We start from the raw sequence: 115,343 nt of genomic DNA, 5'->3' as shown, positions 1-115,343 counted from the left end.
GAATATATGTACCAAGCAATAAAGGCACACAATGAATCAAATGGAACAAAAAGAATTAATGTAATAGACACAGCAATATATGCAGCAGATCCGATAACAGGTTTTATAAATGCAATAACTCTTGTATACCCGGACAAGAAAATATCAAGTGTAAAAGTAAAATCAATAACTAAGCGTATGAAGGAAAAAAGATTTGCAGCAGGTGCAAATAGAGAGGCAATGATGAGTATAGAAGAGATAGGTATACCATTTGCTGAGTTTGCCCAAATATCATTAGAAGCGATGCAAGAGATAAGCGATAAATTAGGATTATAAAAATACTAAAATTGACTATACTAAATAAATATGATAAATTTATAAAATATAGACAACTGTGTAATAGATTGTTTTATTAACAATGCTTTGGGTATTAGATGTATCCAGAGCATTATTAATTTAAAATAGATTTAGATAAATAAAGAAAGAGAGATATATTTATGAATAAAAAAGTATTTATAGGAAGAAAGCTAAAAGAAGCTAGAATGTATAGAGGAAAGACAATAGATGTTTTAGCAAAGGAAACCAATATAAATAAAAAAGATATAATAGCATTTGAAGAAGAAAAGTACAAGCCTACACTAGAAAATGAAATGAAATTATCAAACGCATTGAACTTTCCAAAGGAATTTTTTAAACAAGCAGATAATACAAAAATAACTATAGAAAATACACATATAAGACCGGAGTGTACAATCCCAAAAGTAGAGCAAATATCGTATAGAGAAAAACTGGTTATGGCTCATAAACTAATGTCATTTATAGAAGGATATATACAATTTCCTGAAACAAACTTACCTGATAATCTAAACAAAAATGATGAAATAGAAGACCTGGCAACAAAAGTAAGAAGATACTGGGAGTTAGGTGATGGGATAATAGGAAATATGCTAACTTTACTTGAAATAAACGGAATAGTAGTATCCGATTTTAACGTAAACAAAAAAGGAGCACTATCATTTTCACAAAAACAAACTATCCAAGATAGTACAAGATACTTTATATCGCTTGGGAATGATAAAAAATCAGCATGTATAAGAAACTATGACCTAGCATATGAACTGGCATATATCGTATCAGCAGAAGCTAATATACAAGCCAAAAAATTCTCAAAAGATGAATTCGCATGTGCATTTTTACTACCAAAAGAAACATTTACTAAAGATTTGAAATTAGTAAATGACTTAGAAGACTATATAGAACTAAAGAAAAAATGGATAGTTCCAATATCAGCAATGATACTAAGAGCATATCAATTAGGAGAGATAAGCTATAAGAAATACATGCATCTAATGAATGAAATGGACAAAAAGGGTTGGTTAAAAAAAGAACCATTAGATGACAATATAAAAGCAACAAGCCCAATACTACTAAAAAAAGCAGTTGAAATGTTATTAGAAAATAATATAATGAGCAAAGCAAGTTTAATCCTAAACTTAGAAAAGTGGGGATTATATATCTACCCAGATGACGTAGAAGATTTACTGGGATTTAAAGAAGGAAAATTGTCTGAAGATAAAAAAACTAAAGGAAGTAACGTAACAAAAGTGAATTTTAAATCTAAAAAGAAATAAGAAAAATTGGTAATTAATGTATTATTAAGTGTTAGCATAGTTATATTTTAACGGGAGTGTACATAAGATTGTTTTATACAAATCTAAGTACACTCCCGTTTTATTACACTAAGTTTATTTTTTAATAATTTCTGTATATGCATTTCAAAAAAATTATTATTTAAAGTTTTAGATAGAAAATTGTTTTATTAACTTTGAATAGGATTAGTATTTTGTTTTATATATATTCTAAAACAGATATCTTCTATTAAAGAGTAGATACTACTAGTTATAAAGTATAGCCCTATTGCAACAGGAGTTTTGGCTGTAAATAAAAAGCTCATTATAACTGTAGATACTGCTATTTGTTTATTAAATTTAACCTGTGTATTGGCTTTAAAATAAGGAATTGAATTTATAAAATTTGGAGCCAACATAGTTATTGCATATATACAAGGAATTATAAATAAATTATCAGAGACGCTTAAATTGCTAATCCATGGAAGAATTATACTCGAAGAAGTATATTTCATATTTGAAAAAGTATTATACAAAGCATAAATAATTGGCATCTGAAGTATAATAGTCGAGCAACCCAACATACTTTTCATACTTTCAAGCGAATGTTTTTGTAAATGTTCTTCAAGTTCTTTAGGACTATCTTTATACTTATCTTTTATTAAATCTATTTTTGTAGCTAGATCTTGTTGCTTTTTCATAGATAATTTTTGTTTTATTGAAAAAGGCATTAAAATTATTTTTACTGATAATGTGACAATCACGATAGCAATTCCAAAGTCTCCTGTAAAATTGAACAATAAATTTAGTAACTCTTGTAATATATTTGAAATGAAATCCATTTTTATTCTCCTTTAAATTTAAGTTTTGTTTATAAATGGTTCATTCAAATTAAAATAAGCTACAATATCTCCAAATATCGTATTTTAAATAACTAAAATACTGTTTAGGATGGCGTATCTCAGAATACCTAAACAAGTTTAGAAATATTTTTTTAAAGAATTCAATTTTATGAGAGAATTTATTTTTTAAAAAGCAAACTAGACATCCAACTGCTGATAGAAAGAATGCTAGATATAATAATATAAAAATTATATTATCTAAGTTTAGCTTCATTTATTCACCTCATTTGAATTTTATGTTTATATGATTATAATATATATAATATTTTATGTAAACGTTTAATAGATTACAGTTTATAAATTATATATAACATATATTAAGTTATATATAATTTATAAATAAACATCACAATTACAAAATATCCAGAGATGAAAATAAAAATAAAATAATTATAATATTGTAATCTAAACTTCTGCTTAACGTAACGGATATGTTACTTGATATCAAATATAGATAGGTTTATAATCGTGTTAAGTATAACTTATATCAATAACTCTCGGAGCGTTGATACATCCAATTTATCAATGATATAAGCTGTTAAAAGGGTAAAATACCTGATAAGAAAGAGGTATTTGATAATTAAAAAGGGTTTTAACTTAACCGACGCCGCTAACGATAGCATATATTTATAGCGAAGGGATGGTGAAGATATAAGTCGCCCCGACATTGCAGCTTGACTGCCTGGAGGAAGACTAATATCAAGCCATCCCGAAGCGTCGATATATTTAATTTATCAAGGAGGACTTATGAAGTTAACAACAATATGTTACATAAAAAAAGACAATAAAACACTAATGCTTTACAGAAATAAAAAAGAAAATGACATGCATGAAGGTAAATATGTAGGAGTTGGTGGAAAGTTTGAAGAAGGCGAAACACCAGAAGAATGTATACTTAGAGAAGTAAAAGAAGAAACTGGATTAACACTAAAATCCACAAAATACAGTGGATTAATAACATTCCCTAAATTTAAAAATAATGAGGATTGGTATATGTTTATTTACTCATCAGACGAATTTGAGGGAGATTTAACTAAAGAGGACATGAAAAATTGTCCAGAGGGAAAATTAGTTTGGGTGGATAATGATAAATTACTCGATTTGAATATGTGGGAAGGGGACAAACTATTCTTAAAATGGGTTGAAACAAACAGAATCTTCAGTGCAAAAATGACCTATGAAGGTAAAAAATTAAAAGATTATAATGTAGTATTCCACACATAAAGTAATAATTAATAAGAAAAATTGGATTCACTCTATTATTAATAAATAAACGGGGGATAATAAAATGATAAATATAGGATTAGATAAGTGTGTTTTATGTGGATTATGTGAATATGACTGTCCAGCACATGCAATAAAAGTAGGAAGCGAAGAAGTCGATTTTTATAATGAAAAATGCTTTATGTGTGGACATTGTGTAGCTATATGCCCACAGGGAGCAATAAAAATGATAGGAGTAAAAGAGGAAGAAATAATAGAGTACAATAAGGAAAAATTTGAAGTGGATCATGAAAACTTATTAAACTTCATAAAATTTAGAAGAAGTATTAGAAAATATAAAACGCAAAATGTAGAAAAAGAAAAAATAAACAATTTAATCGAAGCAGCCAGATATACCCCAACGGGAGGGAATAGACAGCCACTTAGATATATAGTAATAAAAGATAAACTAGAGGAAATAAAGGAACTTGCTATAAATGGACTATATGATCTAGCGATAAATCATGACGACATGGAACCACTAAAATCTGTTCCTAAATACAAAGAAAGATTTATCCAGATGTATGACGACTATAAAAACAATCAAAATGATACACTATTTTTTGGCGCTCCTACTGTAATAGCTATAATAGGTGATGTATCAAAAGGATCCACAGTACAAATAGATGCTGGTCTAGCTGCATCTAATATGGAGCTAATGGCTAATGCACAAGGCTTAGGAATTTGCTATATAGGATTTTTTGTATCTGCATCAAAGTACGTACCAAAAATAAACGAAATACTAGGAATAAATCCAAATGAAAAAATACTAGCAACATTTACATTAGGATACCCAGACGTAAACTACAAAAGAACAGTAAATAGAAACGAAGCAAATGTTGAAATTCTATAAAAAATTTAAATAAATAACAACAAGGAGCTATAAAAATAGCTCCTTAAATAATTTTTAAGTATTAAAAATCGATTAATCAATACAAATTAGGTTAAACTATCATCCAGCGAAGGGGTGGCGAAGATATAAGCCTCATATTTTTCCCCTTATTGACGCTGATAAGAATGGTTAGTATTATCTAGCGAAGGGATGGCGTATATATAAACCTTAGCGACATAGCAGCTTGCCTGTCTGGAGCAAGGTTTATATATAGCCAGACCGGAGCGGTCAATACACCAATTTATCAAGGAAATCCCTAGTATTGATTCATAGATTTTAATACAGCCACTAAATATTCCCAGATATTTTGAGTAGAAGATATACTCATACGTTCTCTAGGAGAATGTATATCATATAAGTTAGGTCCAAAAGAAATTGCCTCAGCATTAGCTATCTTACTTAATAACACACCGCACTCAAGACCTGCATGTAAAGCACTTACCTTAACATCTTTATTAAACACCTTAGAGTAATTTTCAACGCATATTTTCTCTAATTTAGAGTCTTTAACGTATTCCCAAGCAGGATAATCTCCTTCAGTTTGAGCAGTTCCAGCTAAAGCTTCAGTTAATATTACTATTCTATTGATTACTTCATCTTTTAAAGAAGCAACAGAACTTCTAACAGATGTTAAAAAAGTAACCTCAGATTCAGTAGTTTCAACAACACCTATGTTAGCTGAAGATTCAACAAGTCCTTTTATGTCCATACTCATAGTTTGTACACCATTAGGTAATAAAGTTAACATTTGCATAACCTTATCTTTTAAATCGTTAGTGAAAACTTTATTAGCAGTAGTTTCTGTACAAGATATTTTCACGTTAGGATCAGAAGTACTAAATTCACCTTGGAATATAGATTCAACTTCAGACACACACTTACTAAGTTTGGCAACGTTTTCTTTTGCAACTAGAATAGTAGCTTTAGCGTTGTTAGGTATAGCGTTATGTTTAGTTCCACCTTCGATTTTAGCTAAATCATAATCTACATTTAATAGACTTAGTAGTCTACCCATCAATTTGTTAGCATTACCTTTTTGTTCGCCGATTTCAACACCAGAGTGTCCTCCAGCAAGACCTGATATTTCTAAAACTAAAGCTTGTTTTTCAGAGCAAGCATCAACATATTCAACTGGGAATTTAGAAACAGCTGCTCTTCCGCCAGCACAACTAACTAATAATTCACCTTCTACGTCAGAATCAAGGTTTAATATGTATTTACCTTTAATTAAGCTACCGTCTAAAGCAAATGCACCAGTCATACCGTTTTCCTCGTTAGATGTAATTAGAACCTCTAAACTAGGATGATCTATGTCATTAGATTCTAAAATAGACATTGCCATAGCAACAGCGATACCATTATCAGCACCAAGAGTAGTTCCTTGAGCAGATATCATGTCTCCATCTATTTTTAATTTTATAGGATCTTTAGTAAAATCATGTTCTACACCACTATCTTTTTCGCAGACCATATCCATATGACCTTGAAGTACTACACCAGGACAATTTTCATATCCTTTTGTAGCAGGTTTTCTGATTATGATATTTAAGTTTTCATCTTGAATAGTTTCAAGACCTAAACTTTTACCGAAATCAAGTAAAAAAGCGCTTATTTTTTCTTCGTGCTCAGATTCTCTAGGAACTTGGCAAATTTTTTCGAAGTTTTTAAATACACATTCTGGTTTTAATCCTTTTAATACACTTTCCATAACATACCTCCATAAATTTAAAATATTAAGTTTTTTTAGAGTTAATTTACCTTAAAATAAAAACTCAACATACATAATAGATTATATATGTTTGAAATTTATAAATAAAGGTATATTGAGTATATTTACAAAAACTTAGCGATAAATCTATTTATAAACTTAAATCTATATAAATTTTTAATAAAGATAAAAGGTAAAATAAAAAAACTAAATAAAAAAATAGATAAATTGCTAAAATAAAGAAAAAGCCAATCTTTAAACTTTTAGTAAGTAAAGATTGACTTTTACCTATTTAATTAAATATCTATTAAATTAATGTTTGTTCATAGACTCTAATATAGCAACCAAGAAATTCCATACATTTTCAGTAGAAGAAATACTTAAATGTTCATTTGGTGTATGGACTTCAAACATATCAGGTCCAAGAGATATAGCTTGTGCATGAGGCATCTTATCAAGTAAAAGTCCACATTCAAGACCAGCATGTAGAGCCATTATAGTAGGTTTTTTACCAGTTAGATTTTCATAAGCTTCTATGCATATTTCTTCCAATTTAGAACCTTTAGAATATTCCCAAGCTGGATAATCACTCTTAAGTTTAAAATCACCATTTAAAGATTCAGTTAATAAAGAAATCTTATTAGTTATATCAGTTTTTAAGCTCTTAACAGAACTTCTAACAGCAGACTCAAACAATACACTGTTATCATTAGTTTTAACAACACCTATATTAGTTGAACTTTGAACTAATCCTTTTATATCCATACTCATAGTTTGGATTCCATTAGGTATTAGGTTTAACATTTTGATTACTCTAGCAGTGCTATCACAGTCAAAAGTAGAGTCAACAGTAGTCTCTACACATTCAACAATTAAGCCAGGATCTGATGTAGAAAATTCATTTTTAAGTGTAGCTGCCATTTTTTCTATACATTGCTTAGTATTTTCTACGTCTGCTTTATCAACAACTATTATAGCCTCAGATTCACGAGGTATAGCATTGTTTTTAGAACCACCATCTATTTTAGCTAAATCAAATTTTACACATAATGAATTTAAGATTCTCCCAATTAATACGTTTGAGTTTGCTCTTTGTTTTATTATGTCCATGCCAGAGTGTCCACCAAGTAAACCTTTTACATCTATTGATAGGGCTTGTTTGTCAGCGGCAACTGGTTTTTTTTCTATATTTAATTCAGATAGGGCAGTAACACCACCGGCACAGCTAACTAGTAAAAATCCTTCTTCTTCTGAGTCTAGGTTCAGTATGTACTCACCTTTAAGTAAAGAACCGTCAAGTGCCATAGCACCAGTCATACCAGCTTCTTCATTAGAAGTTATTAGTACTTCTAAGGCAGGGTGTTTTAGATTATCAGAAGCTAAAACTGCTAAGCCCATAGCAACAGCTATACCATTGTCAGCACCAAGAGTAGTTCCAGTAGCATAAATCATATCTCCATCTACTCTTAATTTTATAGGATCTTTAGTAAAGTCATGTTGAGTATCCTTGTTTTTTTCACAAACCATATCCATATGACCTTGAAGTATTACACCTTTGCAGTTTTCGTATCCTTCTGTAGCAGGTTTTCTTATTATTATATTTAAAGCATCATCTTGTATAGTTTCAAGACCTAAGTTTTCACCAAAAGATTTAAGGTAGTCACTTATTTCTTTTTCATTTCCAGATCCACGAGGTATTTGTGAGATTTCGTGAAAATATTTGAAAACAAGTTCTGGTTTTAATCCTTTTAATACATTCTCCATAAATTTAATCTCCTTTTTCAACCAATAATAATTAGTTTAATTTTGTGTATTAACACTAATATTATTATATCACTCACGGTTATTTATTCAAAAACAATTAAACAAAAAAATGTATTATAAATATATTTAAAAAGTATTGTATTTGTAAGTATTGCTTTATCTAAAAAAAGCAACATATAGCCTGTATATTAAGGGTTTTTTTAACCAAACTAGATTAGGATAGAAGTTTAAAAAATGTTATAATGAATTTTCTATAATCTATAGGAAATATATAGTGTATAATATATCGTGTGAAATCATTAAAAATTAAAATAATAATAATATATTTTACTATTTACTATAAAAAATATATTTATAGTGACTATAATTAGATAAATAGTAAAGTGTGAATATACACAAAATACCGTAACAATATAAAAAATTTAGGAGGAAATATGAATTCAAAAGCAATAAGAGTTTTAGAATTTAATAAAATAGTAGATTTATTGAAGGAAAAAGCTTCATCTATATTAGGAAAAAGACATATAGAAAAACTAGCCCCAAGTTCAGATTTTGCTGAAGTTGAATCTATGCTTGCGGAAACTAGTGAAGCACAGGCAATAATCATAAAAAGAGGTTCAATTGGACTACAGGGAATACATGATATAGAGGATAAAGCCAAGAGAGCTAGTGTAGGAGCATCTTTAGATCCAGGTAGTTTAATAATGGTGGCAGACACGCTAAGAGTAGCTAGGATTTTAAAGAACAACCTATCATCTAATGAAGAAGAGGATTTTAATTACCCTATAATACAGTCTTTATCAAGCTCATTATATACATTTAGAGACATAGAGGATGCAATATTTAATGCAATAATCAGCGATATAGAAATATCAGATAATGCATCAACTGAACTTAGAAGTATTAGAAGAAGGATAGTGCAAAAAAATCAATCGATAAGATCTAAGTTAAACTCGATAATCTCTTCTACTACATATCAAAAATATCTGCAAGACGCAATAATATCTGTCAGAGGAGATAGATTTGTTGTTCCTGTCAAGGCCGAATATAGATCCGTAGTCTCAGGTATAGTACATGACCAGTCTTCATCAGGAGCAACTTTGTTTATAGAGCCTATGAGTATAGTGGATATGAATAATGAGTTAAGACAGCTAAAAATAAAGGAAGAAGAGGAAATAGAAAGAATACTAGCAGAACTATCCTCTATGGTTGGGGAGATAAGTAGTGAACTTCTTTCAAATCAAGAGGTACTAGGAAGATTGGATTTTGCATTTGCTAAAGGAAAGCTATCTATAAAAATGAGAGGGATAGAACCTAAATTAAATGAAGATAAATATATAAATATAAAAAATGGAAGACATCCACTTTTAGAAACTGATAAAGTTGTACCGAGTACTATTTATTTGGGAAGAGATTTTCATACTTTACTTATAACTGGACCGAATACAGGAGGAAAAACTGTCACAATAAAAACAGTTGGACTGTTTGCACTTATGACACAAAGTGGACTTCATATACCAGCAGATTTTGGAAGTAGTATGTGTGTGTATGACAATGTGTTTGCAGATATAGGAGATGAGCAGAGTATAGAGCAGAGTCTATCAACATTTTCATCGCATATGACAAATATAATTTCTATACTAAGGGATGTAACAGAAGATTCGCTTGTTTTATTTGATGAGTTGGGTGCTGGTACTGATCCTATAGAAGGGGCTGCACTTGCAATAGCGGTACTTGAAGATGTAAATATGGCTGGGGCTAAATGTATAGCTACAACTCACTACAGTGAACTTAAAAACTATGCTCTTACAAAAGAAGGCGTAGAAAATGCGGCTGTTGAATTTGATTTAGAAACACTAAGCCCAACGTATAGACTTCTTATAGGAGTTCCGGGAAAATCAAATGCCTTTGAGATATCAAAAAAACTTGGCCTTAGTGACTATGTAATATCAAGAGCCAAAGAGTTTATAAATACAGATAATATACAAATAGAAGACGTGCTTCAAAACGTTGAAAAAAATAGAATTAAGGCAATTGAGGAAAGAGAAGAAGCAGAAAAGCTAAGAAAAGAAATAGAAAGATTAAAAGAGGAATACAATGAGAAAATAGAAAAATTCTCTTCTCAAAAAGATAAAATGATAGAAAAAGCTAAATCAGAGGCCTTTTCTATAGTAAGACAGGCAAAAGAAGAAGTGGAAACTATAATAAAAGAACTGAGAGTGTTGGAAGAAGAGAGGGCATCCAAAGAAAAGAACCGCAAAATTGAAGAACTTAGAAAAGAACTGAGTAGTTCTATGGGAAGTCTTCAACCTACAGTTAAAAGTATGATAGTTCCTAAGGTATCTACAAAGGAAATAAAAGATCTAAAACCAGGTGAAGAAGTTAAAGTTATAACCTTAAATCAAAAAGGTAGTGTGGTATCAGTTGACAAGAACAAAAAGGAAGCTGTAGTTCAAATTGGAATAATGAAAATGACCCTACCATTTAAGTCATTGCAAAAAACTAAAAAAGATACAAAGAATACAGTTACTAAGTCTACAAGAAGTATAATTAGGTCCAAATCTGGGGCAGTAAAGAGTGAAGTAGATTTAAGAGGAATGAATCTAGAAGAAGCTATAATGGAAGTTGAAAAGTACTTAGATGATGCATATGTAGCAGGATTAGAACAAGTTACAGTTATACATGGTATAGGTACAGGAGTTTTAAAAACAGGTATAAAAGATCTTTTAAAGAGAAACCATCATGTAAAATCACAAAGAGGTGGACAGTACGGAGAAGGTGGAGCCGGAGTTACAATAGTTAAATTAAAGTAGATATTAACATAAGCATTAAAACAAAAATAAAAATATGTTTTTAGAAGGGATAGTAAATATGATATTAGTATCAGCGTGTTTACTTGGAATAAATTGCAAATATAATGGTGATAATAACGATAATGATAGGGTAAAAAAATATCTTGAAGGTAAAGTGTTTATTCCCGTTTGTCCAGAACAATTAGGGGGGCTATCAACGCCAAGACCCCCTGCAGAAATAAACGGGGATAAAGTTATCACAAAGGACAATAAGGATGTAACAACAAATTTTATAAAAGGTGCAGAGGAAACACTAAAAATTGCAAAACTTCAAGGTTGTAAAAAGGCAATTTTAAAAGAAGGAAGTCCATCGTGTGGTTCCAACTTTATATATGATGGTACTTTTTCAGGTACTAAAGTAGAAAAAATGGGAGTTACTGCAAGCTTACTAAAAAACAATCAGATAGAGGTTGTAAGCGAGAAAGAACTATAGATTATAAATGTTTCAAATAACTTGAAAAAACTCGAAATTTGATTTAACATAAAGGAATAAGAAATAGAGAGAGGAGCAACATAATGCAAGATTTCAAGCAAGTAATAGCAAATTGCCTAAAGGAAAAGATAGAGGACTTATCTGTAGAAGAAATAAAAGCACTTTTGGAAGTTCCACCAAATAAAGAGATGGGTGACTATGCCTTTCCATGTTTTAGGTTAGCCAAGGTATTTAGAAAAGCACCGAACATGATAGCCAATGAATTATCAGAAAGTATAGAGGCTAAAGGAGAGATAACAAAGGTAGCACCATTAGGTGGATATGTTAACTTTTTTGTAAACAAATCTCAGTTAGCTGAATCTGTAATAAGGAATGTATTAACACAAAAAGAAAACTACGGTCGTAGTGAAATGGGAAAAGATCAAACTGTTATAGTAGAGTACTCATCTCCAAATATAGCAAAGCCTTTCCATATAGGTCATATAAGAACTACAGTTATAGGAAACTCACTATATAAAATATACGAATCTCAAGGATACAAAACAATAAGAATAAACCATTTAGGAGATTACGGAACTCAATTTGGTAAGCTAATAGTAGCTTTCAAAAAATGGGGAGATAAAGCTTTGGTAGAAGCTAACCCAATACCAGAACTATTAAAACTATACATAAAATTCCATGATGAGGCAGAAAAATATCCAGAAATGGAGGACGAAGCTAGAGCGTGGTTTACTAAGTTAGAAAATAAAGACGAGGAAGCTACTGAATTATGGCAATGGTTCAGAGATGAAAGTCTAAAAGAATTTAGTAGAGTTTATGATTTACTAGACATAGAATTTGATTCTTTAGCAGGAGAAAGTTTCTACTCTGATAAAATGGGTAGAGTTATAGAAATGCTAGAAGAAAAAAATCTATTACAAGAATCTAAAGGAGCAAGAATAGTAGATTTAGAAGAATATAAAATGCCACCAGCTCTTATAACTAAGAATGATGGTTCGACTTTATATATGACAAGAGATTTAGCTGCAGCTATATATAGAAAAGAAACTTATGATTTTGACAAATGTGTATATGTAGTTGGATCACAACAAAACCTACACTTCCAACAGTGGTTCAAAGTTATAGAACTAATGGGATTTGAATGGGCAAAGGATTTAGTTCATGTTGGATTTGGTATGGTTGCGCTAGAAGAAGGAACTATGTCTACAAGAAAGGGAAGAGTTGTTTTCTTAGAAGATGCTTTAAATCAAGCAATAGAAAAAACAAAGGATATAATATTATCTAAAAACCCTAATGCTAAGAATGTAGAAGAGATAGCTAAACAAGTAGGGGTTGGAGCTGTAGTATTCCAAGAGTTATCAAATAGTAGAATAAAGGACTATACATTCTCTTGGGACAAGACTTTAAGCTTTGATGGTGAAACAGGTCCATATGTTCAGTATACTCATGCTAGATGTTGTGCAGTACTTAGAAAAGCAGAACAAGAGGTTACTACAGATATAAACTATGATTTATTGACAAATGAGGATAGTACAGAAGTACTAAAGGTAATAGCTTCTTTCAACAAAAATATAGTTTTAGCATTAAATAAAAATGAGCCTCATATAGTGACAAGATTCATATTAGATTTAGCACAAGCATTCAACAAATTCTATCATGATAATCCAATATTAGTGGATGATGTCGAATTAAAAAATGCAAGATTAGCACTAGTTGAAGCTACAAGACAAAGTTTAGAAAATGGCCTTAAACTATTGGGAATGCACGCTCCGACAAGAATGTAAATCAAAAAAAATGTGAAATGTCGAAAACTGATGCTTTACATATAAAAAAATAGTATCGTATAATAAAGGTAGATAGTAGAATACATTCGATTTTTGTACACTACTATCCCCCTATATATGACAGCTTAAAAGGCTGTCTCTTTTTTTTAGTATGCATATTAATTTATAAAATATATTCTAATAACTTAAAAATATGTTTACAATAAAGACAGGGTATATTTTATAAGTAAAATAGTAAATGAGGAAGGTAGGCTTTATGAAGGATGATATAATAAAAAAAGCATACATTGCATCGTTTGATATAGAAGATAAGTCACTTAAGGATTTAATTATAATAAATACTAAGTGTCTGGTAGATAATTATAAACAGCGTTTTGTATTTGTAGATAGCAATAGATTAAAGGATGAATTAATTTATTATAGATGTTATGGAGAGACTCCTAAATATAATTTTATGTTGAATATTATACTACCTGTTATACTATCAAATACTAGCATCCAAAAAGGTGAAGAAGAGAGTATAGCACTGATAGAAAAGTATGTTAAGTATTTTAAGAAAGACGGGCAATTATTTGAATATATATTAGCTAGTGTATTATATAATGGTATAATGCACAATATTATAGATGATAAAAACATTGGGTATGAAGAGCTACTTCAGAAAATAAAGGAAAAAATAATCTGTTTTTCTATGGAACTTGATAAACAGGATACTATAAAATTTCAGATGGTTAGGATAAAGGTAATTCAGAAAATAGACAATTATATAGATTTGAAGGTTGATGATTATGATGACAATGAGATTATATCTACAGTATTAAATATACTTTATGATATATACATAGAGGATAGACAAGTAAAGAACGACGGAATGCTAAGCATAAAAAAATCTATACTATCTGTATTAGGAGAAGAACCTAATTTAAATACAGATAATATAGACTTCATTTTATCTATGGCCGAGTACATTATCAAGTTAAGAATTTATAAGATAAATAAAAAACTATATGAAAACAATGCGAATCCTAGATTATTTATAAATCTTAATGAAGGTGACAACATAGTAGACCCTATATTTAATAAGGTGACTGTTATATCTAAGAATTTTATAAATAATATACTTAGTATAAAGATTAAATCGAAATCAGGTACTCACGTACTAAAATTTAAAAAATCATAAATACTAACTATTAGTTTCTAAATAGTTTAAAAAAGTTTCTTCGCTAGTATTAGTTAAAAAACATAGTTCTTTTACTATACTATTTCTAAGATCGATAAAGTCTTGAATATTGGTATCTTTATTGGCATATTCTAATGACTTGATAATAAGTAGTAGGTCTCTTTTTGATAGAGAGTCGATAGATACTGTGTCAATTAATTCCATAAATAACTTCCTTTCTAATAAGAGTAATTAAGGTTTATATTTCTACAAAAAATAGGTAAAAACCTTCTTAAAATATATAAATAGTAAAATTTACTACTGTATCTACTATTTTAACCTAAAAGTAGCAAAAAAAATACACAACAATTTCAAAAGAGGTGAAATATTTGAAGATATTACTGACAACTTTGAATTCAAAGTTTATACATACTAATTTGGCAATAAGATATCTAAAAGAATTTGTAAAGGATTTAGTAGAAGTTGATTTAAAAGAATATACTATAAACAATGAATTGGATTATATTTTAAAAGACATATACAAAAATGACTACGATATAATATTATTTTCTACATACATATGGAATATAAATGATATAGAAAAACTTTGTGATTGTATAAAAAAATTCAAACCAGGAATAAAGATAGCCCTAGGAGGTCCAGAGGTTAGTTATGATAGCAAGACTGCTATGGAAAAATATCCATTTATAGACTATATACTTTATGGAGAGGGAGAATTAGTATTTAGAGACTTAGTATTACATCTTCAAGGTCACAAAAAAGTAGAAGAGGTAAATGGACTGGTTTACAGACAGGAAAACGAGGTAATAATCAATAGGCCTATGGAATTACTACAAAACTTGGATGATATTCCAAGCCCTTATGAAAATATAAATCCTAAAGAATATGAAAATAGAATAGTATACTATGAATCATCTAGAGGTTGCCCATTTAACTGCCAATACTGTTTATCATCGACTATAGAGGGATTGAGATATTTTAGTATAGAAAGAGTAAAAAAGGACCTAAAAGCTCTAATAGAAGCTAGGGTGTCACAAATAAAGTTTATAGATAGAACTTTCAATGCAAACAAGAAATTTGCCAAAGAAATTATGAACTTTCTTATGGAAAATGATAATAATTATACTACATACCACTTTGAAGTCACAGCTCATTTGTTAGATGATGAAATGCTAGATTTTCTAGCTGATTGCAAGGAAGGTTTGTTCCAATTTGAAATAGGTGTTCAATCCACAAATCTAAAAGTATTAGAAGAGGTTGGAAGAAGAGATGATTTTTCAAAATTATCTTATGTTGTAAAGAAAGTAGCCTCTTATAGAAATATACACCAACATTTAGATTTAATAGCTGGTCTGCCGTATGAAGATTATAGTAGCTTTGAGAATTCTTTTAATGATGTGTTTAATTTAGGTATAGAACATCTACAATTAGGATTTTTGAAGATGATCAAAGGAACTGGTATAAGAAACAATGCAAACAAGCATGGCTTTAAATATAAAGATTATCCACCATATGAGGTATTATATAATGATTATATAAGTTATGGAGAAATTTTAAAATTAAAGGATATCGAGGATATTTTAGAGAAATATTATAATTCTAAGAATTTCACTTTATCTATGAGATATATTATACATAGGTTTTATAAGGAAAGCCCATTTAAGTTTTTTGAAGAGTTTGCTACTTATTTTGATGCAAATGGATATTTTGATGCTTCTCAAGGAAAAAATCAACTATACAAAATACTGTTAGATTTTTACAATGAAAAAATAAATAAAGATAACGAAATATTTAATGATATAGTAAAATATGATTATATATCATTAGGCAAAACATCGAATGTCCCAGTATTCTTCAATAAATTGGATTTGGACGACCTAAAAAATAGAAGTCATGTATTTTTACAAAACGAAGATAATTTAAGAAAGTATTTACCTAATTTCATTGATAAGCCAGCAAAACATATAATAAAATATGTTCATTTTGAGCCTTTTAAGTATAATGTAATAGATTTAAAGAAAGATATATTTGCCGACTTAAAACAAGATGAAAATGTGGTCTTATTTGCATATGAAATCAAAAAGGTATTTGAAAAATCAAAAACCTACAGAGTAGAAATATAGGAGGTAACAATGGACTTTAAGATAGAAAAATACTTACTTAGAAAAACAGATGAACTAGCATTTATAACCATTAAAGATAGAGGAGAATTTCATATAGATGGATATGAAATTCCTAGAGGTGGATTGGATGTTCCTATAAAAAACGAGGTTCTTGTAAAGGGAATAAAGGAAAAGACAGCCCAGGAAAATATAAGTCTGATGTCTATAGTAGATGCTATGATGTATATGATAGGGATAGATAGTAAATTTAAGAACAATTGCGAGTACATAAAGTTTTTAAAGGTATTTCAATCTAAATTTGACTTAAATTTAAAAGAATATATGGGTTATATGTCTAGAAAATATTTTGATATTGGAGAACATACTTCGTCTTTAATATATTTAAAGGCTCTTATAACGATTTATCCAGAAGATATAGACGGACTGTATCACTATGCTATAGTTTGCCAAGAAATAGCCCAAGGATACCAAAAAGGATCTGATGAAGAAAGTATGAACAAATTCTTAGTTGAGGCATTAAACAAGCTAGAACTTATAACGCAGTTAGATGAAAACTTTGCTTTGGCATACTACCACTTAGGTTATCACTACTATAACCAAGGGCAATATATAAAATCATTGGCAACGTGGGAAGAATCTCTAAGATTAGGTTTAGATGACGATTTAGTAGCAGAAATCCAAGAGAATATAGGAAAGATGGACTTTAAGGTACAATATGAACAAGGGTATACTCTAGTTCTTCAAGGGAAGAGCGAGGAAGGTTTAGAGAAGTTACTGCCATTAGAAGAACAACATTCTGATTGGTGGAACCTATTGTTTATGATTGGACTAGCCTATAAGAATATGAGAGAATTTGAAGAGGCAAAAAATTATTTTAATAAAATATTAATACTAAAGCCTAGTCAGGTAGATACTATTGTAGAATTGGGTCTTTGCGAAGCGGCAACTTTAAATCTGGATAAGTCTATAGAGTATTTTGAAAGTGCAGCAAAATTAAAGGAAGACCCAGAAATATTATGTAATTTAGGAATGGCCTATTTAAACAACGGAAACATAGATGATGCTACCTATTATATAGAGAGAGCATATGAACTAGATCCACAAGATGAAGTTACAATAATTTGCTTAAAAGAACTAAATAAATATAGATAAGTATAAACTAAGGGTTACTTGCAAGATAATTAATTATTTTGTAAGTAACTTTTTATAATGCATAGGAAATTATATTCATTAATATATATTTCAAAAATTATCTTTTAAAGTTTCTAGATTTTAATATTTTTATAATTACAATGAATATCTCTTGATTAAAATTATGATAAAGATTTTTATGATTATAAAAATCTTTTTTTTAACTTTTAAAAATAGTTTGAAAATTCTGTTAAAATGTAGTATTAATATAATATATCAAGATATATTAAATATGATATTATGTAAGAGAAAAGGTATTTTAATATAGAGGGGGAATTTTCTTGATAAAAAAGTTAGAGGATATTCTAGATGAGCTTAAAGATGGAGAAAGGGTGGTACTTTCTGTAGCAGCAGCACATGATAAAGAAGTCTTAACATCTATAAAAAGTGCACTTGATAGAGGTATTATAGATCCTATACTTGTGGGAGAATTAGATAAAATAAACGAGATATCTAAAGAAATAGGACTTAACTTAGATAACATTAGGGTTATTGAAGGGTGTGGGGTAGAAGAGTGCGCAAAAATAGCAGTAAAGTTAGTATCTAGCAAAGAAGCTGACTTTGTGATGAAGGGAATACTAGATACATCAGTTCTTTTGAAGGAAGTTTTAAACAAGGAATACGGTCTAAGAACTGATAGTCTTCTAAGCCATGTTATGATATATGAGATGGAGAGTTATCACAAGTTACTAATGCTTACTGATGGCGGGATGAATATATCTCCAGACTATCTTCAAAAAGAAAAAATATTAAAAAATGCTATAACAGCTTCAAAATCTTTAGGTTTAGAAACTGTAAAGGTGGCTTGTCTAGCAGCTAAAGAAAAAGTAAATCCTAAAATGCAGGCAACTGTGGATGCTGACATGCTATCAAAAAAATGTGAAGAAGGTGCGTTTGGAGAAGGGGTAATAGTTGAGGGACCATTGGCGTTTGATATAGCAGTATCTAAAAAGGCAAGTGAGGTAAAAGGATTTAATAGCGATGTTTCAGGAGATGCTGATATTTTATTAGTTCCTACTATAGAAGTTGGAAATGGTATAGGAAAATCTTTTACATATATGGCTAATGCAAAATCCGCTGGTATAATTATGGGGGCTAAAGCTCCGATAGTATTGGTTTCTAGGGCAGATTCGCATGAATCTAAGTTGTATTCAATAGCATATGGGGCTCTAATAGCAAGAAATATTAAATAAAAATATAACGAAAAATACTGTATACAAATAAAAATTTTATAGTTATAATTAGTGGTGAAAATAGAAAAATGATTTTTAATAATAAATTTATTTCAAAATCATGTAAAAATATCTTTTAAAAGCATCTAAATCTATATAAATTAATTCAAGGTATAAAAAATTATGCATATGAATAAAAATTCGCACAGATATAATACTCTTAAGTTGTAAAGTTGGAAGATTTATTTTATTTAGATCAAATAGAGTGAAGTTAATTTTACATAGTATTTTAAATAAAATATAAATTATTGGGAGGAGAAATAAAGATGGGATTTAAATCAGATATTGAAATAGCTCAAGAGGCTAAACCTCAAGACATAAGAGAAGTTGCGGGTAAATTAGGTTTAACGGAAGATGATATAGAGTTATATGGAAAATATAAAGCTAAAGTCGACTATAATTTGCTTAAGCAAGAAAGAGTTAGCAGAAATCCTAAGTTAATACTTACTACAGCTATAAACCCAACTCCAGCAGGGGAAGGTAAAACAACAACTACTATTGGTGTTGCAGACGCATTAAGTAAACTAGGGAAAAATTCATTAGTTGCATTAAGAGAACCATCTTTAGGGCCTGTATTTGGAATAAAAGGTGGAGCTGCTGGTGGAGGATATGCACAGGTTGTTCCAATGGAAGATATAAATTTACACTTTACTGGGGACTTTCATGCTATAGGGGCTGCAAACAACCTTTTAGCTGCTATGCTTGATAACCATATTCACCAAGGAAATCAGTTAGGAATAGACCCTAAGAAGATAACTTGGAGAAGATGTGTAGACATGAACGATAGGCAACTAAGAAATATCGTAAATGGTATGGGGAAAAAGACTGATGGTGTAACTAGACAGGATGGGTTTGATATAACAGTTGCATCTGAAGTAATGGCTGCATTTTGTTTAGCTAGTGATATAGCGGATTTGAAAGCTAGACTAGGTCGTATAATAGTTGCATATAACTACCAAGGAGAGGCTGTAACGGCAGAACAATTAAAGGCAAATGGAGCTATGGCCGTTTTACTAAAGGATGCTCTAAAACCAAACTTAGTTCAAACTTTAGAAGGAACACCTGCATTTGTTCATGGTGGACCATTTGCAAACATAGCTCATGGATGTAACTCTGTTATAGCTACAAAAATGGCTATGCACTTTGCTGATTATGTAGTGACAGAAGCAGGATTTGGAGCGGATTTAGGGGCAGAAAAATTCTTAGATATAAAATGTAGAATGTCTGGATTAAGACCAGACGCAGTTATAATAGTAGCAACTGTAAGAGCATTAAAATACAACGGAGGAGTTCCTAAAGATCAATTAAATACAGAAAACTTAGAGGCTTTAGAAAAAGGCCTTCCAAACTTATTAAAACATGTGGAAAACATAACTCAAGTATTTAAATTGCCAGCAGTTGTTGCTATAAACCAATTCCCACTTGATACTCAGGCAGAACTTAACCTTATAAAAGAAAAATGTGAAGAATTAGGAGTTAATGTTGCCATATCAGAAGTTTGGGCAAAAGGTGGAGAAGGTGGATTAGAGCTAGCTAAAGAAGTAGTAAGATTAGCTGAACAAGAAAAAGAAGAAGAATTACAATTCTGCTATGAAGAAGAATTATCTATAAAAGAAAAAATAAATGCTATAGTAACTAAGATATATGGTGCAGATGGTGTTGACTTCACTAAAGAAGCAGAAAAAGAAATAGCTACTATAGAAAAATTAGGACTTACAAAATTGCCAATATGTATGGCGAAAACTCAGTATTCTTTAACTGACGATCAGACTAGACTAGGAAGACCAACAGGATTTAGAATAACTGTAAGACAAGTAACTGCTTCAGCAGGAGCTGGATTTATAGTTGCTCTTACAGGTGAAATAATGAAGATGCCAGGACTTCCAAAAGTTCCATCAGCAGAAAGAATAGATGTTGATGAAAATGGTGTAATATCTGGATTATTCTAGGAGTTTATATATAAGTAGTAGCAACCGGGTTGTACTGGTTGCTACTACTTAAATAATAAATACATCCATTTAGTGTTTTGGGAGGAATAGATTATGAAAATATCAGAAAAAAGTTGCGTAGATTTTGTTGAATGTTTAGCATCCAAAGAACCAGTCCCAGGAGGAGGAGGCGTTTCAGCCTTGGTCGGTTCTATAGGTATGGCTCTAGGTAGCATGGTATGTAATTTGACAATAGGAAAGAAAAAGTACAAAGAGTACGAAGAAGATTTAAAAGTTATATTAGATGAAGCGGGAAACATAGAAAAAGAATTATTGGAAATGATAGATAAGGATGCAGAATGCTTCTTGCCGTTATCTAAGGCTTACGGACTTCCTAAAGACACAGAGGAAGAAAAAAAGATAAAAGAAGAGACAATGGAAAAAGCTTTAAAAGTAGCTTGTGAAGTACCACTAAATATAGTAAGAGTATGTCATAAGGCTATAAAACTACATGAAGGTTTAGTTGACAAGGGTTCAAGACTTGTTATAAGCGATGTAGGAGTAGGAGTACAATGCCTAAGGGCAGCTATTCTTAGCGCGGAGCTGAATGTAGTTATAAATATAAACTCAATAAAAGACGAAGAGTATGTTGAAAAAGTTAGAGCAGAATTAGATGAATTAGTTAAAGATGGTGTTAGAATTTGTGATGAAGTCTATTCTAAAGTAGAAAAAGCTCTTAAAAAATAAATTTAAATAAGTTGTGTAGAGGAGCGATAAGATATGAACCTAACATCTAATAGGGGAAATATAATAAAAGGAAAACCAGTCGCAGATAAAATCAGCGAAAGTTTAATAAAAGAAGTAGATGAGTTAGTTAATGAAGGAATAACTCCTAAGTTGGCAATAGTAAGAGCTGGATCAAGAGGGGATGATTTGGCATATGAAAGAGGAGCTCTAAAAAGATGCCAAAATATAGGAATAGATACAGAAGTCTTTGAATTACCCGAGGATATAGCCCAAGAGGAGTATATAGATCTTCTTAAAAAGATCAATAATGATAAAAATATACATGGAGTCTTATGTTTTAGACCTCTTCCGAAACAATTGGATGAAAAAGTTATAAAATATGCAATATGTCCTGAAAAAGACATTGATTGCTTCAACCCAATAAATTTTGCAAAAGTTGTAGAAGGGGATAAGAGTGGATTTCCTCCATGTACAGCACAAGCAGTATTAGAAATATTAAAATTTTACGAGGTTGAATTAAAAGGCAAAAAGGTAACTGTATTAGGTAGGTCAAATGTAGTTGGAAAACCAGCTGCGATGCTTTTATTAGCAGAACATGCAACAGTGACTATTTGTCACTCTAGGACCATAGATTTACCAAAAGTAGCATCGGATGCAGATATATTAGTAGCAGCAGTAGGCAAGGCGAAAATGGCTACAGCAGATTTTGTAAAAGAAGGTGCAGTAGTTGTAGATGTTGGTATAAATATTACGGAAGATGGCAATCTATGTGGAGATGTTGATACTGATGGGGTAATCGATAAAGTATCTATGATAACTCCGGTTCCAGCAGGGGTAGGTTCAGTTACTACATCTATACTTGCAAAACATGTAGTCAAAGCTTGTAAACTACAAAATAATAGATAGTTTTTTACTTATGTATTTGCTTTAGAGAAAATTATTGGTTTTGGGGGATGACAAAAATGAAGATAGTTATTATTGGAGGCGGACCTGGAGGTTATGTGGCAGCTATAAAGGCGGCTATGCTTGGAGCTGAGGTAACAGTTGTAGAAAAAAGGAGATTAGGAGGAACCTGCTTGAATTTTGGTTGTATACCAACCAAATCATTGCTTGCATCTTCATCTATGTTAATGTCACTAAAAGAGGCAAAAGATTTCGGTATAAATGTAGACGGAGAGATTTCACCAGATTTCACAGCAATAATGAAGAGGAAAGATAAAATTGTCAATCAGTTGATAAATGGGATAGAATTTTTATTCCAAAAAAGAGGAGTTAACTTAGTTAATGGCTTTGGAAAATTATTGGATAAAAATACTGTTGAGGTTACTAAAGAAGATGGAACGAAGGAAATTATCAATGCAGATAAAATAATACTAGCAAATGGATCCGTTCCTGTAGTACCTGAAATCTTTCCGTATGATGGAAAAGTTGTAATCACTAGTGATGAGGTTCTAAGGCTAAAAGAGCTACCCAAATCTATACTCATAGTTGGTGGAGGGGTAATAGGTTGCGAGATAGGTCAATTCTTCAGAAGTTTGGGGACAGATGTAACTATAGTAGAAATGGCAGATCAATTATTGATAAATGAAGATAAAGATGTAGCTAAACAGCTAGCTAGACAATTTAAAAAAGACAAAATAAAAGTAATAACTGGTATTGGTGTACAAAGTTGCGAAATTGTTGATAACAAAGCTGTTGCGACACTTTCAAATGGCAAGCAAATTATAGCTGAATACGCCTTAGTATGTGTTGGAAGAAGACCTAATAGTTCAAACTGTGGATTAGAGGAACTAGGCATAGAAATGAATAGAGGGAAAATAGTGGTTAATGAAAATCTTGAAACTAATATAGAGGGTATATATGCAGTTGGTGATTTAATAAACACTCCTTTTTTAGCTCATGTTGCATCTAAAGAGGGGGTTGTGGCTTCGGAAAATGCATTTGGAAAATCCAAAAAAGTAGATTACACAGCAGTTCCAAGATGTGTGTATACTGTACCAGAGGTGGCTGGAGTTGGAAAAACTGAAAAACAACTTCAAGAAGAGGGAGTAGAATATAGTATAGGTCAATTTGATTTTAGAGCACTTGGAAAAGCTCAGGCTATTGGATATTTCCAAGGGTTTATAAAAGTTATTGTAGATAATGACGATAAAATTATAGGAGCTGCAATTGTCGGACCTCATGCGACAGATTTATTAACAGAACTATCTCTAGCTGTTCACCTAGGATTAACAGTAGATGAGGTAGGGGATGTAATACATGCTCATCCAACATTATCAGAAGGACTGATGGAAGCACTTCATGATGTTCACGGTGAATGTATTCACACTGCTTCAAATATATAGAGTTAAATTATAGATAAATTAGCAACAAATTATTTTATGAGAAATATTCTTAATATTGAATAAATTGGTATTTAGATGTAAAATGTATGCATGAAGAAAATAAAATTAAAACTATAATAATTTAAATAAAAATATAAAAGGGAGGAATTAAGGATGAAGGTTTTGGAAAATTTAAAATACTCTAGTGATCATGAGTGGGTAAAAGTTGAAGGGGAATTTGCATTTATTGGTATAACAGATTTTGCACAAGATCAATTAGGGGAAGTATTATTTGTTGAAATGCCAGAGGTTGAAGATGAAATAGAAAAAGGATCTGACTTTGGAGTAGTTGAATCTTCTAAGGTTGCATCTGATTTAGTATCACCTATATCTGGAGAAGTAGTACAAATAAATGAAAACTTAGAAGACGCACCAGAATCTATAAACGAAGACCCGTATGGAAGTTGGATAGTAAAAATAAAAATGTCAGATGTTAGTGAACTAGATGATTTATTAAGCGCTACTGACTATGAGGCTAGTTTATAATAATATAAATAATCAATACGGTATTGTATAATAATCAAAAAAGATTTTATATTAATTAAAAAAGGGGAACTCTTTATTATGATAATAGATCAAATAAATACTCTCCTTTTTTAATTCTTAGATAAAACAAAATAATAAATGTTGACTATATTCTTATTTTGTTATATAATTAAAACGTAGCAAAAATACGGAGAAGTACTCAAGTGGCTCAAGAGGATCCCCTGCTAAGGGATTAGGCTGGGTAACCGGTGCGAGGGTTCGAATCCCTCCTTCTCCGCCAATAAAAAAGCGAACTCAATTGAGTTCGCTTTTTGCGTATCTAAAAGTTTTCATATATAAAAAATTATGATTTATAGTTAAATTCTAATTTTTACAGGTTGTTAAATTCTAATATTTATAGACTATAATATCGATTCAGAAAATTTTAAATAAAAAAATTTTTATATATTTTTAAAAAAATTTAAAGACGCTTTTTCAGTTGATTTTAACAGGATTTCAAGTTAACTTTGATATGGTTTTAAACTTAGATGTGAGAGTGATTAATTGATTAAGAAAAATTATTATGCTATAATATGACTTAAAATAATTATTTTTTATGTAAAAGGGTAATGTAGATGGGTGATTTACAAGTAAATATACACAGGGAAACAGTAAGAATAAGTATAGAAATTATAATGATTTGAGATGCGGCTATCTAACTTATAAGGGGGATAGAAAAGAAATCTGGGTATATTTATAAGAGTGAATCTAATTTTTTAATTTTACTTTAATACAAAAATTATAAATTATTTAAATGCACATTTAAGCTTTGCATACGCTGTATCTTAAAAGCACTCAGTAGTTTACCTATATTAATCTAATCTTAAAAGTTAATTTCGGGATTGGATATTTCCATATTATTAATCAACATTGTTCTCATGGATCTTTGTTTCATGTAAATTTAGTAAATGAGTATATTGTTGTGACTAAAGGATGTTTACAGAGGCCTATAAATAGGGACACCCTTTTAATTGAAATGGATATAATTATGCCATTTTATGAAGTTCCAGACATATACAACGCAAATCTGACTAATAAAAAAAGTAATATTTCAAAATGTAGCAATATATATTTAATTTTAAGGTAAGTAAATAATAACTAAAAACCGATATTCTTATATGTAAAAGTCTATTGAAAATATTCACAATACTATGAAATTTATGAAATAGGCATATAAAAATGCAATTAATATTTTCTAACTCGCAATATGAAGGGTTTGGCTGAATACAATTTTGGATATACGGTTAAATAAGGCGTATAACATCTTTGAAAATTATGGAACAAAGGAATAAAAGTATAATCGATAAAATATTATAGTTATCAAGGAGGAAAAGGATGATTGAATTTATTAATAACATTAATGGTGCAGTAAACAATTTCGTATGGGGACCAGTAATGCTTGCATTACTTGTTGGATTCGGTTTGTTCATGACATTAGGGACCGGATTTTTCCAATTTAGAAAATTTAACAACATAATGAAAAATACTATAGGAACTGTTATAAATAGTGATAAGAAGCAACAACAAGATGATGATGGTGGGGTATCGCCATACCAGGCTATGACAGCTGCAGTTGCAAGTAGTGTTGGTGTAGGTAGTATTGCGGGGGTTGCTACTGCGATAGTATCAGGAGGACCAGGTGCAGTTTTCTGGATGTGGATATCAGCTTTACTTGGTATGATGACAAAATATTCTGAAGTTGTCCTTTCTGTTTATTTTAGATCTAAGGACGAAAATGGTGTTAACTACGGAGGCCCTATGTACTATATAGAAAAAGGGCTTAAATGTAAATGGCTTGCAGTTATATTCGCAGTATTCAGTGGTATAGCTTGTTTTGGAACAGGAAATATGACACAAGCGAATTCAATTGCAACAGCTCTTCAAAGTACATTCTCAGTTCCAACATATGTTACTGGAATTGTTCTTGCAGTACTTACAGGTATGGTAATATTCGGGGGAGTATCCCGTATTACAAAAACAGCTGAAAAGTTAGTACCACTTATGGCTATATTCTATATTTTAGGATCTTTTGTTGTTATATTTGTAAATGCAGATAAGATACCTTCTGTAATGAGTTCTATTTTCAGTAGTGCGTTTAGTTTAAAATCTGCTGGTGGAGGTATAATGGGATATGCTGTTATGAGAGCTATGAGATTTGGTGTAGCAAGAGGTATATTCTCAAACGAAGCGGGTCTTGGATCTGCACCTATGCTTCATGCAACTGCTAACACAGATAACCCTGTTAAGCAAGGTATGTGGGGTATATTTGAAGTGTTCGTTACAACTATTTGTATATGTAGTATGACAGCTCTAGTTATTCTTACAGCTGATGTTTTAGATACTGGTTTAACAGGAGCAGTTCTTACATCTGCAGCATTTAGTAAGGTATTTGGATCTTTAGGTGGAGCGTTCGTATCTGTATCTATTTTATTCTTTGCGTTTTCTTCAATACTTGGATGGGAATACTATGGAGAATGTAGCTGGAGATATATTTTTAAAGGAAAAGAAGAAAAGGTATCTAAGGTATTAAGAATTTTATGGATACCTACAGTATTTGTTGGATCTGTTGGTAACCTTGAATTTATCTGGAGTATATCAGATACATTTAATGGCCTTATGATAATACCAAATATAATTGCACTATTCTTCCTTTCTGGTATAGTATTTAACCTTACAAAATCTTATATCAAAGATCCTGATTCAGTAGTGATGAAAGATGAAGATTTAAAATATAATAATGAAAAATTGATAAGTAAATAATTATTTATACAATAAAGGTAGTGTATACTGAAAAAAAATTCCTCAGGCTATAAGTCTGGGGAATTTTTTTGACATAGATTTGATAGAAAAGTATAATATTAAAAAAATATGTCACAAACATACATTCAAGCTGTTATTATATAATAATAAGAATATTAATTTTTTAGAATATACTGGGAATTTAAGGAGGGAGAGTTATGAAAGATAGAAAAGGTATTTTTAGGATTATAAATATTTCAATAATTATATTGATTCTAGGAACATTTTTATTTCCATGGGTACAAATAGGGGAAAAAGAATTTACAGTTTTAGATATGCTAAAAGATGTTAGCGCGGCAGGAGGTCTGGAATCATATATAAAAGTTAATAATATTTTTGATATCTCAAGTATGGGTGGAGAGATATCTATATATTTATTTGTTATTGAAAAACTAATGAAAATGTTATTGGGCATTGCAGTACTAGAAATAATAAATCTAGTATTAACTATACTGAAAAAGAAAAGTTTATTTATAAAGAATCTGCTGTTAGTGACTTCTAGTGGTATTGTATGCGTAATTTTAGCAGTTGCAGATATGTTTGGAAATAAACTCACAGGGCCTATTATGTTGTTTCTTGTTTGTATAGATTTAATGATAAGTAAATATTTTGAGTGGGTCGCAGATGAAGAAGAAAAGAAAAATAAAAAAAGTAATCAGTCTAAGTTAGAAAGCAATTTTCAAAAACTATTTTCCAAATACAAAAAGAGAAAACGTTTTCAAATAAGTAGAGAGTTAAATAAAGTTTATAAAAAGGGAGTTTTTAAGAATTTTAAAAATCTTGCAGTCTTTGTTTTGAGTAGTTCCCTTATAGTTGCAGTTATTTTTCAAGTTTATTATATGAAGGCATTATTTTCTGGTATAGGAAATTCAGAAATTATTGATATGACTGTAGGAAAAGTAATAGTAGGATCTATGAATATAATTACAATTTTATTAATATTCTTTTTAGTTCTATCGATGATGAACTACTTTAGATCTAGATCAAGAGAATATGGCTTATTATCTATGCTAGGTATTGAAGATAACACTCTTGATTTATTACAATTAAAAGAATACATAATGGTACTTGTTTTATCGTTAGTGATGGGATTTATTCTAGGAGAGGTAATTGCAAGAGTTACTACAAGTATACTAAACATTTATATGTCAGGGTTAATAGCTTTAAATATTATGCAATGGACTATTTATTTTAATGTAGCGAGAGACACATTAGCTATATGGATAGCGGTATATATTATTTTTAACCAGCTTGTTTTCTGTTTAGGAGCTGATGCAGTACTAATGAAGAATGTACAAAAGACTAAATGGCCAAAACACCAAAATAAATTTTTCATTGCTGGGTTAGCAATACTTTTATTGGTAATAAGTATAATGGGTACACCTACTGGACAAAAATCACTATCTGTACCTATAGTATTATCAGTACTTTCTATTTATTTTTTATATTTTTCAATAAATGCAATAGGAATTGAAAATTTAAAGAAAAAATCAAGTAAGTATTATAAGAAGATTTTTTATGTTAGTAAGTATAGTCACAGATTCTCTAGCCATATAAATATGCAGTTTTGTACTGTAGTGTTTATTTTTATTTTAGTATTTGTATACTCAGCTAGGTTGTTAGACCAAATAACAATTTCATCAGCAGATGAAAAATACCCTTATGATTTGGTTTGGATGGCCAATAAGGAAGACGATGATTTTCTAGAAAAAGTATCTAAGTCTTATAGTATAGATTATAAAACTGTACCCTTTATAAGGATTACTACTGGAGAGTATGCACAGAATTTAGGAATGAGTGAAAGTGAGTACAATAGATGGAGTGGGGAAAATTTAGATGTTAAGAGTAAAGAAATAAATATTGTATATCAATGTGAAGAAAAAGAGAGAAATCAATTAGGAATTAGTTGGGATCACAAGAAGCCGTATATGCATATAGGAAAAGGAGAAAAAACTTATTGGATTAAATTTGGATCAGATCTTTCTACTCTTATGACAGAGAACTTTACCAAAGAATACAGCGTTGAAAAGACATATACTAATAATATTATTGGTAGCTTTAGAGATTATAGAAATGAAAACATTATAATATTCTCTGATGAAGATTATGAAAAGATAAAAAATAAGGCAGATGGTGCTAATTATCTTGTTACAATGAATATTCCTAATGAGTCAAAGGAAGTGGCGAAAAAAGAAATTAAAGAGTATGCCAAAGAACATTCAGAGAGAAATTTTGTAGATGGAACTCTTTCCTTATATGACAAGGATGAGTTGGTTATAAAGGACAAGGTTGAAAGACTTTTAAGTAGTGTTATATATATAGTAATAAGTTTGATTATTTTAATAAGTTCATTATTTATGATTATTCTTAAATGTGTGTCTGAGTTAACAGATATAAGAAATAGAAGTAAATTATTTAAAGTTATAGGTGTGTCGCCATTAGACGAAAAAACTAATATTAAAAGAGAGTATTTGAGAGAAATATGGGCTCCGTCTATAACCGGGATAGCGATAGGAAGTATTCTACTAATAGAAGAGCTATGTCTTAGAAATATGTCTGGTGCTCTTTTAAGCAAATACTTAATAAACTATAGTTTACTATTGTTTATATTACTTATGGTTTTATCAGTTGTCTCTTTTGTAGGAATAAATATTTTGTACAAGTATATTAAAAATACTGACAGATAAGGGGGGTTATATATGGAAAATATAATAGAAGTTATAGATTTAGAGCGTAGTTACAAAACAGATGCTATAGATAAAGGCGAAAAAGCTAGGATTTTTGAAGTTTTAAAAGGAATAAATTTTTCTGTAAAACCAGGAGAGTTTGTAGCTATAATGGGAAAATCAGGTTGTGGCAAAACGACACTTTTAAAATCTTTAGGTATGGTAGATAACCCTAATAAAGGTAAGATATTATTTGAAGGAGAGGATACAAAAACATTATCTGGTAATGTTCTTGCGTATATAAGAAGAAATAAAATGGGATTTATTTTTCAAGATTATAATTTAATGGATAGTATATCAGTTAGAGAAAACATTATTTTACCGATGATATTAAATAATGAAGAAGGCGATAAAATGATGGAAAAATGTGATTACTATGCAAAATTATTTAATATAGAAAAGTTATTAGACAAAAATCCATATCAGTTATCTGGAGGAGAAAAACAAAGGGTGGCAATATCTAGAGCCATTATTAATGATCCGGATCTTATACTCGCAGATGAACCAACGGGAAACTTAGACTCCAAATCGTCAAAGGTAGTTATGGAAATAATAAAAGAAATAAATGAGAAGTTTAAAAAGACAATTATAATGGTTACTCATGATCCGTCAATAGCTAGCCAGTGTAGTAGGGTTATATTTTTAAAGGATGGGAGTATCCACGGTGAATGCAAAAAAGATGAAAGTCAAGAAGAACTTTATAATCATGTACTAGAAAAATTGGCTGAACTTTAAAAAAGTATAGAATAAATAAATCCCAAGTTTAAATGAGCTTGGGATTTTTGTGTTGATACAAGTTATGTAATTAGAGGTGATGTTGTAAAATGAACGATTTTCATATAGAATTAAAATGTATGTAAAAAAGAAGTATTATTAAAAAGGAGTCATAAAATGAAGGATAGCAAGGACAGAACATTTAATATTTTAAAGAGGTTTCATGAATTAAAACATAGGCTCATACTGGACGGTCTTCTGGTTGGAATTCTAGTTGGTATAGTAATAGTTGTACATAGAATTATAGCGGCAAGTCTTAGTGAGTGGTTTATAAGTTTTTACTCTAAAGGAAGTAAAAATATTACCATAGTTCCTATAGTGTTTATAGTATTGATTGCCTTAGGATATATTGTATCTAAATTTGTTAAATGGGAACCTATGATATCAGGGAGTGGTATACCACAGGTAGAAGGTATACTAACCAGAAGAATTAATATAAAATGGTTTAAAGTATTAATTTATAAATTTATCGGGGGTCTTATTTGTTTAGGTGCAGGACTATCTATAGGTAGAGAGGGACCATCAGTTCAAATGGGAGCCTGTGTAGGAGAAGGAATAGCAAAAAAAACGAAAAAGTTAGACAACGAAGAAAAATACTTGATAACTAGTGGAGCAAGTGCTGGTTTATCGGCTGCATTCAATGCACCGTTATCAGGAGTAATGTTTGCACTAGAAGAAACACATAAAAATTTCTCACCGTTAGTTTTACTATCAGCCATGATAGCTTCATTAACAGCAGATTTCATATCTAAGCAGTTTTTTGGTATAGTACCAGCACTAGAGTTTCAAAAATTAGATGTTATGCCGCTAAAATACTATTGGGTATTGATGATTTTAGGAATAGTTATAGGAATAAGTGGAGTGATTTTTAATAAAGGAATACTAGGAACTCAGAGTGTATTTAAAAAAAGTAAGCTGAGTTTAGAAATAAAAATCATAATACCATTTATAATAACTGGAATAATTGGTATAATATCTCCTATATTACTAGGTGGAGGACATGATCTTATAATGAGTTTAAAAGATCAGAACTTTACAATTAGTCTTTTATTAGTATTTATTTTTGTTAAATTTATGTTTACATTTATAAGCTTTGGATCAGGAGTCCCAGGGGGGATATTTTTCCCGCTATTGGTCCTTGGGGCATTGGTTGGAAATGTAGTAGCATTAATATCAGTAAATTACTTAGGAATCCCTTCGATATATATGATGAATTTTGTGGTACTAGCTATGGCAGGTCACTTTGCAGCGATAGTAAAAGCACCTATAACAGGAATAATTTTAATATCAGAGATGACAGGTTCACTAGAACACTTGTTGGCTCTTTCTATAGTTGTATTGGTTGCACAGGTGACATCAGATTTACTAAATTCTAAGCCTATATATGAAAGTTTACTAGATAGAGTTTTAGAAAAAGGAGTAGATAAATACGAAGGGGCTCCAAATAAAAAAACATTGCTAGAAGTAGTAGTACCTATGGGAAGTGATATTGACGGAAAGAAAATAAAGGATGTTAAGTGGCCAAAGAATTGTCTAGTTGTTGCGATTACAAGGGGACACTCAGAAATAATTCCAAAAGGAAAGACAGAAATAATTGGGGGAGATTACCTGACAGTTATGACAGACCAAGAAACTTCTCCCGACATTTTATCAAGTTTAATAGAAATAGCAAATGATTAAATTAAGTAAGGGATGTTATTTTTAAATTGGAAAGGGAATTTAGCTATTTAGTGCTGAATTATTGGTGAACATATGAGTAAAAAGCAAAACAAAAAAAACAGTAAGAAAAAGAAAAGAAAAAACAGCAATTATAAAGGAAATTTAAATAGGACAACCGAGAAAAATGTAAAGAGCAGTGGCAAGACTTTACAAAAGCAAATCAAGGATATAAACGTTATATTATCTTTAGTTTTAGTGGTATGTGCACTATTGATTACAGTTGTAAAGGTACCTGTTATAAATGATATTGGGATGATAGTATTATTTGTAACACTACTAACACAGCAAGTATTGATAATATATGGTGCATATAAAGAAAAGAGTAAGTCAAAAATAGCGATTGCTGTAATAGTCATATTGGCATTTGCATATCTAGCTTACAAAGTATTTTTAAATAAATAGAAACTACTTAGGGCATAAAGGGTATTTTTCAAAAGGAAAATGCAAACTTTATGCTCTTTATTTTAATTTAAGGTGGATTTTGGTGTAATAGATTCTATTTATAGGGTATACTCATAATTGTAATAATACAGAGAACATAAATGTAAATACAGACAATTAGTATATATGACAGGATAGATTAAGGTGGTGAATACTATTATAAATAAATTAAATGAAAGCCAGATGGAGGCTGTTAGACACATAGAGGGACCTTGTATGGTTCTTGCAGGGCCAGGTTCAGGAAAAACTAGGGTGATAACCTATAGAATAGAGAATATGGTTTTAAATAATAACATAAATCCAAGAAGGATACTTGCGGTAAGTTTTACAAAGGCATCTTCAATAGAAATGAAAAATAGAGCATTATCTTTAAATAATGACCCAAGAATGGCTAAAGTTACATATGGAACATTTCACTCATTATTTTTTAGAATACTGAGGTATTTTGGAGGATATAGTTCTGAAAGTATACTTGACGAAAAGTCTAAGAGAATAGCTATAAAGGGAATAATGAAGGGATTGAATGTAGAAAATGGAGAAGATGATGAAATCGTCAATCAGGTAATTAATGAAATCTCTTATGTAAAAAATGAACTTATGGATAATATAGATTTTACTTCAGAAATTCTAACTAAGGATGAATTTACAAAAGTATACAATTTATATGAAGAGTACAAGGGACAAATTAATAAGATAGATTTTGATGATATGTTAATAAAGACTTACTACTTATTACAAAACAATAAAACTGTATTAGATGCAGTTAGAAAAGCATATAAATACATACTTGTGGATGAGTTTCAAGATATAAATAAAGCTCAATTCGAGGTACTAAAATTAATATCTAACCCGGAGAATAATATATTTGTTGTCGGAGATGAAGACCAAAGTATATATGGGTTTAGAGGGGCTAGACCTGACTTTTTATTAGAATTTCAAACTTACTTCAAAGGGGCTAAAAAAATAGTCTTAGATATAAATTATAGGTCAAAAAGTGAGATAATTGACACAGCAAATAGACTTATAGAAAAAAATACAAATAGACATGAAAAAGTAATAAAATGCACTCAAGGAGAAGGGGGTTCTGTAAATTATATATCCCCTCATGACTCTGAAGAGGAGGCTGTGTTTATAGGAAAAGAAATACTTGAAGAGATAAAAAAAGATTATGTTGAGTATAGCGATTTTGCGGTTATATATAGAACAAATATACAATCTAGAGCACTTGTAGATGTTTTTATGGATATGAGAATACCGTTTATAGTAAAGGATTCTGTAATAACTATATATGATCACTGGACATCTCAAGATATATTGGCTTACCTAAGAATAGGAATGAACTTAAAATCAAATAAGGACTGGGCCAGAATAATAAACAAACCTTTTAGGTATATATCTAGAGAAAATATAAATATGGTAAAGGACGAAGAAGATTTTATAAATGCACTTATAAATAAATGCGATCTTCACCCAAAACAAATCAAAACTATAAATGATTTAGAAATAGATTTAAGCTATTTAAAAACTTTAAATCCTAAAAATGCAATATCTTATATAAGGACAAGTTTAGATTACGACAGATACATATTAGACTACTGTGCAAATAGAAAGATAAAGACTAATGGAATTATAGAGATACTAAATGAGTTGGAGAGTTCAGCTAGTAATTTTACGACTATAGATGAGTATTTGAGTCATATTGACAGAGTAAAGGCTGAGCTATCAGAAAATAAAAAAAGTACTCATTCAGATGGAGTTATTTTTACAACTATGCATAGTTCCAAAGGATTGGAATTTAAGAATGTATACATAATAGGGGTAAATGAAGGTACAGTTCCACATGAGAAGTCTTATTATGTAGAGGATGAAAAAATAAAAAATGATCAAATTGAAGAAGAACGAAGACTTTTCTATGTTGGAATAACTAGAGCTCAGGAGAGATTATGTATATCATCAACTTTAAATAAGTATGGTAAAAAGGTACAAAAATCTACGTTTATAGATGATATAAAAAGACCTACAGAAAAAGAATTAAATAGCATAGTAATAGGTGATAAAATTTACCACAAAAAATTTAAAATAGGTGAAATTATAGAAAAAAATGGACAGAAAATTAAGGTTAAATTTAAGGATAAAGAAGTAGAACTAGACTTTGCAACTTGTGTACTTAGTGGTTTAGTGAACAAGATATAAAATAAAAAAATAATAAAAAAATAAAAAAGTTATTGACATATAAAAAATATATAATTATAATTATATTAACAATTTGATAAATAAATCTATTGAGGAAGAGAGTAACCTAAATTGATTTTCAGCGAGCTAGGGTTGGTGTGAGCCTAGTATTGAGATTTGGAGTGAAGAGAGCTTCGGAGGAGATTATCGGAAATTTTAGTATGATAATAGGTATGCCGCCTTAAGGTGTTAAGAGGATAAGTATTTACTTATCAAAAAGAGTGGTAACGCGGAAAATATTCGTCTCTTAGTCGTTTAGACTAAGGGACTTTTTTAATATATAAATATCCGGATATGTAGATATCTAGAGAGATTTATATATCTGAATATTTGACGATAAAACTATTTGATTTGATTTATGTTTATATTTATCAATAAGAGTGGTAACGCGGAAAATTCGTCTCTTAGTCGTCTAGACTAAGGGACTTTTTTAATTGCCTTAGGGCGATAAATGGAATAATGCTTTAAATAATTTCAAGAATATTTTTGGTTTTCAAAATATTATGAATAAAAATTAAAAAATAAAAAAAGAGAGGGAGATTTATATGAAGGTATTAAAAAAATTATTAAGCTATGGAGTAGTATTGGGGTTGGCAGTGTCACTAGTAGGATGTAGTGGTAAATCTACGGATAATCAAGAAGCAAATAAGTTAGAGGAAATAAAGAAAAATTCAAAAATAGTTATAGGAACAAGTGCAGATTTTCCACCGTTTGAATTTCATAAAATGGTAGATGGTGAAGATAAGATAGTAGGTTTTGATGATTTACTGGCACAAGAGATAGCTAAGGAAATCGGAGTAGAAGTTGAGTACAAAGAAATAGATTTTGATGGTTTAATAGGAGCATTAAATGCTGATAAGGTTGACGTTGTACTTGCAGGTATGTCTCCAACTGAAGAGAGAGAAAAAAGTGTTGATTTTTCAGACTTATATTATATAAGCAAAAATGCAGTTATAGTTAGAGATGGTGATGAAGATAAGATAAAAACAGAAGATGACCTTAAAAAATTAAAAGTGGGAGTTCAAAAGGGAAGTATCCAAGAAAATTATGTTATTAACACTTTGGGATTAGATAATGCTAAGTCTTTGACGGCTACTCCAGATCTTATATTAGAATTAAAAAATAAAAATATAGATGCAATAGTTTCAAATGAGTCAGTTTGTATGATAAATGTAAAGCAATATGATGGAATAAAAATGTCTAAAAGTTCAATAGGTGAAGATTTAGAAGAAGGTATGGCAGTTGCAATTAAAAAAGGAGAAAACAATAAAGAGCTTATAGACTTAATAAACAAAAAAATAAAAGAATTAAAAGATTCTGAGAAAATGAAAGAATTTTTAGAAGAAGCGACAACTCAAGCTGCTTCTAAGTAGTATAAATAAGTTTGGAGATGGGATTATGGATTTTAGCTTTTTAGGTGAGTATTATAAGATGTTCTTAGAGGGAACATCAGTAACAGTATCGATTTCATTAGCATCATTATTTTTCGGGTTTATTATAGGGATATTTATATGTTTACTAAAAATATCCAAACATAAGGTATTTAGAATTATAGCAAGTGTATATATAGAAGTTTTGAGAGGGACTCCACTATTTGTTCAGATATATATAATTTATTTTGGTTTACCTCAGATAGGTATTGAATTTCCAAGTATATTTAATATACCGAGCGAATTTATTGCAGGGGTATTTTCTCTATCTATAAATTCTGGGGCATATGTAGCTGAAATATTTAGATCAGGTATACAGTCAATAGATAAGGGTCAGACTGAGGCAAGTAGATCATTGGGACTCGGATATTGGGCTACGATGACATATGTGATTATACCTCAAGCTATAAAAAACGTACTGCCTGCTTTGGCAAATGAGTTTATCACTCTTGTAAAAGAATCAGCGATAATATCTGTTATAGGAGTAATAGATATAATGTTTATTTCAAGTAGAGTGAAAAATGTTATATACAGACCACTTGAACCATTGATAGTGGCGGCTTTAATATATTTTGTATTGACATTCACACTGTCAAAATTAGTAGGTATATTAGAAAAGAAAATGGCTGCATCAAATTAATAAAATATATAAGGGCGAAATGAAATATATATAGATGAAATGAAGTATATAAAAGGAAAGTGATATTATGATTACTATAAAAAATTTAGGTAAATCTTTCGGTACGGTAGAAGTACTAAAAAATATAAACCTAGAAATAGATAAAGGACAGATAACAGTTATACTAGGGCCGAGTGGTTCAGGTAAAAGCACGCTTCTTAGATGTATGAATTTATTAGAAGTTCCTACATCTGGAGAGGTAATATTTGAAGGATATAATTTAGTAGACAAAAAAACTAATATAGATAGTGTCAGACAAAAGATAGGAATGGTTTTTCAGAACTTCAACCTATTTCCACATAAGACAATTGTAGAAAATATAACTTTGGCACCAGTAAAATTAAAAAAAATGAACAAAGAAGAGGCTAATAAAAAAGCTAAGTATTTACTTGAGAGAGTAGGCTTACTTGATAAAAAAGACTCATATCCATCGCAATTATCGGGTGGACAAAAGCAGAGAGTGGCAATAGCTAGAGCACTTGCACTACAACCAGATATGATGCTATTTGATGAACCGACTTCTGCGCTTGATCCAGAAATGGTAAAAGAGGTTTTAGATGTTATAAAAGAACTGGCCAAAGATGGTATGACTATGGTTATAGTAACTCATGAAATGGGATTTGCAAAGGAAATAGCAGACAGAGTTATATTTATGGATGAGGGAGTTATTCTAGAGGATGGTTCCCCAGAAGATGTATTTATAAATCCTAGTAACAAAAGAGCAATTGAATTCTTTGATAAAATACTTATTTAAATTCATATGAAAATTAAAAACCTGCTAACTAATACTTTCTTACATTTATAAGATTAGTTGGCGGGATTAGATACAAAAATATAGATTATATTATAAATAGGGGGACTTAGTATGTCAAAACATAATAAAAAATATAATAAAGTAGTTTTAGCTTACTCTGGTGGACTTGATACTTCTATAATAATTCCTTGGCTAAAAGAGACCTATGGATGTGAAGAAGTAATAGCTGTTGTGGGTAATGTCGGTCAAAATGAAGAACTTAATGGGTTAGAAGAAAAAGCAATAAATACAGGTGCATCAAAAATTTATATTGAAGATATAAGAGAAGAATTTGTAAATGAGTATATATTTAAAACACTTCAAGCTGGGGCAGTTTATGAAGGAAAGTATCTACTTGGAACGGCTTTTGCAAGACCTATTATTGCGAAGAGATTAGTCGAAATAGCTCAAAGTGAAAATGCCGATGCTATATGTCATGGCTGTACTGGCAAGGGTAATGATCAAGTAAGATTTGAACTCGCTATAAAATCATTTGCACCTGATATGCCGATAATTGCACCTTGGAGAATTTGGGATATAAAATCTCGTGAAGAAGAAATAGAGTATGCACTAAACAAAGGAATACCTTTAAATATCACACCTGAAACTAATTATAGTAAGGATAAAAATCTATAGCATCTAAGCCACGAAGGCCTTGATTTAGAGGATCCTAAAAATGAACCAAATTATAAGGAAATTTTAGAAATGTCAAAAACATTAGAAGATGCTCCTAATGAGGCGACTTATATTACACTGGGATTTGAAAATGGAATACCTACCTTTTTAAATGGCGAAAAGATAGGTGGAGTAAAATTAATAGAAACATTAAATAAAATTGGTGGGGAAAATGCAATTGGTATAATTGATTTGGTTGAAAATAGACTTGTAGGTATGAAATCTCGTGGTGTATATGAAACTCCAGGAGGAACTATACTTTATTATGCCCATAAAGCTCTTGAATCCTTATGTTTAGATAGAGAAACTATGCATTATAAGGAAGTTATTTCATTGAAGTTTGCAGATATAGTATACAATGGTCAATGGTATACGCCTCTTAGAGAAGCTTTATCATCATTTGTATCTAAAACACAAGAAAATGTAACTGGAGAAGTAAAGCTTAAATTATATAAAGGGAATATAGTTACAGCAAAGATTTCATCTCCGTATTCACTGTATAATGAAGAGTTTGCCACTTTCGGAGAAGACAATGTTTATGACCAAAACGATGCTGAAGGATTTATAAATCTTTTTGGTTTACCTATAACTATTCATTCCAAACTTAAAAATTCTATAAAAAAAGAATCCCTAAAAAAGGATGTGATCTAGTGAAACTTTGGGGAGGAAGATTTAATGAGAATACAAATAAAGATGTAAATGACTTTAATTCTTCGATAAGAGTCGATAAACGAATGTACAAAGAAGATATTTTAGGAAGTATTGCACATATTAAGATGTTAAAAGCACAAAACATACTTCCAATAGATTCTTGTAAAAAAATCGAAGAAGGGCTTTTGTATTTACTTGAAAATATAGAAAATAATAATATTCAAATTGATGATGATTTTGAAGATATCCATAGTTTTGTTGAATATGCACTAACCGAGCATATAGGAGAGGCAGGAAAAATGCTTCATACTGGTAGAAGTAGAAACGATCAAGTTGCCTTAGATTTAAAACTTTGCTTAAAAGATAATTCCAAATTATTAATTAAGGATATTTTAGACCTTTTAAAAGCAATTCATGAAAAAGCATCAAAAAACATAGATACTATAATGCCTGGTTACACTCATATGCAAAAGGCCCAACCTATTACATTAGCTCATTATTTTTTAGCCTATGCTGAGATGTTTAAGCGTGATATATCTAGAATAGAGGATTTTTTTAAGAGACTGGATGAAATGCCTCTAGGAAGTGGGGCACTAGCAACAACAACTTATCCTCTTGATAGGGAGTTTGTTGCTAGAGAGCTCAATTTTTCAAAGATAACATTAAATAGTCTAGACTCTGTGTCTGATAGAGATTATGTTATTGAATTTTTATCTATTCTTTCTATTATAATGATGCATCTTTCGAGATGGTCAGAGGAAATTATAATTTGGTGTACAAATGAATTTAATTTTATAGAATTATCTGATGAATATAGTACTGGAAGTAGTATAATGCCTCAAAAGAAAAATCCCGATGTTGCAGAGTTGGTTAGAGGAAAGACTGGTAGAGTTTATGGAGATTTAGTGACTTTACTCACTGTAATGAAGGGTATACCTTTAGCATACAACAAAGATATGCAAGAAGATAAGGAGGCTTTATTTGATGCCCTAGATACAACAAAACTTTCACTGATAACATTTACGGGAATGATTAAAACTCTAAAAGTAAACAAGGACGTAATGGAAAAATCTGCGCATGGAGGATTTACAAATGCAACAGACCTTGCAGATTACTTAGTAAAAAGTGGAATTCCTTTTAGAAAATGCCACGAGATAGTGGGTGAGATTGTTCTTTATTGTATAGAAAAAGGTATATGTATCTCTGATATGTCTATGTGTGAACTTCATAAATTTTCAAAGGTGTTTAAAGAAGATGTATACAACGAAATTTCCCTTGAAAACTGTGTAAATCAAAGGAAGGTAATTGGAGGACCATCAAGTTATTCTGTAAAAATTCAAATTAAGGAATTAGAGAGGCTTATAAACAACTATAAGCTTTAGTTAAAAAGGGCTACCACAAATTTTATTGTGATAGCCCTTATATAAATTAATAGATTATAGATTTTAGTAGTAGATACCTTTTTCAAATAAATCTTTTATTTCATTTAGTGTATTAGCTTTTCCTAGAGCTAACATTAGCTTTATTCTAGCTTTCTGACCAGGAAGGTCACCGCCAAATATACATCCTAGGTTTCTCAAATCTCTACCAGAACCTAAGTATCCATAACTATCGAACACTCTGCCTGAGTGACATCTAGATACTATAACTACAGGGATGCCTCTTTCTCTGGCATATCTAACACCATCAAGCATTCTTGGAGGTATATTTCCTCTACCCATACCTTCTATGACAATTCCCTTATAGCCGTTATCAACAGCTAGTTTAATGAATTCTTCATCCATCCCAACACATGCTTTAAACAATGCGACCTTGGATTCTACATTGTCAGTTTCTATAACTGTTCTATGGACTATATCTCTAGATAGAACAAGTTCGTTGCAATCTATTACACCTAAAGGCCCACAGCTTATAGATTTGAATGTATTCAAAGCTAGTGTATTAGTTTTTGTAGCTTCAGATGCAAGCATTACCTCGTTATTTAGTACAACTAAAACACCTTTTCCAACTGCTTTTTCTGATACGGCTGTACAAACAGAGGCAGAAAGATTGCTTGATCCATCATATCCAAGTTCAGAACTACTTCTCATAGCTCCAGTAACTACAACTGGTTTTTTGTTGTCAATAGTTAGATCAAGGAAGTATGCAGTTTCTTCTAAGCTATCCGTACCATGGGTTATTACAACACCACATATATCTTCTCTTTTTAGTAAATTATTTACATAATCTCTTAGTTCCATCATTCTTTCAGGTGTCATGTGAGGACCTGGTATTTCATCGAAGTTAAAAGCTTCAACACTAGCAACTTTATCAATATTAGTTACCATAGATAGTATTTGTTCACCAGATAATGTGGGAATTGCAGCACCTATATTTTCGTCTACAGTCATAGATATAGTTCCACCAGTGAATACTATAGCTACTTTTTTCTTGTTTGTCATAACATCCTCCTATATTCAAACATATAAAATATATCTTACATAATTAGTTTTCATAATAAAATTATACCAGAAAGAATTGTTATAGGTCTATGATGTACATAAAAAAAAGAGCTTGGGGAAGCTCTTTTTTTTCATGTATTAAATTGATTTCCGTAGTCAATTTAATGATAATGGATATAAAATCTATCCGTTCAAAAGGGGTATTGGGAATAGAGATTTTAATCAAGGTTATCAGGGGGATAACCATAAAATTATTATAGCAATGTTCGACAAGTAAATCAATACATTTTTTTAAAAAAATGAAAAAAAAATAAAAAAATCGACAAAAACGTTTAATACACCTTGATTTATCTAAAAATAAGTCAGAAAAATTATAGAGGGATTTAGTCTTGATAATTATAAATTAAGTTTAACAAGTTAAAAAATATTTAATTTAGTGGTATAATGTAATGATGGGGTTAAGAACGTGATATTAAATAATATACAAATAAATTTGATATAGAAGGTAGGGTTGAAAATGGAAATATACTTAGATAATAGTGCTACTACTAAACCTTATAAGGAAGTAGTTGATAAAATGCTACAAGCACTTACAGAGGACTACGCGAATCCTTCTTCTTTGCATAGAAAAGGAATAGAAGTAGAAAAAAACATAAAACTAATAAGACAAAACATTGCAAAAAGCATTGGAGCTAAAGATAAGGAGATATACTTTACATCTGGTGGAACGGAATCTAATAACACCATAATAAGAGGGATAGCGAATTTAAATAAAAAAAGAAAAAATCATATAATATCTACTGTTATAGAACATCCATCTGTACTAAATACTCTTAAAGACTTAGAATTAGAGGGATTTGAGATAACTTACTTAAAGGTTGATGAAAATGGTAAAATAGATTTAAATGAATTAAAAGAGTCTATTAAACCTAGTACGTGTTTAATAACAATAATGCATGTAAATAATGAGATAGGCAGCATACAACCTATAGCTGAGATAGGTAAATACTTAAAAACACTAGATGAAAAGGTATATTTACATGTAGATGCTATCCAATCTTACGGTAAAATTAATTTTAGACCATCAAAATATAATATAGATTTTATGAGTGTAAGTGGTCATAAATTCCATGGGCCAAAGGGTATAGGATTTATGTATATAAAGGAAAATAATAGACTAAAACCATTGTTAACTGGTGGAGGCCAGGAAATAGGAATAAGATCAGGAACAGAAAATGTGCCAGGGATATATGGTCTAGGGGAAGCTGTTAAAATAATAAACCAGGATTTAAATGCAGTAATAGAAAAAATATCTAAATTAAAAGATATGTTAAAGAGAGAGATAGTAAATAATATAGATGATATAAAAGTAAATTCTCCAGAGGATGGCGTATGTCATATACTAAATATTTCATTTAGAGGAGTAAAAGGAGAAGTTTTACTACATTACTTAGAGCAAAAAGGAATTTATGTATCAACAGGATCTGCTTGCTCATCTAAGAAAAAAGGGAGTCATGTATTAAATGCAATAGGACTTAAACCTGATGAAATAGAGGGAGCGATAAGATTTAGTCTATCAGATACAAATAGCGAAGATCAAATAAAAGAAGTAGTAAATGTACTTAAAGAATCAGTAAATGACTTAAGGATGATAATAAGAAGATAAATTAAGAGGTGATATTTTGTATAATGTATTAATAGTTAAGTATGGAGAAATAGGAGTAAAGGGAAAAAATAGATATATATTTGAAAATAAACTTATAAAAAATATAAAGAATATGTTAAAGCCAATAGGTACTTTTAAAGTATACAAAGAATATGGAAGAATTTATGTTGATTTAGAGGATTATGAATACGAAGAGGTAATAGAAGAAGTAAAAAAAGTATTTGGTATAGTAGGTGTTTGTCCAGGAGTAAGAGCAGAAAAAGATTATGATAAATTAAAAGAATTAGCACTTAAAATGTTAGAAGAGAAGATAGAAGAAGGTGCTAAAAGTTTCAAGGTTGAGAGTAGAAGGGGAGATAAATCTTTCCGTTTAACATCACAAGAGATGAGCTTAGATATAGGAGGATACCTAGTATCTCAGGTCAAGGATAGAATAAAAGTAGATGTAAGAAATCCAGAAATCAAGATTAAGTGTGAGTTGAGAGAAAGTCATATAATGGTATACAGTGATACAGTACCTGGTTATGGAGGATTACCTTTGGGTACTAACGGAAAAGCAATGTCTCTTTTATCAGGTGGGATAGATTCTCCTGTAGCCACATGGATGGTTGCAAAGAGAGGGATGGAAATAGAGGCTATACATTTTCATAGTTATCCTTTCACTAGTGAAAAGTCTCAAGAAAAGGTTAGAGATTTAGCTAAAATACTATCTAAATATTGTGGAAGAATTAAACTTCATAAAGTTAATATAGTTGAGATACAAAAAGCTATAGGTCTTAATTGTAGAGAAGAGGAGACAACTATAATATCTAGAAGATTTATGATGAGGATAGCTCAAAGAGTCGCAGAAAAGAGATTTTGTGATGCTTTAGTTACAGGGGAAAGTATAGGACAAGTTGCTTCTCAGACAATACAGGGATTAACTTGTACAAATGCTTCAGTAACACTTCCTGTATTTAGACCGCTTATAGCTATGGATAAGTCTGATATAGTAAGTTTAGCAGAGAAGATAGGTACATTTGAAACATCTATAATACCAGAGGAAGACTGTTGTAGTGTATTTTCTCCTAAAAAACCGGTTACTAAGCCTAGATTAGAGAGAATAGAAAAATCAGAAACTGAATTAGATGTTGAGAAACTTATACAAGATGCTATAGATAACATAGAAGTAGAAGACATAGAATTTTAATTTTATATAATAAAAAATAAAGTAAGAGATTATGAGTTTATAGTCTCTTACTTTATTTTTTAGGCCGTTTTATTAAATACAGTAACACCAAACTTAGATATTACTTCACTAGCTTTATCTACATCTGCTTGAGTTGCATCTGGGACATCTTTTAGTTCATAATCTACTCCCATGTTCTCCCATTTATGGATACCCATAGTGTGGTATGGTAGCAACTCAAATCTTTCTACATTATTAAGTGTAGAAACGAATTCACCTAGTTTCTCAAGGTTTTCAACGTCATCTGTGATACCAGGAATAAGAACGTGTCTTATCCAAACAGGTATATTTCTTTCATCTAAGTGCTTAGCTAATTTTAGTGTTTTTTCAATTCCAACACCAGTTAAATCTTTAGCCTTTTCTTCAATCATATGCTTTAAATCAAGAAGAACAAGGTCTGTATTATCAAGAATTGGATCTATAGTGTCTATATCTACAAATCCAGAAGTATCTAGACAAGTATGGATTTTATTTTTCTTAGCTTTAGCAAATAATTCTGTTAGGAATTCTGGTTGTAATGTAGCCTCACCACCTGAAGCTGTTATACCACCTCCAGAAAATTTCATATATGAATAATACTTAAGAGCTTGATTGATTATTTCGTCTGTAGTATATTCTTCGCCACATTTAGGATCCCAAGTATCTCTATTGTGACAGTATTTACATCTCAAAGGGCAACCTTGTAAAAATAATACATATCTTATACCAGGGCCATCTACTGTACCAAATGTTTCTATTGAATGAATTCTTCCTTTAACCATTTCTACACCTCTTAAATTTATTTTGAGATATGTCTAAATCAACATATATTGTATACAAAGTACTAACACAAATAGATTATAGGATATTTTATAGATGTTGTCTATAAAATATTATAAAATAATTAGTTATATGTATTTATAATTATACCCAAAAATTATTTGGTTAAAACTTACAAAAAAAGGGTGCAAGCTGATGAATCTTACACCCTAAAAAAATATATACTTTTGATGATTAAATATTAGAATTAAGCCATTTTTGCATGGAATGTTCTATTTATAACATCTAATTGTTGTTCTCTTGTTAATTTTATAAAGTTTACTGCATATCCTGAAACTCTTATAGTTAATTGAGGATATTTTTCTGGATGTTCCATAGCATCTTCTAAAGTTGCTTTATCAAATACGTTTACGTTTAAGTGATGAGCTCCGTCTCCGAAGTATCCGTCTAACATAGAAGATAAGTTTGTAACTCTTTCAGACATATCTTTTCCTAAAGCACCTGGTACTATAGAGAATGTGTTAGATATACCATCTTGAGAATGCTCGTATGGTAACTTAGCAACAGAAGCTAATGAAGCTAATGCACCGTTAGTATCTCTTCCGTGCATTGGGTTAGCACCTGGAGCGAATGGTTGTCCAGCTTTTCTACCACATGGAGTGTTACCAGTTTTCTTACCATAAACAACGTTTGAAGTTATAGTAAGTACAGATTGAGTGTGGTAAGCATTTCTGTAAGTTTTGTTTTGTCTTATTTTGTTCATGAAGCTTTCAACTAAGTATACAGCTAAATCATCAGCTCTATCATCGTTGTTTCCGTATTTAGGGAAGTCTCCTTCTATTTCGAAGTCAACAGCTACACCTTGTTCGTTTCTTATAGTTTTAACTTTAGCATATTTTATAGCTGATAAAGAGTCCGCACATACTGATAAACCAGCTATACCACAAGCCATAGTTCTGAATACGTCTCTATCATGAAGAGCCATTTCTAATGCTTCATAAGAATATTTGTCATGCATATAGTGTATTATGTTTAATGTATTTACATATAAGTTTGCTAACCAGTCAGTGAATAGTTCGAATTTAGCCATAACTTCGTCGAAGTCTAAGTATTCAGAAGTTATTGGTTCAAATCTTGGTCCTACTTGAGCACCTGATTTTTCGTCAACACCACCGTTTATAGCGTATAATAATGTTTTAGCTAAGTTTACTCTAGCTCCGAAGAACTGCATTTGTTTACCTATTCTCATTGCAGATACACAACAAGCTATACCGTAGTCATCTCCCCAGTATTCTCTCATTAAGTCATCATTTTCATATTGAACTGAACTAGTATCTATAGATACTTTAGAGCAGAAATCTTTGAATCCTTGAGGTAATCTATTAGACCATAATACTGTTAAGTTTGGTTCTGGAGATGGTCCAAGAGTATAAAGAGTATTTAAAACTCTGAATGAGTTTTTAGTTACTAATGTTCTACCATCTATTCCCATACCACCGATTGCTTCAGTTACCCAAGTTGGGTCACCAGAGAATAAATCATTGTATTCAGGAGTTCTTAAGAATTTAACCATTCTTAGTTTCATTACGAAATGGTCCATTAATTCTTGAACTTCTTCTTCAGTTATTGTTCCAGCAGCTAAATCTCTTTCAAAGTATATATCTAAGAAAGTAGAAGTTCTACCTAAAGACATTGCAGCACCGTTTTGGTCTTTTATAGCACCTAAGTATGCAAAGTATAACCATTGAACAGCTTCTCTAGAGTTAGTAGCTGGTTTAGATATATCGAATCCATAAGATTCAGCCATTTTCTTAAGTTCATTTAATGCAACTATTTGCTCAGATATTTCTTCTCTAGCTCTTATTATTTCTTCGTCTATGCAATTAACTTCTAAAGAAAGTTTTTGATTTTGTTTTTCTTCTATTAAAGCGTCAACACCGTATAAAGCAACTCTTCTATAGTCACCTATGATTCTACCTCTTCCGTAAGCATCTGGAAGTCCTGTTATTATACCAGATTTTCTAGCAGCTCTCATTTCTCCTGTGTAAGCATCGAATACACCTTGGTTATGAGTTTTTCTGTATTTAGTGAATATTTCACTTACTTCTGGATCTAATTCATATCCATAAGCTTTACAAGAAGTTTCAACCATTCTTATACCACCGTATGGCATAATAGCTCTTTTTAAAGGAGCATCAGTTTGGAAACCAACAACAGTTTCTAACTCTTTATCTAAGTAACCTGGAGCATATGCAGCTATTCCAGATACAGTTTTTGTATCAACGTCTAAAGTACCACCATTTTCTCTTTCTTTTTGGAATAAAACCATAGCTTCGTCCCATAATTTCTTAGTGTTTTCTGTAGCACCAACTAAGAAAGAGTCATCTCCTTCGTATGGAGTGTAGTTTAATTGGATGAACTCTCTAACATCTATTTCTTTAGTCCATCTACCAGTTTTGAATCCTTGCCATGCATTCATTTTGATAGCCTCCTTAAGTTAGGTAAATTTAATATTTTAATTATATATATATTTAAATATATTTAAAATCTAGCTAGATATCTTTTAAACAAGATTATAATATCATAAAAAGGGTATTTTGTATACAATAATTAAATTTACCTTTATTGTTTTTTTGATTAAGCATTATATGTCGTATTTATTATACTTATGGTGATATTTATTTGATACCCGTGAAATTAAAACCTAAAACATAATAATAAGTAAAATAGATTTTTAAAATTATTTTAAATTTTCTAACAATTAGTTAAAAAATATACATTTATACAGCCTAAATTGCAAGAGATTTTGCAACAAAGCAAAATGTAATATACAAAAATAAACTTGAATATTTAGATCCCAAAAGAATATTTATTTATATAGGAGGGGATTTAATGTTTATTATATTATTACTATTTATGATAGGTCTTATACTAATAAGTAAAGGAGCAGATATATTTATTAATAATACTGTTGAAATAGGAAAGAGAACAAATATATCAGAACTTGTTTTGGGAGCAACTATAGTAAGTTTTGCGACTACACTTCCAGAACTTACAGTTTCGTTTTTTGCATCTGTAGATGGTCACACTACAATGAGTTTGGGAAATGCAGTAGGATCTATAATATGTAACACAGGATTAGTATTGGGATTAGTATCTGTTATTAGTCCATTTAAAGTAGATAAAGATATGTTTTTTTCAAAATCTGTCCTTTTGATAATCTCAGTAATAGCACTCGTTATTTTAGGATTAGATGGAAGCATAGAAAAAATGGATTCTGTAGTTCTAATGTTAATTCTTACTATATATATGGTAAGTAATTACAAAAGCGTGGTAGGTAGTAATAAAAATTTAAAAAGTAGAAATAAAACTACGGGCTGTAAAAAAAATGCATCATTAAAAGGATTTGAAGTAATAAAGATATTTATATTTTTTATTTTAGGGTTGGTAATGATGGTAGTGGGATCTAAACTTCTTATAGATAATGGGGTCAAAATAGCCCAAATCATAGGAATACCTCAGGGAATAGTAAGTTTGACAGTTATAGCACTTGGAACATCTCTTCCAGAATTAGTATCTTCATTGACCGCTATAAGAAAGAATCACCACGCAATTTCTGTAGGAAATGTTTTAGGAGCAAATATATTAAATATAGTGTCAGTTATATCTTTTTCAGCGATACCAAACAATATACCTATATTAACGCAAAATATAAAAGTAGATTTTCCATTTATGATATTATTATTAGTTGTTTTAATTATACCTACAATTAAAAAAGATAAGCTTTATAGATTACAAGGTATATTATTGCTTACATTATATATTGCATATATATCCGTTTTATATACTATGTACATAGTATAATCAAAATCTATCCATTATATAAGGCATAATAAACATATATATAAGACATAATAAACATAAAAATTATATATTAAGTACCACAAAACTAGAATAAGATCTATACATATTGTTCAAAATAATAATTGAATTGTTCAAAATAATAATTGAAAAATGATGAATTGGTAAATATTAATTGCATAATAAATTTTTAAAGTGTATAATGGATAGGTTAAGATTAATTGATAACGGAAAGGAATAATATATGAATATAACAAAGTTTGATGATTTACAAATAAACGAAAATATAAAGAAAGCAATAGCTGAAATGGGGTTTGAGGAGCCATCTCCGATACAATCACAATCAATACCTGTGATTTTATCAGGAAAGGATGTAATAGGACAAGCTCAAACAGGAACGGGAAAAACAGCTGCATTTAGTATACCGATATTAGAATCGATAGATCCAAACAACAGATCTTTACAGGCTGTTGTACTTTGTCCGACTAGAGAACTTGCAATACAAGTTTCAAAGGAAATAAGAAAATTAGCTAAATATATGCACGGGATAAAAACACTTCCTATTTATGGAGGTCAACCTATAGATAGACAGATAAAGTCATTAAAGTCGGGGGTACAGGTTGTAATAGGAACACCAGGGCGTACAATAGATCATATTAATAGAAAAACTATTAAAATGGATAATGTAAGAATGGTTATATTAGACGAAGCAGATGAAATGCTAGATATGGGATTTAGGGAAGATATAGAGATGATTTTAAGCAAGACTCCAGAGGATAGACAAACTACTTTCTTCTCAGCAACTATGCCAAAAGGGATATTAGATTTAACTAAAAAGTACCAAAAAGATCCGGAACATATTAAAGTAGTTAGAAAAGAACTTACAGTTCCAAATATAAAACAATATTATATAGAAACTAAATCTGCCAATAAATTAGAAGTTTTATGCAGATTAGTAGATGTATACAACCCTAAATTATCTGTTGTATTCTGTAATACAAAAAGAGGGGCAGATGAATTAGTAAGTGATTTACAGGCTAGAGGATATTTTGCAGATGCCCTACATGGGGATTTAAAGCAAACTCAAAGAGATATAGTAATGGATAAATTCAGAAATGGTACTATAGATATATTGGTTGCCACAGATGTTGCAGCTAGAGGAATAGATGTAGATGATGTTGAGTGTGTATTCAACTATGACTTACCACAAGATGAGGAGTACTATGTTCATAGAATAGGTAGAACAGGTCGTGCTGGTAGAGAAGGAATATCTTTTAGTTTCGTATTCGGAAAAGAACTTAGAAAAATGAAAGATATAGAAAGATATACAAAATCTAAGTTAGTAAAACACAGCATACCATCAATATCGGACGTCGAAGAAAAGAAAATAAGTGCTTTCTTTAATCAAGTAAAAGAAGTTATAGAAGAAGGTCATTTAACTAAACAATTACAATGGTTAGAAACTTTCTGCAACGAAGAAGACTATGGAACTATAGATGTAGCTTCAGCTCTTTTAAAGCTAGCATTAGGAGAAGAATTAAAAGAAGAAATAATAGAAGAACCATCAAGAAGAGAAAGAAATAAATCTAGAAATAGAGATGGGGACACTGGTGCTAAAGAAGGAATGATTAGACTATTTATAAACATAGGTAGAAATCAAAGAGTTCAAGCCAAAGATATAGTTGGAGCTATAGCTGGAGAAGTTGGAATTTCAGGTAAGTTAGTAGGTACGATAGATATATATGATAAGTATACTTTTGTAGAAGTTCCTAAAAAAGATGCTAAAAAAGTATTAGAAAAAATGAAAGATATAAAAATAAAAGGTAATAAGATAAATATAGAAAAAGCAAATAAGAAAAATAAGAAGTAAGTATAAAATCATATAAACACCCTGTTTTTACCGCTATTTTAGATATGGTAGTAAAAACAGGGCTATTTTTTTGATTTTTTATGTTTTTAATGAATATATTATTCATAAATTGGAAATAAATAATAATGTAGGAAAAGATAGGTTGCATCTGAATATAATACATAATACAAATATAGTTTACAAACAGGAGCATATCTATGGTTAAACGGCGCACAAAAATAGAAATAAACTAATAATAGACATAATAAAACAAAACTAGTTATATTTCATCGAAGGATAAGAAATTTGCTTATAGAATTGATAGAAAGGGAGTAAGTTTTATAAACTGTAGGGGGGCATGTAGATGATAAAGTATTCTTTAGACGAGAGTAATTTGTTAGTTGAATTCACGATATCAGAGTTAGATCATCATGTTTCAACTGAAATTAGAGAAACTCTAGATGAGTTATTATCCGCTAGACAAATTAAGAATATAGTGTTTGATTTTAGAAACATTAGTTTTATGGACTCTTCAGGCATAGGGGTCATAATAGGCAGATATAAGAAAATTTCTAATGAAAATGGCAGGGTAGCTATAGTGAATGTGAGTCCAAGAGTTAGAAAGATATTTGATTTATCTGGCCTAAATAAAATAATTTTTATTTATGACACATATGAAGAAGCCGAAAGTTCTTTGTAAGGGGGGAATGTATAATGAGTAATACTATAGAAGTTAAGTTTTCTGCTAAATCCGAAAATGAAAGTTTAGCAAGAGTGATAGTTGCATCTTTTGCTGCAAAACTAGACCCGACATTAGATGAAATAGCTGATATAAAAACAGCTGTATCAGAAGCTGTTACAAATGCTATTATACATGGATATGAAGAAGATGAATCTAAATTTGTATACTTAAGATGTACAATACAAAAAAATACAATAAAAATCGTAGTAGAGGATAGAGGAAATGGAATAGAAGATATACAGATGGCTATGCAACCGCTTTATACATCAAAACCAGAGCTTGAGAGATCCGGTATGGGATTTACTGTTATGGAAAGTTTTATGGATGATGTAAAGGTAAGTTCAATAAAGGGTGATGGGACTAAAATAGTAATGACAAAAAAGATAAACTTGCCTAAATAAAGACCAAATAGAATAGAGGTTTTATTATGGGGATAACTGCAAGTAAAGAAGAGAAAAAAGCACTCCTAACTCATGAGGAAACTTTAGATTTAATTCAAAGAGTTCAATATGGAGATGAGGAGGCAAAGGAAATACTTATTTCTAGCAACTTAGGGCTAGTTAGAAGTGTTGTCACAAAGTTTTTAAATATAGGATACGATAGAGATGACTTATTCCAACTGGGCTCTATAGGACTTATGAAGTCAATATATAAATTTGATCCAAAATTTAATGTAAGATTTTCAACATATGCAGTGCCAATGATTTTAGGTGAAATAAAGAGATACCTAAGGGATGATGGCATGATAAAAGTATCTAGATCCCTAAAACAAATAGCTATAAAAGCTAAAACACAAAAAGAAACTTTAACAAAAAAGTTAGGTAGGGATCCAAGTATAGAAGAGATTGCAGATGAACTTGGAGTAGAAAAAGAAGAGCTAGTAATGGCTATGGAGTCTAATTTTAATGTTGAGTATCTTCACGGAGTTATACATGAAGAAGAAGGCGCTCCTATATGTCTAATAGATAAAATTAGTCAGAAAGGAGAAAGTGAAGAGGAGAAGTTAATAGATAATTTATTACTCAAAGAAGTACTAGGAAAATTAGAAAAAAGGGAAAGACAGATAATTATGCTTAGATACTTTGAAGATAAAACTCAAAGTGAGATAGGTGAAATGCTAGACATATCTCAGGTTCAAGTATCAAGAATAGAAAAGAAAGTTTTATCAAAGTTAAAATCGTACATAAGTTAAATACAAAAATAAAGAAATAATAAAACTAAAAAATAAACCTTCTAAATATAGTTTATTAATTTATATATTTATAAATTAATAAACTATATAAAAATTAGGGGTTTATTTTTTTGCTATTTAACAAATAATAACAAAGAGGAAGTGTTATAGATTATGAAAGATATTTATTTAATACCAATAAAGACAAAATCATTTGATATCAACAAAAAGGAAGTTTATCTAAAGGATGTATACGAAGTTTATCCTGAAAATTATCGAACTGAAATCAACGACATCTGTTTGAGATGTTATGATGACAATAATCTTAAATATGATGTAATACATTTAGGGGAGGTGATAGAAGCTATAAATAAGAAACTTCCTCTAGTTCGCATAAATTTTACAAAACTGGATGATGTAGTTATCTTATTTGAAAGAAATAAGAGAGATAGTACAAAACTTATAAGAGTTTTAATAGTGTCTATAGTGGTGTTGATGGGATCTATAATGGGAATAATGAATTTCCATTCAGATGTCAATATGATGCAGTCTCAATCTAGGCTAGTAGACTTTATAACTAATGACAGTAAAACCTATCTTCCCTATTTTCAAATACCATATTCACTGGGAATAGGGATAGGAGTGGCTTTATTTTTCAATAAGTTTATACCGACATACTCAAGGTATGAGCCTAGTCCTTTAGATCTAAGGATGGTCTCATTAGACAAAGAAATAAAAAATCAGTTGATGAACAAGAGGAAATAGAGTGAGAGTATTTTTAGTTATATTTGGATTGTCGGCAGGGATTATAGTTGGATCTGGAGTTATAGCGATATTTATTTTAGTAGGAGTAGTTCCTAGAATGGCACATGTAAGCAAAACAACAAGCTTTATAAGATTATATGAGACTCTTCTTGTAGTAGGTGCTTTTATGGGAGGAATTATATATTTATATGACCTGCACTCCTTAGTCTTAAATATACCTACTATAGTAAAATTAAAGACTATAATCTCAGGTTTAGCCTATGGCATCTTCATAGGTTTTTTAAGTTCTGGTTTGACCGAAATAATGGATTATATACCAGTTGTATCGAGGAGATTGAGATTGCCGAGTGAATACTTAAAGTATGTAATACTTTCCTTATTAATAGGTAAAGTACTAGGTTCTTTTTTAGGTTGGATAATAATTTAAAGTAATCTGGAGGTGTTTAATTTGGATAATAATTATAAAAAGTATGTAGATGATATAAGTCCTAAGCCAACTTATATAAAAAACTATACTTTGGCTTTCGTTGTAGGTGGAATTATATCTGTAATAGGACAAATAATAAATAATTCCTATATTAAATTTGCCGGGTTAGACAAGATGGGAGCTGCTACTGCAACATCAATCACATTAATTTTTATAGGGGCATTTTTAACAGGTGTAGGAATTTACGATATTATTGGGAAAAGGGCAGGAGCAGGGTCAATAATCCCTATTACTGGGTTTGCAAACTCGATAGTTTCACCAGCTATGGAGTACAAAAGAGAAGGTTATGTTTTAGGAGTTGGAGCAAATTTATTTAAAATAGCAGGTCCAGTTTTAGTTTATGGAATAGGATCTTCCATTTTATGTGGACTAATATATTATATTCTAAAGTAAGGAAGTGACACTATGAAAAGTAAACGAATTGGTAAAATGACGGTGAAATTAGAGAACAAGCCAACCATAATATCAACTGGCTCAGTTGTAGGGCCAAAAGAAGGAGAAGGACCTCTAAACCAGTATTTTGATCTAGTTTTAACAGATGATTTATATGGACAAAAAACTTGGGAATTGGCTGAGAGCAAGATGGTAGAAACTGCTATGAAAAAGGCTGTCAATAAGGCAGGAAAGAAATTAACTGATGTAAACTATCTATTTGCAGGAGATTTAATCAACCAGTTATTCCCTGCATCGTTTGCAGCTAGAGAACTAGAGATACCATTCTTTGGAATATATGGAGCATGTTCAACTATGTCAGAAGGAATAAGTTTAGCATCTATGATTGTAGATGGAGGATTTGCCGACTTGGCTTTAGCTGGAACATCAAGTCATTATTGTACGGCAGAGAGACAGTTTAGATTTCCACTAGAACTAGGAAATCAAAAGCCTATGACAGCTCAGTGGACAGTTACAGGTGCTGGATCTGTATTGATTGCATCAGAAGGTAATGGTCCAAAGGTAAAGTATATAACAACAGGTAAGGTAATAGACAAAGGAATTGACGATGGAAATAATATGGGAGCAGCTATGGCTCCAGCAGCCATAGACACAATATACTCTTACTTTGAAGATACAAAAGATGATCCAAATAGTTTTGATTTAATTGCTACAGGAGATTTGGGCGTAGTAGGAAAGAAAATAACAGAGGATCTTCTAAAGGAAAGAGGAATAGATATATCAAATGTATATGTAGACTGCGGTATAGAAATGTTTGACCTAGAAAAACAGGATGTACATTGTGGAGGAAGTGGATGTGGATGTTCAGCGACTGTGTTCGCAGGCTATATCTATGATAAATTAGTAAAAAATGAATTTAAAAAAGTAATGCTAGTTTCAACAGGAGCTTTATTATCCCCTACAAGTACACTACAAAAACAGACTATACCTTGCATTGCCCATGCAGTAGTAATTGTAAATAATTAGGAGGCGGTAATTTGCTAATTGAATATTTAAAAGTCTTTTTAGTAGGTGGTATTATATGTTTAATCGCACAGATAATGATGGATTATTTTAAGATGCAAACTCCTTATGTAATGGTTACCTACGTAACTAGTGGAGTTATTCTTACATTTTTAGGACTATATGAGCCAATTGTAAAATTTGGAGGTTCAGGGGCAACAGTACCTATAATAGGGTTTGGATATTCTCTTGCAAAAGGAGTTATAAGGTCTATAGAAACTGATGGACTTCTCGGTGTATTTTTAGGTGGTACAACAGCTACAGCTGGAGGAATAGCTGCTGCAGTATTTTTTGGATATATAATGGCAGTTGTATTTACACCTAAAGCGAAGCCTTAAGAAGAATTTTATAACAAATCCATAAAATATATAAATATGAATTATATAAGTAAAAGATAGAATGTAAATAAAAACTAGAATTTAAAAAAAGAGAATCGCTATTTTGTTAAATGCGACTCTCTTTTTATTTATCTTATTATTCAATATTTCAACTAAGGATTATTACCGCCCTCAGGCTCGTTTGGAGCTGGAGGAGGAGTCGATCCGCCGTTGTTACCACCGCTATTACCGCCCCCAGGATTATTGTTATCAACTGGAGGAGGAGCAGGTGATTCTGACCCGCCACCTGGATTTGGTTGAGTAGGATTTGGGTTTGTCGGTTGCCCAGGATTTGGATTTTCATTATTATTAGGTTGACTAGGATCATTGTTTTGCTCAGTTTCTTCAGGCTTATCAGTTTCTTCTACATCTCTGTAGGAACTTATTCTTCCAGGGTAAGTACCCTTTATAAATGCTGCCTTAGAACCTGAAGGTGATCTTCCACCATCTATTAGGTTTATTTTTGTAAAGTATACATTCTTAGGTATAGGGAATTTAGTAACAGTTAAGTTTTGGTGAACTTTGGCCATAACCTTAGCCCATAGTCTAGCAGTTGAACCACTTCCACCCTTTACTTTTCTACGTGCAACATTGTTACCATTAGCATCCTTTGTTCCTGCATCATCTCCTAGATAAGTGGCTCCTACATAATAAGGAGTGTATCCTACAAACCAAGCATCTTTGGAGTTGTTAGTTGTACCAGTTTTACCAGCTACAGGCATTCCATTTGGCAATGATGCAGCTCCACCTGTACCTTCAGTGACAACAGAGCACAACATATCTGTAAGTACATAAGCAACCTCAGGATCTACAACTTTGTGTTCCTCAGGAGTATTTTTTACTATTAACTGACCGTCATAAGTAGTTATAGTAGTAAATATACTTGGTTCAACATAAGTACCCTGATTGGCTAGAGTACCATAAGCTACAGCCATTTGTAGAGGCGATACACCTTCAGCCATACCACCTAATGTCAGTGCAGAGAAGTTTCTGTCAGTGTTGGCTCCAGGACTATTATTTAATGTTGTTATACCGAAGTTTTTCAAATAATCAATCATTACATCTACACACTCGTCATAAGTTCCTCCAAGCATTTCAGCTGTTTTAGCAGCTATTGTGTTTGAAGATTTTGCTAAAGCCTTGCGAAGGCTCATAGTTCCTTTACCTGGAGTAGTAGTTTTAGGATTCCATCTAATGTTATCCTTAAATTTATATCCACCCCTAACATCGCTAACAGCATCTGCTTGAGTAATTTTTAATGTATCTATAGCCGGTGTATAAACAGATAGAGGTTTTATAGTAGAACCGGGTTGTTTAGGTGTAATAGCTCTATTTAAAGTTTTTCTACCTTTTATGTTTCTTCCACCAACTAAGGCTTTTATATTTCCATTTTTGTAGTCTAGTATAACCATAGATGACTGAGGTTGACTTATTCCATCTGCACCAATAGTGTGACCAGGGAAGTTGTCATTGTTTTCATACTCAGTTTCTAGGGCATCTTGCATTTTAGGGTCTATAGTAGTATTAATTATTAGACCGCCGTTGTAGAACATATTTCTAGCTTCGTCTACAGTATGTCCTTGCTCAATAAGAGCATCTATAACTTCTGATTCTATATAGTCCTCAACTGATGAAGATACTTTTTCAGCAGACTTAGGAAGTTTTATGTTTATCTCATCTGTCATAGCCTTGCTGTATTCTTGGTCGTTTATATGACCTAATTCTAACATCTTTTTAAGAACAACTTCTTGTCTTTCTTTAGCTTTTGGGTTATTTATAGCTTTTCTAACTACAAGAGTTCCGTCTTTAAGCTGTTTATAAATATCACGATCAGATATTAGTCCCCAAGAGTTTATTTTATCTATCATATTAAAGTCCACTTCTGTTGGATCATCAAGACTATCGTCAGTGGTATTAGTAAAGAACAAGAGCTTATTCTCTAATTGCTCTTTGGTTTCCGAACCGTCTAACTTCGCTGTAGTATATGCAGAGAACTTAGATGGATTTTTTGTAGAACCAGCTAATAGAGCCGCCTCACTTAAAGTAAGGTCTGATGCTGATTTGTCGAAGTAACCACGGGCACCAGCTTCTGCACCTGCAAGTCCTTTACCTACGAAGAAATTATTCAGATAAGTCTCTAAAATCTTTTCTTTGCTTACGTTTTTGCTCATTTCATAGGCATAATATATATCTTTGATTTTACGAGGCAAAGTTTGTTGCTCAGTTGTCAACAACATCTTAGATACCTGCATAGGCACAGTACTCCCACCTTGTTTGGTACCAGTCAATGTTTTTACAACAGATCTAAGTAGTCCCTTGATATCTACACCATTATGCTCATAAAAACGCTCATCTTCTATAGAGATGACTGCATTTTGCAAATCTTTTGATATCTTATCTAGTGGCACTGGCGTTTTTTTATTTATACTTGGTGCATTTGATAGTTTATCTCCAGTAGCATAGTTAATAGTAGTTGTCTGATGCGTTTTTTCGTTTAGCAGAGCTTCTGTTACAGGTTCTACATCTCTAAGAGAAGCAAAGACTAACCCACAAAAACCAGCTGACCCAACAACTAAAAGTATTAAAAATATTACTCCAGCAGATCTAAAGTACCTAAATTTATCTTTTTTAGATTTTGACTTAGATTTCTTTTTGTTTTGGGTTTTACTAGAAGTTGAACTACTCTTACTAGTAGAGGAGCTAACTTTTTTTCTTCTTATTTTATTTCTATCATTATTATCATAGCTCATAAGATTAACCTCCTTACTTAATGTAATATTATAACATATATAAGACCTTAAGTGTAAATTATAGAAAAAAATGAATTCAATATAGATATTTATAATATTAATTATATTAATAATTATTTTTGATCAATCACAGAAAAAATATGCTATAGATACATATAATACAGAAGGGGGTGTTTTTTTGAAAAAGATAATGTTAGAAAGAAGAAGAAACAGTCTTAAAAAAACAGTAGTAATTTTTGTAATGATTTTTATAGCATCTGTTTTTATAGGAAGTTTTATATATATAGATAAGACATTAAGACCAACTATAACTGTTTTAGCGGAAACAAAAGCCTTGGAATTGGCAAATAGATCAATAAACAAATCAGTAGCCGAGATAGTTGAAGGTCGGATTGATTATGAGGACTTAATGAATGCTCAATTAGACAGCAATGGAAATATATCCATGATACAAGCAAATACAGTTATGATGAATGAGATAGCATCTGACATAGCATTAGAAATACAGGATGAACTTAAGAAAGTAAAAAATACGAGTGCATACATACCAATAGGAACAGCTTTGGGTAGTCCGATACTAGCTAAATATGGACCCCAGTTAAAAGTATCTATAGAACCAATAGGAACAGTTTCCGTAGATTTTAAAACGGAATTTGAGTCCTCGGGTATAAATCAAACCAGACATAGAATATATCTTCAAGCTAAAACTCAAGTAAAAGTTGTTATACCGCTGACAACAGCAACAAAAGAAGTAAAAGCTCAAATACCTATATGTGAAACTATAATAGTTGGAGATGTACCTCAAAGCTATGTAAACGTACCAGAGCATAATATAGAAAATATTCTACCTAATATGAACTCTACAAATTCAAAACCTAAAAAATAAATAAAATTTAAGCATAATATATAAAAAATAACAAATAATAACTTATAAGTAGCGATGTCAATAATACACAATAGAGTATATAAAATCATAGCTACTTATAAGTTATAAATATAAAAATTAAAATATAAAAACTAAAATATAAAAAGTACATTTATATATTAATTTATTTATATTAATTTATTTGTTAGTTATTTAGCATCCAACCTATAAATATACCATATCCAACAGAAGGATCATTTTCTACAGCATGAGAGATAGCTCCTATGATTTTATTTCCTTGAACTATTGGAGTACCACTCATACCTTGGACAATCCCTCCTGTTTGAGATAAAAGTTCTTTATCGGTAATTTTTATTTTAAAACTTTTAGATTCAGGATACTTTTGTTTTTCAACACTTAAAATTTCAATATCGTATTTTTTATAATAATTAGTATTAGTTTGTAATATTATTTGGGCTTTACCATGTTTTACTTCATCTAATGAAGCTATTTTATATCTTTTTAAATTTGAAGTATCAAAATTTGAAACTTTACCTTTTATACCAAAGTTAGTATTACTTGTAAAACTACCTATAGTATTGTTTCTTTTTGCATTTATATAACCAACACTACCTTTTTCAGATTTTTCAATGTTTAAATCTGATGTTGTAGATACAGACCCAGTTTTAATAGGTATTTTTTTAGAAGAACCCAGACTGATTGCATGTCCTACAGCTCCGAATTCCTTACTATCAGGATTTATATAAGTCAGCGTTGCAAATCCCGACAGTAAATTATTAAAATGGATTTTCTCAAGTATATCTTTAGTAGTATTGATGTTTATAAGAGAGCCATTTCTGTTAACTACTACATCAACTTTATCATCAGGGTTTAATGAGCATAAATTCTTTGCAAAGTCTGCATATCCATCTATAGGTTTACCACCTACTTCTACTATTGCATCTCCTAAGTTAAAAGGTGATTTTCCTGATATCTCTCTTACAATAATATTTTTAAGTTCAGCATCGATTTGTAGTACATTACCAATAGGTATCAAATAATTAGGTTCATTTTTTTGTAAATTTTGTGCATATGTTAAATTATTTGAGAAAAAATATAGTAAGAAAGATATAAAACATATTACTTTAAATTTAAAGAAGCTTTGTTTTTTAAAATGATATTTTTGAGAATTCATAAAACACCTTCTTTCTAATGATAATAGTTTGTTGTCTAATCGGTGCTTTAATATTATGTTGTACAAGAATTACTTTTTGATGCTTGGAAAACGAACACAATAAAACCTAGTTTTTTTAGGTATAAATTAAAACCATAGCTAAGCTAAGCGAATTCAAGTGCTTAAAAAATAGTTCATATAAATGAAAAACTACGATTATGTGTTTAATTACATAAAGGGGAATTATGTTCCTTTAATATTTGGCAATAAATAATATGTATAAATAAAATAGAAAGACAAGTATAGAAATATTTTCATAATCTAATACCTTTTATATTTTTTGATCTTTTTTCGAATTATTTTTTTTGAGGGATTTTCATCAGTGTTTTTTTGACCATGCCGATTAGATGTTATAGCAACATCTGGAACAGGAGATACGAATGTCTCTTCTGTATCGCTAGAGGAACAACCGTTTACTGTAGATATAAGAGCTAATTCATCAGATAAAACCGCAAAAAAAGTAGACAATATTTCAACATCCTGGTTAGATAACTCTTCTCCAAGTGCAATTGCCAATGTAGAAGCAAGTACTATATAGTCAACATATCCAAAACAACAAAGTTTAGACTCGGTAGGTTTTTTAGAACAATCCTTATCTCTCTTCATAGCACCCTCCTTAAATAAACAGTATATAAATATATATGAGTACTCACGAAAATAAAAGACTAGTTAAAATCAAATTAAAATAAATCAAGCTACATTAAAAAAGAATATGCTTTTCTACTAATTATAAAAATAGCATATTTGGAAATAATAATCAGATAGATAAAATAAAAAACTTAACATATGAGAGGGGTACAGTTATGAAAAGATATAAGATTTTAGTTACATCTATAATTGCAATAGGACTGTTGCTTATAGGCACTTCGGACCCTATAAGAAACATACGAAAATCAACAGGATTTATAAATAAAGGATATAAAGCTAATTTACAGACAGATGACAATAAAAAAGATGGAAATGTACAAAAAAATTCACAAATAAATGAGAAATTTTTGATTTGTATAGATCCTGGTCATCAAGAAAAAGGAGATAGCAATTTGGAACCTATAGCCCCAGGTTCTCCTTCTAAAAAACCTAGGGTATCATCAGGTGCTGCCGGAGTAGCTACAAAAAAACCTGAATATGTTCTTAATTTAGAAGCATCTACAGTTTTAAAACATATATTAGAAGGTAAGGGATTTAAGGTGGTTATGACAAGGGATAGCCACGATGTAAATATAAGCAACTCTGAAAGGGCTATTTTTGCAAACGATAAAAAAGCAGATATGGTAGTTAGAATTCATGCCGACAGCTTAAATAATCCTTCAAAAACTGGAGCATCTATTTTAATACCTCAAAAAGATGGCAAATATACTAAATCTATTTATGAGGAAAGTAGTGTATGTGCTCAGATAGTAGAAGGAAAAATGAGAGAAGGCGGGGTTCAGGTAAATGGTATTTTTCAAAGAGATGATTTGACTGGATTTAATTGGTCCAAGGTTCCTGTAGTACTAGTTGAAATGGGGTTTATGAGCAACTATAACGAAGACAGACTAATGTCAAGTCCAGAGTACCAACGAAAACTAATGCAGACTATAGCGGATGGATTAGAGGAATATTTTATGACTAAATAATATTAGGTGATGTTGATGAGAAAAAGATTAGAAAATGTATATGGAACGGCTCTATCACAAACACTTAGGGCTATAAATCCTATAAAGAAAACAGTAATAAAAACAGATTGCGAAGTACATTTATTTATACAACAAAGTGCACTAGATATCCTAAAATCAGAAGGGTATCATAGGGAGTTTGAACTATTTCAGGCATTTATACCTCAAATTAATAAGGGATTAGTATGGGCAGATTTAGACTTTAAATCTTATCATCATTTTTACAACCCAAGAGTTGAAAGAGGTAGATTCGGATATGAGGATAATGCTTTGACTGTTACTAGAAGTTATTACAATAAAGCGCTAAAGTTTTTTGCAATGGGCAACTATGAAAGATCTATGTTTTATTTTGGAGCTGCATGCCATATAGTACAAGATTTGACTATTCCACAACATGCAAAAGGAAAGTTATTAGATAATCATAGACAATTTGAGGTATATGTAAAATCAAATTATAAAAATATAAAAAGATTTAAGTCTCATGAAAAACCAATTTATTTATATAGTATAGAAGAATACATTAATTTTAATGCCCAAAATGCTTTGAAGTTGGATTATATGTATAAAAACATAGAAAGCTTAAGTACTAAATTTTATCTTATAGCAACAAAAAGCATAACTCTAGCACAAAGAAGCACAGCAGGGTGCATGCTTATGTTTTATAGGGATATAATAAACTCCTAAAAAAATTATAATACCATTGGTAACACTTGATTTAAGTACAAAAAGAATATATTATAGTATAGAATATAGACAAAATTTTATGAAGAGGTGTTAAGATGCTGGTAGTAGAAAATGTAAGTCATGGATTCGGGGCTAGAACTATACTAGAAAATGTTTCTTTTAGACTGAGAAAAGGTGAACATATAGCATTAGTAGGAGCTAACGGAGAAGGAAAATCAACTTTTTTAAATATAATAACAAAAAAACTTATGCCTGATGCAGGTGATATAAAATGGTCATCTAGAGCGACTGTAGGTTACCTAGATCAACACACAGTACTGACTAAAGGAAAGACAATAATAGAAGTGCTAAGAGATGCATTTAAGAATATGTTTGAATTAGAACAAGAAATGATAGCTATGTATGATAGAATGGGTGAAGCTGACGACGAAGAAATGGCTAAATTACTTAATGAAACAGCTGAAATACAAACCATATTAGAAAATAGTGGTTTTTACATGATAGATGCAAAAATACAAGAAGTTGCCAATGGACTGGGATTAGGAGAAATAGGTTTAGATAAAGATGTAGCTGATTTAAGTGGAGGACAGAGAACAAAAGTACTTCTTACTAAGCTATTACTTGAAAATCCTACAATACTTATACTGGATGAGCCTACAAACTATTTAGATGAGGAACATATAAATTGGCTTACAAGATATCTACAAGAATATGAAAATAGTTTTGTACTAGTATCACATGATATACCATTTATAAATAACACATGTAATGTAATATATCATATGGAAAACGGAGAATTAAACAGATACAAAGGAAACTATGATGAGTTCGTAAGACTTAACGATATAAAGAAACGCCAAGAGGAACAAGCATACGATAGACAAGTTGAGGAAAGAAAAAAGTTAGAAGATTTTGTTGCTAGAAACAAAGCTAGAGTTGCTACTCGTGGTATGGCAAACAGTAGACAAAAGCAGTTAGACAAGATGGAAATTTTAGAAAGACCAAAGGAAAAAATAAAGCCTATATTTGGATTTAAGGAAGCTAGAGCTGCTAGTAGAATAATATTTGAGACAGAAGATTTAATTTTAGGATATGATGAGGCCTTAACAAAACCACTTAATTTCCAATTAGAGAGAGGTCAAAAAATAGCTCTTAAGGGTATGAATGGTATTGGGAAATCAACTCTATTAAAAACTCTATTAGGCATAGTTAAACCTTTTGGTGGAAAACTTCAAAATGGAGATTATTTAGAAATAGGATACTTTGAACAAGAAAGTTCAAAAGATAATTATAATACTCCAATGGATGAGGTTTGGTCTGAGTTTCCTGGACTTTCAAATTTTGAAGTTAGACAGTCTTTAGCGAAATGTGGATTGACTAATGAACATATAACTAGTCAAATGAGAGTTTTAAGTGGAGGAGAAGCGGCAAAGGTTAGACTGTGCAAAATTATGCTTAAAGACATAAATTTCCTGGTACTAGATGAGCCCACAAACCATTTAGATGTAGAAGCAAAAGAAGAATTAAAAAAAGCTATAAGAGAATTTAAAGGGACAGTACTTTTAGTGTGCCATGAACCTGAATTTTATATGGATATAGTAGATGATGTTTGGAATATAGAGGACTTCACTACCAAAATAGTATAATTTATTGGGAAAATATGGTATAAAATAATGTAAAAACATGATAGTATTAGAGTAAAGTGATTGATATTAAAATAAAGAAAGCTAGTACTTAAATTTATCATTATTAATATATTGATGCTGTTTATGTTCACTACTATTTATAATGGATAGCCTAGGGGGTCACATATGAAGAAGTTTTTTAATATGCTGTTTTCGATATGTTTTAGTTTATTCATAATATTGGGAATAATAAGGTTTACTGTAGGATTTAGACAACTATACTATTTTGATATAAACTACTTAGATATACCTAAAATATCTTCGTTGTCTGAAGATGAGATAAAAGCCAATTATGACTATTTAATTGATTACAATTTAAATATCAAAGAAGAAGAGTTCAAATTACCAACTATACAATTTTCACCACAAGGTAAAATACACTTTGAAGAAGTCAGAGATATTTTTCAAGGTATAAATAAAATTACTTTAGGATTATTAGCTGTGTGTATAGTAGGTGTATTTATAAAAATAAAAAATAAACAGATAGACTTCTTAAATAAAACTTCAAAACTATTATTAATATTGCCTATAATAGTTTTGGTACCAATGTTGATAAGTTTTGATAAGACATTTATTATTTTTCATAAGTTGTTTTTTGACAATGATTATTGGATATTTGACCCTAGTATGGATCCTGTTATAAATATTCTTCCTCAGGAATTCTTTTTTCATGCAGGGGTTATGATTATAATTCTTGTATTAATATTTAGTCTAGTAACTAGAATATTATATAAAAAATTAAATAAAAAATATAATAGTAGGCGTTCTATTTTTCATAGGACAAACTATCATTGGTAAGATAAAAGGGCGGGTTACCTCAAATGTGTACTTAATTAGACATCGTTTAGGTAGCCTGTTTTATAATTTATCCCTATTTATATATATTACTCTATTTTATTTTACTTACCCGATTTAGAGGATACCTCTAATATATCTTTAAATTTACTCATTATATAGTCATAGTTATTTTTGTTGTGAGGGAGCATACACGAAGAACAGTCTTTAATCCCGTTTTGTGTATATTTAAAGTTTCCACCACAGTTTTCTCCTAGTGCATAAAGTGGGCAATAGCAGAACAAACAGTTAAACTCATCAGGTTTATTAGTTTTATGACAGGGAAAGAATTCGCAGTCTTTATGATTAAAAAACTTATAATTTTCACTCATTATAATTACCTCCAAATAATATTGTGTTCTAATAGATCAACCTTTGGTAATAATATAATTATACTAGAGTTTTTTATACATGGTATAATACTTATACATAAATTGTATATTTTTAGAAGTAAAATTACCTTAATGCGTGAATTATTATTAATTAAATAAATAAAATTTAAAAGAGAGGTGCTAATATGCAGGAAAATAAGGAATTACAAGAAAAGGCATTACTTGTAGGACTAAATATAACATCTACAGCGAGAAGAAGTGATGATATAGATATAAATGACTCTATGGAGGAATTAAAAGAACTGGCAAAAGCTGCAGGGGCAGAGGTTGTCGGGAGTGTAGTTCAAAACAGGCAATCTAAAGAAGCAGCAAGCTACATCGGTAAAGGTAAAGTAGAAGAGATAAAAGCATATTCAGAGTCATTGGGGGCTACAATGATAGTTTTCAATGATGAATTATCGGGGGCACAGATAAGAAATATTGAAGAAATTGTAGGAAAAAAAGTTATAGATAGAACTACTTTAGTTCTTGATATATTTGCACAGAGGGCAAAAAGCAAAGAAGGTAAACTTCAGGTAGAACTTGCACAGTTGAAATATAGACTTCCAAGACTTTATGGGATGGGAGGAGAAATGAGTAGAACTGGTGCAGGAATAGGAACAAGAGGTCCAGGAGAGCAAAAACTGGAAGTAGATAAAAGAAATATCTTAAATAAGGCAGCAGACATTAGAAGAGAACTTAAAGAAGTAAAGAAAAACAGAGAAACTCAGAGGGTTCAACGTATAAAATCTAATATACCTATAGTTGCACTTGTTGGGTATACTAATGCAGGAAAATCTACACTTCTTAATGAGTTAATAAAGACTCATAAAGACTATGAAAAAGAAAAAGAAGTTTTTGCAAAAGATATGTTATTTGCAACATTAGATGTTACTTTAAGAAAAGCACTTTTACCAAATAAAAAAGAATTTTTAGCAGTAGATACAGTTGGATTTGTCAGTAAATTACCTCATGACTTAGTAGAAGCATTTAAGGCAACCCTAGAAGAGGTTCAATATGCAGACTTAATTTTACATGTAATTGATGCTACAAATGATAGTTATGAATTACAAAAAAATACTACTGAATCTGTTCTTAAAGAACTAGGGGTAGAAGATAAGAAGACTATTCTTGTATATAATAAAATAGATAGATTAGAATTAGATATATATCCAAAAAATACTGATAATGTAGTATATATATCGGCAAAACAAGGTATAAATATGGATAAGCTACTAAATATGATAGAGAAAAACTTGATGGGAAATACTTATCCAGTTACACTGCTACTTCCTTATGATAAGGGACAAGTATTTAGTAAGTTAAAGGACAAATACAATATAGAGAACTTCGAATATGTAGAAAATGGAACGACAGTTGATGTAAATTTAGACGAAGAGGATTATAATATATATAAAGAGTATATTTTATGTAAGTAGGTAAAAAATATGAATATAACTTGGGATAATATAGATGAATTACCAGATTATTTTATAACTTATCTTCTATATAAAGAATCAAAGACAGTATCTCAAATAAGCAAAATAAGAAATATATCGGTTTCAGAAGTTAAGGAACAGTTAATAGAGGCAAAGTTACAAATAAGAGAGGCTCTAAAAAGCCAAAGTGAGTCATCTAAGGATATGCTAGAAACATTCTTAGAGTTAAATAAAAATCAAAGACTTGATTTTATGAATAGCTTAGATGAAGAAAAGATGCTATACTTTAAGAAAAAGATATATAAAAGAATAATAACTGAAAAGAATAATGAAGACCTTGTAATTCTAATTTGGGCAACTGGTGAACTCAAAGATGAAAGATTTTTAAGATTACTTCATGCATTTACAGAGTATAGAAATTCTGACGTAAGGAGAATAACCTATTCAGCGCTTAGGAAAATAGGCTCAGATAGTAGTAGAGAATATCTTCAAAGAGGTCTATATGACACAAATCCACAGACAAGACAATATTGTGCAAAAGCTCTTGCAAAAATAGGAAATAAAAATAGTTTAAAAATGTTAAGACAGTTAAAAAAGAATAAATCCTTTGAAAAGGAATATGTATTGAGGGCATATGATGAGGCTATTGATGCATTAGAAAAATCAGGTAATTAACATAATGATTTTTGACTTAACATATAATTTACAAATCTAATTATTTACCTATGATGTATCTCCAGAAGTTAACATTAAAAAAATAATGAGTTAATAGGAGGGTTTAAAATGATAGTAAGACATTGTGCAGGTGGAGTTGTATTTTATGCAAATAAGGTATTGATATTAAAAAATGACAGAGGTGAGTGGACACTGCCAAAGGGAAGAATCGATGAGGGGGAGTTAGCTTATGATAGTGCTATTCAGAGAGTGAAAGCAGAAACAGGTGTAGATTGTAGGATAATGGATGTAGCAGGTAATACCATGTATGAGTTTTTCTCAAGAAGTAGACAACAACAGGTTTGCAATGCAATTGCATGGTATATAATGGAGACAGATAGTACCGACTACATACTAAGAGAGGACTTTAGCGAAGGCGGATTTTTTAAAGTTAAGCAGGCTATTGAAATGTTAACTCATAGCAAAGAAAAATCTTTGGTTGATATTTCTTATAAAAAGTACAAAGAATTAAAAAAAGCAGTTCCGGAAAGAACGCCTGCAGTTGAAGGTTAAAAGATTATAATTATAAATAACTAAAAGTTAAATTGTTAAAAAAGCTGCCTTTGATTAGAAACACTTTCTAATTAAAGACAGCTTTTAAGTTTTAAGGTGAAATTTATATATTTCAAAATTAAATATATAATATAAGTTATACAAGGAGGTTGGTTATGGGCAGCTATAAAACGCTACACGAATTTGGGATGGATGAAATTATAATAGAGAAATCTACATTTATTGGATATGCGAAACCTATAAAAACTGAGGAAGAAGCTGTAGAATTTATAAATGAAATAAAGAAAAAGCACAAGGATGCAACACATAACGTATGGGCATACACGGTAGGAAACAATATGAACATACAGAGGTATAGTGATGATGGAGAACCACAGGGGACTGCCGGGATACCAACCTTAGAGGTTATAAAAAAAGAAGATTTAAGGGATGTTGTAGTGGTAGTCACGAGGTACTTTGGAGGTGTGAAATTAGGAGCAGGAGGCCTAGTTAGGGCATATACAAAAGGTGCAAAAATAGGCTTAGAGGCCGGGAAAATAATTGAAAAGGTAATGTATCAAGAAGTTAAAATAAAGATAGATTACACACTACTTGGAAGAGTTCAAAATGAAATAATGAACATGGGGTATTTTGTAAAGGACACAATATATGAGGATAATGTTGAAATAATAGTATACTCTAGAATAGAGGAGATAGAAACACTTACATCTAAAATGACTGATATAACTAGTGCAACAGCACAAATAGCTTTAGGAGAAGAGTTTTATCTGTCTGAAAAAGATGGACAAGTTATATTATAGAGATTGTAATTATTATAAAATTTAACTAAATGTGTACAGAAAATGGAGACTATGAAATGGCATGTGATTATATAGAAGAGTTTAGAGGAAAATCCAGCATATGAACCATTAAAAAATATTGATAGATATAAAAATATTCTGGACAAACTATAAATAATAATAGATTCAATAATAAATTAGAAGATAATATATTTATAGTTGAAGTTTTAGAAAAATAGAAAGCCTGTGCAAATTATTAAGATTTAGCGCAGGCTTTTGATTGTAATCTTTTTATTCTTCCCTAGTACTCTGTGAGGAGTTTTTTTTGGAAGGTTGGCAGAACCCTTTTTTTACCTCAAAAATACCTACTAAAAGTAAAAAAGCACCGAATATTTTTCTTAGAATTTCGGAAGATAGATAATTGGCAACGAATGAACCAAATATAGCTCCAATAACTCCAAATAATGCTATAGGAACTACCAACTTAAATACTACATTTTTATTTTTTATATGTATCACAAGTGCCATTAAAGTCATGGGTATAGATGAAATTAGATTGATACTTTGAGCTATTTTAGGATCTATATTTGCAAACAAAACTAAAGCAGGGATTAGTATAGTTCCTCCACCCATACCCATACCTCCTATTATACCTGCAAAAAATCCAATTAACCCGTAAAACATTAAAACACCATCCTTAGAGCTGCTATAATCATTATTAGTCCAAAAGAAATCCTAAGAAATTTACCTGTAACCTTGCTAAGTAATTTAGCGCCAACAAATCCTCCCAAAATGCTGCCAATAGCCACCTTAGTTGTTAGGGAAACATCATATGTCCCCTTTGATATATAAACCACTGAACTAGCAGTAGTTAAAAAAACTATTATACTAAGAGCCGTAGCATGGGATTTATGTTCTTCTAGTTTTAGGATGTCGTTTAAAATAGGAACTAAAAGAGTTCCTCCACCAGATCCAAAAACACCATTGATAAAACCAGTGAATGAACCTGTTATCGTATTTTTAATATTAAATTCAAAATATTTTTTATTCATTAAATCACCCTTTAAACCTAGTTTTGACATAAATAGAAAATAATATTTATAAAACTTTTAAAGTTAATCAAAAATGATTATACGGGCATAATAAAACTACGCTTATGTCTGTTTGAATGTAGAATGGATATGATATATGATATAATAAATTTATGAAAAATGTAATTAATAGAATAGGAGAGAAATTATGGATAGAATAGCACGTATAGACAAAACTGTAGAATGGCTTCAAGAAAAAGTGAAAGAGGCAAATGCTAAGGGGTTAATAGTAGGTGTGTCTGGAGGAATTGATTCAGCAGTGGTGGCGTACTTGATAAAAAAAGCTTTTCCTCAAAACTCTATGGGAGTTATAATGAGCATCAAAAGCAATCCAAACGATAAAGAAGATGCACTTAAAGTTATAAACGGATGTCAAATTGAGCATATTGATTTAGAACTTACTGAGCCTCAAGAATCTATATTAGATTTAGTTACAGAAAAATTAAAGCAAAAAGATTTATATAAAGAAGAATACAAAAAAATGACTGATGCAAATTTAAGAGCCAGAATAAGAATGAGCTCTATTTATGCAGTTGCAAATAATTTAGGATATTTAGTTGTAGGAACAGACAATGCAGCTGAAATACACACTGGTTACTTTACTAAATATGGTGATGGAGGAGTAGATCTTGTACCTCTTGCAAATCTTACTAAAAGAGAAGTTTATGAGTGGGCAAAGGAATTAGGAGTACATGAAGATGTAATAAATAAGGCACCTTCAGCTGGGCTTTGGGAAGGTCAAACTGATGAAAATGAAATGGGAACTACTTACAACATGATAGATGCTGTAGTAGAGGGGAAAATAGACGAAGTTCCTCAAAAAGATCAAGATATAATAGCGAGACTTCATAGGGTTAGCCAACACAAAAGAGAAGTACCAGCAAAGCCTCCGAAGTTCTAATTTACTAATTACAAAATTTGTGCTAAAATTTACGAGTGATATCAAATTACATAATTATCAAAACAATTATACGTATTAAGGAGTGGAACTATGGGACGTATAGGGAATATAATAAATAGAAAAGGCAAACAAGATGCCAAAAAAGCAAAAATATTTACTAAGCATGCTAGAGCAATAGCTGTTGCGGCCAAAGATGGTGGAGCAGATCCAGAGTACAATGCAGCATTAAAAGCAGCTATAGATAAAGCAAAGGCAGACAATATGCCAAATGATAATATAGACAGAGCAGTAGCCAAAGGAGCTGGAGCTGGAGCCAATGAAAACTATGAGACTATAGTTTACGAAGGATATGGACCAGGTGGAGTTGCTGTTATAGTTGAAACATTAACTGACAACAAAAATAGAACTGCAGGTAATGTAAGATACTACTTTGATAAAAACGGTGGAAACCTAGGAACAAGTGGCTGTGTATCATTTATGTTTGATAGAAAAGGTCAAATATTAGTGGGAGCAGAAGATGGAGTTTCAGAAGATGAACTAATGGAGATTGCTTTAGAAGCAGGAGCGGAAGACTTCATAGTTGAGGAAGATGGATATGAAGTAGTTACTACTCCAGAAGATTTCCAAACTGTTAGAGATGAGTTAGCTGCCAAAGGGTATGAATTTATATCTGCTGATGTAAAATTAATACCTCAAACTACAACAGAGTTAACTGATGAAGAACAATTAAAGTTTATGAACAGACTTATAGATATGTTAGAAGACGATGATGATGTTCAAAATGTAGCACACAACTGGGAAATAGCTGAATAATTTAAAAAATAATAAACACCTCTGATTATGATGTATAGATAGTATATATCTAATAATCAGAGGTGTTTATTTGCTGTTTATATTACATTGACCTTTAAACTAAAAAAATTATTTGCATTTAAAACTAGAACAATGTGTCTCAGAATAAAGGTTTGCATTACCAACATCTGAATTTACATTGATGTCATTAAGTGAACATACAGTACCGCTTGCATTGTAAGAACAAGTCTTGACATTACAGCCAATAATCGCACATGGACCATCATCGTTTGTATTATTAGTTAAAGTACTATAAGTAGATTTATCTAAAAATGAGCTACAACAAGTATGATTGCTAGTTCTGGCCTTCTTACCATTTATAGATATTCTATTTGCATAGCAAGTACCTCCATCATTGTGAGAACAATTCATTACACTACAACTAATTCTTGACATAACATTACCTCCTAATAATATCTTTTGTAATCCTTATATATTTATCAAACATATATTAATAAAAAAATCGGCCCGGTTGTATTTTAAAGGGAGACTTTTTATCATTAAGGATTATGTCCATCTTTTAGAAAAAATATAGCCATTTATAGAATTAAAAAATTAAGGCACTTAAAAAAGCTGAAAATAAATCAGCTTTTTATGTGCAATTGAAAATGTAGATATTAGTTATAATTTGCAAATAAAGAATTAAAAGTATTCTCGTTCATTAGAGCTTTTGCAATAAGAATAGAAGACGAAGGGTAAGATTTTATACTTGGACAAATGTCGAATAATTCTTTTTCGTAGTTATCAATACTCAGTATCTCTCCGTTATAAATTCTTTCTTCAAATGATTTCGTAAAATTTTTCATGTCTAGGAAATTGTTAAATGTTAGGTCGTAAAACTCTGATGCTTTGTGCTGAGGCTGTTTTAAGAAAAGAATATCTTGCTTAAATTCTAAAAATTCAATTCTATCGTAAATTAATTGAATATACTCGCTCAAAAAAATCCCTCCTAAGATTAAATTCAAATGATAATTTATACTATGTATGAAGTGAGGAAAATGATATAAAAAGAGAGAAATAAAATATAACTAAATTTTACCATAACTGTATAAAAACACGAATGAAGGACAAAATAGAGGTAGAAGGAGGTTATGCAATATGTTCGAAAAAAAAGATCAACCAGCTTGGAAAGGAATAACATTAGTTTTAGTAGGAGTAGTTGTATTGGTGAGTGGCATTTACATAGGATCAAAAACTCAAGATAAAAAAACAGTACAAAATCCTGTAAAACATGAACAATCCAAAGAGAAGACAAATGAAGCTTTTAAACTGAGTAATAGTTGTGAAATATGGCTTCATAAAGATATAGAAGATGAAACCGACGCAGAACAATCAAGTGTTATGTTAGGAACAGTTCCAAAAGGACTTCTTAATAAAACACAAGGTGAAATAGTATCTTATCTCAAAGATAAATACCCAGATAAAAATATAGAGAGCATAGGAGAGTACGAAATAGTACTATCAGATTCTAATAAAGATGGTAATTCTGAACAAGACAAATCCAACAAAGATGATATATCTAAAGCTAACAAATATACAATAGAAGATGATAATGGATATATAGGACTTTATAAATACGATAATAAAGGAAAAAGAAAATTAATAGAGAAAACTCATGTAAAGGTGGATTCTCTTCCTAAGGCTGTTCAAAATGATATAAAACAAGGTATATATATGAATAGTGAAGATGAGGCATATTCTAGATTAGAAGACTTCGGAAGCTAGGAACAAAAAAACATAAAAGTTACTCTTTATATATGTAGTTCATAAATAATTGGAATTCATATATAAGGAGTAACTTTTGTTTTTTGTAAAAGTCCATTGGAATTTAAAAAAAATTCTAATGATAATCTTATGATATAATAATATAGAACATAAGTTTTATGTAATATTAGGAGGTTTTCTTTTACGGATGATAATATTAGGAATAGATCCAGGAATAGCGATAGTAGGCTATGGAATAGTAGAATATAAAAACAATAAATTTAAAGTCATAGATTATGGTGCAGTAACTACACCTGCTCATATGGATACATTGAAAAGGTTGGAGCTGGTATACAAAGGAATTGATATTCTAATAAAAAATAATAATATAGATGAAGTTGGTATAGAAGAACTGTTTTTTAATAAAAATGTAAAAACTGCTATAACCGTGGCACAGGCAAGAGGTGTAACAATGCTTGCTTGCGCTCATAATGGCAAACCATTATATGAATACACTCCACTTCAAGTCAAACAAGGGGTTGTAGGGTATGGGCGTGCTCAAAAATCTCAGGTACAGCAAATGGTTACATCATTTTTAAATCTTAGAGAAGTACCCAAGCCTGATGATGTTGCGGATGCCCTTGCAGTAGCGATTTGCCATGCTCATTCAAATAAACTAGAGAAAACTCTCAAGAATATAGGGGGAAGATATGTATAGTTATATAAAAGGAATAGTAGAAGAAATTCATTTAGATAGTATAGTGATTGAGAATAATAGCATAGGATATAAGATAAATGTATCATCAAACACTATAAAGAATGTTGAGTTAGGGAAAGAAGCCAAGATATATACAAAGATGATAGTTAGAGAAGATGATATAAGCCTTTGTGGGTTTGCGACTAGAGAAGAACAAAATATGTTTAATTTATTGACATCAGTATCTAAAATAGGGCCTAAGGTTGGACTTTCTATATTATCATTTGCCTCTCCAGGTCAACTAGGTGCATTTATATTAAGTGAGGATACAGCTAAGTTATCAAAGGCTCCGGGAGTAGGAAAGAAGACAGCTGAGAGAATAATTTTAGAATTAAAAGATAAGATAGATAAAAATAGTGTTGAGTTTGAACCTACATTATTATCAAAGACACCTATTGGAATATCTCAAGATGAAGCGGTAGATGCTCTTGTAGCATTAGGGTATTCTCAACAAGAGTCTAAAGAGGCAGTTGAAAAATGTAAAAAAGCCGGTATGAATACAGAAGATATAATAAAAAAATCTTTGACTTACATAATGAGTAAATCGTTAAGATAAACTTAACATACAATAACTTCGTGATTAAGCAATACTCATGGTAAATAAGTACTTATGATAAACCAGTATTAATGATAATTAGTAGCGATTAATAATATATAAATTAGCATGATAGGGGGATTTAGATGTACGAATATGAAGATGAAAATAGGATAATAACCTCTACAATGAAAAATGAAGATGTAGATATAGAAAATAGTTTAAGACCTAAGACACTTCAAGACTACTTAGGTCAAGAAAAAGCTAAGGAACAGTTGAGTATATTTATAGAAGCGGCAAAATCTAGAAGTGAACAATTAGACCATGTTCTTTTATATGGACCACCAGGTCTTGGAAAAACTACCTTAGCGAGTATAATAGCAAATGAGATGGGTGTAAACTTAAGAATTACTTCAGGGCCTGCTATAGAGAGAGCAGGAGACTTGGCAGCGATACTTACAAACCTAAATGAAAATGATGTATTATTTATAGATGAGATACATCGTATAAATAGAAGTGTAGAAGAAGTTTTATATCCTGCTATGGAAGACTATTGTTTGGATATAATAATAGGTAAAGGGCCGTCAGCTAGAAGTATAAGATTAGATTTACCAAAATTCACATTGATAGGTGCGACTACAAGGGCAGGTATGCTTACAAACCCTCTTAGAGATAGATTTGGAGTTATATGCAAATTGGATTACTATACAGTTGATGAACTAACTAAAATAGTGACTAGGTCTGCGGAAATTTTAGGAGCACAGATACAGGTAGGTGGTGCTATGCAAATAGCAAAGCGTTCAAGAGGAACTCCAAGAATAGCAAATAGACTACTAAAAAGAGTAAGAGATTATGCTCAAGTAAGGGCAGATGGAAATATAACGGATGATGTTGCAGACAAAGCACTAGAATTGCTTGGGGTAGATGATCTAGGTCTTGACTATGTAGATGAAAAATTACTTTTAACGATAATTGAGAAATTTAGAGGCGGTCCAGTAGGCTTAGATACATTGGCGGCATCAATAGGAGAGGACAGAAATACTATAGAGGATGTCTATGAGCCGTATTTGCTTCAGTTGGGATTTATAAATAGGGGTCCTAGAGGTAGAATAGCAATGCCAAGAGCTTATGAACATCTAAATATCCCATATCAGCAAAAATAACTAAATTACTCTAATTATATGGAAAGTTCATAGTTTTTTTGTTATAATTCATAAGAAATTATATAAAATAAAATTTTTATAATAGAAAAAATAAATAATATAAAACAGTAACAAAAATAAATAATGTAAAATTTTGTTATTATGTTTGTACAAATTTGCGGAGAGGAAGTTTTACATTGAAGACAAGTGACTTTTATTTTGACTTACCAGAGGAGTTAATAGCTCAGGTTCCAATAAAAGATAGATCTAGCTCCAGATTAATGGTTTTAGACAAAAAAAGCGGGCAGATTGAGCATAAGATATTCAAAGATATATTAGACTATCTAAATCCAGGAGATTGCTTAGTTCTTAATAATACTAGAGTTATACCAGCTAGATTAATAGGAGAAAAGGTAGATACTGGTGGAAAGATAGAATTTTTACTTCTAAAAAGAACAGAAGAAGATACTTGGCAGACATTAGTTAAGCCAGGAAAAAGAGCAAAAGTTGGTACTAAATTCTCCTTTGGAGATGGAAAATTAATTGGAGAAGTAATAGGTCTTGCAGAGGAAGGGTCTAGAATAGTAAAATTTTATTATGAAGGAATTTTTGAAGAGGTTCTAGATGAATTAGGTAATATGCCTTTGCCTCCATATATAACAGAGAGGTTAGAAGAAAAAGAAAGATACCAAACTGTTTATTCTAAACACAACGGTTCAGCAGCAGCTCCTACAGCAGGTCTTCATTTTACAGATGAACTTCTACAAAAGATAAAAGACAAGGGTGTAGAAATAGCATTTGTAACTTTACACGTTGGTCTTGGAACTTTTAGACCAGTAAAGGTAGATGATGTATTAAATCATGAAATGCATTCGGAATACTATATGGTGACAGAGGAAGCGGCACAAAAAATAAATTTGGCAAAATCAAATGGTAAAAATGTAATATGTGTTGGAACAACTAGCTGCAGAACTATAGAGTCAGCTGCAGATGAAAACGGAAATATCAAAGAAAGTAGTGGATGGACGAATATATTTATTTATCCAGGGTATAAATTCAAATTAGTAGATAAACTTATAACAAATTTTCATCTTCCAGAATCTACTTTAATTATGCTTGTAAGTGCCCTTTGTGGAAAAGATAATGTTTTAAATGCCTATAATGTTGCAGTTGAAGAGAAATACAGATTTTTTAGTTTTGGAGATGCAATGATTATAAAATAAAGGAGGTTGTCCCCCGTATGAATGCTTCAGAGACAAAAGGTTTAATTCTAAAAATAGCGTTTATTTTTGAGAAAATATTAGCAGTAGTAGTATTGATAGTAGTGTTACTAGGAATGGTAGATGTTTTAAGGGTAATATTAAATGTCTACATAATAGATTTCCAACACCCCATTGAATACAACCAACTCAATGATATACTAGGTCAAATTTTGATTTTAGTAATAGGTGTGGAACTTGTAGTAATGTTAAGTCTTCATATACCGGGGGCTCTAATAGAGGCACTTTTATATGCAATAGCAAGAAAGATGTTACTTATTCCAAAAACTCATGGTATGTTTGACATACTAATTGGTGTAATAGCAATAGGAGGCTTGCTTTGTATAAAAAAATACTTAGTAGACAAAAATCCCTTACCTATGAAAATAGGATGTGTCGGTGAAAAAGAAATTGCAGAAGATAATAGAGTAGAATAACGAAAAAGTGATCACAAGGAGAAGAAGCCATGTATGCAGTTAGATACGAACTTATAAAAACTTGTAAGCAAAGTGGGGCTAGGTTAGGTAGATTGCACACTCCTCATGGAGTAATAGAAACACCTATATTTATGCCAGTCGGAACACAAGCTACAGTAAAGGCGATGACGCCAGAAGAATTAAAAGAAATTGGATCTCAAATAATCCTAAGTAATACTTATCATTTATATATGAGACCAGGACATGAACTTGTCAAGGAGGCTGGAGGTCTTCATAAATTTATGAACTGGGATAAACCTATACTTACAGATAGTGGAGGATTTCAGGTATTTAGTCTAGGTCCACTTAGAAAAATAACTGAGGAAGGCGTGCACTTTAGGTCACATATAGATGGATCAAAACATTTTATAAGCCCAGAGAAGGCTATGGAAATACAAAATGCTTTAGGTTCAGATATAATGATGGCATTTGATGAATGTGCGCCTTATCCAGCCGATAGAGACTATGTTAAAAACTCTCTAGAGAGAACTACTAGATGGTTAGAAAGATGCAAAGAAGCTCATAAAAATACAGAAAACCAAGCATTATTTGGAATAATACAGGGTGGAATGTATAAAGATCTAAGAGAACAATCAGCCAAAGAGGTATTATCAATAGATTTACCTGGATATGCAATAGGTGGTCTGAGCGTTGGAGAACCTAAACAATTAATGTATGAAGTGCTAGAGTATACAACACCGCTTATGCCAGTTGATAAACCTAGATACTTAATGGGTGTTGGTAGCCCAGATGATTTAGTTGAAGGGGTTATAAGAGGAGTGGATATGTTTGACTGCGTACTTCCAACTCGTATAGCTAGAAATGGTACAGCTATGACTAGCCAAGGAAAAGTAGTTGTAAGAAATGCAAAATACGCAAAAGACTTTACACCACTAGATCCTGAGTGCGATTGTTATTGTTGTAAAAACTATACAAGGGCATACATAAGACACTTAGTAAAGGCAAATGAAATCTTGGGTGCTAGACTTATAACTATTCATAATTTGAATTTCTTATTAAAACTAATGGAACAAATAAGAGAAGCTATAATGGAAGATAGATTACTTGATTTTAGAGCTGAATTCTTTGCTAAATATGGATATGAGATATAATTTTATAAAATAAAGTTAAGTAATTGAAAAAGGGGTGGTAAAGATGCAACAAACAACGTTTATAACAAGTTTACTTATGTGGGTAGTTATAATGGGAGTATTTTATTTCTTTTTAATAAGACCACAAAAGAAAAAAGATAAGCAATTAAAAGAAATGAGAGCAAACTTATCAGTAGGAGATGAAGTTGTCACTATAGCTGGTATGATAGCTAGAGTTGCTAAGGTAGAAGAAGATAGTGTAATACTAGAATTAGGACCAAATAGAACTAAAGTTCCGTTTGAAAAATGGGCTATAGGAACTGTAAAAGAAAAGAAAGAAGTAGTAGAATAATTTGTAATTTAAAGACCTCCTCTTGAATATATTGTTTAGAGAGGAGGTTTTTTTAATGGAAAAAACTAATTACGTGTTAAAGGGGCTTGGCTACTCTTATATAATAACCTTAGCAATTTTACTGATATATAACCTATTGATAACGTTTACAGACTTAGGTGGAAATACAATAGCCATGGCATCATCCTTTATAACAACATTATCATCTGCATTTGGTGGGTTTTATGCGTCAAAAAATATAAAAGAAAAGGGACTAATATATGGAGTCCTAGTTGGATTTTTATACATAATTTGTCTTATATTAATAGTATTTTTGGCACAAGATAACTTTACATATGAAATAGATACTTTATATAAGATTGGATTCTCAGTTATATCTGGGGGTATAGGTGGAGTTTTAGGAGTTAACTTTAAATAGTTTACTGTTGTGGAAAAATTATGATATAATTAACAAAGATTAATTTATGGGAGGCAACAGAAATGGAAAAAAAGCATATAAAAACTTTATCTAAGGCTACTCTAAAGAGAAGTGCAGAAAAAGGTGGATGTGGGGAGTGTCAAACTTCTTGCCAGTCAGCTTGTAAAACTTCTTGCACAGTTGCAAATCAAGAGTGTGAAAGATAGTAAAATTATAAAGTGTGAGGTCTGTGTTAAAATTTTTAATTTTGATGCGGGCCTTTTAATTTTAAAAATATAGTAACTTTTCAAATGAAAGTATAATGAAAATATAATAAAAGTGTCCAGTTATGCTCGAAAACTGACCAGTTATGCATAAAGTATTGAAATTAATAAAAAAAAGTATTATTATGAATATGTTAAAATTTATTTTACCTAAAAGGGGTATTTTAATTATTATGGGGGATATGTAGTTACGATAAAATGACCTAATTCAAAGGTCATTTTTTTGTGCTTGAAATAATTATTAAAGATATCACAAGTATATATGGTAATATATAGATTAAAGTATTAGGTTAATATCGCTATAGAAATCATATTGCCTACATTTTACATAGGATATATAATGAAAAATAGAGTTTTAAAAACTTTAACTGTGTATACGACAACTGGGTATACGACAAAATTTAAACTTTAGGAGTGGTAGTATGAGTATGATACATAAATTTTCAATGAACGGATATAATATAGTTTTAGACGTAAATGGAGGGGCTGTGCATGTTTTAGACGATACAGCGTATAGAGTCTTAGACTTTTATAAGGACAAGACAAAAGAAGAAATAGTAGATGAGTTAAAATTTGAATATAGCGAACAAGAAGTAAAAGAAGCGTATGAAGAAATAAAAAATTTAGAGAGTGACGGACTTTTATATACAGAAGATACATATCAATTTCATCCAAGTTTTGTGAATAGAAAGCCTGTTGTAAAGGCTTTATGTCTTCATGTTGCCCATGATTGCAATTTAAAATGCAAATACTGTTTTGCAGCCCAAGGAGATTTCGGTGGAGAAAAGGAAATGATGAGCTTTGAAGTCGGTAAAGCTGCTATAGACTATTTGATAGCCAATTCAGGAAATAGAAAAAATCTAGAAATAGACTTCTTTGGTGGAGAGCCTCTAATGAATTTTGAAGTAGTAAAACAATTGGTTGAGTACGGCAGAAGTATAGAAAAACAACATAATAAAAACATAAGATATACAATAACTACAAATGGGATATTATTAAATGATGAGATAATAGATTACATAAATGAAAATATGCACAATGTAGTGTTGAGTTTAGATGGTAGAAAAGATATAAACGACAATATGAGACCTACCATAAACGACAAAGGAAGTTATGATATAATACTACCTAAGTTTAAAAAATTAGTAGATAAAAGACCAAAAGACAAGTATTACTATGTTAGAGGTACATTTACAAGAGATAATTTAGATTTTTCAAAAGATGTCTTACACTTTTCTGATTTAGGATTTGAACTTACATCAGTAGAACCGGTTGTTGGAGATGAATCAAATCCATATGCTCTTAGAGAAGAGGACTTACCAAAAATATTTGAGGAATACGAAAACTTAGCAATAGAGTATGCCAATAGAAAGTTACAAGGACAAGAGTTCAAGTTCTTCCACTTTATGATTGACCTAAACCAAGGTCCATGTGTAATAAAGAGAATAACAGGATGTGGGGCAGGAAATGAATATCTTTCTATAACTCCAAATGGAGATATATACCCATGCCACCAATTTGTAGGAAATGAAGAATATAAAATGGCTAACATATTAGATGAAGAAATATCACTTCCAAAAGAATTAAAAGATAAATTTAGAAATGCCCATGTATACAATAAAGAAGAATGTAAAAATTGTTGGAATAAATTCTACTGTTCAGGTGGGTGTCATGCCAATGCGACTAATTTCAATGATGACATAAACAAACCATATGAACTTGGGTGTGAAATGCAAAGAAAACGTACTGAATGTGCACTTATGATACAAGCAAAACTAATGATGGAAGGAGAAGAATAATTTTATGATAAAAAGTTACGAAGGTATAGAACCTAAGATACATGAATCAGTATTTGTAGCAGAGTCTGCAGATATAATCGGCAAAGTGAAAATAGAAAAAAATGCGAATATATGGTATAACGTAGTTATAAGAGCTGATGAAGAGGACATAATTATAGGAGAGAATACGAATATTCAAGATGGAACAGTTGTCCATATTGGCCATAATCTAAAGACAGAAATAGGTAAAAATGTAACTATAGGACACAAAGCATTGATACATGGATGCAAAATAGGAGACAACACTCTAATAGGAATGGGGTCTATAATATTAGATGGTGCCGAAATAGGAGAATACAGTTTAATAGGGGCTGGTAGTTTGGTTCCTCCTGGCAAAAAAATACCATCAGGAGTATTGGCACTAGGATCTCCAGCCAAGGTAATAAGAGAATTATCAGAAGAAGAAAAACAAAGTTTAATAGATTCTGCTACAAATTATATAAAAACAGCAGATAAACATAGACGATAATAAAAATTAAAGAGGCTATCTCAAATAAGGTAATCTCTAAGGAGGGTCTCTAAATGATTAAGAGTCATTAAAGGGATACCTCCTTTTAAATTTTAAGATGAAAATTATATACTGATTCAAGGAGTTGGTGAATTTGAGAATAAGCTACAAAAACTTAAGAAGATACAAAGAGATAGCACACATATTAATTAAGTATGGATTTAGTTTTATAGTAGAAAAACTAAATATAGAAGGGGTAGCGTATAAAATACCACTAACAAATCCTTCAGACACAATTAAAATGATGACAACAGGTGAGAGAATAAGGACTGCATTTGAAGAACTAGGACCTACATATGTAAAGTTAGGTCAGATATTGAGTACTAGAAAAGATTTAATAGATCAAGAAATAATAGATGAATTATCAAAGCTTAGGGATAATGTAGAGTCATTTAGTACAGAACTTGCAAAAGAAATATTTATAAAAGAACTAGGATTAAGTGTAGATGAGGTATTCAAGGAATTTAATCTAAAACCAATTGCAGCAGCATCGATCGGTCAGGTCTATGAGGCTAAGTTAAAAACAGGAGAAGATGTAATAGTAAAGATACAAAGACCTAATATAGAAGAAACAATAAAGTCTGACTTAGAAATAATGAGAACGGTAGCATCCACACTAAAAGACTTGAAAAAAGATATAGATATAGATTTATATCAAGTTATAGAGGAATTCCAGACACAGTTAATAAAAGAACTTGATTATAACTTTGAGGCTATAAATGCTATAAAATTCAAGAAAATGTTTAAGGATAGCAAAAAAGTATATATCCCAGAAGTATATTCCCAGTACACGACAAAGAGAGTATTGGTTATGGAGAAGATAGTAGGGGTAAAATTAAGTGACATACAAAAAATAAATAGCTTAGGATGGGATACAAAAAGAATAAGTGAAGTAGGGGTAGAGTCCATGTTCAAACAGATTTTTGAAGCGGGATTTTTCCATGCTGACCCTCATCCTGGTAATATATTTGTACTGGGTTCAGAGTGTATATCATATATAGATTTTGGAATGATAGGAATCATAGATAAAAAAACACTGAAATTACTCAATGAAATCGTATTAGCGGCGATAGAAAAGAACGTAGATAGGGTAATATATTTATTAATGGAGATAGATGCTATAGGAACAGATGCAGATATACCAGGTTTAAAACAGGATTTATTGTATATGATACATTATTACTATGATGCTCCTATAGAAAAGATAAGTATAACAGGAATATTAAATGAAGTTTTTAGGTTTTTTAGAAAATATAAGCTGATTATGCCGTCTCAATTGGCGATACTCGCAAAAACAATAATAACTCTAGAGGGAACAGGTAGAGAGCTTTATCCAAAATTTTCAATAGGGTCAGCTGGAGAAAACTTCATGAAACATTACTATACAAATAAATTTAAACCGCAGAATTTACTTTTAAACTCCAAAAATAGTATTGAAGAAGTGCTTTTAGACTTAAAAACTATCCCTAAACAACTTAGAGTTATTTTAAGAAATATAGAAAAAAACAACTTAAAGATAAATATAGAAGAAGTAAAAGTAACAAAACTAGAAGAAAGAATAACAGACCTAGCTACTCAAACATCACTTAGTTTAGTGTTGGCGGCAATAATAGTAGGATCTTCTTTAATCATTGCATCGCCTAATATAGAGCAAATAATTTGGATAAAATTAGTAGCGATGGCTGGTTTTTTCACATCATTTATTATCGGTTTATTGCTTGTTATAAAGATGATTAAATCAAAATATAAAAAGAACTAGGAGGGGAGAATATGAAATTTAATAAGAAGTGGACTTTAAAACACAAATCCAAAATAGAAAAGGACAATCTAAGCCAAAAAATCAATATTTCCCCGGAAATTAGTCAAATATTGAAAAATAGAGGAATAGATAATGAAAAAGATGCCGAAATATTTATGAATCCATCACTAGATTATTTGAGGGATCCATTTTTAATGAAAGATATGGATAAGGCTGTAGATAGAATAAAATTTGCAGTAGAAAATAATCAGAGAATATGGATTTATGGAGACTATGATGTCGACGGAGTATCGTCAACATCTATACTGTGTATATATTTTAAATCTATAAATTATCCAGTAAACTACTATATTCCAAATAGGCTAGAAGAAGGGTATGGAATAAACGAAGAAGCTATAAAAAAAATACATTCAAATGGATGCGACTTAATTATAAGTGTTGATTGTGGAATAACATCTGTAAATGAGGTAGAACTAGCAAACAAGTTAGGTATAGATGTAATAATTACAGACCACCACGAGTGTCAAGAAAAAATACCAAATGCATTTGCAGTGATAAATCCTAAGCAAAATGATTGTAATTATCCTTTTGATATGCTTTGTGGATGTGGAGTAGCATTTAAAATTATACAAGCACTAACTCCAAAAGAAGAATTTAAAACTACTATGTACGATTATCTAGAAATTGTAACAATAGCTACGATTTGTGATATAGTGCCTTTGGTTGATGAAAATAGAATAATAGTTAAAAATGGACTAAAATTGATGAGAGATGGCAAGAATATAGGATTAAAAGAGCTTATAAAGGTATGCGGAGTTGAAAGTGATAAAATAGGTTCATCACACATAGGATTTGCAATAGGACCTAGAATAAATGCGTCAGGAAGGCTAGGCTATTCTTATCTAGGTGTTGAACTTTTCACAACTACTAGCCAAGAAGAAGCTATAGAAATTGCAGGGTTATTAGAAGAAAAAAACAATGAAAGACAGATGATAGAGGCGAAAATGTATCACGAGGCTGAGGAAATAATAAAAGCTAATGAAAGATACGAAAATGATAAAGTACTAGTAATAGCAAAAGAAGGATGGCAGCACGGAATAATAGGAATAGTTGCATCCAAACTTACAGAAAAGTACTATAAACCGACTATACTACTAACTATAGAAGGTAAAGAGGCAACAGGTTCAGCTAGATCTATAAAAGGCTTTAGTATATTTGATGCTCTTACAAAATGTAAACATTTAATGAACAAATTTGGTGGGCATGACCAGGCAGCAGGGTTGGCACTAGACTCAGACAAAGTAGAAGAATTGTCAAATCAGATAAATAAGTTTGCAGAATACAACTTAACTGAAGAAGACATGATAGAAAATATAAGTGTAGAGTTTGAATTATCTGAGGATGTTGTAAACCTAGATTTAGTTAATGAACTTCATAAATTAGAACCTTTTGGACTTAAAAACCCTAATCCTAGATTTATAATTAGAAACTGTGAACTAAGTGAAATAAGGACAATAGGAAAAAAGCAGCAACATCTTAAACTTAATATACAAAAAGAAAATACATATGAATGTATAGGTTTTAATATGGGTTACCTAAGAGAAAAGTATCAGGTAGGGGATAAGATAGATGTTTTATTTCAGCTAGACGAAAATGTATATATGGGAAATAGAAAGGTTCAGTTTTTACTCAAGGATATAAGGCTAGCCTACCCAAAAGATTCAAGTAGCGATACATTATCATTACAGTTAATGTCAAAAATAATTCCATCAAACATAGAAACTTTATACAATTTATCTTCTATAGATGGACAAAATAATAATATAGATAGTTTTATGCCGAATGATGTTTTAGGAGGCAGTACAGATATAAATATCTTTGAATACATAAATTCAGATACTTTAGTGATAGCAAACTCGGTAAATGGATTTTATAAAGCTATATCGGATATATCGCTTACAGAATACGATTTTTCAGTAGACTATAATATTATTGAGGATGCAGAACAAAATATTGACAAAGTACAACTTATATTTTCTCCTAATATTGATAAAATAGACTTAAAAAGATATAATAATATTATTCTTTATGATTATTTGTACAATAAAGACGAATATTATCATATAAACAATTATAAAAGAGAAGAAACTTTGCTAATAAAGTATTATACATCAGTAAATTTATTGTATTTGAATAGTATAATAAATAATATAACACCGAATAGAGATGAGTTTGTATTTGTTTACAAGTCTATTCTTACCAACAAAAAAATTAATATGAATATGGCAGATATAAAAAAGGTATTTAATATGGTTCCTATAAAATTATTTGCTATATTAAATATATTTAAAGAGTTAAGTTTAATTGATTTCAATTTAGACTATACCAAAAGTTCTATTTTTATAAAGTTGCTACCAAAACCAAACCAAAAATTGGATCTAAACAGTAGCTTAATACTTAATAATTTAGAAGCACTAAAGAATAAATATTCAAATAGTTATTAGGAGGAGTCCAACATGGATTTAAAAAAAACAATAAGAGAGATTGAAGATTTCCCAAAACCAGGCATAAATTTCAAAGATATAACTACTTTGTTAAGTAATGCAGACGCATTTAGATATAGTGTAGATGCTATAATAAAAGACTTAAAGGAAAAGGACGTAGACCTAATAGTAGGTCCAGAGGCTAGAGGATTTTTAATGGGAACTCCAGTAGCTTATGGATTAGGAGTAGGATTTATTCCTATCAGGAAGCCAGGAAAATTACCTGGAGAGATTGAAAGCTACGAATATGGGTTAGAATATGGAACTGATACTTTGGAAATACACAAAGATTCAATCAAAAAAGGACAAAGAGTTGCAATAGTTGATGATTTATTAGCTACAGGAGGTACTGTAGAAGCCGCTACTAAGCTTATAGAAAAATTAGGCGGAGAGGTTGTTTCTATTCAATTCTTAATAGAACTAGAATTCTTAAATGGAAGAGATAAATTATCTAAATATGATGTAAATTCTCTTATAAAATACTAATACTTTTACAATAGTTGGTATATTGCCAACTATTTTCATATATATATAAAAATTCATACTTAAAATAGGTGGTATTATGCATGACAAGGAATTACAAGAATTAATTGAAAAAATAAAAAATTATGCACCGAACTGTGATATTGGGACTGTCGAAAAGGCTTATTATTTTGCAAGAAACGCACATGTTGGACAATTTAGAAAGTCTGGAGAACCTTATTTTATTCACCCCATAGCTGTAGCTAATATTTTAGCAGATATGGAGTTGGATATTGAAACTATATCAGCATCGCTTTTACATGATGTAATAGAGGATACTTCTTATACCTATGAAGATATAGAAAAAGAATTTGGAAAAGAAATAGCTGACCTTGTAGATGGAGTGACAAAGCTTGGTCAGATAAAGTATCAGTCAAAAGAAGAAACTCAATCTGAAAACTTAAGAAAAATGTTTTTAGCAATGGCTAAGGATATAAGGGTAATTCTTATAAAACTAGCAGATAGACTTCACAACATGAGAACACTAAAATTTATGCCACCAGAAAAAGCTAAGTCAAAAGCAAAGGAAACTCTTGAAATTTACGGTGGTATTGCCCATAGATTAGGTATTTCCAAGATAAAATGGGAACTTGAAGATTTAGCACTTAGATATATAGATACAGATGGCTACTATGAATTAGTGAACAAAGTATCTATGAAAAGAAGCAAGAGAGAAGAGTATATACAAAAAATTGTACAACTACTAGAAGAAAAGTTTAAGGCCCTTAATATAGAATGTGAAGTATATGGAAGGCCAAAACACTTTTACAGCATCTATAGAAAAATGAAAAACAAAAACAAAGATTTTGAGGAGATATTTGACTTAACAGCAGTAAGAATAATAGTTGACACAGTAAAAGACTGTTATGCTGTACTTGGTATAGTGCACACTTTATGGAAGCCAATGCCAGGGAGATTTAAGGATTATATAGCTATGCCAAAGCCAAATATGTACCAATCACTTCACACTACTGTTTTGGGACCTGATGGAGAACCTCTTGAGATACAAATAAGAACTCAGGAAATGCACAATATAGCAGAGTACGGTATAGCAGCACACTGGAAATATAAAGAAGGAAAAGCAAGCTCAGGAAAAGATAAAGTAGAAGAAAAACTTCAATGGCTAAGACAGATGATGGAATGGGAAAAAGACTTAAAGGATCCTCACGAATTCATGGATGCCTTAAAAGAAGATGTTTTTAGCAGTCAAGTATATGTATTTACTCCAAAAGGTGATGTTATAGAGCTTCCTGCAGGATCAACTCCAATAGATTTTGCGTATAGAGTTCATACAAATGTAGGTAACAAATGCGTCGGAGCTAAAATTGACGGCAGGATAGTACCTATTGACTACAAACTTCAAAATGGAAACATAATAGAGGTTTTAACATCTGCTAATTCTAATGGACCGAGTAGAGACTGGCTTAATATCGTAAAAACACCAAATGCTAAAAGTAGAATTAGACAGTGGTTTAAAAAAGAGAGAAGAGAAGAAAATTTAGAACGTGGGAATCTAATTTTAGAGAGAGAATTTAAAAAGTATGGTATTCCATCAAAGGATCCTCTAATAGACAAGTACATGTTACAGATGAGCAAAAAATTTAACCAGCCAAATGTAGAAGATTTAATAGCGACTATTGGCTATGGTGGAATTATGGCTTCTCAAGTTGTACCAAAAATAAGAGATTTATACGAAAAGGAAATCAAAAAAAGTAAAAAAGAAACAGAGGCAGACAACTTAAGCGAACATAACTTAACAGACCAAGAATATAAAAGCAAGAGAAGACAGGGATCATCACAAGGGATAACTGTAAAGGGTCTTGATAATATATTGGTTAGATTTGCAAAATGTTGTACACCGCTTCCTGGAGATGAGATAATAGGTTATGTGACAAAGGGAAGAGGAGTGGCGATTCATAGAGCTGATTGCCCAAATGCAAATATACATGGAGAGTTTTTCCAAAATAGATTGGTAGAAGTAGCTTGGAGTGATGTTGACAAAGGTAAATTTGAAGCAGAAGTTCAAATGAGAGTTGTCGATAGAAGAGGAATCATAAATGAAATAACCCATACAATTGCTGTAGCAAAAATAAGTCTTATGGGGATAAATGCAAGAAAAACTAAGGACTCGATGGTAAACGTAAGTATACTAGTTGAGGTTAACAATATAAAAGAATTAGATGATATAATGAAAAAAATAAAATTGATTTCAGGTGTTGAAAGTATATACAGAGTAAACAAATAGGAGGACTATATGAGAGCAGTAGTACAAAGAGTATCTTCTTCTAAAGTTACAGTAGATGGCGTAATAACAGGAGAGATAGACAAAGGATTACTTGTTTTGTTGGGAGTTACACATGAAGATACATCAAAAGATGTAGATTATATGGTAGACAAAATATTAAACTTAAGAATTTTTGAAGATGAAAATGAGAAAATGAATCTATCTTTAAAAGATATAAATGGTAAAATTTTAGCAGTTTCTCAGTTTACTTTATATGGGGATTGTAGAAAAGGAAGAAGACCAAGTTTCTCAGATGCAGCTAGACCAGAGTTAGCAAACCCTCTATATGAAGAGTTTGTAAAAAAGCTTAGAGACAATGGTGTAGAAGTTGGAACAGGAAAGTTTGGAGCGCACATGATGGTTGATTTAACAAATGATGGGCCTGTAACTATGTTACTTGAATCAAATAAACTTTTCTAAAACACAATTTATTAGAATATATTAACAATACACAATGGAAATTAAAATTTCTAATACTTAAAAATGAGGGAAATAAGTATAGATTGGAGATGTTAAATTATGATTATAGAAAAAGCTATTGATATGGACTTTGGAGTTAATACTTATATAGTAGGTGATGAAAAGACTAGAAAATGTATAGTTATAGATCCGGGGGCTAAGGTAGAAGAGATACTAAAGATATTAGAAGAAAAGTCATTAAAAGTAGAATATATAGTACTTACTCATGGACATGGAGACCATATAGGAAGAGTAATTAAGCTTGTAGAAAGAACAGGTGTTAAGGTTGTAGCTCATAAAGACGAAGAAGAAATACTATTAGATGAAAAGAAGAATTTATCATATAGAATGCCTTATGGGCCTCAAGCATTTAAAGCTGACATATATGTAAATGATAAAGATAAGCTTAGTGTAGGCGATATGAAATTAACATTTATACACACTCCAGGACATACAAAGGGTAGCATGTGTATAAGAATAGACAATCATATGTTTACAGGAGATACACTGTTTGCAGGAAGTATAGGTAGAACAGACCTATATGGAGGGGACTATAATCAAATGGAAAAATCTCTTAAAAAGTTATCAAAATATGAAAATGAATTATTTGTATACCCAGGTCATGGGCCTAGCACTACATTAGGTGTAGAAAAAAACACAAATCCTTATATGTAGGGTAGGTATGCATCTCCTTGTGTTAATCAAAAGAAAAGGAATGATGAAATGTTAGGTGTAGTTTTAAAGGGGCACGATTATAATTATGAGGTTGCCGAGTTATTAAAATTATTTACTACCCAATTCAAATTTGTTGATAGTAAAGATGTTGGAATGATTTTAGAAAACACAGTTATTGTCTATAATGATAATGTGTTTTCTAAAACCGTTTATTGTGAAAATTACCAGGTTAAATTTGAACACTTAGACAATAGATCTATAAAAGGTTTGACGAAGCAGGAAGTTAAAAAAATCACCAAGGAAACTATAAAGAGGAGTATGTTTAATGTTCTTATGAAAATATTCAACTCTTATGTTCCTTGGGGAATTTTGACGGGGATAAGACCTGTAAAAATAGTTCACAAACTTCTAGATAATGGTCTAGATGATGAGTCTATTAGAGAAAATCTAAAGAAAAACTATTTAATAAGTGATGAGAAAATAGACTTAGCTCTTGAAATAGCAAAAAGAGAAAGACTATTTATTTACCCTATAGATAAAAATAAGATATCTTTATATGTAAGTATTCCATTTTGTCCTACTAGATGTCTGTACTGCTCTTTTCCAGCAAACCCACTAAAACAATTTGGGCATCTAAAGAGAGAGTATGTTTACAAATTAATAGAGGAAATAAAAGGGCTTTCTAAGTTATTAGAAGAAACCAACAAAGAAATAGAAACTTTGTATATTGGAGGAGGAACACCTACTACTTTAGACGAAGAAGAGATGGACTTACTTATAAACTCTTTGTTTAAAGAGCTGGATTTAACTAAGATAAAAGAATTTACAGTTGAAGCAGGTAGACCGGACTCAATAACTAGAGGTAAATTAGAAGTATTAAAAAAACACAATGTAACTAGAATAAGTATAAATCCTCAGACTATGAATGATAGCACTCTAGTAAAAATAGGAAGAGAACATAAAGTATCTGATATAGTAGATTGCTTTAACATGGCTAGAGAATTAGGATTTGATAATATAAATATGGATTTAATACTTGGACTTATGGATGAGGATTTAGCTATGGTTGAAAACACTCTAAAGAAAATCGAAAAACTTTCTCCAGAGAGTTTGACAGTTCATACACTTGCAATAAAGAGGGCTTCTAATTTAAAAGAAAACATAGACAAATACCACCTTACTCAATATGAGGAAATGGTAAAAATGATAGATTTATCTATGAAGTACGCAAAAAAAATGGGACTTAACCCATATTATATGTATAGACAAAAGCATATGTTAGGAAATTTAGAAAATATAGGTTATGCTAAAGAAGGCTACGAATGTATCTACAATATGCAAATTATGGAAGAAAAACAAAGTAACTACGCCTTAGGTGCAGGTGCTATATCCAAATTCGTATATGTCGATGAAGATAGAATAGAAAGAGTAGACAATGTAAAAAATGTAGAACAGTATATAGCTAGAGTTCAAGAGATGGTAGATAGGAAAAAGGAGGAGGTCAATAAAAATGCTAACTAAAGCTCCTAGAGGAACAAAAGATATAACACCAAAAGATTCTTATAAGTGGACTTATTTAGAAAATAAATTCAGAGAGATATGTGATTTATTTGGATATGAAGAAATGAGAACTCCAATATTTGAACACACAGAGCTTTTTAAAAGAAGTGTTGGAGACACTACGGATATAGTACAAAAAGAAATGTACTCATTCCAAGACAAGGGAGAAAGAGATATAACTCTAAAGCCAGAGGGAACTGCAGGTGCAGTTAGAGCATTTATAGAAAACAAGTTGTACGCAGATGCTCAACCAACAAAATTATTTTACATAACACCTTGCTTTAGATATGAAAGACCACAAGCAGGGAGACAAAGACAATTCCATCAGTTCGGAATAGAGGCGATAGGAAGTGACAACCCATCTATAGATGCCGAAGTTATAGCCTTAGCAGTTCAATTCTTCACAGAATTAGGTCTTAAAGATTTAGCAGTAAGCATAAATTCAGTAGGTTGCCCAGTTTGTAGAGAAACTTACAACAAAAAACTAAGAGAGTACTTAGACCAAAAATCAAGCGTACTTTGTGATACTTGTAATGAAAGAAAAGAAAAAAATCCGATGAGGGTTATAGATTGTAAAAACCCAACTTGTCAGACTAATTTACAAGATGTACCTTTTATGATAGATCATATATGTGATGATTGCAAAACTCACTTTGCAAAACTAAAAGAGTACTTAGTAGAGATGGATATAAACTTTGTAGTTGACAAAACTATAGTTAGAGGGCTTGACTATTATAAAAAAACAGCATTTGAAATCATATCTAATGACATAGGAGCGCAAAGCACTGTTTGCGGCGGAGGAAGATATGATGGTCTTATCGAGCAAATCGGAGGTCCAAAGGGAACAAGTGGAATAGGTTTTGCACTTGGAGTAGAGAGACTTTTATTGACTCTTGAGAACAACGATATACAAATAGAAAATCCTCACTCAACAGATATATTTATAGTAACAATAGGGGACGCTGCAAAAACTAAGAGCTTTAAGTTGCTAAAAGAATTAAGAGGGAATCATATAAGTGCAGACAATGATCATTTAGATAGAAGCGTAAAGGCACAGTTTAAATATTCAGATAAAATAAACGCTAAATTTACAATAGTAATAGGCGATGATGAGCTTGAAAATGATAGTGCTACACTTAAAAATATGAAAACATCAGAACAAAAAGTAGTAAAATTAAGTGAGTTAGTAAAAGAATTAAAAAATGTATTATAAAAATAAGAACTTGGAGGGAGACATAATGGATACTTTAAATGGATTAAAGAGAACCAATTATTGTGGTGACTTGAGATCTTCAAATATAAACGAAGAAGTAGTACTTATGGGATGGGTACAAAAGAAAAGAAATTTAGGTGGATTGGTATTCGTAGACCTAAGAGATAGAAGTGGAATATGCCAAATAATATTTGATACAGATGTGAATAAAGAGGCATTTGAAAAAGCAGAAAAATTAGGTTCTGAATTTGTAATAGCAGTAAAGGGTAAGGTTGCAGAGAGATCATCAAAAAATCCTAATTTACCTACTGGTGATATTGAAATATTTGCAAACGAGCTTAGAATATTAAATAAATCTGAGACACCACCTATATACATAAAAGATGACGACAATGTTTCAGAGGAATTAAGATTAAAATATAGATATCTAGATTTAAGAAAATCAAGTATGCAAAAGAATTTAATTTTAAGAAGCAAAATAGCTAATATAGTTAGAAATTACTTATCAGACAATAACTTTATAGAAATAGAGACACCTTTTTTAATAAAACCAACTCCAGAGGGAGCAAGAGACTATCTTGTACCAAGTAGAGTAAATCAAGGTAAATTCTATGCACTACCACAATCACCTCAATTATTCAAACAGCTACTGATGGTAAGTGGAATGGATAGATACTTCCAAATAGTTAAATGCTTTAGAGACGAAGACTTAAGAGCAGATCGTCAACCAGAGTTTACTCAAATAGACTGTGAGATGTCGTTTGTAGATGAAAATGATGTAATGGCGATAATGGAAAAAATGGTACAAGTAATATTTAAGGAAACTATAAATGTTGACGTTGAGTTACCACTTCAAAAAATGACTTATGCTGAAGCTATGGAGAGATATGGTTCTGATAAACCGGATACTAGATTTGGATTTGAATTTAAAAATATATCTGATATAGTTGCAGACTGTGGTTTTGGAGTATTTTCAAACTCTGCAAAAGATGGAAAGAGTGTTAGAGGTATAAATGTTAAAGGACATGCTGAGGACTTCACTAGAAAACAAATTACTTCTTTAGAAGACCATGCAAAAACATACAAGGCAAAAGGTCTTGCTTGGATGAAAGTAGGAGAAAATAGAGAAGTTACATCACCAATAGCCAAGTTCTTTACAGAAGACGAGATTACAGCAATACTTGATAGAATGGATGCAAACTCAGGAGACTTACTATTATTTGTAGCTGATAAAGATCAAGTAGTGTTTGATGCATTGGGACAAGTTAGACTAGAAGTTGGTAGAAGACTAGGTCTTATGGATAATAGTGTATATAAAATGTTATGGGTGACAGAATTCCCAGTATTTGAGGAAGATGAAGAAAGTAAAAGATTTGTAGCTAAACACCACCCATTCACATCTCCTATGGACGAAGATGTAGATAAGCTAGAAGATGGAGACAAAGCATCTCTAAGAGCAAAGGCTTATGATATAGTAATAAATGGATACGAAGTAGGTGGAGGAAGTGTTAGAATCTCTAACGCAGAACTTCAACAAAAAATGTTTAGAGCTTTAGGATTTAGCCAAGAAGAAGCAAACGAAAAATTCGGGTTCTTAATAGATGCATTCAAGTACGGAACTCCTCCTCATGCAGGTATAGCTTTTGGGCTTGATAGACTTACTATGATACTTGCGGGAACTACTAATATAAAAGACGTTATAGCATTCCCTAAAAATCAAAGTGCAGTTTGTCCAATGACAAATGCCCCAGCAGTCGCTGAAGAAGTTCAACTTGAAGAATTAAGTATAAAAGTTGAGTTAGGTGAACAAGAATAATAAATAAAAAAATAGCCTTTATAAAGTGAATTTTCATTTTATAAAGGCTATTTTTTTATAATGCATAGGAAATTATATTCATTTTCAGACTGTTGATAAATATAATTTTCGTATATGCATTTCAAAAAAATTATCCTTTAAAAGTTTTAGATAGAAAATTTTTTTATTTATACTAAAGATTTTTTGGCGTCATTGATAAAACTCTTAGGCATTCTATCAATAAAGAATACTACAATTAAACAAGAAATCACTTTATCAACTATATTTGTTAATATCCTTGGGATAAAGGCTGCTGTAAATATATCTTTTCCAGATTTCATTAAAAATCCTACTAGAAAATCTGCTCCACTTCCACTTAGCCCACCAAACACAAGAACTGATATAGGTGTTCCTATAAGTGGACATAAAACAGCTAATATAAGTCCTGTTATTATAGCTTCCTTGTAGCTGAATTTTCTTTTTTTAGCTATAAGTCCGACAACCAAACCTATTGCAATACTAACTAATGCAAATGGTATATTTGTAGGACCTGATATAATTCCTAGTACTAAATTCGTGCACCCACCAACAAGTGCACCATAAAGTGGACCCAAAATTACTGCTCCTAATATTGTTCCTACAGTATCCAAAAACAAAAGTGGTATTAGATATAATTACTGTTAATATAAATTATATATTAGTATCAATTTTACAGAAAATACCTAATATCTATTAAGAGATGCTGATAAATAGATAAAATCTATATGAATTTTATAAACTAGACATTATAATAGAGTTTATACAAACAAAATATTGCCAAAAAATAACTAGATATAAGATTTGTAACATACGTTACATACTTGCAAAGAGGCAATAGTTTATAATAAAAACAACAAATAGGGAAACACTATTAATATCTAAACACAAAGGAGAACACGATATGAGTTTATTTTTAGCACCAATACACAGCTGGTTGTTTGGTAAAATAAAATTGCTACAAGACTTAGAGTTAAGTATAGTAAAGTCACATATAGATAAGTTTGGAGAAGAGGCTAGTAATGTTCAAAAAGAAGCACAAGATATATATGGACAATATATAGATTCAAGACCTCTAGAAGAACTTATAGATACAGATAATATACATGGTTGGCTACAAGAAAGAATAAAAGAAGTAGAAAGTAGAAGTGCATATATAATAACTAAGTACCATGATATGTACAAAGAACAAAGCAAAGAAATAACTGAAAATGAATACGAAATTCAAGCTAAGAAGTGTGCAGCGAATGATGAAAACAAGACAAACACTCCAGAAAACGTATATATGTCATTAAACAATTATATACTATCAGGAATGCCTTGTGATAGAGTGAACTCTATAACTGAGAAAAATGAAGAAGTTATAGTTTATCATCAAACAGGATGTATACACAGAGCAAATTATGAAATGGGCAAGGCAAACTTAGACTATATGTATCACCTGAAAGAGTTATGGGTAAAAACTTTTATCGAAAACTTAGACGTTAAATACAACTACACAATAGAAAAACAAGGAGATACAACTATAAATAAAATTGTTAAGGGGTAATTTTCTAATGAGTGAATTTGGGAATTTACAAAAGATTAAAGATGGAAAAAGAACCTTCGCTATAACGCCTCACATACCAGGAGGATTTATAACAGCTGATAATCTTATAAAAATTGGAGAGGTTACAAAAAAATACAAGGGAGTTTTGAAGTTAACTTCAGGACAAAGGATACTAATAACAAACCTAAAAGAAGAAGATTTAAAAGATATATGGAATGATTTAGGTATGGAACCAGCTGTCAGAAGTCAGTACTCTATAAAAAACGTAGAGATATGTCCAGCAAACTACTGTAAACGTTCAAAACACCCAACTATAGGGATAGGTATGAAAATAAGTAAAAACTTCCACGGAATGGCCCTTCCAAATAGAACAAAAATTGGAGTAGGTGGATGTAGAAATGCCTGTGGCGGTGTATACTCAAAAGATATAGGTGTACTAGTAGACGTGGATAAGAAATTTTTTATAACAGTTGGCGGAAGTGCAGGATTTAATCCTAGACAGGCTGACATAGTTACAAAGGGATTATCAGAAGAAGAAGCCTATAATTTAGTTAAAGTGATCCTAGACTATTACAATGAATATGCAGCAATGGGAGAAAAACTAGGAGAGTTTATAGATAAAATAGGAATAGAAAAGTTTAGAGAAGATGTTTTAGAAAAATTTAGGACATTAGAATAGTCTTAAGTTTATAATAAATTAGTAATAAATAATTAATAATAAATAATAAATAATAAATTTTGTATAAATACAAAATTATAAAAAGGAGAGAAAATAATATGATAACTAAAGATACTATAATGGCAGATATATTAAAATTAAACCCAAATGCAGCACAAATACTTATGCATTTAGGAATGGGATGCTTAGGATGCCCTTCATCTCAAATGGAAAGCTTAGAAGATGCTTGTGAAATACATGGATTAGACCTAGAAGAAGTATTAGCAAAGTTAAACGAAAAATAAACCAAGAATATTATTAGTAAGATATAACCCATGAAATACCTAAATAAAGAGTGTATTTTATGGGTTATATTTTTTTATTAAGAATCCTATTATTTACTATATAGCTTTGTTTCTAGCCTTTTTATACAACTTATGGTATATTTTTATAGAATAGGAATAGGGGGGATATCATGAAAAAATCAAAAATATTACCATCTGTATTAACTATAGGATTGGCATTAGGGTCAATACCTTTATTAAACACAAATGAAGTATTTGCAAATTCATCTTTGGAAAAGTTAGCAGGACCAGATAGATACAAAACAGCAGTAGAAGTAAGTAAAAAAGGCTGGGTTAGTTCAAAACAAGCTATAATAGTAAACAGTGGATCAATAGTAGATGCACTATCAGTAACGCCTTTCGCAAAGTTAAATGATGCACCAATTCTATTAACAGATAAAAATTCACTTAATGTAGATACTAAACAGGAACTAGAAAGATTAGGGGTGGAAAAAGTATATATAATAGGCCTATCTAATTCTGTATCTGAAAATGTAGCTAAACAACTAGAATCCATAGGAATTCAGACTCAGAGAATAGGTGGAAATGATAGACATGAAACTGCCTTAAATGTTGCAAAAAATATAAAAAACATGACAAATATAACAGAAATATCAGTAGTAAACGGATATACAGGATTGGCGGATGCGGTAAGTATAGCCTCTGTGGCCGCGAGCAAAGGAATGGTAATACTTCCAATGCCAACAGAAGGAACACCTGTATTTAATGATTTTATAAAATCAAACAATATACAAAAATCATATATTATAGGATCTAATAATTCAATATCATCAGGGGTAGAAAATAATTTACCATCTCCAGAAAGGATAGGTGGATTGGATAGAGTTGAAACAAATACCAAAGTAGTACAAAAATTCTATGCAGAAAACCAGCTTAAAAATGTGTTTGTATCTAAAGGCGGTATGTTAAAACAAGATCAATTAATAGATGCCTTAGCTGTTGGAGTGCTAGCATCTAAGGAAAATTCACCAGTTCTTATAGTAGGAAATGGATTGAGTTCATCTCAAAGAGCTTTATTTAAAAATAAAAAGGTAAGTTCTATAACACAAGTAGGTAATGGCTCAAATGAGGTTGCATTTAATGAATTAAAAGAACTTCAATCTCCTAGTGAACCTGACAATAAAACAAATATAATGTATGTAACTAACACAGACAAAGTAAGGGTGAGATTAGAGCCAATTATAACATCTGCTCAAGTTGGGGAATTAAGTAGAGACGAAGCAGTAGAAGTGGTAGAAGTTTTTAATACTGGATGGGTAAAAATAAAATTTGGATCAGGAACTGCCTATGTAAGTGGATCTTATTTAACACCTAATAAGCCAGGAACTGAGAGTTCTACAAAACTAAAATATGTAAAAGCCCAAGATGGATTAAATGTTAGAGAAATGCCGAGTACAGAAGATAAAGTAATAGGCAGATTAGAATACGGTGCCCAAGTAGAAATGGTAGAAATGTTTGCAACTGGATGGGTAAAAATAAAATATAATGGCGGATATGGGTATGTAAGCAATGATTACCTGAGTGTCACACCGGTAAAATAATAACTAAACCTATAAATAGGGGGGAAGCGAATGATCGAAGTTGAAGGACTGTCCAAAGCATTTACTAGGACAGTGAAAGACGAAAATGCAAAAAAGAAAAAACTTAAAATATCAAAAATAAGTAAGAAATTTAAAACAAAAAAAGAAGAATTCCTAGCAGTAGATAATGTATCCTTTAGTGCAGATAAGGGAGAAATACTAGGAATACTAGGTCCAAATGGGGCAGGAAAAACAACGCTACTAAGAATGTTAGGAGGAATACTAACCCCCACATCAGGTAATATAAAAATCTCTAATTATGATTACTCTATTGACAAAAATAGTGGAAAGAGAGATATAGGTTATCTATCAGGAAATACAAAGTTATATGGTAGATTTTCTCCAAGAGAGCTTCTTAGGACATTTGGAGGCCTATATGAAATGGAAAAAGATGAAATAGAAAAGTCAATAGAAGAAGTGACAAAAGTAATGTCTATGGAAAAGTTTATAGACAATAGAATAGAAAATCTATCTACAGGTCAAACACAGCGTACATCAATAGCTCGTTGTCTTATACACTCACCAAAAGTCTATATTTTTGACGAACCTACCCTTGGTTTAGACGTAATTAGTAGTGCATCTATAATAGATTTTATGAAAATGGAGAGGGATAGAGGAAAAACAGTACTTTACTCTACACATTACATGGAAGAAGCAGAAACATTATGTGACAAAATAATAATGATGCACCAGGGAAAAATAATTGCTTCAGGTACCCCAGATGATTTGAAAAAACAGACAAAGACTGACAACCTAAGGGAAGTGTTTATAAGCCTTGCCAAAGAAGGGGGGACTTTAAATGAGGAGTAAAATAGTAAAAAATATATTCAAAAAAGAAATGCTAGATATACTAAGAGATAAAAAAACAATATTTATGATGATTGTAGTACCAATACTTTTATATCCTATTATGATGGTTGCAGGTACACAAATAGTAAGTATGTCTGTAAAAAGTATAATTGAACAAGACGTAAATATAGCATTTAACACAAAACCAAACCAAGAATTTTTAGAGATACTAAATAATAACCCAGATGAAGAAAATTCATCAACAGTACAAAGTGGAAAAGTAAATATAATAGAGGTCAAAGATTATAAAAAAGCATTAGAAAATGAAGAAATAGATGCATACATAAAAGTAGAAGAAAAAGACAGTAAAACCAACTACAAGATATATACGAATTCATCTAAAGGAGAATTTAATAGGGTAGTCGATACGCTTAAAGAAGCTTTAAATCAATATAAGGAAAATCTAATTGATAAAAACCTAGAAAAAGAAGGGCTAGATAAACAAAAAATATTAGAGCCTATTGAATATCAAACTGTAGATGTAGCAAAAAATGAGGAGATAGCAGGTTCTATTTTAGGGCAAGTACTTCCATTTATACTAGTAATAGGTGTTTTACTTGGAGCCATATATCCAGCAATAGATGTCATGGCAGGAGAAAAAGAAAGAGGAACATTAGAGACTCTATTTACCCTACCAATATCAAACTTAGAACTTGTAATGGGTAAATATATGGCAGTATCCTTTAGTGCAATTACAACAGCATTTTTAAATGTATTATCAATTGGACTTACGATGGTGTTTATAGTAACAAGTGGAGGTCTGGCAGAACAACTAGGTATGGGAAATATAAAACTTAGTAGTCTAGTATTCCCAGCTTTGATGAGTGTAGTATGTATTTGTTTATTTGCAATGGTCGTATCGGCTGTGAGTATGTGTGTATGCTCACTGGCTAGAAGTTTCAAGGATGCACAAAACTATATAACTCCAGTAATGCTACTGGTTATGCTACCATCATATGTTTCAATGATTCCCAATGTAGAATTAGATAAAGTTACATCAATTATACCTGTAGTAAATATATCACTTCTTATAAAAAGCGTACTTTTATTTAAAAGTGATGTAGGTCTTATTGGAATGGTTTTAGTATCTAATATAGCATTTGTAATACTATCAGTGATGCTGCTTTCTAAAATGTTTAACTCAGAAGATATATTATTTGGAAACAGTAAAAGTTTCTCTCTTCTAGAGAAAAGATCTAATATAAAAAAAGGATCGATGCCAGGTGTTAGCGATGGAATAACACTTTATGGAGTAGGATTGGTACTTCTAATATATGTAGGATCTATTGTCCAGATGAAATTTGGAATGACAGGGCTTGCTATCACACAAGCTATGATAATACTACTTCCACTTTTATATGCATACTATATAAAATCGGATTTCAAAAAACTGCTTAGTATAAAATTACCTAAAATACAAGATATTGTTGGAGGGTTAATAGTATGGATGGGTGTATTTATAGCTATAAATATTATTACTCAGTTCTTAGTATATATATTCCCACAAAATATAGAAGTAATAGAAGCACTAAACAAAACATTATTAGGAGAAAAAAATATACTTATAAACCTACTGATAGTAGCAGTACTACCTGGTATATGTGAAGAAGTATTTTTTAGAGGTTTTGTATTCTCGGCATTTAGAAATGATAGTAATAGCAAAAAATCTATAGGAACAGCTATAATAGCTACAGGAATTCTTTTTGGATTTATGCATATAGATTTTTTAAGGATAATACCTACGTCTATACTGGGAATCGTGTTTACATACTTTGTCTATAAGACAGGTTCTATATTTGTACCTATGTTTATCCATTTTGTAAATAATACAGTATCAATATTGGCAGGAAGTTATCCAAATAGCAACGTAGTAAAAGGACTAGGGTTTATTGAAGTAAACTTCTCACACCCTAATATAGGCAAGTTATTGATACTTATAGCTCTAATAATTATATTAGTATTTGTCGGATTGAAAATACTTAATATAGGAAATACAAGCAAAATAAAAGAAATAAAGGAATAGAAATTGAGGTCTAGTTTAGATATTTTATCAAAACTAGACCTTTTGATTTTATTTAACAACACGCATTATTTTTTTGAAAATAAAAATATGCAATTAAAAATAGATAATATAGACTATTTAAGAGTATAGTTTAACTTAAAATTTGTTTTTTAAGGTTTATTTGATATAATAGTATTACAAATAAAAATTTGAAGACAAGTGTTAGAGTATATATTTTAAGGAGATATAGAACATGAAAAGATGTGTTTACTGTGATTCAAAGATCAAATCACCAAATAAAAAATTGATATTAACTGATGATAAAAGCAATCAGATTTATACATGTAGTGAAGGTTGTAAGCAAAAAATAGACAGTTTTCACAAAAATAAAAAGTTTCTTAGTATTGTGAGTAAATTAGAACTTGTCCTAGGATTGTCGGGAATAGTATTTTTTATGTTAAAATGGACTCTGGCTACTGAGATAGTCCTTGGTATAGATGGTCTTTTAATGATTACATTTCCAGAAGCTGGATTCAAAGAAGACAGGCAAAATGTGGGATTGGAAAAATTCAAGACACAAAGTAGAGCTTTTGGTGGAATAATATTAATAATGTTATTTGCAGTACTAACAGTACTAAATCGAAAATAAAAATGTATAAAAACCAATACGAGGTGCTTTATGGAAGATAAAAAACTATCAAAAACTAATGATAAAGATGCCCTAAAAAAAAGGCTAAATAGAATAGAAGGCCAAGTTAAGGGTATTCAAAAAATGTTAGATGAAGAGAGGTATTGTGTTGATATCTTGATTCAAATATCAGCGATAAGGTCTGCTATAGACAAGGTAGGAACGATTATACTTGAAAACCACATAAAGGGTTGTGTAGCAGAAAGTATAAAACATGATGACAAAGAAAAAACAGATATTACAATAAAAGAACTCATGGACACAATAAATAAATTCACTAAGTAGGAGGTAAGAAAATGAATCAACAGGGATATATTGTTGAAATTATCGACGAAAAAACAGCTAAATTAAAGCTTCAAAGACATTCGGCATGTGCAGCTTGTGGAAAGTGTCAAACGACTTCAGAGAAAAAAGACATTCTAGTAGAAGTAGACAATACACTTGGAGCTAAGGTGGGAGATCATGTAGAAGTAAACATGGAAAATGTAAACGTTCTAAAAGCGGCTGGAATAGTTTATGTAATACCACTAATTGCACTTTTAGCAGGGACAATATCAGCTTACTTTATATTACAGGCATTAAATATAACATCAAACATAGAAATGATGAGTGGAGTTGTTGGATTAATATTAACAGCAGTAGTATTTTTGGTAATAAAACAAAATGATAAGAGATTTAGAGATAGTAGAAACTACATACCTGTAGTGACAAAAATTATTATATTATAATAGAAGAATTACAACATTATAATCAAAGAACGACAAATAGCACGACCAAACTATAAAAACAAAATAAACCTAAATTATAGAAACAAGATAGACTTGAATTATAAAAATAAACTCGAAATTAAAAGTGGTATAGAAAAATATTTTTCTATACCACTTTTGTATTTTAATGTTAATGCTTATTTAAAGCCCTTTTTTTTCTTAGTTCTACCAAATTTATAGTCTTAGATAGAGAAGTTATAACCAAAACTCCAAGTGCTATAGCAGCGGCTATAAACAAAGTGTTAGTTCCAGTTGATATACCTAGATTATAATCTCCTTGAACTAGATAAAGCATAGTATTGTACATTCCTAAACCAGGAACCAAAGGAATTATGCCTGGAATTACAAATAAAATAGCTGGTTGTTTAAGTTTTCTAGCGAGTATCTCACTGCATAAAGAAAGTAAACTGGCAGCTATAAACGCAGAAAAAACACCGTTATCTGTTACTTTAAATAAGTACACATAAAGGGTCCAACCAATACCACCTATAAGTCCACAAGGAAAAAGTGAATCTTTTGGAACTTGAAAAAATACTGAAAATCCTACTGTCGCTATAGCGGAAAGTATAAAATGTAAAATAAGTGGCATATCAGCCATTAGAACACACCTCCCATTCTAAACCAAACATCAAGAACAAAACCGACACCCGATGCAATAGCAATAGCTATCATACCTGCATCAAAAGATCTAGCAATACCAGATAGTAAATCTCCTGAAATTAGATCCCTTAGACCTTTTATAAAAGAAACCCCTGGAAGTAGCGGCATAATAGATCCTACTATAAGCATCTTTGGAGTTGAGAGTATTCCTATTTCAGTCAATAAAACACCGGAAACTGCAATCAAAAAAGATGAAACAAGTGTTGAGAATGTAGATATACCGCTAAGTCTCATTATTTTATCGAATACTATAACTGCCAGTATAGCTATTAAAAAAGTAAGAAGAAAATCTATTAAATGTGTTCCACCAACTAAGCAGGCAAAAGATGCAGATGCCAATCCTGTGCAACAGTAAAGAAACCACTTAGGGTATGGAGTACGACTTTTAATTTCATTGAGCCTTTCAGTTGCTTCTTCTATACTTAATTCTGCATTGCCCACAAATTCCCTAGACAAACTATTAAGTAGTGAAATTTTATCTAAGTTAATAGATCTAATTTTTATAGTTTTCATAAAGCATAACCCATCAAATTTCTCATCTGAGATAATTATTACAGTAGGAGCAGTAAATACATTTACGTGTTTAAATCCTCTCGATTTGCAAATCCTTATTATAGTGTCCTCTACACGATAAGTTTCTGCACCACTAGCAAGCATTTGCTCCCCTACTAACAAAGAAAATCTAAGTACATTTTCTTTATAATTTTTATTGAAGTCATTTGCCATATCACACCTCCAAAACAAATTAATAATAATGATTATAACAGACTTTTGTTAATAAATAACACATTATAGAAATATTTCATATGTATTTTAGAAAAGCAAATATTTAATGAGTTTAATTATGGGTATATTAAAATAAAAACTATTAAAAAAAAGTATACATAAAGCGTATATACAAAAATATGTAATAAAATTTGCAAATTTCTTGACTATTCAGAAATAAAGTACTATATTATGAATATGAAAGATAAAAATAAAAAATTTCAAAAAAGTTTATTATTACGTTAAAAAAGTGATGAAAATTAGTGAAAATAGACGGACGAAAAAATAATTTTGTATAATATCAAAATAAGCACAACTTATTTTATGTAAATATACTATTTTTATAACATAAAATTTTATAACATAAAAATTCTAAGTAAGCATTTCTAATTCAAAAATATTTCCATATTAATTTGTATATACGAAAATATATTTATAAAAATTGAAAACAACCAATTATTTATTTATATATTTTTTAAAATAAATTATATCTTTAATTAAGGAGGAGTACAAATGTTTGAAAATCTAAAAAATACAGATCCTCATATTTATAAAAGTATGAAAAAGGAACTAGAGAGACAAGAGAGAAATATAGAGTTAATTGCATCAGAAAATGTGGTTTCTATTTCGGTGATGGAAGCTATGGGGAGTCATTTAACCAATAAATACGCAGAAGGGTATTCTGGAAAAAGATATTACGGCGGATGTGAATATATAGATGAAGTAGAAACATTGGCCATAGAAAGACTTAAAAAACTATTTAATGCAGAACACGCAAATGTCCAGCCACATTCTGGAGCAAATGCAAACCTAGAGGTATATTTTGCCATGTTAGAACCAGGAGACACTATAATGGGAATGAATTTATCACAGGGGGGACATTTAACCCATGGGTCACCCGTAAGTATTTCTGGGAAGTATTTTAATTTCCATGAATACGGAGTAAATCCAGCAACAGGAATTATAGATTATGATGAAGTGAGAAAAATAGCCCACGAAGTAAAGCCAAAAATGATAGTAGCAGGAGCTAGTGCCTATCCTAGAGAAATAGATTTTAAAAAGTTCAAAGAAATAGCAGATGAAGTTGGAGCGCTACTTATGGTAGATATGGCCCATATAGCAGGTTTGGTAGCAACAAGGTTACATCAAAATCCATGTGAGTTCGCAGATTTTGTAACTAGTACAACACATAAAACATTGAGAGGTCCCCGTGGGGGAATTATACTTTGTAAAGAAAAATACGCAAAAGCTATAGATAAAGCGGTATTTCCAGGCATACAGGGTGGTCCTCTGGAGCATATAATAGCTGCTAAGGCTGTTTGTTTTAAAGAAGCATTGAGTGATGAATTTAAAGAATATAAACTTCAAGTGGTAAAAAATGCAAAAACTCTAGCAAATGAACTTATAAAAAGAAAGTTCAAATTACTTACAGATGGAACAGACAACCATTTAATTTTATTAGATTTGACTAATAAAAACATAACAGGTAAATTGGCTGAGAGTAAATTAGATGAAGTATATATAACAACAAATAAAAATAGTATACCATTTGACAAAAATGGTCCATTTGTAACTAGCGGTATAAGACTGGGAACTCCAGCAGTGACAACTAGGGGAATGAAGGAAGAAGATATGAAATTAATAGCTGAGGCTATAGATTTATGTATAACTCATGACAACAAAGAAAAGGCAAGAGAAATAGTTGTAGGGTTAACTGAAAAATATCCATTATATAAAGAACATAAAATTATGGATTAATATAAAGATTAATGTGTAGATAACAATACCTTCTATTATATATATAGAGGGTATTGTTATAATATTTTCTAAGATATATTAATAAACAATAGTAAATGTAAGATTTTAAAATTAAAGTCGAAGAACTGAAATTATACAGTTTAATTTTGAAATCTATAGCTAAAGAGTTGAAAACCTGGTTAGGAAAAGTACAATGAGTATTAAAAAAATAGGTGTATTGAAAAATGTGCTCTTAGTATTGGGGGATTTTAGTCCTATTTCGGTTTTTATGTACGAAACATTGTTTTTATGTTACAATTTATTTATAGAAATCGGATAATAAAAAAAGCTAGGAGACGGTCGGCAAACTCAATCCTGGCTTTTACAAAAACTCTAGTAAGAGAAGAGAATCTTAATAGAGTTTTTTATATAGTTATAAAAATATTAGTATAACTTTTTTATGTATATAATTATTTTATTATATGCCTACAAATGTGACAATATATATAATAACTTCTCTTATATTTTTGGAATGCATTATCGGAAAAATGATGGGAGTTTTTTAATGCAATTAATGAAATTACAAGTAGATGATATAAAATAAACCACCGTAATTAATAGTAGCTTAATTAAAGTGGTTTATAAAAAGTTATTAAAGCTAAACGCCCGCCCAGTGGCTTCAAATTCATATTTAAATTATACAGCTTTAAGAACTCTATGAATAGATAAAATTAATAAAAATTCAGGGGGAGAATATGAGCTATCAGAGTGAAGCACAATTAGAGGAAAATTTAATTAAACAACTTGTAAATCAGGGATTTAACAGAATAACTATATCTGATGAAGATCAACTTAAAAATAACTTTCGAAATGAGTTATTTGAACATAACAAAGCTAAACTTAACAATGAGCCATTCACAGATAAAGAGTTTGAAAGAATACTTAGACATGTAGAAGGAAAGTCAGTATTTCAAAGTGCAATGATCCTAAGAGACAAATTTATATTAGAAAGAGAAGATAGTTCTGAGGTATACATAGAATTCTTTGATACACAAAATTGGTGTAAAAATAGATTTCAAGTAACTAACCAAGTAACATTGGTTGGAAAGTATACAAACCGTTATGATGTTACACTGCTTATAAATGGACTACCACTTGTTCAAATAGAATTAAAACGTAGAGGACTTGATTTAAAAGAAGCATTTAATCAAATAAATAGATATAAGAAGCATTCATATCAAGGGTTATATAGATACCTTCAAATATTTGTAGTAAGTAATGGGGTAGATACCAAATATTTTGCAAATAGCGATAAAGAAATCTTATTTAGTAATACATTCTTTTGGAGTGATGAAAATAATAAAAGAATTAGTACTCTAAAAGAATTTACAGAAAACTTCTTAGATAAATGTTTTGTATCAAAGGTTATAGCTAGATACATGATAACAAATGAAACAGATAAACTATTAATGGTTATGAGACCATATCAAATATATGCAGTAGAAGCGCTTATTACAAGAGCTTTTGAGACCAACAATAACGGATTTATCTGGCATACGACAGGCTCAGGAAAGACTTTAACATCTTTCAAAGCTAGTCAAATACTATCAAAAGATCCTAATATTAAAAAAGTATTTTTCTTAGTTGATAGAAAGGACCTAGATTCCCAAACAATAGCAGAGTTCAATAATTTTGAGCCAGATAGTGTTGATATAACTGATAGAACAGACACTTTAGTAAAACAAATAAAAGATATAAATAAGCAACTTATAGTAACAACAATACAAAAGATGGCTAATTCTATAAAGAATGATAAATATTCTAAAATAATGAACCAATATAGAGAAGAAAAAGTAGTATTTATAATAGATGAGTGCCACAGATCTCAATTTGGAGATATGCATAAAGCTATAAATAAGCACTTTACAAATGCCCAATACTTTGGATTTACAGGTACACCAAGATTCTTTGAAAATAGAAGCCAAGAAGGTAGAGTTACAGCAGATTTATTTGAAAAATGCCTACATACATATTTAATAAAAAATGCAATAAGTGATGGTAATGTACTTGGATTTTCAGTTGAATATATTAAAACATTTGATGGAGATATAGATGAAAATGATGATACAAGAGTAGCTGCAATAGATAAAGAAGAAGTATTTATGGCAGACAAACGAATAGAAAATATAGTAGACCATATTATAAAAAATCATAATGGAAAAACTAGAAATAAAGAATACACAGCAATATTAACTGTTCAGAGTATTCCAATGCTTGTAAAATACTATGATAAGTTCAAAGAACTAGACCATGATTTAAAAATAGCTGGGATATTTAGTTTTGGAGCTAATGAAGACCTTGAAGGAAAAGATGAACACTCAAGAGACTCTTTAGAAAGAATAATTACAGACTATAATAAAATATTTGATACTAACTACTGCACAGATACATTCTCGAGTTATTTTGCAGATGTATCTAAAAAAGTAAAGAATGCCAAAATAGATATACTAATAGTTGTAAATATGTTTTTAACTGGATTTGATAGTAAAACATTAAATACACTATACGTTGATAAAAACTTAAAATACCATGATTTAGTACAAGCATACTCAAGAACTAATAGAGTAGAAAAATCAACTAAACCTTATGGAAATGTAGTTTGCTATAGAAACCTAAAGAAAAATACAGATGATGCACTAAAGCTATTCTCACAAACAGAAACAACAGATATAGTGCTAATGGAAAGTTATGAATACTACTTAGATAGATGGCTTACAGAACTTAAGAAACTAAAAGCTTTAACACCTACACCACAGGATGTAGATAGTCTTGAAAGTGAAGAATCTAAAAAGCAATTTATATTAGCATTTAGAGAGCTATCAAAAATATTAGTAAAATTAGAAACTTTTGTAGACTTTGAATTTAAAGATTGTGAACTTCAAATAAGTAATCAAGAATACCAAGACTATAAAAGTAAATACTTTACGATATATGAAATGGTAAGAAAAACACAGGATGAAAAAACATCAATTTTATTAGATGTAGACTTTGGTATAGAGCTTATGCATAGTGATAGAATCAACGCCTCATATATTATGAATTTAATAAAAGATATAGATTTTTCAAGCAAAGAAAAAAGAGATAAAGATATAAAAAATATAATTACAGAGCTAGATAGAGCAGATAATATGGACTTAAGGCTTAAAGTAGACTTACTAAAAGAATTCCTAGAAAAAGTAGTTCCACAGCTTTCTGAAAATTGTAATGTAGACTTTGAATATTCAAAATTCCAAGCACATAAGAGAATCCAAGAAGTAAATTACTTTGCTGATGAAATAGGTTTAAGTGCAGACTTTATAAGTGATTCAGTAGCGGAGTATGAATACTGTGGAATTATAAATAGAGAAGAAATAAGCAATGAAGTAAAAGAAAAACTTAAACCAAAGTTTTTAGAAAGAAAAAGAAAAGTAGAGCAAGTTAAAAGTTTTGTATATGATCATGTAGCAAAATATAATATATAAATAATTTAATCAAAGCAGGGAGATTCCCTGCTTATTTATTTTTTAGAAAAATAACATATTATAAGTTTTTAAAATTCGTTTTTTAGAAAAAATGAATTTTTATATGGTTTATTTTTATTATTAGAGTCGATAATATAAAAAAACAAGTAACAAACAATCTTGTTTTGATGTATAATATAGTTATAAATAGATTGGAGTGATTTTTTATGGAACCGTATAAAGTGAAAAAATTACCTGTGGGGTACAAAATAGATAAAGATTTAATGATATTACTTGGAGAAGCTTCTGAAAAGTATGGAGAATATAAAGCTATTTTAAATACATTGGAATTTGAAGCAGAACTATTTTTACAGTCAGTATTAAAAAGTGATAGTTATAAATCTACACAAATTGAAGGTACTCAGATTTCACATGAAGATATTTTCTCACTAGATATAATAGAGGAAAATGATGATAGTTTAGAGATTAAAAACCTAACAAAATCAATAGAATATGCAACTAAAGCTATTAAAGAAAAGGGCATCACTATGAACCTTGTAAATGAGATGCATAGGATAATTTTAAATAGTGGTAGAGGATCTAAAAAATCACCAGGAAAAATAAGAGATACTCAAAACTGGATAGGACCTAAAGGTATAGGTATAGAGCAAGCTACATTTATACCACCATGCCCAGATGATATAATTGAAGATTTAATTAATTTATATGAGTATATGAATGATGCTTATATAGATCCAGTATTGGTTAATGTTGCAATATCTCATGCACAGTTTGAAACTATACATCCTTATAATGATGGTAATGGTAGACTTGGAAGAGCTTTAATACCTATACAAATGGCATACTTAAGTGATGATAGACCGATACTTTATTTATCAGAAATAATAGAAGTAAATAAAATTGGATATCAAAGAGCATTAATGAACACTAGAAGAGGTAATTTAGAATCGTTCATAAGTTTCTTTATGCAGTGTACAATTGACCAATGTAGCAACTATATAAGAAAACTAGAGATAATTAAAAATATTTATAAAGAAGACCATGAAAAAATTAAAAGTATAAAAGGTGGTTCAATACACACTGTATTCCCAATAATGATGAATAAAGTTGTATTTACAAAGAAGTATATTGAAGAGCAAACTGATTTAGCTCCAAGTACTATTGGTAGGATTATAAATCAATTATTAGATTTAGGTATCTTAGTAGATGTATCAAGAGGTCGTAAAAAAGAATACAGATACGATAGAATCTATAAAGTATTTATAGGTACAGAAATGTATTAATATAAGGGAGAACTTAAAATGCAAACAAGTGAAAAACAACAAGAGCAACAAAGAGAGCTTCACACAAAACTTTGGTCAATAGCAAATGACCTAAGAGGAAATATGGAAGCCAATGAATTTAAAAATTATATCCTTGGATTAATATTCTATAGATACCTTAGTGAAAAAGTAGAAAACAAAGCAAAAGACTTATTAGAAGAAGATGAAATAAGCTATGAAGAAGCTTGGGCAGATGAAGAATATAGAGAAGGACTACAAGAAGAGTTCTTAGAGCAACTAGGATACTTCATAGAGCCAGAATTCCTATTCTCTAAATTACTTAAATCAATAGAAGACGGAAATTTTGATATAGAAATGCTTCAAGGAGCAATAAATGATATAACAGAATCTACATTAGGAGCCAATAGCCAAGAAGAATTTGATAATTTATTTGATGATATGGACTTAGCTTCTACAAAACTAGGAAGAGATGTAAAGAGCCGTTCAAAACTAATAGCTAAAGTAATGGCAAACATTTCAGGAATAGACTTTGAACATGAAGATTCTGAAATCGATGTACTTGGAGATGCTTATGAATATTTAATATCTCAATTTGCTGCGAATGCAGGGAAAAAGGCAGGAGAGTTTTATACACCGCAACAAGTTTCAAAGATTTTAGCAAAGATAGTAACAGTTGGAAAGACTGATTTAAAGGATATTTATGACCCAACTTGTGGTTCAGGATCTCTACTTCTCCGTGTATCAAAAGAAGCTAATGTTAGAAAGTTCTATGGACAAGAACTTACGTCAACAACTTACAACTTAGCTCGTATGAATATGTTACTTCATGATATAGAGTATACAAACTTTGATATAAAAAATGATGATACATTGGAACATCCAGCTCATGAAGGTATGAAATTTGAAGCGATAGTTGCAAATCCTCCTTATTCTGCTAACTGGAGTGCAGACCCTAAGTTTTTAGATGATGAAAGATTTAGTGCTTATGGTAAATTAGCACCAAAGTCAAAAGCAGACTTTGCATTCGTTCAGCATATGATACATCATTTAGATGATAAAGGAACAATGGCAGTAGTTCTTCCTCATGGTGTACTTTTCAGAGGGGCAGCAGAGGGAGTAATAAGAAAGTATTTAATAGAGGAAAGAAACGTGTTAGACGCAGTTATAGGACTTCCTGCTAATATATTCTTCGGGACAAGTATACCTACAGTTATATTGGTGTTTAAGAAGTGTAGAGAAAACGGAGAGAATATTTTATTTATAGATGCATCAAATGAGTTTGAAAAAGGAAAGAATCAAAATAATTTAACTGATGCTCATGTTGAGAAGATAGTGGAGACTTATGTTAAGAGAGAAACTATTGATAAATATAGCTATAAGGCTTTAATGAGTGAGATAAAAGAGAATGATTATAACTTAAATATACCAAGATACGTTGATACCTTTGAAGAAGAAGAGCCAATAGACTTAGCTGTTGTTAGTGAGAGAATAGCGAGCATTGATAAAGAGATAGCTAGTATTGATGATGAGTTAGCAGTTTATTTAAAAGAGCTTGGATTATAAGGGGAGGTGGATGATATGAATAAGACACCGAAGCTTAGATTTAAGGAGTTTAGTGGAGATTGGGAAAGTAAGAAATTAGGAACTATTTGTGATGTTACTATGGGTCAATCTCCATCATCTTCATGCTACAATGAGAGGAATATAGGTCTACCTCTAATTCAAGGAAATGCAGATGTTCAAGGGAGAAAAACTGCACCTAGAATATATACAAGTGATATAACTAAAACTTGTAACATTGGAGATATAATAATGTCAGTTAGAGCACCAGTAGGGGCTATATCAAAATCTATACATGATGCATGTATAGGTAGGGGTGTTTGTAGTATAAAACCAAAGCAAAGTAATGAGTTTATATATCAATTTTTAATAAAGTATGAAGATAAGTGGAGTAGAATATCGCAGGGGTCAACTTTTGAATCTGTAAATAGAACGGATATAACTGATACTAAAGTTTCAATACCATCAAAAGAAGAACAAGAAAAAATAGCTTCTTTCTTTTCTTTAATTGATGATAAGATCTATCTTCAAGGTGAGAAGGTTGAGGCTCTTAAAGATTATAAGAAGGGTATGATGCAAAAGATTTTTAGCAGGGAGTTAAGGTTTAAGGATGATGATGGTAGAGATTATCCTGCGTGGGAAGAAAAGAAGCTTGGGGATTTAGGGAAATTTTATAGAGGTCATAGTTATAATGCAGGAGATGTGAATGAAGATGGTCTATTAGTTCTACGTTCAAATAATATACAAGATAATACAATAACTTTTGATACAGATTTACAATTTGTTAGGAAGCAGTGTAAAGATGAAATAAAATTAAGAGAAAAAGATATTGTTATATGTATGGCAAATGGAAGTAGAAACTTAGTTGGTAAATCGGGTGAGTTTAATAATTCAAATGGTTATAATGATTTAACCGTTGGTGCATTTTGCAGTATATATAGAACGAAAAATCCATTGGGTAAATATCTTTTACAAATAGAATTGTATTATAAGTATTTAGATATATTATTATCAGGAACAAATATTAATAATTTAAAAAACTCTCAATTAGAGGAGTTACAGTTTAATATACCTACATCAAATGAGGAAACTGAAAAGATAGTTAAGATTTTAAGTGATATAGATTTAAAGATTAAGAAAGAGCAAGAGAAGTTATATTATTTAAATGAATATAAAAAAGGATTATTACAACATATGTTTGTTTAAATAATAATTATGATATAATATAACAAATGGGGCTGTCGCATCAGTGATAATTAAATTACTGAGCGAAGCTCCTTTTTCTATGTTAAATATCAAATTTATAAAAGGATAAATTAAACTTTTCCATTATACCCTAAAAATTGCATAAAAAATATAGGTATCGGGATACCATTTTTAAAAATTTCATATTCAAAAAATTAGGCAACATTTTTTGTTGAATATAGATATGTTCTACACTTTCCATTTTTAATTTTATTATGAAATTTATTTACATTATGAGCCATGGCGATTAAAATACATTCTGCTAAAATGTTACTTTTGCCTTTACATAAAAATCTTCTAAATTCCATATTTTGTTTTATTTG

At 30.6% G+C, this 115,343-nt stretch carries 104 protein-coding genes, 1 tRNA gene, 1 pseudogene and 1 other annotated feature (1 of these 107 running past the window's edge); of the genes and pseudogenes, 87 read left to right on the top strand and 19 right to left on the bottom strand.

The window, feature by feature from the left end; all coding sequences use genetic code 11:
* Together BUB34_RS00530 and BUB34_RS00525 are read left to right on the top strand one after the other, a co-directional pair.
* A protein-coding gene (locus BUB34_RS00530) for an HD domain-containing protein (RefSeq protein ID WP_073123197.1) crosses the window boundary here: on the top strand, window positions 1-315 show its 3' portion. 255 nt of this gene lie to the left of the window's left edge; only the last 315 of its 570 coding nucleotides appear in the window; its start codon lies beyond the left edge, outside the window; it ends in the stop codon at window positions 313-315.
* 161 nt (window positions 316-476) lie between these two features.
* Window positions 477-1,610, top strand: coding sequence for an XRE family transcriptional regulator (locus BUB34_RS00525; protein ID WP_073123195.1), 1,134 nt, complete (start codon window positions 477-479; stop codon window positions 1,608-1,610).
* Window positions 1,611-1,798: 188 nt separating this feature from the next.
* Here the strand turns inward: BUB34_RS00525 and BUB34_RS00520 are convergent, their stop codons facing one another.
* The gene (locus BUB34_RS00520) at window positions 1,799-2,449 is read right to left on the bottom strand and encodes a YidC/Oxa1 family membrane protein insertase (RefSeq protein ID WP_073123193.1); all 651 of its coding nucleotides are present in this window, start codon (window positions 2,447-2,449) and stop codon (window positions 1,799-1,801) included.
* A gap of 807 nt (window positions 2,450-3,256) precedes the next feature.
* Here BUB34_RS00520 and BUB34_RS00510 point away from each other — a divergent pair.
* Together BUB34_RS00510 and BUB34_RS00505 are read left to right on the top strand one after the other, a co-directional pair.
* On the top strand, window positions 3,257-3,733 hold the full coding sequence (locus BUB34_RS00510; protein ID WP_073123189.1) for an NUDIX hydrolase: 477 nt from the start codon (window positions 3,257-3,259) through the stop codon (window positions 3,731-3,733).
* Between the two features lie 64 nt (window positions 3,734-3,797).
* Complete coding sequence (locus tag BUB34_RS00505; RefSeq protein WP_073123187.1) at window positions 3,798-4,625, top strand: nitroreductase family protein; 828 nt, start codon at window positions 3,798-3,800, stop codon at window positions 4,623-4,625.
* Window positions 4,626-4,920: 295 nt separating this feature from the next.
* On the opposite strand, the gene BUB34_RS00500 is transcribed toward BUB34_RS00505, so the two are convergent.
* Both BUB34_RS00500 and BUB34_RS00495 read right to left on the bottom strand, forming a co-directional pair.
* Window positions 4,921-6,372 (bottom strand): aminoacyl-histidine dipeptidase, encoded by a 1,452-nt coding sequence (locus BUB34_RS00500; protein WP_073123185.1) that lies wholly within the window; start codon window positions 6,370-6,372, stop codon window positions 4,921-4,923.
* 312 nt (window positions 6,373-6,684) lie between these two features.
* Window positions 6,685-8,136: an aminoacyl-histidine dipeptidase gene (locus BUB34_RS00495; protein ID WP_073123183.1), complete on the bottom strand. Its 1,452-nt coding sequence runs from the start codon at window positions 8,134-8,136 to the stop codon at window positions 6,685-6,687.
* A gap of 434 nt (window positions 8,137-8,570) precedes the next feature.
* Here BUB34_RS00495 and BUB34_RS00490 point away from each other — a divergent pair, with 434 nt between their 5' ends.
* The 4 genes from BUB34_RS00490 to BUB34_RS00475 all read left to right on the top strand — a co-directional run bounded on the left by BUB34_RS00490 (window position 8,571) and on the right by BUB34_RS00475 (window position 14,385).
* Complete coding sequence (locus BUB34_RS00490; RefSeq protein ID WP_073123181.1) at window positions 8,571-10,949, top strand: endonuclease MutS2; 2,379 nt, start codon at window positions 8,571-8,573, stop codon at window positions 10,947-10,949.
* Window positions 10,950-11,007: 58 nt separating this feature from the next.
* Window positions 11,008-11,421 carry a DUF523 domain-containing protein gene (locus tag BUB34_RS00485; protein WP_073123179.1) on the top strand — a complete coding sequence of 138 codons (414 nt, stop codon included), beginning with the start codon at window positions 11,008-11,010 and terminating at the stop codon, window positions 11,419-11,421.
* 83 nt (window positions 11,422-11,504) lie between these two features.
* The gene (gene argS, locus BUB34_RS00480; RefSeq protein ID WP_073123177.1) at window positions 11,505-13,205 is read left to right on the top strand and encodes an arginine--tRNA ligase; all 1,701 of its coding nucleotides are present in this window, start codon (window positions 11,505-11,507) and stop codon (window positions 13,203-13,205) included.
* A gap of 256 nt (window positions 13,206-13,461) precedes the next feature.
* Window positions 13,462-14,385 (top strand): hypothetical protein, encoded by a 924-nt coding sequence (locus tag BUB34_RS00475; RefSeq protein ID WP_073123175.1) that lies wholly within the window; start codon window positions 13,462-13,464, stop codon window positions 14,383-14,385.
* Window positions 14,386-14,388: 3 nt separating this feature from the next.
* Here the strand turns inward: BUB34_RS00475 and BUB34_RS00470 are convergent, their stop codons facing one another.
* Entirely contained in the window at window positions 14,389-14,589 is a 201-nt protein-coding gene (locus BUB34_RS00470) for a hypothetical protein (RefSeq protein ID WP_073123173.1), read from the bottom strand.
* 164 nt (window positions 14,590-14,753) lie between these two features.
* Between BUB34_RS00470 and BUB34_RS00465 the strand changes: the two genes are divergently transcribed.
* From BUB34_RS00465 to argH, 21 genes and pseudogenes are all read left to right on the top strand, one after another.
* Window positions 14,754-16,508 (top strand): B12-binding domain-containing radical SAM protein, encoded by a 1,755-nt coding sequence (locus BUB34_RS00465; RefSeq protein WP_073123172.1) that lies wholly within the window; start codon window positions 14,754-14,756, stop codon window positions 16,506-16,508.
* 9 nt (window positions 16,509-16,517) lie between these two features.
* Window positions 16,518-17,660: a tetratricopeptide repeat protein gene (locus BUB34_RS00460; protein ID WP_073123170.1), complete on the top strand. Its 1,143-nt coding sequence runs from the start codon at window positions 16,518-16,520 to the stop codon at window positions 17,658-17,660.
* Between the two features lie 320 nt (window positions 17,661-17,980).
* Window positions 17,981-18,892 (top strand): bifunctional enoyl-CoA hydratase/phosphate acetyltransferase, encoded by a 912-nt coding sequence (locus BUB34_RS00455; RefSeq protein ID WP_073123168.1) that lies wholly within the window; start codon window positions 17,981-17,983, stop codon window positions 18,890-18,892.
* A 305-nt stretch (window positions 18,893-19,197) separates the two neighbouring features.
* A complete protein-coding gene (locus tag BUB34_RS00450; protein ID WP_073123166.1) occupies window positions 19,198-20,880 on the top strand; it encodes a formate--tetrahydrofolate ligase in 1,683 nt (560 codons plus the stop codon).
* A 93-nt stretch (window positions 20,881-20,973) separates the two neighbouring features.
* Window positions 20,974-21,606 (top strand): cyclodeaminase/cyclohydrolase family protein, encoded by a 633-nt coding sequence (locus BUB34_RS00445; protein WP_073123164.1) that lies wholly within the window; start codon window positions 20,974-20,976, stop codon window positions 21,604-21,606.
* Window positions 21,607-21,639: 33 nt separating this feature from the next.
* Entirely contained in the window at window positions 21,640-22,512 is an 873-nt protein-coding gene (locus BUB34_RS00440; RefSeq protein WP_073123162.1) for a bifunctional 5,10-methylenetetrahydrofolate dehydrogenase/5,10-methenyltetrahydrofolate cyclohydrolase, read from the top strand.
* Between the two features lie 56 nt (window positions 22,513-22,568).
* Window positions 22,569-23,951: a dihydrolipoyl dehydrogenase gene (gene lpdA, locus BUB34_RS00435; RefSeq protein WP_073123160.1), complete on the top strand. Its 1,383-nt coding sequence runs from the start codon at window positions 22,569-22,571 to the stop codon at window positions 23,949-23,951.
* 153 nt (window positions 23,952-24,104) lie between these two features.
* Window positions 24,105-24,476, top strand: coding sequence for a glycine cleavage system protein GcvH (gene gcvH / locus BUB34_RS00430; protein ID WP_073123158.1), 372 nt, complete (start codon window positions 24,105-24,107; stop codon window positions 24,474-24,476).
* A 189-nt stretch (window positions 24,477-24,665) separates the two neighbouring features.
* Window positions 24,666-24,756 (top strand) — tRNA-Ser (locus BUB34_RS00425).
* A gap of 1,094 nt (window positions 24,757-25,850) precedes the next feature.
* Complete coding sequence (locus tag BUB34_RS00420) at window positions 25,851-27,275, top strand: alanine/glycine:cation symporter family protein (protein WP_073123156.1); 1,425 nt, start codon at window positions 25,851-25,853, stop codon at window positions 27,273-27,275.
* A gap of 197 nt (window positions 27,276-27,472) precedes the next feature.
* Window positions 27,473-30,001 carry an FtsX-like permease family protein gene (locus BUB34_RS00415; RefSeq protein ID WP_073123154.1) on the top strand — a complete coding sequence of 843 codons (2,529 nt, stop codon included), beginning with the start codon at window positions 27,473-27,475 and terminating at the stop codon, window positions 29,999-30,001.
* 12 nt (window positions 30,002-30,013) lie between these two features.
* Window positions 30,014-30,775 (top strand): ABC transporter ATP-binding protein, encoded by a 762-nt coding sequence (locus BUB34_RS00410; protein ID WP_073123152.1) that lies wholly within the window; start codon window positions 30,014-30,016, stop codon window positions 30,773-30,775.
* Between the two features lie 156 nt (window positions 30,776-30,931).
* Window positions 30,932-32,494, top strand: a complete 1,563-nt coding sequence (locus BUB34_RS00405; protein WP_073123150.1) for a ClC family H(+)/Cl(-) exchange transporter — start codon at window positions 30,932-30,934, stop codon at window positions 32,492-32,494.
* Window positions 32,495-32,566: 72 nt separating this feature from the next.
* Entirely contained in the window at window positions 32,567-32,935 is a 369-nt protein-coding gene (locus BUB34_RS00400; protein ID WP_073123148.1) for a hypothetical protein, read from the top strand.
* Window positions 32,936-33,118: 183 nt separating this feature from the next.
* Complete coding sequence (locus BUB34_RS00395) at window positions 33,119-35,167, top strand: ATP-dependent helicase (RefSeq protein WP_278276651.1); 2,049 nt, start codon at window positions 33,119-33,121, stop codon at window positions 35,165-35,167.
* 80 nt (window positions 35,168-35,247) lie between these two features.
* Window positions 35,248-35,457: a binding site (T-box leader), on the top strand.
* Between the two features lie 294 nt (window positions 35,458-35,751).
* The gene (locus tag BUB34_RS00390; RefSeq protein ID WP_073123146.1) at window positions 35,752-36,579 is read left to right on the top strand and encodes a transporter substrate-binding domain-containing protein; all 828 of its coding nucleotides are present in this window, start codon (window positions 35,752-35,754) and stop codon (window positions 36,577-36,579) included.
* A gap of 25 nt (window positions 36,580-36,604) precedes the next feature.
* Window positions 36,605-37,276 (top strand): amino acid ABC transporter permease, encoded by a 672-nt coding sequence (locus BUB34_RS00385; RefSeq protein ID WP_073123144.1) that lies wholly within the window; start codon window positions 36,605-36,607, stop codon window positions 37,274-37,276.
* Between the two features lie 67 nt (window positions 37,277-37,343).
* Complete coding sequence (locus BUB34_RS00380) at window positions 37,344-38,069, top strand: amino acid ABC transporter ATP-binding protein (protein ID WP_073123142.1); 726 nt, start codon at window positions 37,344-37,346, stop codon at window positions 38,067-38,069.
* A 111-nt stretch (window positions 38,070-38,180) separates the two neighbouring features.
* Entirely contained in the window at window positions 38,181-38,744 is a 564-nt protein-coding gene (locus tag BUB34_RS14035; RefSeq protein WP_330392722.1) for an argininosuccinate synthase domain-containing protein, read from the top strand.
* A gap of 15 nt (window positions 38,745-38,759) precedes the next feature.
* Window positions 38,760-39,434: pseudogene (locus tag BUB34_RS14030) on the top strand (argininosuccinate synthase); the annotation flags it as partial.
* Window positions 39,434-40,816 (top strand): argininosuccinate lyase, encoded by a 1,383-nt coding sequence (gene argH, locus BUB34_RS00370; protein WP_073123140.1) that lies wholly within the window; start codon window positions 39,434-39,436, stop codon window positions 40,814-40,816. The pseudogene BUB34_RS14030 and the gene argH, both read left to right, overlap by 1 nt.
* A gap of 63 nt (window positions 40,817-40,879) precedes the next feature.
* On the opposite strand, the gene BUB34_RS00365 is transcribed toward argH, so the two are convergent.
* Complete coding sequence (locus BUB34_RS00365; protein ID WP_073123138.1) at window positions 40,880-41,875, bottom strand: asparaginase; 996 nt, start codon at window positions 41,873-41,875, stop codon at window positions 40,880-40,882.
* Window positions 41,876-42,392: 517 nt separating this feature from the next.
* Between BUB34_RS00365 and BUB34_RS00360 the strand changes: the two genes are divergently transcribed.
* Both BUB34_RS00360 and thiI read left to right on the top strand, forming a co-directional pair.
* Window positions 42,393-43,541, top strand: coding sequence for a cysteine desulfurase family protein (locus BUB34_RS00360; protein ID WP_073123136.1), 1,149 nt, complete (start codon window positions 42,393-42,395; stop codon window positions 43,539-43,541).
* A 16-nt stretch (window positions 43,542-43,557) separates the two neighbouring features.
* Entirely contained in the window at window positions 43,558-44,730 is a 1,173-nt protein-coding gene (thiI, locus tag BUB34_RS00355) for a tRNA uracil 4-sulfurtransferase ThiI (protein WP_073123134.1), read from the top strand.
* Between the two features lie 59 nt (window positions 44,731-44,789).
* Here the strand turns inward: thiI and pflA are convergent, their stop codons facing one another.
* Window positions 44,790-45,530 carry a pyruvate formate-lyase-activating protein gene (pflA, locus tag BUB34_RS00350; protein ID WP_073123132.1) on the bottom strand — a complete coding sequence of 247 codons (741 nt, stop codon included), beginning with the start codon at window positions 45,528-45,530 and terminating at the stop codon, window positions 44,790-44,792.
* A gap of 245 nt (window positions 45,531-45,775) precedes the next feature.
* Window positions 45,776-48,007 carry a formate C-acetyltransferase gene (gene pflB / locus BUB34_RS00345; RefSeq protein WP_073123129.1) on the bottom strand — a complete coding sequence of 744 codons (2,232 nt, stop codon included), beginning with the start codon at window positions 48,005-48,007 and terminating at the stop codon, window positions 45,776-45,778.
* A gap of 413 nt (window positions 48,008-48,420) precedes the next feature.
* Here pflB and BUB34_RS00340 point away from each other — a divergent pair, with 413 nt between their 5' ends.
* The 10 genes from BUB34_RS00340 to spoVAE all read left to right on the top strand — a co-directional run bounded on the left by BUB34_RS00340 (window position 48,421) and on the right by spoVAE (window position 56,196).
* A complete protein-coding gene (locus BUB34_RS00340) occupies window positions 48,421-49,392 on the top strand; it encodes a calcium/sodium antiporter (protein ID WP_073123127.1) in 972 nt (323 codons plus the stop codon).
* Between the two features lie 241 nt (window positions 49,393-49,633).
* Window positions 49,634-51,259, top strand: a complete 1,626-nt coding sequence (locus BUB34_RS00335) for a DEAD/DEAH box helicase (RefSeq protein ID WP_073123125.1) — start codon at window positions 49,634-49,636, stop codon at window positions 51,257-51,259.
* Between the two features lie 343 nt (window positions 51,260-51,602).
* Window positions 51,603-51,938, top strand: a complete 336-nt coding sequence (gene spoIIAA / locus BUB34_RS00330) for an anti-sigma F factor antagonist (protein ID WP_073123123.1) — start codon at window positions 51,603-51,605, stop codon at window positions 51,936-51,938.
* A gap of 14 nt (window positions 51,939-51,952) precedes the next feature.
* A complete protein-coding gene (spoIIAB, locus tag BUB34_RS00325) occupies window positions 51,953-52,381 on the top strand; it encodes an anti-sigma F factor (RefSeq protein ID WP_073123121.1) in 429 nt (142 codons plus the stop codon).
* A gap of 26 nt (window positions 52,382-52,407) precedes the next feature.
* The gene (gene sigF, locus BUB34_RS00320) at window positions 52,408-53,172 is read left to right on the top strand and encodes an RNA polymerase sporulation sigma factor SigF (protein WP_073123119.1); all 765 of its coding nucleotides are present in this window, start codon (window positions 52,408-52,410) and stop codon (window positions 53,170-53,172) included.
* Between the two features lie 153 nt (window positions 53,173-53,325).
* Complete coding sequence (locus BUB34_RS00315; RefSeq protein WP_073123117.1) at window positions 53,326-53,916, top strand: stage V sporulation protein AA; 591 nt, start codon at window positions 53,326-53,328, stop codon at window positions 53,914-53,916.
* A gap of 1 nt (window position 53,917) precedes the next feature.
* Window positions 53,918-54,343: a stage V sporulation protein AB gene (locus BUB34_RS00310; protein ID WP_073123115.1), complete on the top strand. Its 426-nt coding sequence runs from the start codon at window positions 53,918-53,920 to the stop codon at window positions 54,341-54,343.
* 21 nt (window positions 54,344-54,364) lie between these two features.
* Window positions 54,365-54,796 carry a stage V sporulation protein AC gene (spoVAC, locus tag BUB34_RS00305; protein WP_073123113.1) on the top strand — a complete coding sequence of 144 codons (432 nt, stop codon included), beginning with the start codon at window positions 54,365-54,367 and terminating at the stop codon, window positions 54,794-54,796.
* A 12-nt stretch (window positions 54,797-54,808) separates the two neighbouring features.
* The gene (spoVAD, locus tag BUB34_RS00300) at window positions 54,809-55,822 is read left to right on the top strand and encodes a stage V sporulation protein AD (protein WP_073123111.1); all 1,014 of its coding nucleotides are present in this window, start codon (window positions 54,809-54,811) and stop codon (window positions 55,820-55,822) included.
* Window positions 55,823-55,839: 17 nt separating this feature from the next.
* On the top strand, window positions 55,840-56,196 hold the full coding sequence (gene spoVAE / locus BUB34_RS00295) for a stage V sporulation protein AE (RefSeq protein ID WP_425547703.1): 357 nt from the start codon (window positions 55,840-55,842) through the stop codon (window positions 56,194-56,196).
* A gap of 152 nt (window positions 56,197-56,348) precedes the next feature.
* Here the strand turns inward: spoVAE and BUB34_RS00290 are convergent, their stop codons facing one another.
* Window positions 56,349-58,985: a transglycosylase domain-containing protein gene (locus tag BUB34_RS00290; RefSeq protein WP_073123107.1), complete on the bottom strand. Its 2,637-nt coding sequence runs from the start codon at window positions 58,983-58,985 to the stop codon at window positions 56,349-56,351.
* A gap of 178 nt (window positions 58,986-59,163) precedes the next feature.
* Here BUB34_RS00290 and yunB point away from each other — a divergent pair, with 178 nt between their 5' ends.
* Window positions 59,164-59,871, top strand: a complete 708-nt coding sequence (yunB, locus tag BUB34_RS00285; RefSeq protein ID WP_073123105.1) for a sporulation protein YunB — start codon at window positions 59,164-59,166, stop codon at window positions 59,869-59,871.
* Window positions 59,872-60,055: 184 nt separating this feature from the next.
* Here the strand turns inward: yunB and BUB34_RS00280 are convergent, their stop codons facing one another.
* A complete protein-coding gene (locus tag BUB34_RS00280; RefSeq protein ID WP_073123103.1) occupies window positions 60,056-61,045 on the bottom strand; it encodes a SpoIVB peptidase S55 domain-containing protein in 990 nt (329 codons plus the stop codon).
* A gap of 300 nt (window positions 61,046-61,345) precedes the next feature.
* Complete coding sequence (locus BUB34_RS00275) at window positions 61,346-61,690, bottom strand: hypothetical protein (RefSeq protein WP_073123101.1); 345 nt, start codon at window positions 61,688-61,690, stop codon at window positions 61,346-61,348.
* Between the two features lie 197 nt (window positions 61,691-61,887).
* Between BUB34_RS00275 and BUB34_RS00270 the strand changes: the two genes are divergently transcribed.
* From BUB34_RS00270 to BUB34_RS00255, 4 genes are all read left to right on the top strand, one after another.
* Window positions 61,888-62,700 (top strand): N-acetylmuramoyl-L-alanine amidase, encoded by an 813-nt coding sequence (locus tag BUB34_RS00270; RefSeq protein ID WP_084120047.1) that lies wholly within the window; start codon window positions 61,888-61,890, stop codon window positions 62,698-62,700.
* A gap of 15 nt (window positions 62,701-62,715) precedes the next feature.
* Window positions 62,716-63,423, top strand: coding sequence for a zinc dependent phospholipase C family protein (locus tag BUB34_RS00265; RefSeq protein WP_073123099.1), 708 nt, complete (start codon window positions 62,716-62,718; stop codon window positions 63,421-63,423).
* Window positions 63,424-63,518: 95 nt separating this feature from the next.
* Window positions 63,519-65,069: an ABC-F family ATP-binding cassette domain-containing protein gene (locus tag BUB34_RS00260; RefSeq protein WP_073123097.1), complete on the top strand. Its 1,551-nt coding sequence runs from the start codon at window positions 63,519-63,521 to the stop codon at window positions 65,067-65,069.
* A gap of 165 nt (window positions 65,070-65,234) precedes the next feature.
* Entirely contained in the window at window positions 65,235-65,906 is a 672-nt protein-coding gene (locus tag BUB34_RS00255) for a TIGR01906 family membrane protein (protein WP_073123095.1), read from the top strand.
* Window positions 65,907-66,007: 101 nt separating this feature from the next.
* Here the strand turns inward: BUB34_RS00255 and BUB34_RS00250 are convergent, their stop codons facing one another.
* Window positions 66,008-66,274, bottom strand: a complete 267-nt coding sequence (locus BUB34_RS00250; RefSeq protein WP_073123093.1) for a cysteine-rich small domain-containing protein — start codon at window positions 66,272-66,274, stop codon at window positions 66,008-66,010.
* A gap of 185 nt (window positions 66,275-66,459) precedes the next feature.
* Here BUB34_RS00250 and hflX point away from each other — a divergent pair, with 185 nt between their 5' ends.
* The 4 genes from hflX (at window position 66,460) to BUB34_RS00230 (ending at window position 69,779) form a co-directional block, all read left to right on the top strand.
* Entirely contained in the window at window positions 66,460-67,752 is a 1,293-nt protein-coding gene (hflX, locus tag BUB34_RS00245) for a GTPase HflX (RefSeq protein ID WP_073123091.1), read from the top strand.
* Between the two features lie 9 nt (window positions 67,753-67,761).
* Window positions 67,762-68,427, top strand: coding sequence for a HEAT repeat domain-containing protein (locus tag BUB34_RS00240; RefSeq protein ID WP_073123089.1), 666 nt, complete (start codon window positions 67,762-67,764; stop codon window positions 68,425-68,427).
* Between the two features lie 108 nt (window positions 68,428-68,535).
* Complete coding sequence (locus BUB34_RS00235; RefSeq protein ID WP_073123087.1) at window positions 68,536-68,979, top strand: NUDIX domain-containing protein; 444 nt, start codon at window positions 68,536-68,538, stop codon at window positions 68,977-68,979.
* Between the two features lie 155 nt (window positions 68,980-69,134).
* Window positions 69,135-69,779 carry a YigZ family protein gene (locus tag BUB34_RS00230; RefSeq protein ID WP_073123085.1) on the top strand — a complete coding sequence of 215 codons (645 nt, stop codon included), beginning with the start codon at window positions 69,135-69,137 and terminating at the stop codon, window positions 69,777-69,779.
* 270 nt (window positions 69,780-70,049) lie between these two features.
* Here BUB34_RS00230 and BUB34_RS00225 read toward each other — a convergent pair whose 3' ends face one another.
* Window positions 70,050-70,442, bottom strand: coding sequence for a sulfite exporter TauE/SafE family protein (locus BUB34_RS00225; RefSeq protein WP_073123083.1), 393 nt, complete (start codon window positions 70,440-70,442; stop codon window positions 70,050-70,052).
* Window positions 70,442-70,810: a sulfite exporter TauE/SafE family protein gene (locus BUB34_RS00220; RefSeq protein ID WP_073123080.1), complete on the bottom strand. Its 369-nt coding sequence runs from the start codon at window positions 70,808-70,810 to the stop codon at window positions 70,442-70,444. Before BUB34_RS00220 ends, BUB34_RS00225 begins: the two co-directional genes overlap by 1 nt.
* Before the next feature lie 187 nt (window positions 70,811-70,997).
* On the opposite strand from BUB34_RS00220, the gene nadE reads away from it, so the two are divergent.
* Together nadE and BUB34_RS00210 are read left to right on the top strand one after the other, a co-directional pair.
* Window positions 70,998-71,750, top strand: coding sequence for an NAD(+) synthase (nadE, locus tag BUB34_RS00215; protein ID WP_073123078.1), 753 nt, complete (start codon window positions 70,998-71,000; stop codon window positions 71,748-71,750).
* A gap of 90 nt (window positions 71,751-71,840) precedes the next feature.
* Window positions 71,841-72,563: a YebC/PmpR family DNA-binding transcriptional regulator gene (locus tag BUB34_RS00210; protein ID WP_073123076.1), complete on the top strand. Its 723-nt coding sequence runs from the start codon at window positions 71,841-71,843 to the stop codon at window positions 72,561-72,563.
* 108 nt (window positions 72,564-72,671) lie between these two features.
* On the opposite strand, the gene BUB34_RS00205 is transcribed toward BUB34_RS00210, so the two are convergent.
* Both BUB34_RS00205 and BUB34_RS00200 read right to left on the bottom strand, forming a co-directional pair.
* Complete coding sequence (locus BUB34_RS00205; protein ID WP_073123074.1) at window positions 72,672-72,998, bottom strand: DUF1540 domain-containing protein; 327 nt, start codon at window positions 72,996-72,998, stop codon at window positions 72,672-72,674.
* A 221-nt stretch (window positions 72,999-73,219) separates the two neighbouring features.
* On the bottom strand, window positions 73,220-73,540 hold the full coding sequence (locus tag BUB34_RS00200; RefSeq protein ID WP_073123072.1) for a hypothetical protein: 321 nt from the start codon (window positions 73,538-73,540) through the stop codon (window positions 73,220-73,222).
* A gap of 160 nt (window positions 73,541-73,700) precedes the next feature.
* On the opposite strand from BUB34_RS00200, the gene BUB34_RS00195 reads away from it, so the two are divergent.
* The 21 genes from BUB34_RS00195 to aspS all read left to right on the top strand — a co-directional run bounded on the left by BUB34_RS00195 (window position 73,701) and on the right by aspS (window position 95,776).
* The gene (locus tag BUB34_RS00195; protein ID WP_073123070.1) at window positions 73,701-74,327 is read left to right on the top strand and encodes a hypothetical protein; all 627 of its coding nucleotides are present in this window, start codon (window positions 73,701-73,703) and stop codon (window positions 74,325-74,327) included.
* A 187-nt stretch (window positions 74,328-74,514) separates the two neighbouring features.
* Window positions 74,515-75,024 carry a crossover junction endodeoxyribonuclease RuvC gene (gene ruvC, locus BUB34_RS00190; RefSeq protein WP_073123067.1) on the top strand — a complete coding sequence of 170 codons (510 nt, stop codon included), beginning with the start codon at window positions 74,515-74,517 and terminating at the stop codon, window positions 75,022-75,024.
* Window positions 75,017-75,619, top strand: coding sequence for a Holliday junction branch migration protein RuvA (gene ruvA / locus BUB34_RS00185; RefSeq protein ID WP_073123065.1), 603 nt, complete (start codon window positions 75,017-75,019; stop codon window positions 75,617-75,619). Before ruvC ends, ruvA begins: the two co-directional genes overlap by 8 nt.
* Window positions 75,620-75,744: 125 nt before the next feature.
* Entirely contained in the window at window positions 75,745-76,761 is a 1,017-nt protein-coding gene (ruvB, locus tag BUB34_RS00180; protein WP_073123064.1) for a Holliday junction branch migration DNA helicase RuvB, read from the top strand.
* 176 nt (window positions 76,762-76,937) lie between these two features.
* Window positions 76,938-77,963 carry a tRNA preQ1(34) S-adenosylmethionine ribosyltransferase-isomerase QueA gene (queA, locus tag BUB34_RS00175; protein ID WP_073123062.1) on the top strand — a complete coding sequence of 342 codons (1,026 nt, stop codon included), beginning with the start codon at window positions 76,938-76,940 and terminating at the stop codon, window positions 77,961-77,963.
* A gap of 17 nt (window positions 77,964-77,980) precedes the next feature.
* Complete coding sequence (locus BUB34_RS00170; protein ID WP_073123060.1) at window positions 77,981-78,436, top strand: phosphate-starvation-inducible PsiE family protein; 456 nt, start codon at window positions 77,981-77,983, stop codon at window positions 78,434-78,436.
* 29 nt (window positions 78,437-78,465) lie between these two features.
* Window positions 78,466-79,587 carry a tRNA guanosine(34) transglycosylase Tgt gene (gene tgt, locus BUB34_RS00165; protein WP_073123058.1) on the top strand — a complete coding sequence of 374 codons (1,122 nt, stop codon included), beginning with the start codon at window positions 78,466-78,468 and terminating at the stop codon, window positions 79,585-79,587.
* A gap of 43 nt (window positions 79,588-79,630) precedes the next feature.
* Window positions 79,631-79,918: a preprotein translocase subunit YajC gene (gene yajC, locus BUB34_RS00160; RefSeq protein ID WP_073123056.1), complete on the top strand. Its 288-nt coding sequence runs from the start codon at window positions 79,631-79,633 to the stop codon at window positions 79,916-79,918.
* A gap of 55 nt (window positions 79,919-79,973) precedes the next feature.
* A complete protein-coding gene (locus BUB34_RS00155; RefSeq protein WP_073123054.1) occupies window positions 79,974-80,336 on the top strand; it encodes a TIGR04086 family membrane protein in 363 nt (120 codons plus the stop codon).
* 62 nt (window positions 80,337-80,398) lie between these two features.
* Entirely contained in the window at window positions 80,399-80,542 is a 144-nt protein-coding gene (gene scfA / locus BUB34_RS00150) for a six-cysteine ranthipeptide SCIFF (protein ID WP_073123053.1), read from the top strand.
* 479 nt (window positions 80,543-81,021) lie between these two features.
* Window positions 81,022-82,398, top strand: coding sequence for a thioether cross-link-forming SCIFF peptide maturase (gene scfB / locus BUB34_RS00145; RefSeq protein WP_073123051.1), 1,377 nt, complete (start codon window positions 81,022-81,024; stop codon window positions 82,396-82,398).
* 4 nt (window positions 82,399-82,402) lie between these two features.
* Entirely contained in the window at window positions 82,403-82,906 is a 504-nt protein-coding gene (locus BUB34_RS00140) for a gamma carbonic anhydrase family protein (protein WP_073123049.1), read from the top strand.
* A 133-nt stretch (window positions 82,907-83,039) separates the two neighbouring features.
* Window positions 83,040-84,704 (top strand): ABC1 kinase family protein, encoded by a 1,665-nt coding sequence (locus tag BUB34_RS00135; RefSeq protein WP_073123048.1) that lies wholly within the window; start codon window positions 83,040-83,042, stop codon window positions 84,702-84,704.
* Window positions 84,705-84,715: 11 nt separating this feature from the next.
* Complete coding sequence (recJ, locus tag BUB34_RS00130) at window positions 84,716-87,208, top strand: single-stranded-DNA-specific exonuclease RecJ (RefSeq protein ID WP_073123046.1); 2,493 nt, start codon at window positions 84,716-84,718, stop codon at window positions 87,206-87,208.
* A gap of 12 nt (window positions 87,209-87,220) precedes the next feature.
* Window positions 87,221-87,733, top strand: coding sequence for an adenine phosphoribosyltransferase (locus BUB34_RS00125; RefSeq protein WP_073123044.1), 513 nt, complete (start codon window positions 87,221-87,223; stop codon window positions 87,731-87,733).
* Between the two features lie 76 nt (window positions 87,734-87,809).
* On the top strand, window positions 87,810-90,014 hold the full coding sequence (locus BUB34_RS00120; protein ID WP_073123042.1) for a RelA/SpoT family protein: 2,205 nt from the start codon (window positions 87,810-87,812) through the stop codon (window positions 90,012-90,014).
* Window positions 90,015-90,023: 9 nt separating this feature from the next.
* Complete coding sequence (gene dtd, locus BUB34_RS00115; protein WP_073123040.1) at window positions 90,024-90,473, top strand: D-aminoacyl-tRNA deacylase; 450 nt, start codon at window positions 90,024-90,026, stop codon at window positions 90,471-90,473.
* A gap of 99 nt (window positions 90,474-90,572) precedes the next feature.
* The gene (locus BUB34_RS00110; RefSeq protein WP_073123038.1) at window positions 90,573-91,187 is read left to right on the top strand and encodes an MBL fold metallo-hydrolase; all 615 of its coding nucleotides are present in this window, start codon (window positions 90,573-90,575) and stop codon (window positions 91,185-91,187) included.
* Between the two features lie 48 nt (window positions 91,188-91,235).
* On the top strand, window positions 91,236-92,708 hold the full coding sequence (hemZ, locus tag BUB34_RS00105) for a coproporphyrinogen dehydrogenase HemZ (protein ID WP_073123036.1): 1,473 nt from the start codon (window positions 91,236-91,238) through the stop codon (window positions 92,706-92,708).
* On the top strand, window positions 92,698-93,960 hold the full coding sequence (gene hisS, locus BUB34_RS00100; RefSeq protein WP_073123034.1) for a histidine--tRNA ligase: 1,263 nt from the start codon (window positions 92,698-92,700) through the stop codon (window positions 93,958-93,960). Before hemZ ends, hisS begins: the two co-directional genes overlap by 11 nt.
* 25 nt (window positions 93,961-93,985) lie before the next feature.
* Entirely contained in the window at window positions 93,986-95,776 is a 1,791-nt protein-coding gene (aspS, locus tag BUB34_RS00095) for an aspartate--tRNA ligase (protein ID WP_073123032.1), read from the top strand.
* Between the two features lie 167 nt (window positions 95,777-95,943).
* Here aspS and BUB34_RS00090 read toward each other — a convergent pair whose 3' ends face one another.
* On the bottom strand, window positions 95,944-96,411 hold the full coding sequence (locus BUB34_RS00090) for a CD3073 family putative ECF transporter S component (protein WP_278276650.1): 468 nt from the start codon (window positions 96,409-96,411) through the stop codon (window positions 95,944-95,946).
* Window positions 96,412-96,695: 284 nt separating this feature from the next.
* On the opposite strand from BUB34_RS00090, the gene BUB34_RS00085 reads away from it, so the two are divergent.
* From BUB34_RS00085 to BUB34_RS00045, 9 genes are all read left to right on the top strand, one after another.
* Window positions 96,696-97,340: a hypothetical protein gene (locus tag BUB34_RS00085; RefSeq protein ID WP_073123028.1), complete on the top strand. Its 645-nt coding sequence runs from the start codon at window positions 96,696-96,698 to the stop codon at window positions 97,338-97,340.
* 7 nt (window positions 97,341-97,347) lie between these two features.
* Window positions 97,348-98,019 (top strand): nitrite/sulfite reductase domain-containing protein, encoded by a 672-nt coding sequence (locus tag BUB34_RS00080; RefSeq protein WP_073123026.1) that lies wholly within the window; start codon window positions 97,348-97,350, stop codon window positions 98,017-98,019.
* A 98-nt stretch (window positions 98,020-98,117) separates the two neighbouring features.
* Window positions 98,118-98,303: a DUF1858 domain-containing protein gene (locus tag BUB34_RS00075; protein WP_073123024.1), complete on the top strand. Its 186-nt coding sequence runs from the start codon at window positions 98,118-98,120 to the stop codon at window positions 98,301-98,303.
* Between the two features lie 170 nt (window positions 98,304-98,473).
* On the top strand, window positions 98,474-99,904 hold the full coding sequence (locus BUB34_RS00070; protein ID WP_073123022.1) for a cell wall-binding repeat-containing protein: 1,431 nt from the start codon (window positions 98,474-98,476) through the stop codon (window positions 99,902-99,904).
* Window positions 99,905-99,934: 30 nt separating this feature from the next.
* Window positions 99,935-100,753, top strand: a complete 819-nt coding sequence (locus BUB34_RS00065; RefSeq protein WP_073123020.1) for an ABC transporter ATP-binding protein — start codon at window positions 99,935-99,937, stop codon at window positions 100,751-100,753.
* Window positions 100,743-102,815, top strand: a complete 2,073-nt coding sequence (locus BUB34_RS00060; protein WP_073123018.1) for an ABC transporter permease subunit/CPBP intramembrane protease — start codon at window positions 100,743-100,745, stop codon at window positions 102,813-102,815. Before BUB34_RS00065 ends, BUB34_RS00060 begins: the two co-directional genes overlap by 11 nt.
* Before the next feature lie 232 nt (window positions 102,816-103,047).
* Entirely contained in the window at window positions 103,048-103,443 is a 396-nt protein-coding gene (locus tag BUB34_RS00055; protein ID WP_073123016.1) for a hypothetical protein, read from the top strand.
* Window positions 103,444-103,473: 30 nt separating this feature from the next.
* Window positions 103,474-103,767, top strand: a complete 294-nt coding sequence (locus BUB34_RS00050) for a metal-sensitive transcriptional regulator (RefSeq protein ID WP_073123014.1) — start codon at window positions 103,474-103,476, stop codon at window positions 103,765-103,767.
* Window positions 103,768-103,778: 11 nt separating this feature from the next.
* Window positions 103,779-104,210: a SoxR reducing system RseC family protein gene (locus BUB34_RS00045; protein ID WP_073123012.1), complete on the top strand. Its 432-nt coding sequence runs from the start codon at window positions 103,779-103,781 to the stop codon at window positions 104,208-104,210.
* Window positions 104,211-104,379: 169 nt separating this feature from the next.
* Here the strand turns inward: BUB34_RS00045 and BUB34_RS00040 are convergent, their stop codons facing one another.
* Together BUB34_RS00040 and BUB34_RS00035 are read right to left on the bottom strand one after the other, a co-directional pair.
* The gene (locus BUB34_RS00040; RefSeq protein ID WP_073123010.1) at window positions 104,380-104,847 is read right to left on the bottom strand and encodes a threonine/serine exporter family protein; all 468 of its coding nucleotides are present in this window, start codon (window positions 104,845-104,847) and stop codon (window positions 104,380-104,382) included.
* Window positions 104,847-105,635: a threonine/serine exporter family protein gene (locus BUB34_RS00035; protein WP_073123008.1), complete on the bottom strand. Its 789-nt coding sequence runs from the start codon at window positions 105,633-105,635 to the stop codon at window positions 104,847-104,849. The genes BUB34_RS00040 and BUB34_RS00035 overlap by 1 nt, the downstream gene beginning before the upstream one ends.
* A 552-nt stretch (window positions 105,636-106,187) precedes the next feature.
* Here BUB34_RS00035 and BUB34_RS00030 point away from each other — a divergent pair.
* The 5 genes from BUB34_RS00030 to BUB34_RS00010 all read left to right on the top strand — a co-directional run bounded on the left by BUB34_RS00030 (window position 106,188) and on the right by BUB34_RS00010 (window position 114,981).
* Window positions 106,188-107,432 carry a serine hydroxymethyltransferase gene (locus tag BUB34_RS00030; RefSeq protein ID WP_073123006.1) on the top strand — a complete coding sequence of 415 codons (1,245 nt, stop codon included), beginning with the start codon at window positions 106,188-106,190 and terminating at the stop codon, window positions 107,430-107,432.
* Between the two features lie 734 nt (window positions 107,433-108,166).
* Entirely contained in the window at window positions 108,167-110,932 is a 2,766-nt protein-coding gene (locus BUB34_RS00025; protein WP_073123004.1) for a type I restriction endonuclease subunit R, read from the top strand.
* Window positions 110,933-111,138: 206 nt separating this feature from the next.
* Window positions 111,139-112,215, top strand: a complete 1,077-nt coding sequence (locus BUB34_RS00020; protein WP_073123002.1) for a Fic family protein — start codon at window positions 111,139-111,141, stop codon at window positions 112,213-112,215.
* A gap of 18 nt (window positions 112,216-112,233) precedes the next feature.
* Window positions 112,234-113,778 (top strand): type I restriction-modification system subunit M, encoded by a 1,545-nt coding sequence (locus BUB34_RS00015; RefSeq protein WP_073123000.1) that lies wholly within the window; start codon window positions 112,234-112,236, stop codon window positions 113,776-113,778.
* Window positions 113,779-113,793: 15 nt separating this feature from the next.
* Window positions 113,794-114,981 carry a restriction endonuclease subunit S gene (locus tag BUB34_RS00010; protein ID WP_084120043.1) on the top strand — a complete coding sequence of 396 codons (1,188 nt, stop codon included), beginning with the start codon at window positions 113,794-113,796 and terminating at the stop codon, window positions 114,979-114,981.
* A 194-nt stretch (window positions 114,982-115,175) separates the two neighbouring features.
* On the opposite strand, the gene BUB34_RS13980 is transcribed toward BUB34_RS00010, so the two are convergent.
* Window positions 115,176-115,340: a hypothetical protein gene (locus BUB34_RS13980; RefSeq protein ID WP_278276654.1), complete on the bottom strand. Its 165-nt coding sequence runs from the start codon at window positions 115,338-115,340 to the stop codon at window positions 115,176-115,178.
* Between the last annotated feature and the right edge of the window lie 3 nt (window positions 115,341-115,343).

It is taken from the genome of Asaccharospora irregularis DSM 2635, from assembly GCF_900129815.1.
GTDB classification, from domain to species: Bacteria; Bacillota; Clostridia; order Peptostreptococcales; family Peptostreptococcaceae; genus Asaccharospora; species Asaccharospora irregularis.
The sequence above is the reverse complement of the archived record's forward strand: the minus strand, read 5'-3'. Positions and strand labels throughout refer to the sequence as shown.

Excerpts from the sequence above, each read along its gene's own strand:
- BUB34_RS00315 (WP_073123117.1), top strand. The coding sequence starts at position 53,326 with ATGAAAGATATTTATTTAATACCAATAAAGACAAAATCATTTGATATC.
- BUB34_RS00275 (WP_073123101.1), bottom strand. The coding sequence starts at position 61,690 with ATGAAGAGAGATAAGGATTGTTCTAAAAAACCTACCGAGTCTAAACTT.
- BUB34_RS00365 (WP_073123138.1), bottom strand. The coding sequence starts at position 41,875 with ATGACAAACAAGAAAAAAGTAGCTATAGTATTCACTGGTGGAACTATA.
- spoIIAA (WP_073123123.1), top strand. The coding sequence starts at position 51,603 with ATGATAAAGTATTCTTTAGACGAGAGTAATTTGTTAGTTGAATTCACG.
- BUB34_RS00460 (WP_073123170.1), top strand. The coding sequence starts at position 16,518 with ATGGACTTTAAGATAGAAAAATACTTACTTAGAAAAACAGATGAACTA.
- BUB34_RS00265 (WP_073123099.1), top strand. The coding sequence starts at position 62,716 with ATGAGAAAAAGATTAGAAAATGTATATGGAACGGCTCTATCACAAACA.
- scfB (WP_073123051.1), top strand. The coding sequence starts at position 81,022 with ATGAGTATGATACATAAATTTTCAATGAACGGATATAATATAGTTTTA.
- BUB34_RS00390 (WP_073123146.1), top strand. The coding sequence starts at position 35,752 with ATGAAGGTATTAAAAAAATTATTAAGCTATGGAGTAGTATTGGGGTTG.
- argS (WP_073123177.1), top strand. The coding sequence starts at position 11,505 with ATGCAAGATTTCAAGCAAGTAATAGCAAATTGCCTAAAGGAAAAGATA.
- BUB34_RS00505 (WP_073123187.1), top strand. The coding sequence starts at position 3,798 with ATGATAAATATAGGATTAGATAAGTGTGTTTTATGTGGATTATGTGAA.
- BUB34_RS00495 (WP_073123183.1), bottom strand. The coding sequence starts at position 8,136 with ATGGAGAATGTATTAAAAGGATTAAAACCAGAACTTGTTTTCAAATAT.
- BUB34_RS00290 (WP_073123107.1), bottom strand. The coding sequence starts at position 58,985 with ATGAGCTATGATAATAATGATAGAAATAAAATAAGAAGAAAAAAAGTT.
- BUB34_RS00240 (WP_073123089.1), top strand. The coding sequence starts at position 67,762 with ATGAATATAACTTGGGATAATATAGATGAATTACCAGATTATTTTATA.
- BUB34_RS00140 (WP_073123049.1), top strand. The coding sequence starts at position 82,403 with ATGATAAAAAGTTACGAAGGTATAGAACCTAAGATACATGAATCAGTA.
- BUB34_RS00260 (WP_073123097.1), top strand. The coding sequence starts at position 63,519 with ATGCTGGTAGTAGAAAATGTAAGTCATGGATTCGGGGCTAGAACTATA.
- BUB34_RS00420 (WP_073123156.1), top strand. The coding sequence starts at position 25,851 with ATGATTGAATTTATTAATAACATTAATGGTGCAGTAAACAATTTCGTA.
- BUB34_RS00385 (WP_073123144.1), top strand. The coding sequence starts at position 36,605 with ATGGATTTTAGCTTTTTAGGTGAGTATTATAAGATGTTCTTAGAGGGA.
- BUB34_RS00470 (WP_073123173.1), bottom strand. The coding sequence starts at position 14,589 with ATGGAATTAATTGACACAGTATCTATCGACTCTCTATCAAAAAGAGAC.
- BUB34_RS00405 (WP_073123150.1), top strand. The coding sequence starts at position 30,932 with ATGAAGGATAGCAAGGACAGAACATTTAATATTTTAAAGAGGTTTCAT.
- BUB34_RS00475 (WP_073123175.1), top strand. The coding sequence starts at position 13,462 with ATGAAGGATGATATAATAAAAAAAGCATACATTGCATCGTTTGATATA.
- BUB34_RS00220 (WP_073123080.1), bottom strand. The coding sequence starts at position 70,810 with ATGAATAAAAAATATTTTGAATTTAATATTAAAAATACGATAACAGGT.
- BUB34_RS00205 (WP_073123074.1), bottom strand. The coding sequence starts at position 72,998 with ATGTCAAGAATTAGTTGTAGTGTAATGAATTGTTCTCACAATGATGGA.
- BUB34_RS00195 (WP_073123070.1), top strand. The coding sequence starts at position 73,701 with ATGTTCGAAAAAAAAGATCAACCAGCTTGGAAAGGAATAACATTAGTT.
- BUB34_RS00210 (WP_073123076.1), top strand. The coding sequence starts at position 71,841 with ATGGGACGTATAGGGAATATAATAAATAGAAAAGGCAAACAAGATGCC.
- BUB34_RS00085 (WP_073123028.1), top strand. The coding sequence starts at position 96,696 with ATGAGTTTATTTTTAGCACCAATACACAGCTGGTTGTTTGGTAAAATA.
- aspS (WP_073123032.1), top strand. The coding sequence starts at position 93,986 with ATGGATACTTTAAATGGATTAAAGAGAACCAATTATTGTGGTGACTTG.
- BUB34_RS00065 (WP_073123020.1), top strand. The coding sequence starts at position 99,935 with ATGATCGAAGTTGAAGGACTGTCCAAAGCATTTACTAGGACAGTGAAA.
- BUB34_RS00110 (WP_073123038.1), top strand. The coding sequence starts at position 90,573 with ATGATTATAGAAAAAGCTATTGATATGGACTTTGGAGTTAATACTTAT.
- hflX (WP_073123091.1), top strand. The coding sequence starts at position 66,460 with ATGCAGGAAAATAAGGAATTACAAGAAAAGGCATTACTTGTAGGACTA.
- BUB34_RS00510 (WP_073123189.1), top strand. The coding sequence starts at position 3,257 with ATGAAGTTAACAACAATATGTTACATAAAAAAAGACAATAAAACACTA.
- BUB34_RS00030 (WP_073123006.1), top strand. The coding sequence starts at position 106,188 with ATGTTTGAAAATCTAAAAAATACAGATCCTCATATTTATAAAAGTATG.
- BUB34_RS00410 (WP_073123152.1), top strand. The coding sequence starts at position 30,014 with ATGGAAAATATAATAGAAGTTATAGATTTAGAGCGTAGTTACAAAACA.
- BUB34_RS00440 (WP_073123162.1), top strand. The coding sequence starts at position 21,640 with ATGAACCTAACATCTAATAGGGGAAATATAATAAAAGGAAAACCAGTC.
- BUB34_RS00360 (WP_073123136.1), top strand. The coding sequence starts at position 42,393 with ATGGAAATATACTTAGATAATAGTGCTACTACTAAACCTTATAAGGAA.
- BUB34_RS00060 (WP_073123018.1), top strand. The coding sequence starts at position 100,743 with ATGAGGAGTAAAATAGTAAAAAATATATTCAAAAAAGAAATGCTAGAT.
- pflB (WP_073123129.1), bottom strand. The coding sequence starts at position 48,007 with ATGAATGCATGGCAAGGATTCAAAACTGGTAGATGGACTAAAGAAATA.
- BUB34_RS00270 (WP_084120047.1), top strand. The coding sequence starts at position 61,888 with ATGAAAAGATATAAGATTTTAGTTACATCTATAATTGCAATAGGACTG.
- BUB34_RS00400 (WP_073123148.1), top strand. The coding sequence starts at position 32,567 with ATGAGTAAAAAGCAAAACAAAAAAAACAGTAAGAAAAAGAAAAGAAAA.
- hisS (WP_073123034.1), top strand. The coding sequence starts at position 92,698 with ATGCTAACTAAAGCTCCTAGAGGAACAAAAGATATAACACCAAAAGAT.
- recJ (WP_073123046.1), top strand. The coding sequence starts at position 84,716 with ATGAAATTTAATAAGAAGTGGACTTTAAAACACAAATCCAAAATAGAA.
- BUB34_RS00340 (WP_073123127.1), top strand. The coding sequence starts at position 48,421 with ATGTTTATTATATTATTACTATTTATGATAGGTCTTATACTAATAAGT.
- BUB34_RS00125 (WP_073123044.1), top strand. The coding sequence starts at position 87,221 with ATGGATTTAAAAAAAACAATAAGAGAGATTGAAGATTTCCCAAAACCA.
- BUB34_RS00015 (WP_073123000.1), top strand. The coding sequence starts at position 112,234 with ATGCAAACAAGTGAAAAACAACAAGAGCAACAAAGAGAGCTTCACACA.
- spoVAD (WP_073123111.1), top strand. The coding sequence starts at position 54,809 with ATGAAAAGTAAACGAATTGGTAAAATGACGGTGAAATTAGAGAACAAG.
- dtd (WP_073123040.1), top strand. The coding sequence starts at position 90,024 with ATGAGAGCAGTAGTACAAAGAGTATCTTCTTCTAAAGTTACAGTAGAT.
- BUB34_RS00280 (WP_073123103.1), bottom strand. The coding sequence starts at position 61,045 with ATGAATTCTCAAAAATATCATTTTAAAAAACAAAGCTTCTTTAAATTT.
- sigF (WP_073123119.1), top strand. The coding sequence starts at position 52,408 with ATGGGGATAACTGCAAGTAAAGAAGAGAAAAAAGCACTCCTAACTCAT.
- BUB34_RS00050 (WP_073123014.1), top strand. The coding sequence starts at position 103,474 with ATGGAAGATAAAAAACTATCAAAAACTAATGATAAAGATGCCCTAAAA.
- BUB34_RS00225 (WP_073123083.1), bottom strand. The coding sequence starts at position 70,442 with ATGTTTTACGGGTTAATTGGATTTTTTGCAGGTATAATAGGAGGTATG.
- BUB34_RS00500 (WP_073123185.1), bottom strand. The coding sequence starts at position 6,372 with ATGGAAAGTGTATTAAAAGGATTAAAACCAGAATGTGTATTTAAAAAC.
- BUB34_RS00040 (WP_073123010.1), bottom strand. The coding sequence starts at position 104,847 with ATGGCTGATATGCCACTTATTTTACATTTTATACTTTCCGCTATAGCG.
- BUB34_RS00380 (WP_073123142.1), top strand. The coding sequence starts at position 37,344 with ATGATTACTATAAAAAATTTAGGTAAATCTTTCGGTACGGTAGAAGTA.
- scfA (WP_073123053.1), top strand. The coding sequence starts at position 80,399 with ATGGAAAAAAAGCATATAAAAACTTTATCTAAGGCTACTCTAAAGAGA.
- ruvC (WP_073123067.1), top strand. The coding sequence starts at position 74,515 with ATGATAATATTAGGAATAGATCCAGGAATAGCGATAGTAGGCTATGGA.
- BUB34_RS00055 (WP_073123016.1), top strand. The coding sequence starts at position 103,048 with ATGAAAAGATGTGTTTACTGTGATTCAAAGATCAAATCACCAAATAAA.
- spoIIAB (WP_073123121.1), top strand. The coding sequence starts at position 51,953 with ATGAGTAATACTATAGAAGTTAAGTTTTCTGCTAAATCCGAAAATGAA.
- BUB34_RS00035 (WP_073123008.1), bottom strand. The coding sequence starts at position 105,635 with ATGGCAAATGACTTCAATAAAAATTATAAAGAAAATGTACTTAGATTT.
- BUB34_RS00335 (WP_073123125.1), top strand. The coding sequence starts at position 49,634 with ATGAATATAACAAAGTTTGATGATTTACAAATAAACGAAAATATAAAG.
- BUB34_RS00120 (WP_073123042.1), top strand. The coding sequence starts at position 87,810 with ATGCATGACAAGGAATTACAAGAATTAATTGAAAAAATAAAAAATTAT.
- BUB34_RS00170 (WP_073123060.1), top strand. The coding sequence starts at position 77,981 with ATGAATGCTTCAGAGACAAAAGGTTTAATTCTAAAAATAGCGTTTATT.
- BUB34_RS00250 (WP_073123093.1), bottom strand. The coding sequence starts at position 66,274 with ATGAGTGAAAATTATAAGTTTTTTAATCATAAAGACTGCGAATTCTTT.
- BUB34_RS14035 (WP_330392722.1), top strand. The coding sequence starts at position 38,181 with ATGTCAAAACATAATAAAAAATATAATAAAGTAGTTTTAGCTTACTCT.
- BUB34_RS00230 (WP_073123085.1), top strand. The coding sequence starts at position 69,135 with ATGGGCAGCTATAAAACGCTACACGAATTTGGGATGGATGAAATTATA.
- BUB34_RS00235 (WP_073123087.1), top strand. The coding sequence starts at position 68,536 with ATGATAGTAAGACATTGTGCAGGTGGAGTTGTATTTTATGCAAATAAG.
- BUB34_RS00255 (WP_073123095.1), top strand. The coding sequence starts at position 65,235 with ATGAAGAAGTTTTTTAATATGCTGTTTTCGATATGTTTTAGTTTATTC.
- BUB34_RS00155 (WP_073123054.1), top strand. The coding sequence starts at position 79,974 with ATGGAAAAAACTAATTACGTGTTAAAGGGGCTTGGCTACTCTTATATA.
- gcvH (WP_073123158.1), top strand. The coding sequence starts at position 24,105 with ATGAAGGTTTTGGAAAATTTAAAATACTCTAGTGATCATGAGTGGGTA.
- BUB34_RS00075 (WP_073123024.1), top strand. The coding sequence starts at position 98,118 with ATGATAACTAAAGATACTATAATGGCAGATATATTAAAATTAAACCCA.
- BUB34_RS00010 (WP_084120043.1), top strand. The coding sequence starts at position 113,794 with ATGAATAAGACACCGAAGCTTAGATTTAAGGAGTTTAGTGGAGATTGG.
- BUB34_RS00020 (WP_073123002.1), top strand. The coding sequence starts at position 111,139 with ATGGAACCGTATAAAGTGAAAAAATTACCTGTGGGGTACAAAATAGAT.
- tgt (WP_073123058.1), top strand. The coding sequence starts at position 78,466 with ATGTATGCAGTTAGATACGAACTTATAAAAACTTGTAAGCAAAGTGGG.
- BUB34_RS00450 (WP_073123166.1), top strand. The coding sequence starts at position 19,198 with ATGGGATTTAAATCAGATATTGAAATAGCTCAAGAGGCTAAACCTCAA.
- BUB34_RS00045 (WP_073123012.1), top strand. The coding sequence starts at position 103,779 with ATGAATCAACAGGGATATATTGTTGAAATTATCGACGAAAAAACAGCT.
- BUB34_RS00415 (WP_073123154.1), top strand. The coding sequence starts at position 27,473 with ATGAAAGATAGAAAAGGTATTTTTAGGATTATAAATATTTCAATAATT.
- yajC (WP_073123056.1), top strand. The coding sequence starts at position 79,631 with ATGCAACAAACAACGTTTATAACAAGTTTACTTATGTGGGTAGTTATA.
- nadE (WP_073123078.1), top strand. The coding sequence starts at position 70,998 with ATGGATAGAATAGCACGTATAGACAAAACTGTAGAATGGCTTCAAGAA.
- BUB34_RS00490 (WP_073123181.1), top strand. The coding sequence starts at position 8,571 with ATGAATTCAAAAGCAATAAGAGTTTTAGAATTTAATAAAATAGTAGAT.
- ruvB (WP_073123064.1), top strand. The coding sequence starts at position 75,745 with ATGTACGAATATGAAGATGAAAATAGGATAATAACCTCTACAATGAAA.
- BUB34_RS00025 (WP_073123004.1), top strand. The coding sequence starts at position 108,167 with ATGAGCTATCAGAGTGAAGCACAATTAGAGGAAAATTTAATTAAACAA.
- BUB34_RS00485 (WP_073123179.1), top strand. The coding sequence starts at position 11,008 with ATGATATTAGTATCAGCGTGTTTACTTGGAATAAATTGCAAATATAAT.
- BUB34_RS00070 (WP_073123022.1), top strand. The coding sequence starts at position 98,474 with ATGAAAAAATCAAAAATATTACCATCTGTATTAACTATAGGATTGGCA.
- BUB34_RS00080 (WP_073123026.1), top strand. The coding sequence starts at position 97,348 with ATGAGTGAATTTGGGAATTTACAAAAGATTAAAGATGGAAAAAGAACC.
- pflA (WP_073123132.1), bottom strand. The coding sequence starts at position 45,530 with ATGGTTAAAGGAAGAATTCATTCAATAGAAACATTTGGTACAGTAGAT.
- hemZ (WP_073123036.1), top strand. The coding sequence starts at position 91,236 with ATGTTAGGTGTAGTTTTAAAGGGGCACGATTATAATTATGAGGTTGCC.
- BUB34_RS00445 (WP_073123164.1), top strand. The coding sequence starts at position 20,974 with ATGAAAATATCAGAAAAAAGTTGCGTAGATTTTGTTGAATGTTTAGCA.
- lpdA (WP_073123160.1), top strand. The coding sequence starts at position 22,569 with ATGAAGATAGTTATTATTGGAGGCGGACCTGGAGGTTATGTGGCAGCT.
- BUB34_RS00520 (WP_073123193.1), bottom strand. The coding sequence starts at position 2,449 with ATGGATTTCATTTCAAATATATTACAAGAGTTACTAAATTTATTGTTC.
- BUB34_RS00525 (WP_073123195.1), top strand. The coding sequence starts at position 477 with ATGAATAAAAAAGTATTTATAGGAAGAAAGCTAAAAGAAGCTAGAATG.
- ruvA (WP_073123065.1), top strand. The coding sequence starts at position 75,017 with ATGTATAGTTATATAAAAGGAATAGTAGAAGAAATTCATTTAGATAGT.